The following is a 115343-nucleotide window of genomic DNA, read 5'->3' on the forward strand; positions in this document are numbered from 1 at the left end:
ATGTAGTTACCCGCCGGGTCAACGTTCAGCGCTTTCGAGCCGGACCACATGGTCAGGTTGCTTGGCGCCAGGTCAGCGGAGCCGCCGAGGAACTCAGGCAGCACCTTGCCGAAGGCTTCCAGCGCGTTCTGCGAGGCCTTGCGGCTGGCGATGTTGGCCGGGTTGGCCTGCAGCTGCTCGACGAAGGCTTTGGCGTCGGCTTTCCAGTTGGCCGGCAGTTCGCCGTTCATGCGGCGTTTGAACTCGGCCGCCAGTTCCGGGAAGGCCTTGGCGTAGGCGGCGAACTTGTCGTTCCAGGCCGCTTCTTTCGCCTTGCCGGCTTCTTTGGCATCCCACTGGGCATAGATGTCCTGCGGGATTTCGAAGGCGGCGTATTTCCAGCCCAGGGCTTCGCGGGTGGCGGCCACTTCGGCGGCGCCCAGCGCAGCACCGTGCACGTCGTGGGTACCGGCCTTGTTCGGGGAGCCGAAGCCAATCACGGTTTTGCACATCAGCAGAGACGGCTTGTCGGTGACCTTGCGGGCTTCTTCAATCGCGGCCTTGATGGCATCCGGGTTGTGGCCGTCCACGTGACGCACCACGTGCCAGCCATAGGCTTCAAAGCGCTCGGCGGTGTTGTCGGTGAACCAGCCTTCCACGTGACCGTCGATGGAGATGCCGTTGTCATCGTAGAACGCGGTCAGTTTGCCGAGCTTGAGGGTACCGGCCAGGGAACAGACTTCGTGAGAGATGCCTTCCATCATGCAGCCGTCGCCCATAAAGGCGTAGGTGTGGTGGTCGACCACGTCATGGCCCGGGCGGTTGAACTGCGCGGCCAGGGTCCGTTCGGCAATGGCGAAGCCGACGGCGTTGGCGATGCCCTGGCCCAGTGGGCCGGTGGTGGTTTCCACACCAGGGGTGTAGCCGTATTCCGGGTGACCCGGGGTTTTGGAGTGCAGTTGGCGGAAGTTTTCCAGCTCGCTCATCGGCAGGTCGTAGCCGGTGAGGTGCAACAGGCTGTAAATCAGCATGGAGCCATGGCCGTTGGAGAGGACGAAGCGGTCACGGTCAGCCCAGTGCGGGTTGGTCGGGTTGTGGTTCAGGTAGTCACGCCACAGGACTTCGGCGATGTCCGCCATGCCCATAGGTGCACCCGGGTGGCCGGAATTTGCTTTTTGTACGGCGTCCATGCTGAGTGCACGGATGGCGTTGGCAAGCTCTTTACGAGAGGACATGTTTTACTCCAGGTCGGATTAAAAAATCAGTCAAGTTTTCTATTTTCTCAGACTCCGCATTAAAACGGCAATCCCTAATACCAAATGAGAGCGAGTTCACAACTTATTAGCACAATTGGTCGGTTTTTCGGAATAACACTATTTTCCCGATTGTCGGCGTACACTAGTCTCAAGCGGCAAGATTTCCCTAAACTAAAATGACACGACCCCCTTGTTACTCTCACAGGAAAATGGCTTTATGAAGATCCGTACCTCTTTGATTGCATTAAGCATTGCCACTTTGGTAAGCGGCTGTCAAAACCTGAACACCGATACCCTGATGCAGTCTGGCGCGCAGGCGTTCCAGGCCGCGACGCTGAGCAATAACGACGTAAAAATCCTGAGTGATAAATCCTGCGCAGAGATGGACAGCAAGGCACAAATCGCGCCGGCCGACAGTACCTATGCCAAACGCCTGAACAAAATCGCGGCGGCGCTGGGAGATAATATCAACGGCACGCCGGCCAACTATAAGGTCTACGTCACAAAAGACGTGAATGCCTGGGCAATGGCCAACGGCTGTATCCGCGTTTACAGCGGGCTGATGGACATGATGACCGACAATGAAGTGGAAGGCGTGCTGGGCCACGAAATGGGCCACGTGGCGCTGGGCCATACCCGCAAAGCAATGCAGGTCGCTTACGGCACCGTGGCATTGCGTACCGCAGCGGCCTCGACCGGCGGCATCATAGGGTCGCTGTCGCAGTCACAGTTGGCGGATATGGGCGAGAAGCTGGTTAACGCTCAGTTCTCCCAAAAACAGGAAAGCGAAGCCGATGACTATTCGTTCGATCTGCTGAAACAACGCGGCATCGACCCGAACGGCCTGGTCACCAGCTTTGAAAAACTGGCTAAAATGGAGGCCGGCCGTCAGAGCAGCATGTTTGACGATCACCCCGCTTCCGAAGCACGCGCACAGCATATTCGCGAGCGCATCGCAGCAGGCAAGTAAAACACAACGCCCGGCAGATGCCGGGCGTTTTTCATTTCATCAATACAATGTCTTTTGCGGTGGCCCGGCGAAGGTTAGCGGCCCGATGCTGTTCATATCCACTTCCACCACCGACGGCCCCGGATAATTAATCGCTTCCGCCAGCACCCCGTTGAACTGCGCCACGCTGTCCACTTTCCACGCCTTCAGCCCCATCGCCTCGGCAACCTGGGTAAATGCGGGAGTGTGCAGTTCGTTATAATACTGACGGCCGGCAAAATACTTGTCCTGAATGCCCCGCATCACGCCGTAGCCGCCGTCGTTCATGATCAGCAGGGTTATATTGGCCTGCTCCTGCGCCATGGTTGCCAGTTCGCCCAAGCCTAACGCCAGCCCCCCGTCCCCGACCAGCCCCACCACCTTGCGCTGTGGGTTGGCGATCGCCGTGCCAATCGCCATTGGCAGGCCCATGCCAATCGCCCCGGCCAGCGAGTGAATGTTGCAAAGCGGCGAAATGGCGCGGAACAAACGGCTGCCCCACACGCTGCCGGAAACGGTGATATCACGTACCAATAGACCGTCCTGCGGCAACGCAGCGGCGATGGCGTCGTTCAATTTTGCATACTCTCCCGACTGCTGGCGCAGCGCACTTTCCGCCTGCTGTATCGCCGTGGCTATCTCGGCATCCCACTCGGCATTCACTTTTTCACCCGGGCTCAAACGAGCAGCCAGCGCGTTAAGCAAGGCGCCGCAGTCACCGTTGATTTGCTCGTCGGCCAGATAGTTGCGGTTGGCCGCCGCCGGATCGATATCAATTTGAACCAGCGGGCGCGGCAGCGGCAACGTCCAGGTACGCGTCTCATTGCTGCGCAAGCGTGAACCGGCCACCAGCGTCAAATCGCACTGCGTCAGGATCGCCTCAATGCTCGGTGAGTTGTGGAACGCACGCAGGCTGCGCGGATGACTATCAGGCAGGATACCGCGCCCATGGGTGCTGGAGATCACCACCATGCCGGCATCCGCCAGTTTGCGTACCGCATCGGCGCAGGCCAGCGCACCGCCACCCAACCACAGCAATGGGCGTTTGGCCTGTTTCACCCGCTGATACAGGCGCTCAACCGCCTCGTCACTGGCCGCCGGCAACGGCGCAGGCGCCACGGGCTGGCTCAGCACCGAACTGGAAATCAGGCTACTTTGAATATCGATCGGGATCTCGACCGCCACCGGGCCACAAGGCACCGTCTGCGCATCGAGGATAGCCCGCTGGATCACGGCCACCGCCTGTTCCGCTGAGTTGACCCGATATGCGCGTTTGGAGCAGGCGCGCAGGAAACCCAGCTGATCGCGGGTCTCATGAATGAACCCGGCGTCGGCATCCAGATAGGCCTTCTCCACCTGGCCGGTAATGTGCAGCAACGGCGTGTTGGCATTCAGCGCTTCGATCATGGCACCGACCGCATTGCCGGCCCCCGCGCCCGTGCTGGTCAAGGCTACGCCCAGACCGGAGAAACGGCCGTGGGCATCGGCCATGGTGACCGCGCCCGCTTCGCCACGCGCCGGTACGAAACGGATGTTGCCACGTTGCCCTACCGCATCGGCAATCGGCAGATTATGAATCGAAATGATGCCGTACATCGCCGACACCTCGTACTGTTCCAGAGTCCGGGCTATCGCCTCGCCAACCGTTATTTTATCGCTCATCATCTGCCTTCTTATTGTGTTCGTTGTAGGGGGTACGCACCGTCGATCAAAGCTAATCGCTCCAGCGGTTCGCCTGATGGCTCAGCGCCAGGTAAAGGCTTTTCTGCTGCATATAGGCCTTGATGCCGTGCAGACCCTTTTCGCGGCCCAGACCGCTCTCTTTGAAACCGCCGAAAGGCGTAGAAATAGAGAATGTTTTGTAGGTGTTGATCCACACGGTGCCGGTTTCCAATTGTTCCGCCAGCGCCATCGCCCGCGGGAAATCCCGGCTCCAGATCCCGGCGGCCAACCCGTACACCGAATCGTTGGCTTGCTCGATCAACTGTTGTTCGTTATCGAACGGCAGTGCCACCAGTACCGGGCCAAAAATCTCTTCCTGGCAAGCGCGGGCACGGTTACTCAACCCTTCGATAATCGTTGGCAGGTAATAGCTGCCGCCGGCCATCAGCGGATCGGCCGGCGCTTCGCCGCCTATCACTACCCGGCCGCCTTCTTGCTGCGCCAGCGCCACATAATCCGCCACGCTTTGGCGATGCTTGTCGTTAATCAGCGGGCCGAGGTGCACGCCCGGCGTCAGCGGATTGCCGACCCGCAGCCCGGCCGCCAGCTCGCTCAGGCGCGCCAGCAGCGGCTGGTATAGCGAGCGGTGCACAAACAGCCGCGAGCCGGCAATGCAGGCCTGGCCGGCGGAGCTGAAAATGCCGTAGCAGATCCCGCGAGCCGCCTGTTCCAAATCGGCGTCCTCCAGCACGATGGTCGGCGACTTGCCGCCCAGCTCCAGCGAGGTGGGGATCAGCTTCTCGGCGGCGATATGCGCCAAATGGCGACCGGTATTGGTCCCCCCGGTAAAAGAAATCTTTTTCACTAACGGGTGACGCGCCAGCGCCTCGCCAATCACCGAGCCTTTGCCCGGCAGCACGCTAAGCAGTCCGGCGGGCAGGCCTGCCTGCTCAAACAGTTCCGCCAGTTTTAGCGCCATCAGCGGTGTCGCTTCGGCCGGTTTGAGGATCACCGCATTGCCCGCCGCCAGTGCGGGGGCCACCTTTTGCATCTCACTGGCGATCGGCGAGTTCCACGGCGTAATGGCCGCGATCACGCCCAGCGGCTGATACTGGCTCAACGTCATGATCTCCGCGCTGCGCTGGGTCGGCAGTTCGCCCTCCAGCACCTCGCAGGCAGCGGCAAAGTAGCGAGCCGTCGCCGCCGCGCTGGCCACCAGCCCACGGGTTTCCGCCAGGGGTTTGCCGTTGTCGCGGGTCTGCAGCTGCGCCAGCTCTTCCAGTTGCGCCATAATCAGGTTGCTGACGCGGTACAGAATGTTGGCTCGCTGATGCGGCACCAGCCCACGCCACTCGGGGGCCCGCCAGGCGCGTTCCGCCGCGGCTACCGCATCATTGACGTCTTCAATACTGGCGGCACGCAGCCGCGCATTCACGCTGCCGTCGGCCGGGAACTGCGAGGCCATTTCATCGCCACGCCCTTCACACCAACGCCCAGCCACAAAAATCTTTAACCTTTCCATACTCGCTCCTGCCGTTCAGGCAATAAAACCACCGTCGATCAGACGGCGGCAGGCTTGTACCGCGCTCAGCGCCGCCAGGGTTGATGTCTTGGGATTGCTTGCCAGCGGGTTGCCGCTCAGCTCAATATGAAACTCACCGAAATTGCCGCACACCTGCAGCCGGTGGGTATTGCGTCGGGTCGCGGGATCGACCAGCAACCGCACCCGGGTGGCGTCCATTCCCAGGCCGTTGAGCGCAATGGTCGCCGCCACATTGGCGTTCGCCGGGAATAACCGCGCCGCCTCCCGCGCCGAGCCTTCGAAAAACACCTGCGCCTCGCTTACCGCATCGAGATCAATCAATTGCTCTGCCATACTGCCGCGCCAGCTGGCCGGACTTTTACACGCCTGATAAGTGACGCTGTCCAGACCGCCCTCACGTGCCGACGCCAAGCCGTCCATGCCCGCCACCGCACCGGACAGCACGATCACCTGGCCCCGATGCTGCCGACAGGCTTGCTGCAAACGCTGCTGCAACGCGGCATCCGCTAATGCGCCGGTAGAGATCACCGCTAAAGGCCAACCGCGCGTGACCACCGCCTCACCGAACTCCGCCACCGCCTGCTGGCTGGCGCACTCCAGCACCAGATCCGGCTTTTCAGCACAGTGGTCGGGGTGGGTCAACGCCTGCACCTGGCCACCAAAGGCGTTGGCAATCGCCGCATGATGAGCCGCACGCGCGACAATCCAGCCAACGCTCACCCCGTCCGGCAGGCGGGACAGCACCTCTGTGGCCATTGCGCCGTAACCAATCATCATGATCTTCTTCATCTTTTCAGCCTCTGCGGTTAAAGATGGCGGTTAAAGCCGCCGGAGACGTCCAGCGCGGCCCCGGTGGTAAAGGACGCCAGAGGCGAAGCCAGGAACAGCAGCGCCCGTGCCGGCTCCTGCGGTTTCCCCAGGCGTTTCATCGGGATGCCGCGTCGTTCGGCAATCGCCGCCGTCCACTGCTCCCAGCTTTGATCTTTATCGCTGCGCTCGTCGAAGCGGCGGCGCCACTGGCCGGACTCCACCATGCCCAACAGGATCGAGTTGACGCGAATGCCCTTGTCCACCAGCTCTTTCGACAGCGTCAGCGTCATGTTGAGCAGTGCCGCACGCGCCGCCGAGGTAGCGATCATGTGTTCTTCCGGCTGCAAGGCCAGCAGCGAATTAACACAGGTGATGGAAGCGATATCCGAACGCTCCAACGCCGGCAAAAATGCCTGCACCGGGTTAATCACGCCGAACAGCTTTAGCTCCGCCTCATGCAGCCAGGCGGTGCGCGGCGTTTGATCAAAATGCGCGACGAACCCCTGGCCGGCGTTGTTGATCAACAAATCTACGCCGCCGAAACGTGCAGTCACCTGGGCGGCAAACTGCGTTACCTGCGACTCATCCAGCACGTCGCAGCACAGTGCCAGGATCTCCGCCTGCGGAAACTCATGGCGCAGGCTGGCTTCGGCACCGGCCAGTTTGTCCGGATTGCGGCCGCAAAATGCCACCTTCGCGCCTTCCGCCAGCAGCAGACGCAGGGTTTCGAAACCGATGCCCGACGAACCGCCGGTGACCACCGCGACCCGTTTCTCAAGCTGAAAATTCATGGTTGAATTGCTCCCGTAAAATCCTGCAGATAGCGGTTAAATTGCCCCGGCGCATCGAGATAGCTGGCATGCCCGGCCCCCTCAATCAGGCGCAGTGCCGCGTCCTGCTGTTTCGCCAGCACCGCCGCCGCTTCCGGTGGCGTGATCCGATCGCAGTCACCGCACCACACCTGCAACGGGCCGCGGTACTGCGCCAGATAGCGGCCGATATCGTCGTTGGCCAGCATCCAGGCGGCATTGAGAAAACCCTCGGGATCCAGCTGCTGCATGCCGTTGCGTACCCAGGCAATATCTTGAGGATCCGCAGCTTCACGCAGTAACGCCGCCGCCCGCTGCTCGCCGTAGCCCTGCGGCCCAAGCTGCTCAATCATCTGTTTTCTCTGGCTATAAACCTGTTGGCGTTTCTCCAGCGGTGCGTTGGCGTAGCCCTGCGCCGGATCCGCCAGCACCAGCCCACATAATCCGTCGGGATAACCGGCAGCATAGGCGCTACCGATCAAGGCACCGAGTGAGTGGCCGACGATCAGCGGTTGCTCCAACTGCAAGTGCGCCACCAGCGCCGCCAGCGCGGCGGCGTAGGCGGCGGCATCCGGCTCGCTGATCGTCAGCGGCAGGCTGCCGCCGTAGCCTGGGGCGTCCCAGGCCAGCAAGCGATGACCGTCGGCCAGCCCCGAGTCATTGAACTGCTTGATCCACGAAGCCGAACCGGAACTGATGCCATGCAGCAACACCACCGGGCGACCGTGACCCACCTCGCGCCAGCTCAGGGTAAACTCCCCGCAGCGCGCCTGCTGACGTTGCGCCAGGCCGTTCATCAGTTGCGTTTCACTTTGGATAACGGGTGATCCGCCGGGTAGGTCGGGGTTTCCGGTTTGGCGGTACCGAGCATCACGCACATCAACGCCTCTTCTTCGCCGTGGTTGAACAACCCACGGTAGACTCCGGCCGGCACCGAGATCAGATCGCGCTCTTTCAGCTTGGTTTCGTAATATTCGCTACCGTCCTGGATCATCAGCGTGATGCTGCCCTTCAGCATAAAGAACACCTCTTCCACGTCATCGTGCAGGTGCAACGGGCCCTCGCACTTCGAAGGCAGCACCATGGTGGAGAAGGTGAAGTTGCCTGCCGGAATGGTATTGGTGTCGCTGGCTACCCCGGTGGCGCCGGTACCGATGTAGCGCATCTGCGCACGGCGGTATTTCGGGTCGTAATCGGCCTGGAACTTCAACGCGTTCCAGTCATATTTACGGCCTTCAAAGCGGGCGATACGCGATTCCACCCAATGCTCAATCGATTGATCCTGCGGCTTGACGCCGGCTTGCTTCTCAACCTGGGACATGTTGTAACTCCTCTGTTGAATCAAACGGTTAAATCAATACTTCTTCAGCAACGGCAGCAGAATGATGCAGCCGATCAGGGCCATCACCACCAGGAACAGCAAGCCGTTATCCATGTTGCCGGTGGCGGCGATCAGCGCCCCCATCAGCACCGGTGCCAGCGCACCGGCAAAATTGCCCAATCCGTTAAAAATACCGCCGGCGGTGGCGCTGACCTTGCTGCTGGTGGCTTTCGCCAGCAGGGCAAAGATGTTTGGCGCACCGGCCCCCCACATAAAGGTGCTGAAAGCCATGGCGGCGATCACGCTGTAAGTGCCCTGCAACTGCAGCACCACGGCCAGCCCCAGCCCGGCGCCACACAGCGAGACAAAACAGGCCAGCGCGCGACGATCCAGTTTGTCCGACAGCCAGGCGCCGACCACTTCGCCCAGCAGCATGGCGATAAACGGCAGCGATGAGAGATAACCGGCGTGCTCCAGATGAATACCTTTGCCCTTGATCAGGTAGCTCGGTAGCCAGCCGTTCATGCCCCACAGGTAGGTCAGGAAGGCGATGTTAAACAGGCAGATCATCCAAAAATGCGGATTGCGCAGCAGCTCATGGCGATGCTGTTTACGTTCGGCAATAGCCGGTTTGGAAACGCTAGCCGCCGCGGGGCGTGACACGTTGAGATGACGCATGCCGAACAGCACCAGCAGCATCACCGGCAGCGTCAGGAACGCCATAAAGAAGAAGGTGGTCTGCCAGTCAAAGGTGTTAAGGATGTACAGCGTAACCGGGAAGCCGAGCGCGGCGCCCAATGGCGTACCCAGCAGCCACAACATGGTGGCGCGTGCCTGCAGGCGCTGCGGGAAGGCCTGGCGAATGATGGCGTAGGCCATTGGCAGCAGCGGACCTTCGGCAATGCCGAGCAAAATGCGCAGCGTCATCATGCTGTGATAAGAGCGCGTCATGCCCATCAGCACCATCAGTACGCCCCACACCACCATCATGCCAATCAGCACCTTGACCGGGTTCAAGCGGTCGCCAATTCCGCTCAGCAACATCGAAGAGATGCCGTAGGAGAACAAAAACGCGCTCATCAGCAACCCCAGCCGCGCCGGGTCAAAACTGATGCCCAGCGCCTGCTGGAATTCAGTATCGGAAAACAGCGCCGCGATGCTGATCTTGTCGAAAAACGCCAGCAGCACGCAGGCAAACAGCGCGATGGGCACCGACCAGCGCACTCGTTGCTGCGGATTTTCGGCAACAGCATCCCCCACCCGTTCAGCGCGGGCGTCAATCTCTTGCGTAGTCATGAAACGCTCCCGAGGTTACGGGCGTTATTTCAACGCCATCAAAGAAAACTCCGCATCCGCCAACTGCTGCGGTTCCAGCACGCGCCCACTGGCCAGCCAGCGTTTGCCCAGCTTGATGGTACGAGCGTCGTTAAACGCCACCATTTGCACCAACTGACGATCGGCATTTAACGTAAAGAACACCTGCGATTGCGGCGTACGCCGCACCACATGGTGCACGCCACCGGTCGGCACGCCGAGGATCTGGATATTGGCATCGTATTGATCCGACCACAGCCAGGCCACGTCATCGTAAGGGGCGGCAAAGGCGTCCAGCATCGCGCAAGCGGTGCTGATCGCCTGATTCTGCGCATAGGCCCAGGACTGCAGGCACAGGCCCAGCGTCGGGTGACGCGCCACGTCGCCGGCGGCGAAAATCGCCGGGTGGCTGGTGCGCCCCTGGCCGTCAACCACGATCCCCACGTCAATCTTCAGCCCGGCACTGCGCGCCAGTTCCAGATTCAACTCGACGCCGATCCCCACCACCACCAGGTCAAACGGCTGAGGATCGCTGACGCCGCTGCCGATCCAGGCGCTACCGTCACGATCTTCCAGCTGAATGTCACCGCAGCCGCAGTGCAGGGTCACGCCCTGCTGTTGATGCAATTCCAGTAGTGCTTGGGAGACATCCGCGCCGACACTGCGCATGCACAGCGCCGGCTGGCGTTCAAAGACCGTCACGTCAGCACCGAGGCGCCGCGCCGAAGCGGCAATCTCCAGCCCAATCCAGCCACCACCGACGATCGCCAGTCGACGGCATCCTTGCAGCGCCTGACGCAGCTTCGCCGCATCATCCCAGGAACGCAGCGTCATCACCCGAGGGTGACTGGCCCAACGGGCGTCCGGCAGGCGCGGCCGGCCACCGGTGGCAATCAGCAGTTGATCAAACTGCAGCTGCCGACCGTCGCTGAGGCTGACGATTTGTTTTTTTGCATCAATGGATTCGGCACGCAACGGCCGGCACCAGTTGAGATTCAACCCGGCGACCACCTGTTCGCTGAACAATCGGCTGAGCGGCGCTTCGCCGTCCAGCAACGCCGCCTTGGAAAGCGGCGGGCGTTCATAAAAGTCATAGGGTTCGTCGCTGATCACCGTCAGCCGGCCCGCATAGCCACGATCGCGCAGCGTTTTCGCCGCCCAACCGCCGGCCTGGCCACCGCCGATAATGACGATCCCCGCCGCTTCTGGCTGGCTCATAGCGCCTCCGGTTTTTTCTGCTGGCGGCGCGTATCGTGGTCGATCCCCCCTTCCACCGCCCACTCGGTGAACGACACCAGCGAGTGTTCCAGCTCGCGCGGCTGCCAGTTTTCAGTCAGATAGTCATCGTTGGTGTAGTACTCAAACGCGCCGCCAGTCGGGCTGTTGACGTACCAGAAATAGGCTGAGGAAATCGGATGGCGACCGGGGCCGATAAAGGTGCTCCACTTCTCTTTGTTCATGGCGATACCGCCGCCGATCACCTCGTGGATGTCGCGCACGGTAAAAGCTACGTGATTCAGGCCACGTGGACGATTCGGCAATTTCAGCAGGAACAGGTTGTGATGCCCGCCGCGCGCCTGAGTGCGCAGGAACACTGCCCGATCGATATAGCGATCCGAGACCTGGAAGCCCAGTACCTCACGGTAGAAACGTTCGGTGGCGGCCAGATCTTCGACGAAGAACACCACGTGGCCAATATTGATCGGCTGTGCCTGCGCATATACCGGGCTGGGCTGATCGATGCGGCGCACATCACCCCATTGGTTGATCGGCGATACCGGTAAATCGACTTCGCGCTGTTGGCTGACGCTAAAGCGCAGCGTCATACCGTTCGGATCGATACACTCCAGCTCTTCCCCCACCTGACGGAAGCCCGGCATCTGCGCCAACAGCGGCTGCAAAGCGGCCAATTCCGCCGGGCTGCCCACGCCCCAGGTCATGCGGCGCAGAGTCGAACCGCCCTCAAACGCCGCCGGCAAGGTCTCGCTCTGCAACGGATGCAGCACCACGCGCGCCCCACTCAGGGTGGTGAATTCACGTTGACGTTCGCCCCAGTGCTGTTGTGCCGCCTGCAGGCCGAAGTCCTGCATGAATTTTTCGCAGGTTGGCAGATCTTCGACGCCAAATTCCAGTTTTTCGATTCCGATTACGCTCATTGTTGTGCCTCACGTTCTCGCTGAATGCGGTTTTCAGGCATGACAAACCCCGGCCCCTGTTTGCCATGAGCCTTATCCCTGCCTGATTCATTGGTAGGGGACGAATACAGTCGCCCCGATTAATGCGAACGCAGCTTGCAGCACCCCGACGAAAACACGGGGTTGTCAGTTAGCCGGCGTTAGCCTGCGGCGGCGCGCCCAGAAAGCCGGAGATTTTCTCTGCGGCGTCACGCACTTCCATGCGCAGCCGTTCGCGATCTGCTTTTGGGATCTCATCGAACGGCACCATAATGCTGACCACGGCCTCGACCCGCTGCTCGCGGTTAAAGATTGGATAGACGATCGAAGAGATGCCATGGCGGAAAAACGACTCGCCAATTACATAGCCGCGCGCCTTATCCTGCTGCACCATCTGCCACAGCGCTTCACGATCTGCCGGGGTCCCCGGACCGCTGCCCGGCAATTGTTCCTGCGGATAGAGCTGGTCGAATTCGTCGCGGGTAGCGCTGGTCAGCAGCATGCGGCCCAGTGAGGTTTGGTGCACCGGCAGGCGGGTGCCAACGCTGACCTGATTGATTTGCGAACCGGCGGCGCTGACGCGGGCGATGTAGATCACGTCGCGCTCATCACGGATCGCCAGATGACTGCTGCACTGGCTGCGATCGCGCAGTTGCTCTATCACCGGCTGACCGGCCTGGGCAACGTCCAGAGAAGCGATATATTCAAAGCCGAGGCGCAGCACTTTGATGCCCAGCGCAAAGGTGTTGGTCCGTGGGTTGCGCTCCAGAAAACCCAGATGCTCCAGAGTTTGCACCACGCGATAGGCGGTAGCCTTTGGCATGTCGACCAGGCGATGCAATTGGGCAAAAGTCATTTCCTTATGCTGCTCGCCAAACGCCAGCAACAGTTGTAACCCGCGATCCAGTCCTGGGATCAGATATTTACACGCTTGATCGTCCGCCATGTGCTGCTCCTGGCTAAAGGTTGATTAGTTAAAAACAAAGCCGCCGTTAACCGGCAACAGTTGGCCGGTCACGAAATTCGCCAACGGCGACAGCAGGTAGAGCACCGAGCCATTAACGTCGTCAGGGTGCTGTGCCCCGGCCAATGCACGCCCTTGTTCGTACAGTTGATGACGCTCGGCGGGCACGTATTCGGTGGCCTCTACCCGCGTCAGTCCCGGTGCGATTGCGTTCACGCAAATCCCCTGCGGACCCAGTTCACGCGCCATTGAGCGGGTCATGGAGATGATCGCTCCTTTGCTGGCCACGTAAGCCATCAGGCGCGGTGCGCCCCACAGTGCGGTATCCGAAGCCACGTTAACGATCTTGGCATGTGGGGTTTGCGCCAACAGGGGTACCGCTGCCTGACTCACCAGCCAGGTACCACGTACGTTGACCTGCATCACCCGATCCCACAGATCGATATCGTATTCCATCATGGTTTTGCCACCGACGCCGGTAGCCAGCGCCGCGTTGTTCACCAACCCGTCGATCGCACCGCCTTCGGCAATGGCGTTGAATGCCGCGCTGATCGACGCCGGTTCGGCCAAATCGATCACCTGCGTTTCAACCTGTGCGCCCTGCTCGCGCAGGTTCGCGGCGCTGTCTGCCAGTTCATCCGCCAGAATATCGCACATCACCACTCTGGCACCGGCCTCGCTGATGGCTGCGGCGAAACTCCGCCCCAGCCCGCGTGCCGCGCCGGTCACCACAATGCGTTTTCCCGTCAGCAAGCCGTTCACTGCGCCGCCTCCAGCTCACTGAGCTTCGCCAGCTGCTTCTGCGCTTCTTTTTGCATCATGCGGCGCAAGCGAGACAGCCCCACATCATGCTGATACAGATACTCGCGGCCACGCGCGTTCGGGGCCATATTTTCCAGCACGATACGATCCTGCTCCAGTACGTCCCAGTGCAGCGACTCTAGGCGGTTGCGATACATAAAGCGCCACATGTCACGCTGCCAGTCTTTCACCTTACGGATACGCCAGAAGAACACCCGGCAGTGATCCTTATCTTCCGGCACCACCATGCCGATGATCCAGAAGTGACCACCCGGCCCGAAGCGCTTTTTGTACGGGATCGACAAACGCATCCAGTAGGCGCCGCTGCTGCCAAACTCCACCCAGTCAAAGTTAACGCCGATCTGACCATTCTTCTTAAAGATGAAACCGTTGTCGGTCGGCTCCAGCGCCATGTCCGCCTTGCGATCCCCTTCCGCCATCGAGTGCGAGGACGAATGCAGGTAGGTGCCGTGCATCGGATCCATCACGTTTTCCAGCGCGTACTGGTAATTGCAGTCCCAACTGGCGGTGCACAGGAAGTTGCTGTAGGCCGCTTCGTCCGCCAGCTCCGGCGGGAAGGTCAATTCAGCCGGCTCTTCATCCGCCGTCACGCCGAAATAGAGGAACACCGCACCGTAGGCTTCTTTGGCTGGGTAAGAGCGCAGGCATTTCTGCCCCACCAGCGGACAACGATCGACCGCCGGCACGTCTTTTACCGTACCGTCGCCACCCACTTCCACGCCGTGATACCAGCAGGCGATGCGATCGCCCAGGTTCCAGCCCATAGAAAGGCGCGCACCGCGATGCGGGCAGCGGTCTTCCAGCGCATGGATCGCGCCGTCGCCGTCGCGCCACACCACAATCTGTTGCTCCAGCCGCGTAATGCCCACCGGGTTATTGCCGATTTCCCAACTGGCCAGCACCGGATACCACATGCCGCGCAGCCCCTGGTCGAGATAGTCCTGTAAGGTCTGTGCGGAGGATGTTGTGTTTGCTGTCATTGTCTTCTCCCGGATGCTGCTCAGAAACCGTTAACGTGAAGGAATTCGCGAAACGCCGTCTCATTCCACGGCTGGCCATTGCGATCGAACAGGCGACGCTGATTCAGGGCGCTGACGATCTGCTCCAGCTCTTCTGCACCCTGATCGAAGATCTCTTCCAGCGCCGTGACCAACGCGGTCTCGAAACCGTCGGGTACGCGAGCGCGGGTTTGCCAGATGACGTTCTGAAATTGGCCCGGCTGATGGATTTGGCCATTGCCGCCTTCGCGCGCCGGGATCACCTGTTGGGTGTCCGGCAGCCAGGGATTGAAATCGGTGATGTGCTGCATGATTACTCCTCCGCAATAAAGGTGATTTGGATTTGATTGTCGATCACCCGGGTGGCATAGGTTTGCAGATCGCGGCCGCCTGGCTCACGCAGGCATTGGCCGGTACGTACGTCGAACAATGCTTCGTGCAACGGGCATTCGACCTTGCCGTCATCAACAAACCCCTGGCTGAGCAAGGCATAGGCATGTGGGCAAACGTCTTCCAGCGCGTAATAGTTGCCGTCGATCAGATACACCCCGACCTCTTTCCCTTCCACGTTGGCGGAGAAAGGAAAATCTTCTTTCACCTGAGACACTTCACACACTTTCGTCCAGCTCATTGCTTTTGTCCTCTATCTGATTGTTTCATATATGAAACTCAGTTTCTTATTTAATACACTCACTATAAGTCTGGTGAAACTTTCGTCAAGAGAGCAAAGCGGCAATTGTTAATGGAAAGTTGTTTAAACATGACAAATGCGGGAAGGATCACGAAAAAATGCACCGATATGAAAAACTGATGAAATCTGTGCTTTCTATCACTAATTCATGGATAAAAAGACGTTGATCTGGCTAATGCAATGCGAGTAAAAGTGCTATCTCGCTGTCTGAAACACCCTTTTTGATAACAATAAATTTACATAAAAACGACTCAAACCTGCTTTTCACCACTGTGAAATCAGCGGGTTAGTTTACTGCTGTCTAAATTCGTTATTCGCCCGCCAAAGGAGCGTACATGGAGCGCATTGTGCAACAACGTCAACGCTGGTTCGGGGTAGTGGCCCTGCTGTTTCTGATCGTCATCGCCTATGCCGATCGGGTCAATATTGCCGTGATGCTGGTCAACCCCGACTTCTTGCAACACTTTCAGCTCGACGGTAACCGTGCGCATCAGGGCATGCTGATGACGGTGTTTTTACTCGGTTACGGGCTTTCCGCCATGCTGCTGACGCCCTTTCTGGAAACCCTGATGGGCTATCGCCGCGCGCTGACGCTCAGCATTGTGCTCTGGGCGCTACTGACTGCCGCCTCACCGCTGGCGGGGTCGTTATTGCTGCTGTTTGCGGTACGCGCACTGCTTGGCGTCAGCGAAGGGCCGCTGTTCTCATTGAAAACCATGTACATCGGCGATCACTTCGCCGCCGATGAGCGCGGTAAACCCAATGCCGTCAGCACATTGGGCGTTTCTCTGGGCCTGGTGATTGGCTTTCCACTGGTCAGTTTCCTGATGGCGCACTTCGGCTGGGCGGTCTCTTTCTACCTGCTGGCGCTGATCAACCTGCTGCTGGGGCTAGCGCTGGTGCGGTTGTTTATCCATCCGCGCTCGTTACCGCTGAGCGCCGTCGATCCTCAGCCGGTTCTGAGCCGTGTCTGGCACACCTTCGCCCTGGCCTGGCATACCCCGATGCTGGGTTGGATCATGCTGATCGAGATCGCGACCCTGAGCTACCTGTGGGGCTCCAGTTCCTGGCTGCCGGCTTACCTGACCGACGAGAAAGGATTCTCCATCAAACAGATGGGCTGGATGGCTTCGCTGCCGTTTATCGTCAGCATCGCCTCCAAATATCTCGGCGGCGTGCTGCTTGACCGCATTCGCCCCTATCAGGCACCGTTGATTTTCGCCTTTGGCGGTGCGGCAACTGCATTGTGTATCTATGGCGTGATGCACAGTCATCAGCTCGGCTGGATTGCTTTCTTCCTGCTGGCGGCCAATGCCTGCTGGGGGGCTCAGGGGGCGGCGATCCCAACCCTGTTGCAACATTATGCGCAGCCGCAGGCGGTCGGCAGCGCCTACGGACTGATTAACGGCATCGGCAATATGTTCTCGGCGTTTGTGCCGATGATTATGGGCATGGTAATGGCTAGCCAGGGCAAGGTGTCTTCAGGATTTGCGGTGCTGATGGTGTCGCAGCTAGTAACGCTGTTGGCGGGCTGTGTGCTGTTTGGCCGGATGCGGATGACGCGAGAAGCCAGGCGGGCGTAAAGCAGTCGGGGCGCACATGCGCCCCGATCCGTATTTATGTTACCGGGCCTCAGCGTCCTTTCTTTTTACGACCCGGCTGAGCAAAGCGCTTGCGCGCAGGCGCGCTGTTGCTGGGTTTGTCGGCGCTTTTCGCCCCGCCGCCGGCCGGTTTTTTCACTGCCGGTTTGGCTTTCTTCGCCGGTTTGGCCTCCGAAGTGGAACCCTCTATCGACTTAAACAGTTCGACCAGTTCGTCGTCGGTTAAATCACGCCATTCACCCGGTGGCAAACCTGCCATGCTCACATTCATGATGCGAGTGCGTTCCAGCTTGGTGACCTCATAGCCGAAATGCTCGCACATGCGGCGAATTTGACGGTTCAGCCCCTGTACCAGCACGATGCGAAACACAAAGGGCGCTTCTTTCTTCACTTTGCATTTTTTCGTCACCGTACCCAGCATTGGCACGCCGGCACCCAAACCACGGATAAAGTCGTCGGTGACCGGTTTGTTGACCGTCACCCGGTATTCTTTTTCATGGTCGTTGCCCGCACGCAGGATCTTGTTCACCAGATCGCCGTGATTGGTGAGGAAGATCAGCCCCTGCGAGTCTTTGTCCAAGCGTCCGATCGGGAAGATACGGGTGCTGTGGTTGACGAAATCGACGATATTGTCTTTCTCGCCCTCTTCGGTGGTACTGACGATCCCGACCGGCTTGTTCAGCGCGATAAAGATCAGGTTGTCTTCGTTACGAGGCTCAATCAGCTGACCGTTGACCTTGACGACGTCCCCTGGGAATACCTGATCGCCAAGCGTAACGCGCCTGCCATTGATAAAAACGTTGCCTTGTTCGATATAACGATCGGCGTCGCGGCGAGAGCAGATGCCGCTCTCGCTAATATATTTGTTAAGACGTGTGGAAGGCTTGGTCAGCATGTTTTCTCCATACCCGTCGTCTTTCAAGTCACAGCGTTGTTACCTGCACTCCCCCACCCCAGTCACTTACAAAAGTAAGCTCCTGGGGATGAGCGAGCTGGGTGCCTAGCTGCGACTTGAAATCCATAGGGTATATAGATACCGGTTGTGTGTATTTCTCTATGGTACCGTTACAAGCGACTCGGCTTACCGCCCATAACCGCCTGTTAATACTATTAGGAACTTATTTGGTTTTTTTAGCCGCTTGCAGATACAGCATCTCCAGACCCAGGGTCGCCGCAGCCAGCGCGGTGATTTCGGACTGGTCATACGCCGGGGCGACTTCTACCACGTCCATACCGACAATGTTCAGCGACTGCATGCCGCGCACCAGTTTCAGTGCACGATCGGACGTCAACCCGCCGATGACCGGCGTACCGGTACCCGGTGCGAATGCCGGATCCAGGCAGTCGATGTCGAAAGTCAGATAAACCGGCATATCACCGACGATCTGTTTGATCTGAGCCAGCAGATCGTCAACGCTACGATCGTTAACCTGTGCCGCGTCCAGTACGGTGAAGCCGTTGTCATGGTCGAACTCGGTACGGATCCCGATCTGCACTGAGCGAGTTGGATCGATCAGGCCTTCGTTCGGCGCATGGAAGAACATGGTGCCGTGATCGTATTGGCTGCCGTTGGCATAGGTGTCGGTATGGGCATCAAAGTGCACCAGTGCCAGTTTGCCGAAATGTTTGGCGTGTGCGCGCAACAACGGCAGAGTCACGAAGTGGTCGCCGCCGAAGGAGAGCATGCGCTTGCCGGCTTTCAGCAGTTTTTCCGCGTGCGCCTGCAGCTTGTCGCTCATGTCCTGAGCATCGCCGAAGTTGAACACCACGTCGCCGCAATCGACGACATTCAGACGATCGCGCAGGTCAAAGTTCCACGGCCAGCGGTTGCCTTCCCAGGCCAGGTTGGTGGAAACCTGACGGATTGCCGCCGGACCGTGACGGCCACCGGCGCGGCCGGAGGTTGCCATGTCAAATGGAATGCCGGTGATGACCCACTCTGCATCGCTGTCGTAAGGCATAAAGTTCAGCGGAAAGCGCAGGAAACCAAAAGCATTGGACACTAAGGAATTATCGGGCTGATGGCCTAAGGTACTCATAGTAAACCCTCATATTTCAACGTTTCGCCTGTTGAAAAATCACACAGACGCTGGCAAAAAAAAATCCCTCCCGCGTCGTTAGCCCGACGAGAAAGGGATCCATTCGAAATCTGTTTCAGTACTGCCTATGCAGCAGATTATCGCCGCATTTCGCTCGCGCTTCAAGAGCGCACATCATCATATCGGCTGCTCGTCGTTAGCCAGTATATACCCTGAATCCTACCGTCGTGTGACCCTTGCCGTCCGCCGAGGTTTGAACTTTGTGATTCTGATCCCTTTAGCTGGCAAGAAAAATATATAGGTTAATTATGCAACCCACTTTATTAAAAATAGATCAACAGAAATGTTAACAATTAATTTTTACACCTTTAGATAACACGAGATCAGTAAAGCCATGTTTAATATTATGCCTGTGCGCCAACGGCGAATAATTAAAAACAAAAAACTTTATATCACGCTAGAAACTCTCACTTTCTTATCAAGTATTCCGTTGGGTTATCTTTGTTCTAAATTTGACTCACTGAATGAAATATCCATAGAGGTAGTGCTTATCTATGTTCCCGTATCCATGATCGCCGTAGACTATTTTTATCAGCGCCTTGTGGGTGAACAAGCGCTGTGGTAGTAATGAACGCGCTTATCAGCATCTGTAGGGGGCGGTAGTGATTATAAAATTTCTCAAAATATTTTCGCTTTTCTTTCTTTGCTATGCGCTTGTCTTTCTGGTTAAAGGGGAAACCATTAGCACCGGCATAATGCTTAAAACGCTAGGTTACTCTTTCCTTATCGCATCAGGATATTTATTCGTTACCAGCCGCTGGTGGAAAAAACACGTCCTAAAATTGAAAGATGAGTAAATAAAATAGCCGGTCAGGCATCAGGGTATAAAAAAGGCCGGACATCCGTTGGATGCCCGGCCTTTCAGAAGCGCTCTACTTATTCATCTTCTAAATAAGTATAACCGTACAAACCGGCTTCGAACTCTTCCAGGAACTGCGCCTGCAGTTCGCTGTCCAGATCGGTTTCTTTCACCTGATCGCGGAACTTGGCCAACAGTGCGGTAGGGTCAAGCTGCACGTATTCCAGCATATCGGCAACGGTATCGCCTTCATCGGACAACTCGGTTTCTACCGTACCGTCAGGGAACACGAACACGTCAACCGAGGCGGTGTCGCCGAACAGGTTGTGCATGTTGCCGAGGATCTCCTGATAGGCGCCAACCATAAAGAAGCCCAGCGCCGGCGGGTTTTCCGGATCGTACGGCGGCATTGGCATGGTGGTCGCCACACCGTCACCGTCGATGTAGTGATCGATGGTGCCATCCGAGTCACAGGTGATGTCCAGCAGCACCGCGCGGCCTTCCGGCGGCTTATCCAGGCCTTCCAGCGGCAGTACTGGGAACAGCTGATCGATACCCCAGGCGTCCGGCATCGACTGGAACAGCGAGAAGTTGACGTAGAACTTGTCCGCCATACGCTCTTGCAGTTCGTCGATGATTGGGCGGTGTGCACGGTTGCTCGGATCCAACTGCTGCTGGATCTTGTTGCAGATGTTCAGATACAGCTGCTCAGCCCAGGCACGCTTGGTCAGATCCAACATGCCGTGTGCATATTGCGTATGAACGTCGTGCAGATCCATTTGGCTGTCGTGCAACCATTCACGCAGCGAGCGGCGATTTTCCGGCTCGTTCATTTCCTGCCAGGTTTCCCACATGCTTTCCAGCGCGCGTGGCGCGTCTTCAGCAGGCGGTAATGGTTCGCTGAATTCGTTGCGTTCAACGCCGATCACGTTGGATACCAGTACCGTATGATGCGCGGTCACTGCACGACCGGATTCGGTGATCACCGTCGGGTGCGGCAAACCGTGTTCATTACAGGCGTCGCCGATGCCCCAGATCACGTTGTTGGCGTATTCGTTCAGGCCGTAGTTCACCGAACAGTCGGACTGCGAACGGGTACCTTCATAATCTACGCCCAGACCGCCGCCCACGTCGAAGCACTGGATGTTCACGCCCAGCTTATGCAGTTCGACGTAGAAGCGCGCCGACTCACGTACGCCGGTGGCGATATCGCGAATATTGGCCAGTTGCGAACCCAGGTGGAAGTGCAGCAGTTGCAGGCTGTCGAGACGGCCCGCTTCACGCAGGGTTTCCACCAGCTTCAGCACCTGAATGGCTGCCAGACCGAACTTGGACTTTTCGCCGCCGCTCGACTGCCATTTACCGGAGCCTTGCGACGCCAGACGCGCACGCACGCCCAGGCGCGGCACCACGTTCAGGCGTTCGGCCTCTTCCAGCACCATGTTGATCTCGGACATCTTCTCGATCACCAGGTACACTTTGTGCCCCAGCTTTTCGCCGATCAGCGCCAGACGGATATATTCACGGTCTTTATAGCCGTTACACACGATCACCGAGCGGGTCATGCCAGCATGCGCCAGCACCGCCATCAGTTCGGCCTTGGAGCCGGCTTCCAGCCCCAGCGGTTCGCCGGAATTGACCAGAGATTCAATCACGCGGCGATGTTGGTTTACCTTGATCGGGTAAACCAGGAAATAGCCACCTTCATAGCCGAACGACTCACGCGCACGTTTGAACGCGGCATTGATCGAACGCAGACGGTGCTGCAGGATCTGCGGGAAGCAGAACAGTGCCGGTAGACGTAAACCGTCGTTTTGACGCTGCTTCACCAGCTCGGCCAGATCGACACGTGCCTGCGGGACGTCCGGATCCGGGCACACGCTGATGTGGCCCAGTTCATTGACGTCATAATAATTGTTGCCCCAGTAGGCGACGTTATAAGTGCGCAGCATCTTGCTGGCATCACGATCATTCATGGCAACCTCCTGCATGGAGCGCAAAGATATAGATTCGCCCGTTGCTGACGGACGGTGAATCAAAAGATCATCAGACATTACTCGCCTCACATCGCGTACTGACGATACAGTCAGCCACTATCGCAGCTACAACCCGCGAGAACAACCCAACAAACCGCCCTTGCGGCAGCGAATAAAACTGCCGTTCGCGGTCAGCGATCGGTTTATTACTCATATAATTGTAAGACACCCTGTTCAAACCTCGTGAATCGGGTCAAGAAACATCCCACAGGAAGGCTGCAGGCTACCCTTGTTCAGTTCTTCAGACGACCGTTAACCGGCCCGAGAATCCTGAGTAGCGCCCAAGTGTTTATCACACCTGGAAGGTGGTGTAGAGACAAGACGGGAAATAGCAGAAGAATGTGCGCCAGAACGGCACTGCTGTTGAGAACCAACAACCGGTAGACAACGGATCATTAATCCAACCACCTCCACGCACGTCGCCCTCTATGAACGACTGAGCCTCTATTAATAGTGTAAGAACGTGACCGTTCTATGAAGCGGCGACGCCAAAGGTTGGCGTCTGCGGCTGACAATCAGACCCCCCGTGGAGGCGTCACAGAAGTTTACAACTTCGTACCCCGCACTGTGCACCAAATGAGCCGCGCGCGCAGTTTATACCGATAACACGGGGAAAATGCAAAATGAAAATTTGTCGGAAACTGTTTCAAGCGATGAAAATGGCGCCGGAAGCTTTGCGCAAAAGAGCGAAAGGGCAAAAAAATACTGGCAATCCGGCTAAGGCCTGACCTAAAATAGACGTCCAGATGTTAATCCATCTATACTGGTTAACTGATAAACTGCTTAACGGCTTTGCCTGAGGGGCGTTGCAGGAAGCATCTCGCGCCATCAGCGGAAGACCCTTCGCTTTGATGCCGGATCTCCAGCGCTGTGCAGTAATTTCTAACCCGTCTTATGCAAGGTAAAGAACACCATGGCTAAACACCTATTCACGTCCGAATCCGTCTCCGAAGGACATCCTGATAAAATCGCTGACCAGATCTCCGATGCCGTTCTCGACGCCATCCTGGAACAGGATCCTAAAGCACGCGTAGCCTGCGAAACCTACGTTAAAACCGGCATGGTTCTGGTTGGCGGCGAAATCACCACCAGCGCCTGGGTAGATATCGAAGAGATCACCCGTAAAACCGTGCGCGAAATCGGCTATGTTCATTCGGATATGGGCTTCGACGCCAACTCTTGTGCCGTACTGAGCGCCATCGGCAAGCAATCCCCGGATATCAATCAGGGTGTTGACCGTACCGATCCTCTGGAACAGGGTGCTGGCGACCAGGGCCTGATGTTTGGCTATGCTACCAACGAAACCGAAGTGCTGATGCCGGCACCGGTGACCTACGCGCACCGCCTCGTGCAGCGCCAGTCCGAAGTCCGTAAAAACGGCACTCTGCCGTGGCTGCGTCCGGATGCGAAAAGCCAGGTCACCTTCCAATATGACGACGGCAAAATCGTCGGTATCGATGCGGTGGTACTGTCCACCCAGCATTCCGAAGATATCTCTCTGAAAGATCTGCAAGAAGCGGTGATGGAAGAGATCATCAAGCCGGTTCTGCCTGCAGAATGGCTGAGCGCCAGCACCAAATACCACATCAACCCGACCGGCCGTTTCGTTATCGGTGGCCCAATGGGCGACTGCGGCCTGACCGGACGTAAAATCATCGTTGATACCTACGGCGGCATGGCTCGTCACGGTGGCGGTGCGTTCTCCGGTAAGGATCCGTCCAAGGTTGACCGTTCAGCGGCTTACGCAGCGCGCTACGTGGCGAAAAACATCGTTGCCGCCGGCCTGGCTGACCGCTGTGAGATCCAGGTTTCCTACGCTATCGGCGTGGCGGAGCCAACCTCCATCATGGTGGAAACCTTCGGTACCGAGAAAGTCCCTACCGAACAGCTGACCCTGCTGGTACGCGAGTTCTTCGATCTGCGTCCATACGGCCTGATCCAGATGATGGATCTGCTGCAGCCGATCTACCGCGAAACTGCAGCTTACGGTCACTTCGGCCGCGAGCACTTCCCTTGGGAAGCGACCGACAAAGCAGAATTGCTGCGCGATGCTGCTGGCCTGAAATAAGCCTGCGTATCGAATGTGAAAACGGCAAGCCTTGGCTTGCCGTTTTTGTTTTTAGCGGATGGGTGCTCGTGGATCCACGCTCAAACAACCAACAGGCGGGAGCAATACTCCCGCCGTTGGGTTGCCTTACCTTTTGGATTCGTAAGCCAGAATGGCCGCAACTTCCGTGTTGCCCGATCGGATCCGCAGCTCACAAAGTTTGCTGCGTGTTATCCATGCCAGTGATATTACAGTGGCACAAATAACGACCAGTTTTAGGACACTCCCTTTGTTCGGCATCATGCCTCCTTCTCCTTGCCTCTCGGCGGGTAAGAAGCTAACCTAACGTTGTCTGGCGTTAGAGTTGGCCTCGGGTTGATGTATATCGACACGGGGCTTTTCTCTTTCTATCCCTTACGAATGCTCGGGACGAAAGATCCAGAGCACCCGCACGCAGTATATGCACCGCCCCTCAGATCTCAGCCCCCTTTCCACACTGAATACCCGTTCTGCGCAGCCGTACGCAAAGCTTTGCAATGGTATGAAAATACGAAAAAATAAAGGCCCAGCGATGCTGAGCCTTGGAGGATAGAAACGGCAGGAACGACGTCGGTTACGAGGTTTGCTTACGCAGTAAATAAACGAAATACGGCGCCCCGATAAAGGTAGCTAGCAGCCCGGCAGGGATCTGGTACGGGAACATCACCATACGGCCACACCAGTCTGCAAACACCATCAGCAAGCCCCCCAACAGCGCGGCTATCACCATCTGCGGTAACGCACGGCGGAAGCCCAACATACGTGCCATATGCGGCGCCATCAGGCCGATAAAGCTCAACGGCCCCACGGTCAACGTCGCCATCGCCGTCAGCGTAGCAGCCAGCAGCAGAATGACCACTCGCACCGGCGTCAGCGCAATCCCCACCGAACGGGCCGTGGCACTGCCCAAAGGCAGAATACTGAGCCAGCGGCGACACAATGGCGCCAACGCGATCAGCAGCGCAGCAATGGCCGCCGTACGTACCGCCTGTTCCGGCGTCACCGAGTAGGTGGAACCTGAAATCCAGGTCAGCAACCCGCCCATACGCGGATCGCCGCTCGCCAGCAGCAGGAAAATGGTGGTGGTAAAGGCCGTGCTGAGCGCAATACCGGCCAGCAGCATGCGTTCGGTGGAAAAACCACCGCGCCCGGCGGCAATCATAATCACCAATAGCGTCGCCGCTGCCCCCAGGCTCCCGGCAGGCAGCAGCCAGACAAAGGCATCCCCCGGCACGATAAACAGCATGACCACCACGCCAAAGGCCGCGCCGGAGCTGATACCCAGCACTTCCGGGCTGGCCATCGGGTTGCCGGTCAGCTTTTGGATCAAGGTCCCCGCCACCGCCAGCATCATGCCCGCAGCCAGCGCTGACAGCACGCGTGGCCAGCGCCACGGCATCAATGACTCCAGCTCTGCGCCCTGGCTCCAGTGCCAGCCTGTGGCGTTCTGACCAAACATCAATGCCACAGCAATGCCGGCCAGCAACACCGTCGCTGCCAGTGCTGCCCAACCCCACAGATGACCGCGTTCGGCAGGTACCCTGTCACCCAGGTTCATTGGTGGCGGCGTAGCGGCACTGCGCAACCGCGGCAACAACCACAGCAACAGCGGAGCACCAAACAGCGCCGTTGCCGCCCCGGTCGGGATCTCACGCCAGACCTGCGTCAACCCGATCATCACCTGGTCGGTCAACCACAGCAGCAGCGCCCCCAGCAACGGCGCCAGCATCATGCGATGCGCCAGACGGCGCGCGCCCAGCATTTTTGCCATCAGCGGTGCAAACAGGCCAATAAAGCCAATGACGCCTACCGCATTCACCAACATCGCACTGAAAATTATCGCCACCGCCAGCGCGCAAAAACGCGCCATCGACAACCCTAAACCCAGATTGCGCGCAACGCCATCGTCCAGCCCCAGCAAGGTCAGCGGGCGCAACAGCAGCACAGCCAACACCCCGGCAATCAGCAGGCGCGGCAGGATAAACTGCGCGGTGCTCCAGTCCTGCTGGTTTAACGCACCGGTGCTCCACAGGAACAGACCCTGCAGTTGATCGTAATTGAACAGTGCCAGCAGACTGTTGACCGCCCCGCAATACAGCCCCAGCACCAGCCCGGCCAGGATCAGCGTCACCGGGGACATACGTTTGCCCCAGGCCACGCCGAACACCAGCCCGCCGACCAGGATGGCGCCAGCCATTGCCGCCAGTTGCCGGGTCATCTCACCGCCCGGCAACATCCACAAAGTGGCAATAGTCAGCCCAAGCTGCGCCCCAGCTGACACGCCGAGCGTCGCCGGTTCCGCCAGCGGATTGCGCAGCACCTGCTGGAACAGTACGCCAACCAGCCCCAAGCCGGCACCGGCCAACAGAGACACCGACAGCCGTGGCAACAGGCTGTAGTGGAACAACATTTGGCGCACATCGTCGATGTTCGGCGCGCTCAGCGCCTGTCCCCACAGTGCCCAGGGCAGCTGTTGCAGCAGATTGTAGATCGTCAGGCCGCCCGCCGCCGCCAACAGTAACAGCAGCAATGTCAGCGGTAATGCGCGAATGCGTGCGCTCATGAATAACTCTCCTGCGCCTGCTCCAGCAGATGGCAAAAACGCATCGCTGACAGCGTCGCGCCGTAAAACCACACAGCCGGCACCTGACGCAATTGGTTCTGCCTGACAAACGGCAATGCCTGCCACAGTGGGGTAGAACTGACTTTTTCCATCATGGCCTGATTGCCGTGATCGAGATAAATCGCGCGCGCATTTTTTACCGCCGTCAGGCGCTCAATGCCCACCACCGCCGTACCCCAGAAATTGGTTTCCCCCTCCCAGGCATTTTGGATCCCAAGCTGGTCCATCACCTCCTGGAACAGGCTTTTCTGGCCAATGACCAGCGCATGGCGCGTGTCCAGCAGGGAGAACAGCAGCAGCGGCTGTCGGCTGTAAGACTGCAGCCGCTGACGCGCATCCTGGATAAATCGATCGAACTGGATCAGGTGCTGCTCTGCCCGTGCCTCAAGGCCCAGCCGCTGCGCCAGTTGCACTAACGACTTCCGGCCCACCGTCAGCGGTTTGCCGCTGCCGTCATTGAAGCCGAAGCTCATGGTCGGGCCGATAGGGGCCAGCTTTTGCGGCGTCGGCCCGTATCCCTGCGACAGCAGCAACAGCGAGGGCCGCAGCTGCTGCAGCAATTCCAGATTCGGTTCGGTGCGTTGACCGACGTCGATCACCGACGCCGGCATTTTCGGCTCTTCTACCCACAGGTTGTAGTTGTGGATATCCGCGACGGCCAGCGGCGTGATCCCCAGCGCCAGCAGCAGCTCGACAGGCAACCACTCCAGCGCCACAATGCGCGCAAGATCGGGTGGCGTTGCCGCCGCCTGGCTCGGCAAGGAAAACAGTAGGGGCGACAGCGCCATGGCCGTCAGCAGGCGACGGCGAACGGCATCATGATGAAAATCAGAAGAATCAGGCATCAGTAGACAAAACTCACCGGCGCGCCGCCGCTTGGATGCGGCAGCGTACCCATAGGAATACCGTAGATTTGCTCCAGCACGTCACCCTGCATCAACTCCAGCGGGGTGCCCTGGGCAATCATCTCGCCGCCGCGCAACGCCACCAGATGGTCGCAGTAGCGTGCGGCCATATTGATGTCATGCAGCACCGCAATCACCGTCAGGCCACGCTCATGGCTCAGACGTTGGATCAAAGCCAGTACCTCAACCTGATGGGCAATATCCAGCGCCGAGGTCGGCTCGTCCAGCAACAGACAACGGCTGTCTTGCGCCACCATCATCGCCAGCCAGGCGCGTTGACGCTCGCCGCCGGACAGGCTGTCGACCAGGCGGTTGGCAAACGGCTTCAGCCCCACCAGCGCAATCGCCTCTTCCACCTGCTGGCGATCGTTAACGCCAAAGCGGCCCAAGGCGCCGTGCCAGGGGTAGCGGCCAATCGCCACCAGTTCGCGCACCGTCATCCCTTCCGCGGCGGGTAATTGTTGAGGGAGATAAGCGACCTGACGTGCGAAGGCCTTGCTGTCCCATTGGCTCAGCAGCTGCTGGTTAAGCCGCGCCGTACCGGCGGTTGGATTTTGATGGCGACCGAGAATTTTCAGCAAGGTCGATTTGCCGGAGCCGTTGTGGCCGATCAGCCCGCAGACTTTCCCCACGGGAAAGGTCAACGACAAGGGTTGTAGCAGCACGCGGCCGGGAACGGCAAAGCTGGCGCTGTCCAGGGTAAAGGTGGCGTCGTGATTGAGGTGTTTATCCTGCATAGGTCCTACTCTGTCCGGGGCGACATGGCGCCGCCCCGGTAATCCGATTAGAAGCGGAAGGTTGCGGTGGCGACCACCTGGCGTTCAGCGCCCCAGTAGCAGCCATAGGTGGCAAAGCAGCTGGAGACGTATTCTTTATCAAACAGGTTGTTCACGTTGATGCCAATCGAGGAGCCTGGCAGATTGAAACGCGCCAAATCGTATTTTATCGCCGCATCTACAACCGTATAGTCCTTTACTTTAAAGGTGTTGGCTTCATCACCATAGCTGGAACCGACATAGCGAACGCCGGAGCCCAGGGTCAACCCGCTGAGTGCGGTTTCATGGAAGGTGTAATCCGCCCACACTGAAGCCATATGTTTTGGAATCGCCGCCGGGGTATTGCCCTGTTGCGTGGTGTCCTTGGTGTACTCGGCATCCGTGTAGGTATAAGACCCCAGCAGGTTGACGTTGGCCGTCAGTGCGGCTTTGCCTTCCAGCTCTACCCCGCGGGAACGGATCTCGCCCCCTTGTATGCTGGCGAATACATGGTCCGGATCCGCCACCTTATTGTTGGTTTTGGTCAGCTGATAAATCGCAATGCTGGCAGTAATTGGGCGATCTTTAGGTGCAAACTTCACCCCGGCTTCATACTGCTTGCCTTTGGAAGCGGCGAAGGTATTGCCACTAAAGTCAGTCCCTGAAGTGGGTTCAAAGGATTCACTGTAGCTGACATAGGGCGCAATGCCGTTTTCAAATACATAGTTCAAACCCGCGCGGCCGGTGAACTCGTTGTCCTTTTGCTTGGATACCGCGTTCTGGCTCAAACGATTGGTGCTGTTGGTGTCGCTCCAGTCATAACGCCCGCCCATGGTCAGCACCCAGTTGTTCCACTCGGCCTGATCCTGTACGTAAAGCCCGGTCTGCTCTTGGCGGTTAACCTGACTGGCGCCGCCGGTAATGGTATAGCTTTGATTGCCGTACTGCGGCGCCACCACATTAAGGCTAGAAGCACTGCCATACTGATAAACGACGTCGTTACGCATACGCATGTAGTCCACACCCATCAGCAAGGTGTGATCAACCGCTGCCGTCGCAAACTTTGCCTGCGCCTGAGTGTCCACTGCAAAACTCGACAAATGCTCTTTCGAGTTCATCACCCCACGCGTCAACTCTGCAGGATTGGTCGCGCTGATGCCCTGGCCATAGATAGAACGGTAGTCCACGTCCATCTTGGAATAACGCAGGTTTTGACGCAGGGTCCACACATCATCAAAGCCATGCTCAAAGGCGTATCCCACCATCTGTTGCTTACGCGAGATGTTGTTATAACCCGGCTCACCGTCGTTGAAACTGGTCGGCAACTTGCCGTTAATCCCATTTTGTACCGTCCCCTCTTTCGGCAGCCAGCCATAGAAGCCCACGCTTGGGTCATCCTGGAAACTGCTGAGGAATGTCAGTGACGTACGATCATCCGGCCGCCAGCTGAAAGAAGGCGCAATCGCATAGCGTTTGCTCTTCTCACCGACCTGCTGCTGATCTTCATCTCGCGCCAGACCGGTCAAGCGATAGGAATAAATGCCGTCATCATCCAATGCCCCGCCAAAGTCGAAGCCGGTCTGGAACAGATTGTCGGTACCCATTTTAAACTGAACTTCACGCAGGGTTTCCGTGGTCGGCCGCTTACTGACCAAGGCGACAACCCCGCCCGGGTTGCTCTTCCCATAAAGCACCGACGAAGGGCCACGCAACACTTCCGCACGTTCCAGGAAGTAAGGGTCAATTTGGTAAATGGAATAGTTATCGTCCTGCAGCTTCAGCCCATCCAGGTACATGTTGGTACCTACCGAACTGAAACCACGAATATTTACGGCATCATAAGCGGTAGAGGCGCCGCGGTTGCCCACCATCACGCCCGGCGTATAAGCCAGTGCGCCTTTTACCGTATCCGGCTGGCGCATATCCATCTCTTCACGCGTCACGACGGAAACCGACTGCGGAGTCTTTTCAATCGGCGTGTCGGTCTTGGTTCCGGTGGCACTGTGTTTGGCCGCGTAGGTCCCTACCGGTCCCCAGGCGTTTTCCTGCTGCGATTGGCTGCTGCCCACCACGGTCAGGGTCTCTTCCTTGGCGGCGGACTTGGTATCGGCGGAAAATGCCGGCATAGCCAGCGTGCCAAGGGCGGCAGCGATAGTCATCGCTAACCCACTGACGTGAGAACGGCTCTGCTTGGCCGCGGAAGGAAGACGCTTGGTCGACATAGGTGGTTTCTCTGATGAATTATTTGATAACGAATGTAAACGATAATAATTATTATAATCGCGGCATTTTATGCAGAAGCTAAATTAAACTGCAAGTCGAATTCGGCCGGTAAATTGGTGTGCGATTAACCGCTTAGCCACATCAAGCAGGTGGAAATAAACTGCGCAGAGAAATAAAAAAGCCCGCAACGGGAAGTTACGGGCTTAATAATAAAGAAAAACTTTTCACCTGAGCGGTGACATGCAAGGTCGCTTACTGGCCGAACATGTCCTTGATCCAGCCGGCAACGCCGTCAGCATCTTTTTGTTCGCCCGCTGGCTGTTGCTGCTGCTCTTGTTGCTGCTGCTGAGCGGCCTGACTCGCCTGGCACAACCCCTGCGGATTATCGGTCCATACCGGAATGGTACGCCCACCGCCGCCACAGACGAAGTTACCGCTGCCGTCGATAGTCATCTGGTTGATACCTTCCGGCGGTTGCAGCATCAGCGGCAGCGGCGTCTGGTTTTCCAGATAGCGGCGATACAGCGTCAGCGCACCGTTGGCACCGGTCAGCTTGGCTGGGCCGTTGTTATCGCGCCCTACCCAGGCGATAGCCACTTCTTTACCGTCGATACCGGCAAACCAGCTGTCGCGCAGGTCGTTGGTGGTACCGGTTTTCGCCGCCAGATTGTAGTTGGGGAATTTCACCGACAATGAGCGGGAAGTCCCGCGCGCTACGCCCTGCTGCATCGCATACAGCGTCAGGTAAGCCGCCTGTGCCGGTACCACGCGCTCCGCCTGCGGGAAGCTCTGGTACAGCACCGAACCGTCTTCAGCAATCACCGAACGCACCGCAGACAGCGGAGCACGGTTGCCGCCACCGGCAATGGTCTGGTATTCCTGCGCCACTTCCATCGGCGTCAGGCCAATCGCGCCGAGCAGCATCGAAGGCACCGGATTGATTTCAGCTTTCGGAATGCCCAAACGCTGCAGCGTTGCGCTGACCTGATCCAGGCCAACCGACATACCCAGGTTTACCGTCGGTACGTTGAGTGAAAAGGCAAGGCCATCCACCAGCATCACCTGCCCACGGAACTTGCGGTCATAGTTGTTTGGCTGCCAGACGGTGCCGTTCGACAATTTCAGCGTCAGCGGCTGATCCGCCAGCCAGGTGTTCAGACGATATTTGTCCGGCTCAGACAGCGCGGTCAGGTACGTCGGCGGCTTGGCCAGTGAACCGACCAGGCGACGCGCCTGCATGGCACGGTTAAACCCGGCAAACTGCGGGTTGGCACCGCCGACCATGGCGCGAACTTCGCCGCTGAAACGATCGACAATCACCATCGCCGCTTCCAGATCCTGAACATGACGAGCCGCCTTCAGGGCCGGTACGCCGTCTTCAACCGCTTTTTCCGCCGCATCTTGCGACACCGGATCCAGCGTGGTGAAGATTTTCACCCCGGACAAGTCGTTAACCTTGTCGCCCAGCTTGGCTTGCAGCTCCTGACGCACCATCTGCATAAACGCCGGCTGCGGTGTGATCACCCCACCTTTCGGCTGCACGCCCAGTGGACGAGCGCTGAGCATGTCGTACAGTTCAGCATCAATAACGCCCTGGTTCTGCAACAGTTTGAGCACCAGGTTACGACGTTCCAGCGCCAGCTTCGGGTTACGCCAAGGGTTATACAGCGACGCGCCCTTGACCATGCCCACCAGCAGTGCCTGTTGATCCAGGCTCAGTTCGTCCACCGGACGGCCGAAGTAGTACAGGCTGGCCAACGGGAAGCCGCGAATTTGATCGTTGCCGCTCTGGCCGAGATAAACCTCGTTCAGATACAGCTCAAGGATGCGATCCTTGCTGTAACGGTAATCCACCAACAACGCCATGTAGGCTTCGTTGGCCTTACGCCACAGCGAACGCTCGTTGGTCAGGAACAGGTTTTTTACCAACTGCTGCGTCAGGGTACTGCCGCCCTGCACCGCACGTCCGGCGGTCAGGTTAGCCAGCACCGCACGACCGATGGAGTAAGGGCTGATGCCGTCATGCTCATAGAAGTGACGGTCTTCGGTGGCAATCAGCGTATCCACCAGCAGGTCAGGGAAACCGGCGCGCGGCACGAACAGCCGCTGTTCGCCGTTCGGCGACTGCAACATGGTGATCAGACGCGGATCGAGACGGAAGAAGCCGAAGCTGCGCTGGTTTTCCATGTTCTCGATATTCGCGAGACGATTGTTCTGGAAATTCAGACGCGCGTGGATCTGCCCTTCTTTGCCGTCCGGGAAATCAAACGGACGACGCAGCAACTCAATGCTGTTGGCCTGCACGGTAAACTCACCCGGGCGCGTCATGCGGCTTACCTGGCGGTATTGCATGCCCTCGAGTAAATTGACCATTTCCTTTTTGCTGTACGGCATGCCCGGTTCCAGGTTGACCATGCGGCCATAAACCGCCGCCGGCAACTGCCAGACCTTGCCGTCAATGCGGCTGCGGATCTGCGAATCCAGGTACACGCCGTAGATCGCCAACAGCACGGCAACCACCAGAATCAGTTTGATCAGCAGGCCGAGCCAACGGCGTTTTTTACGCGGCGGAGTCGCTTTTACCTTACGCGGCATGCGTTCTTCCTCGTCTTCATAATCATCATCGTCATCCTGGTACTCGTCTTCCTCGTAATCATCGTAATCGTCATCTCGACGACGGCGCGGCGGCTTGCGCGACGCGGTGCGTGTTGGTTGTTTCCCTTTGCGCCCGATGGGCTCGCGGTCATCCCCAGCCATTGCTGTTGTTCTCCAGACTTGGCGGCACTGCCGGCCATTATGAGTCGCTTAATCTGTCGCGGCGCCAGACCGCTGAACAGAAGAAACATCTGAATTCTTCTTCTAAATAATTGGCGTTGCATCACAACAAAACCAACGGTTTTGTTGAACAGCGCTTGCGCTGGCCCCAACGGGGCGAGGCTCTGCCGAGTAACGCGGTGAGAGAGCTTATCCCGATGAGCTTACTCTAGTAAGTGATTCGGGTAAGTGAACACAGCCAACACAGATGCGGCGTCAAATATGACGAGGCTACTGATATTTTTTCGTGCGCCGCGTCGGGGCGGTATTCGCCGGATCGTCCGGCCACACGTGTTTCGGGTAGCGCCCTTTCATCTCTTTTTGCACTTCCCGGTAAGCCCCCTGCCAGAACGCCGCCAGATCGCCGGTAATTTGCAACGGCCGGTGCGCCGGTGAGAGTAACTCAAGCACCACCGGGATGCGACCTTCGGCCAACATCGGGCTGCGCTGTTCACCGAACATTTCCTGTAAACGCACCGCCAGCGCCGGAGGTTTTCCGGCATCATAACGGATGGGCAAGCGGCTGCCGGTCGGCACAGTGTAATGAGTGGGTAGCGCATTATCCAGCCGCTGTTTTTGCTGCCAGTTCAGCAACCGCGCCAAAGCCTCGGCGATATTCACCTGTTTTAATCCGCGCATGTCCCGCACGCCACCGAGCGACGGCAATAACCACTGCTCCAGCGAGGCCAACAGCGACTCATCGTCGACCGGCGGCCAGGCGGCCTCCGGCAACCAGTTTTGCGCACACTGCAAGCGCAGCCGCAGCTGTTCGGCGGCGGTATCCCAGTTGAGTACCGCTATTCCCTGAGCGCGAACCCAGTTAATCAATGCCTGCTGCAGCTCTTCGTCCGCCGGCTTGGCCAACGGTTGAGCACGCAGCGTCAGACGACCAATTTGCTGGCGTTTCCAGGCACGTAAAGTGCCCTTTTCTTCATCCCATTCCACCGCCGTTTGCTGGGAAACCATCGCCGGCAACTGCACCGCCAGTGCATCAATTTCCACCGGCAACGCAAGCAGAATACGCGCATCGGGGCTGTTGTACCCCTGTAGCAGGCTTGGCACGATAAGCCAGGGGGCACGTGACAATGCTTCATCCTGATTCATCGCCGCGCCCATGCCGTTGGCCAGCAGATACCGGCCATCCTGCCCCCGTCGTTGGGCAATGCGATCGGTAAACGCCAATGCCAGCAGCCGCGGTGCCAGTTCGACATCAATCCGCCCCGCTTTCACCTGCAGACGGCGAGCTAGCTGTGTAGCGCGGCGCTGCCAATTTGGCTGCGGACGACTCAGCCAGTAGCCGATATCCATCTGCCCGCCGCGTGGGGGTTCCTCCAGCAACGCAGCCAAAGCAGCTGCCGTCGCCAACCCATCTGCCCCCAGTTCTGCGCCGTGGGTCAGCATCGCCGCCAAACGCGGCTCACAGCCCAGAACAGCCATTTGTCGGCCACGCGCCGTGAGCTTATCCGCGTCATCGGTGGCGCCAAGCTGCTGCAATAGCCTTTTTGCGGCGGCCAGCGCCGTTTCCGGCGGACGGTCGAGCCAGGTCAGTTGCCCGACGTCATGGCAACCCCATTGCAGCAGTTCCAGCCAAAAACCGGCGAGATCGCTTTGCAGGATTTCCGGCTCGGCGTGCTCTGCCGCCCGTTCAGCCTGCTCTTTGGCAAACAGATGCCAGCAGATGCCCGGTTCCAGACGCCCGGCGCGGCCTGCGCGCTGGATCATCGACGCCTGGCTGATACGTTGAGTCACCAGCCGCGTCAGACCATTGCGCACGTCATAACGCGCAACGCGTTCCAACCCACTGTCCACCACCAACCGAATACCTTCGATGGTCAGACTGGTTTCGGCAATATTGGTCGCCAGCACCACTTTACGGCGACCGGTCGGCGCCGGTTGAATCGCCTTCTGCTGCTGCGCCAGCGGTAAAGCGCCGTACAGTGGGCACAGCTCGGTATCGGCCGCCACTTCACCGTTCAACCGCTCCAGCACCCGGTTGATTTCTGCCACGCCGGGCAGGAACAGCAGCAGCGATCCCGTTTGCTCAGACAGCAGGCGCTTCACCGCCGCCGCCACGCCGTCCTCCAGCCGTTGGTGGCTGGCCAGAGGCTGATACTGGCGCTCGACCGGGAAGCTGCGCCCGGCAGACACCACCGCCGGTGCCTGTGGCAACAGCTGCGCCAAACGGGCATTATCCAGCGTCGCCGACATGATCAGCAGTTTCAGATCGTCGCGCAGCCCTTGTTGTACGTCCAACAGCAGCGCCAACGCCAAATCGGCCTGCAGGCTGCGCTCGTGGAATTCGTCGAGGATCACCAGCGAAACACCCTGCAGCTCGGCATCCTGCTGCAGCATGCGGGTGAGAATGCCTTCGGTCACCACCAGCAGCTTGGTCTCCGGCCCGCTTTTGCTTTCGGCGCGCATGCGGTAGCCCACGGTCTGACCGGGTTCTTCCCCTAACTGCTGCGCCAGCCGGTACGCCACGTTCTTCGCCGCCAACCGCCGGGGTTCGAGCATGATAATGCGGCCAGGCAATCCGGCTTTAGCCAGGATCTGCAATGGCAGCCAGGTCGATTTACCGGCACCGGTCGGCGCATGCAGCAGAACCTGCGGAGCGGATTGCAGCGCAGTGAGCAATTCATCAAGAACCGCGCTGACGGGCAGTGAAGACACAGAACTCTCCGTAGTGGTTAACATTAGACGGCGCACATTGTAGCATTAGACTCTGCGTTTCATTTACTTGCCGGGTATCTATGTCCAGTTCGCGCCGCCTGTTTTTCGCCCTGACCTTGCCTGATGCGCTGCAGCAGCAGGTGATCCGCTGGCGTGCCGATGCCTTTACGCCGGAAGCCGGTCGGCCGGTCGCGGCCGCCAATTTGCACCTGACGCTGGCCTTTCTCGGCGACGTCACGGCGCAGAAAGAAACGGCGTTGAAAAAACTGGCCGGTCGCATCAGTCAGCCCGGTTTCAGCATGGTGCTCGATGATCTCGGTCACTGGCCGCGTCCCGGCGTCGTTTGGCTTGGCACCCGGCGCGCACCACGTGGGCTGTTGCAACTGGCGGAATTGCTGCGCTCGCAGGCGGCGCGTAGCGGCTGCTACCAAAGCCCAATGCCGTTTCATCCGCATATCACCCTGCTGCGCTCCGCGACCCAGCCGGTCGCCATACCGCCCGCAACGCCGGGCTGGCACTTCAGCGTCAACGAATTCGCCTTATACCAGTCAGTTTTTGAAAACGGCCGCACGCGTTATCAGATGCTTGAACAATGGCCCTTAGCCCCTCAGGACACCCCATGATTTTTACGCCCCCCCTGCGCCATGCCACGCTGATTAAACGTTACAAACGCTTTCTGGCGGACGTCGTCACGCCAGAAGGGCAAACCTTCACGCTGCACTGCGCCAATACCGGGGCCATGACCGGCTGTGCGACTCCAGGCGACACCGTTTGGTACTCCACCTCGAATAATGCCAAACGCAAATACGCCCACAGCTGGGAACTGACGCATACCCAACAGGGGGATTGGATCTGCGTAAATACCCTGCGTGCCAATGGGCTGGTACGCGAGGCAATCGAACAGAATCTAATCAATGAATTATCCGGTTACAGTAAAATCAGCAGCGAAGTAAAATATGGCAGTGAAAATAGCCGTATCGATTTGTTATTACAGGCAGAAAATCGAGCCAACTGCTATATTGAAGTTAAGTCAGTCACATTACTGCAACAACAACGTGGTTACTTTCCTGATGCGGTAACGCTCAGAGGACAGAAACACTTGCGTGAGTTGCAAAGCGTGGTTGAAAGCGGGCAACGGGCGGTATTGTTCTTTGCTGTGTTACATAGCGGTATTGAGCAGGTCGCACCGGCACATCATATAGATGAGCGTTATGCGGCACTGTTGGCACAGGTTCAGCAGTTGGGCGTAGAAGTGGTTTGTTATGGGGCTAAATTATCACCTGACGGTATATCTCTCTGCGATAAGTTACCGTTTTTTATCGATTAGCGCTGACCGGGTACAAATAATCCGACTACCGGTTAGCGCATCGCCAAATACGCCTTCCTTCACACCATTGTCAAGCAGGCGACAGGAATAATTGCCAACCTACTCCCCATCTGGTATTTATAGCGGCCTGTTTTTCCCCCGCATTGGGGATTCGATAGTGCGTGTGTATGTAGGAGAAGCAACATGCAAGAAGGGCAAACCCGTAAAACCTCGTCCTTGAGCATTCTCGCCATCGCTGGGGTGGAGCCGTACCAAGAGAAGCCGGGCGAAGAGTACATGAACGACGCCCAGTTGTCGCATTTCAAGCGCATTCTTGAAGCATGGCGCAACCAGCTCAGGGATGAAGTGGACCGTACTGTATCGCATATGCAGGATGAGGCAGCAAACTTCCCTGACCCGGCCGACCGTGCCACTCAGGAAGAAGAATTCAGCCTTGAACTGCGTAACCGCGATCGCGAACGCAAACTGATCAAAAAGATCGAGAAAACGCTGCGAAAAGTAGAAGACGAAGATTTCGGCTACTGCGAATCCTGCGGCGTGGAGATTGGCATTCGTCGCCTCGAAGCGCGTCCGACTGCCGATTTGTGCATCGACTGCAAGACTCTGGCCGAAATCCGCGAAAAGCAGATGGCCGGCTAATACAGTTGTTATCGCTGCGGCGTGCGCGTCAGTGTGCGCCGCACAGAGAAAAGGGAAAGTTTCCCCTCTGATATGCAAGAAAGACATTATGTGGGGCGCTTTGCCCCATCGCCTTCCGGGGATCTGCATTTTGGTTCGCTGATTGCCGCTCTGGGAAGCTACCTCCAGGCTCGTGCCCAACACGGGCAATGGCTGGTTCGCATTGAAGATATCGATCCCCCGCGCGAAGTCGCCGGTGCGGCCGATCGTATCTTATCCGCTCTGGAACACTATGGTCTCCACTGGGACGGCCAGGTCATCTATCAATCCCAACGTCACGAAGCTTACCGCGCCACTCTGGAACACCTGCATCAGCAGGGACTGAGCTATTTCTGCAACTGCACCCGCAGTCGTATCCAGCAGATTGGCGGTCTTTATGATGGTCATTGCCGTGCTTTGAATCTCGGCCCGCAGGGCGCCGCCATCCGTTTGCGCCAATCCAGCCCGGTTTATGCCTTTCACGATCGCCTGCAGGGTGAATTGCAGGCCGATCCGGCGTTGGCGCGGGAAGACTTTATTATCCGTCGACGCGATGGGCTGTTCGCTTATAACCTGGCGGTGGTGGTTGATGACCATTTTCAGGGCGTGACCGAAATCGTGCGCGGCGCCGATTTGATCGAACCTACCGTGCGTCAGATTGCGCTGTACCGTCAGTTACAGGCGCCGGTGCCCGCCTATGTTCATCTGCCGTTGGCGCTGGGTGCCAACGGCATCAAATTGTCGAAGCAAAACCATGCGCCCGCGCTGCCCGCAGGCGATCCGCGCCCGGTGCTGGTTGCCGCACTGAAGTTTCTGCGCCAACCGCTGCCGGAAAGCTGGCAAGATCTTGACCTGCCGTTATTATTGAGCTGGGCGATCGCACACTGGAAGCTGGATGATGTGCCGCGTCAGGAGGCTATTCCCCTGGACGAAAACACATCAGCATTCTCAAAAGAGCCATGGTGAGCTATGATTAGCCGCTATTTTTTGTTAGCGCCATTTTTTTCAGACACTATCGAGGTGTACCATTTTTACCCGAGTAGCCAATTTCTGCCGTAAGGTGCTAACCCGCGATGACAAGCTGCCGCGTGACGATGCGCCGGTCAGCGATACAAACGTAGTCCGCGAAGAAAGCGCGGTGGCTGCGAAGCCGTCTGCGCCGCAGCAACGTTCCGCCGATCGCGGCAGAGATACTCCTGCCCGCCGGCAGGCACCGCGTAAACGCCCACCTTTTCCTGCCGCAGAGGGAACCGGCCCAATGACCGTTATCCCCCGCGATCAGCACTCCATCTCACGTAAAGACATCAGTGAGAACGCGCTGAAGGTGCTGTACCGCCTGAATAAATCCGGCTTCGAAGCTTATCTGGTCGGCGGCGGTGTACGTGACCTGCTGCTGGGCAAAAAACCGAAAGATTTCGACATCACCACCAACGCCACGCCGGAGCAAGTGCGCAAGCTGTTCCGTAACTGCCGCCTGGTGGGCCGCCGTTTCCGTTTGGCGCACGTGATGTTCGGGCCGGAAATCATCGAGGTTGCCACCTTCCGTGGCCACCACGAACAGCAAACGCCGGATTCTGACAAAAACTCTTCCCAGCAGGCCCAAAACGGCATGCTGCTGCGCGACAACATCTTCGGTTCGATCGAAGAAGATGCTCAGCGTCGCGACTTCACCATCAACAGCCTGTATTACGGCGTGGCGGACTTCACCCTGCGTGATTACGTCGACGGCCTGCGCGACCTGAAGCAGGGCGTGATTCGTCTGATCGGCGATCCGGAAACCCGCTACCGCGAAGACCCGGTGCGCATGCTGCGTGCGGTTCGCTTTGCCGCCAAGCTGGACATGACCATCAGTGACGAAACCGCCGAGCCGATCCCGCGTCTGGCCTCGCTGCTGCATGAGATCCCACCGGCGCGCCTGTTTGAAGAGTCGCTGAAACTGCTGCAGGCAGGCTACGGTTACCCAACCTATCTGAAGCTGTGTGAATACCAGCTGTTCCAGCCGTTGTTCCCGCAGATCGCGCGTCACTTCACCCCGACCCATGACACGCCAATGGAGCGTATTCTGGTTCAGGTGCTGAAGAACACCGACTACCGTCTGCAAAACGACATGCGCGTCAATCCGGCATTCCTGTTTGCTGCTATGCTTTGGTATCCGCTGCTGGAACATGCGCAGAAACTGGCGCAGGAAAGCGGTCTGGCGTACTACGACGCCTTCGCACTGGCCATGAATGACGTGCTGGACGAGCAATGCCGTTCATTGGCGATCCCGAAACGCATTACCACGCTGGTTCGCGATATCTGGCAGTTGCAGCTCCGTCTGTCTCGCCGCCAGGGCAAGCGCGCGCACAAGCTGATGGAACACCCGAAATTCCGCGCCGCTTACGATCTGCTGGCGCTGCGTGCCGAAGTGGAAGAAAACCAGGAGATGTTGCGTCTGACCGAATGGTGGGGCGAGTTCCAGGAAGCCACCCCGGCGCGCCAAAAGAACATGTTGAGTACCTTGGGTGACGATCCGGCGCCGCGTCGCACGCGTCAACGCCGCCCTCGCCGTCGGACGCCGCGTAAAGAAGGGGAATAATGATCCGCGTTTATATCGCGCTGGGCAGTAACCTGGCGCACCCGTTGCAACAGGTCAAGGCCGCACTGGAAGCGCTGGAGCATCTCCCGCGCACCCGGTTGATCCTTTGTTCTTCGTTTTACCGTACCAAGCCGCTGGGGCCGCAAAACCAGCCGGACTTTCTCAATGCGGTGGTGGCGCTGGATACCTTGCTGCCCGCGGAACAGCTGCTGGATCATACCCAGGCGATAGAACGCAATCAGGGCCGCGTGCGCAAAGATGAGCGCTGGGGCCCACGCACCCTCGATTTAGACATCATGCTGTACGGCGATCAGGTTATTCATACCGATCGCCTGACGGTGCCGCATTACGGCCTGAAAGAACGCGAGTTCATGCTCTACCCGCTGGCGGAAATCGCCCCTGACCTGATTTTCCCGGATGGTGAGTCACTGACCAGTTGCCTGAAGCGCGTGCCGGAAAATGGCATGGAACTGTGGCATAAACCCAAGTAAACGCCAGCGTCGGGCGCAGTTCATATACGGCGCCCTTACAGCACCACCTGCGCGACAAATCCCCCTTCTGGCCGATTGGCAAAACTGATGCGCAGACCGTGCAAACTGGCGATACGTTGCACTATGGATAATCCCAGCCCGCTGCCGGTTTGTTCCTGTCCTGGTGGGCGATAAAAACGTTCCCCCAGCCTTGTAAGGTGTTCCTCCGTCACGCCCGGACCATCGTCTTCGACCCTTAGCATCCGCTCTGTCAGCTTCACCGTAACGGTGCCGCCTGCCGGCGTGTAACGCACTGCGTTATCCACCAGATTGCGCACCAGCAGCGACAGCAACAGCGCTTGCCCCTGTAACGGCGGTGGTGTGCCCTGCTGTTCATAGCGCAGCGTGACACCTGCGGCATGGGCATGACGATCCTGTTCGGCCAGGGTCATCGGCACCAGTTGCCCCCAGTCGACCGCTTCCAGTTCGGCCAGATCAGACAGTGAATCCAGCCGCGAAAGCGTCAGCAGCTGATCCACCAGCCGGGTCGCGCGATCGATACTCACCGTCAGGTTTTCCAACGCATGCTCGCGCATCTGTTCGTCATCACCCGCCAGTTGCACCACTTCCGTCTGCACCCGCAGCGCCGCCAGCGGGCTGCGCAGCTCATGGGCCGCATCGGAGGTAAAGCGCCGCTCACGCACCAATAGCGCATTAATGCGGGCAAACAGCGCGTTAAGCGCATCCACCAGTGGGCGCACTTCGGTAGGTACCTGGCGCGCGTCCAGCGGTGTGGCGTCATCCGGAGCGCGCTTGCGCAGTCCAGTGGCGACCGTGCGCAATGGCTTCAGTTCTCGCCCGACCATCAAGGCAATCAGCAGCATCAGGATCGGCAGCGTCACCAGCCAGGGCACCAGTTGCCCAGTCACCATGCCCAACGCCATATCGCGTCGATAGTCCCACTCCTGCCCCACGACGATGCGATAACGCCCGTCCGGGCTGGTCAGCCACAGCAGCCGCCAACTGTCGTCATCACCTTTGCGTTCACCATCGGTAAAGCCTTCGCGTGCGCCATCAAACAGGAAATCCGCCCCGTTCTCGCCATCATTGAGCAACATCTTGCCGTTATGGTCGAAAATGGCGAACGCCAGCGCGTCGTCGTCCTGCTCGCCGCGTTTACCGTGATGCACCAGCTTCTTGGTTTTCGGCAGGCTGCGTGCATTTTCGTCGGCCAAAAGATCCCCCAGATTGGCGGTCGCCAGGCGTTTGGCGAACAACATCTGTTGGGTATCGAACACTTCGTTGATGTTGTTGCGCGTCATCATCCACGCCACCAAACTGGCGGAGCACCAGGTCAATAATGCCAGCAGGCTGAAGATCAGGATCAGCCGCAACCGCAGACTGAGATGTTTCACGGCACATCCCCCAGGGTATAACCCACGCCGTGAATGGTGCGGATAAAACTATTGCCCAACTTGCGTCGCAGGTGGTGAATATGCACTTCTACCGCGTTGCTACTGACCTCGTCGTCCCAGTTGTACAATTTTTCCTGGATCAGCGGCCGCGCCAGCACCCGCCCCTTGTTGTGCAGAAACAGTTCCAGCACCGCCAGCTCGCGCGGTGTCAGCGTGACCGGTTCACCGTTGCAGCTCACGCTGCGGGTGGCGGCGTCAAACACCACATTGCCATGTACCAGCTGCGGCATCAGTTGGCCGTGGCGACGACGGATCAACGCCTGCAGGCGAGCCGCAACTTCCGCCAGGGCAAAAGGCTTGCACAGGTAATCGTCAGCGCCGCTCTGCAGGCCGCTGACCCGCTGCTCCAACGCGTCACGCGCGGTGAGGATCAGCACCGGCACGTCATGGCCAGCCTGCCGCCACTGTCGCAGCAGATCCAAACCGTCGAGACCCGGCAGGCTGAGATCGAGAATAACCGCGTCGTAAGGCGCGCTTTCCAGCGCGTTTTTCCCCACCAGACCATCGGTAAACCAGTCCAGATTAAAGCCAAGTTTGGTCAAACCGGCCTTGATGCCGTCGCCAATTAACTTGTCATCTTCTATCAGCAAAATTCGCATGTGCGTCCTTTTTTAGCCATTGCCGCCCATTACACCACAAGGTTCTTAAGAAGCTCTTAAGCATGATGATCTGCGCTACCCACCCCGTTAGGGTTACAGTAGAATGACAGCACTTTTTTGCAGCCAGGGCCCTGCGCATACCGCTCGGTCCTATTCAGGAGACGTAGTGATGAAACCCACCACCGTGACCCATTTGCGCCAGTGGAAGCAGGAACAACGCAAGTTTGCTTCCCTCACCGCCTACGATGCCAGCTTTGCCAAACTGTTTGAAGAGCAAGGCGTTAAAGTGTTGCTGGTAGGCGACTCGCTGGGGATGACGCTGCAGGGCCACGACTCCACGCTGCCGGTCACCGTCGCCGACGTTGCCTATCATACTCGCGCCGTCCGCCGCGGCGCCCCAGCCTGTCTGTTGCTGGCCGATATGCCTTTTATGAGTTACGCCACGCCGCAATCGGCCTGTGCCAATGCCGCCGAGCTGATGCAGGCCGGCGCTAACATGGTGAAGCTGGAAGGCGGCAGCTGGCTGTGCGAAACGGTGAAAATGCTGACCGAACGTGCGGTGCCGGTGTGCGGCCACCTTGGCCTGACGCCGCAATCCGTTAACGTGTTTGGCGGCTACAAAGTGCAAGGCCGTGATGAGCTTGCCGCCAAGCAACTGCTGGAAGATGCCAAAAATCTGGAGCTGGCCGGCATGCAGCTACTGGTGCTGGAATGCGTGCCAACCGAATTGGCGCGCAAGATCACCGAAGAACTGACCATCCCGGTGATTGGCATCGGTGCCGGCAATGCCACCGATGGCCAAATCCTGGTGATGCACGACGCGTTCGGCATCACCGGCGGCCACACGCCTAAATTCGCTAAAAACTTCCTAGCGCAAAGCGGCGATATCCGCTCGGCGGTGCAACACTATATTCAGGACGTGGAGCAAGGAATTTACCCCGCTGAAGAGCACTCATTCAACTAAAGTGACTGCGTTAGGAGTTATGGAATGGTAATTATCGAAACCCTGCCTCTGTTGCGTCAGCAGATCCGCCGCTGGCGTCAAGAGGGTAAACGCATCGCGCTGGTGCCGACCATGGGCAACCTGCACGAAGGCCATATGACGCTGGTCGATGAAGCACGTGCACGTGCCGATGTCGTGGTGGTCAGTATTTTTGTCAACCCGATGCAGTTCGAACGCCCTGACGATTTGGCGCGCTACCCGCGCACCCTGCAAGAGGACAGCGAGAAGCTGACCCGTCGCGGCGTAGAATTGGTGTTCGCACCCGCGCCGGCCGATATCTACCCTCAGGGGCTGGAGCAACAAACCTATGTCGACGTACCTGGCCTGTCCTCCATATTGGAAGGGGCCAGCCGTCCGGGCCACTTCCGCGGCGTCGCGACCATTGTCAGCAAGCTGTTCAACCTGGTGCAGCCGGACCTGGCCTGTTTTGGCGAGAAGGATTATCAGCAACTGGCGTTGATCCGCAAAATGGTGGCGGACATGGGTTACGACATCGACATCGTCGGCGTGCCTACCGTACGCGCTAAGGATGGCCTGGCGCTCAGTTCACGCAACGGCTACCTGACCGCCGAAGAGCGTAAAATCGCCCCTCAACTCAGCAAGATCATGAATGCGCTGGCAGAACAGCTCAGCAACGGCGAACGGCATGTCGACGAGTTGCTGGAACACACCGCCTCTCAGTTGAGCAGCGCTGGTTTCACACCGGACGAACTGTTTATCCGTGACGCCGACAGCCTGCAACCGCTGGGCGTGGAAAGCCAACGGGCAGTGGTGCTGATGGCCGCCTGGCTCGGCAAGGCGCGCTTGATTGACAACCAGCAGGTTGATCTGACGCTGTAAGCTACTTTTTGTGCAGTCGTCACTGTTACAGCCCCTCTGAAAGTAGACATGGAGGGACTTATCGGTGACGATAAGCGCCGGATGGATGTTCAACCTCAATCGCCTGTGAAGGCGGATACTCAGTTAGGTAAAGTTATGATACGTACTATGCTGCAAGGCAAGCTGCATCGGGTGAAAGTGACTCAGGCCGACTTGCACTATGAAGGTTCCTGCGCCATCGATCAGGACTTCCTGGAGGCCGCAGGCATTCTGGAATATGAAGCTATCGATATTTATAACGTTGATAACGGTCAGCGTTTCTCAACCTATGCCATCGCCGCCGAACGCGGCTCGCGCATTATTTCGGTCAACGGGGCGGCAGCGCGTTGCGCCTGCGTCGGCGACAAGCTGATCATCTGTTCTTACGTGCAGATGAGCGATGCCGATGCCCGTCAACACCATCCGAAAGTGGCCTACTTCGAAGGCGACAATAACCTGCAGCGCAAGGCGAAAGCCGTGCCGGTTCAGGTCGCCTAAAAGTCACAACGGGCGCCGTCGGCGCCCGTTTCTTCCTGATTACTGCACCACCAGCGTTCCCGGCTTGTTGGCGATTCTGTCCGCCATGGTCTGAATCGAGTCGGTACGCAGAATGTACAACCGCTTCAGCGTATAGGGGTTGTCCCCCGGCTTCACTTTGCCCTGCACCGTGGTCACCGCCATATGGAAACCGGCATCCTTCGCCGCCTGTATCGCCCGTTGGTTATAGCCGCCAAACGGGTATGACACATACAGCACATGCGGATTAAACTGCGACAGCGCGCGGCGCGAGTGCTCAAAATCAAATTCTATGTTGTGCAGCGAACGGCTCAGCAGGATCGGCTGACGATTACCGTCGGTGCGATGCAGGAAATGCGTATGCGACTGCACGTCGAACACGTCCTGGATCTGCTTCAGTTCGGAAATGCTCATAAACTGCAGCGAATCAGGATTCCACTTTTGCGGGTGGCGCTTGATGCGTGAGGAAATAATAAACGCCGTGGCGCGGAAGCCGTAATTCTTCAATACCGGGTAAGCGTAACGGTAGACCGATTTCAGCCCGTCATCGAACGTCAGCACCACGGCCTTGCCGGGCAGGTTGATCTGGTTGTTCAGATAGGCTTCCAACTGATACAGGGAAATCGTGTCGTAGCCCGCTTGCTTCAGGTAGGTCATCTGATTGCTGAACGCCACGTCGGAAGTGGTGGTCGAGGTATGGCGGAAACGCTTGTTCTCTTCGTTTTTCAGCAGGTGATGGTAGGTCAGCACCGGAATACCGGTGTCGATCTCGCAGTCCAGCTCACTGACATAACCCAGACGATCGCCAATGTTGATCTCATACCAGGTATTGTTGAGCCGATCCTTCAGCTTGCCGATAATCGGGTAGCGCAGATTCTCTTCCAGCACGCCAAACACATCACTGGTGTTATCCGCATCGGTATAGACGTTGATCGCCTTTTGAGTGATCAGGTTCTGGTTGGTCAGCGGCTTATTCAGTTCGCCAAGATCGTCCTTCACCTTGCGCGATTTTTTAAGATCGCGCACATCGTCTTTATCGATAAACCCGGTGCCGTGACCGAATTTGAACTCGTAATACTCCGCATCCGCCGGGAACACCTGAATCAGCTGCCCCTGCTTCACTTCGCCGACCGGAATAACGTGTTCGCCAATCAGCGAATAAACCTCGCTGTCGCGCTGCGCTTCCATATATTCGGATTTAACGGCGCTGTCTTCCGACAACAAACTTGCCAGGCCGGCCGGGGAAGCAAACGACAACAGGATGCCGAGTACTCCAGCCGCTATCTTGTGTGTAGACCGCATGGTTATATTCTACTTACGAGTACGTAATACCCGTCGTATTTCAGACTGCAGCGTTGTTACCTGCACTCGATCATCTCATGATTTACCTGAGGATGAGTGAGCTGGCCGCCTGGCTGCAACTTGAAATTCATAGGGTATATAACAAAATGGAGAAAATGTGGAGCGTCAGCATAGCACGATTTGAACAGCGGGGAGAAAGGGGTTATTCGAGCAATTTTATTGATTTACGGGATGCTTGCCGCAGATTGATAAACGCGTCCCCGTACGTCTGCCCGGGGACGCCATACTATTAGGTGCGCAAACCGCGGCCGCGCTCGATCAGGAACCAGACCAGCAGATAGAACACCGCGATAAACGCCACCAGCACCGCCATGGTGAACGCCAACGGTACATCGCTGATACCCAGGAAACCGTAGCGGAAACCGCTGATCATGTAGACGATCGGGTTCAGCTTGGACACCGCCTGCCAGAACGGCGGCAGCAGCGTCAGCGAGTAGAATACCCCGCCCAGGTAGGTCAACGGCGTCAGCACGAAGGTCGGGATCAGGCTGATATCGTCAAAGGTGGTAGCAAACACCGCGTTAATCAGGCCCGCCAACGAGAATAAGATCGCCGTCAGTAGCAGCGTGACCACAATCACCCACCAGGCATGCACCTGCAGCGGCACAAAGAACAGCGAGATCACGGTCACCAACACGCCGACGCAGATACCCCGCGCCACGCCGCCGCCGACGTAACCGGCAATCACCACGTGCGTCGGCACAGGAGCCACCAGCAGCTCTTCGATATTGCGCTGGAATTTGGCGCTGAAGAACGACGAGGCCACGTTGGCGTACGAGTTGGTGATCACCGCCATCATGATCAGGCCGGGAACGATAAACTGCATGTAATCGAAACCGTGCATTTCGCCGATACGTGAACCAATCAGGTTGCCGAAGATGATGAAATACAGCGTCATGGTGATCACCGGCGGCACCAGGGTCTGGATCCAGATACGGGCAAATCGGTTGATCTCTTTAGCCCAAATGCTCTGCAAAGCCACCCAATACAAACGCGTCATGCTTTTTCTCCATTACCGTTAACCAGGGTGACAAACAGCTCTTCCAGCCGGTTGGCCTTGTTACGCATGCTCAGGACCTGGACGCCCTGTGCGCTAAGTTGGGTAAACAGGCCGTTCAGGCCCTGCTCGCGCATCACTTCCACCTCCAGCGTCGAGGTGTCCGTCAGGCGATGACGGTAGCCATCCAGCTTCGGCAGCGGGCTTTTCGCCGCCAGATCGAGGATAAAGGTTTCGGACTTCAGCTTGGCCAGCAGGCCTTTCATCGAGGTGTTCTCCACCAGATCACCGTTCTGGATAATACCGATATTGCGGCACAGCATTTCTGCTTCTTCCAGATAGTGAGTGGTGAGAATAATCGTGGTGCCCTGGGCGTTAAGCTCTTTCAGGAAGCCCCACATAGAACGACGCAGCTCGATATCCACCCCGGCAGTCGGTTCATCGAGGATCAGCAGTTTTGGCTGATGCATCAAGGCCCGGGCGATCATCAAGCGGCGCTTCATGCCGCCGGACAGCATGCGAGCGCGTTCTTCGCGCTTGCCCCACAGATCCAACTGAGTCAGGTATTTTTCTGCACGAGCCAAGGCTTCGCGACGGGTCACGCCATAGTAGCCCGCCTGATTGACCACAATCTGCATCACGGTTTCGAACGGGTTAAAGTTGAACTCCTGCGGTACCAGCCCGAGCTGACGCTTGGCGTTAACGATGTCTTTGTCGATGTCGTAGCCGAACACCCGTACGCTGCCGGAGGTTTTGTTAACCAACGAACTGATGATGCCGATGGTCGTGGATTTTCCGGCGCCGTTCGGCCCCAGCAGGGCATAGAAATCCCCCGCTTCGACATTGAGATCGATCCCGCGCAACGCCTTGACGCCACCGGCGTAAGTCTTGGTTAACTGCGCTAATTCCAGTGCATAATTCATAAGTTAAAAAGTACCTTGTGACGATGAGTATGCTGCTGCGTTTTTGTAATGAAGATGATCTTATCATCAGCAGCGTTTTCACTGAGGCAAATCCGTGCGGTATATTCAGGTTCCATCCCGCCATATTGAATAAAAAGTGGCCGAATATCGCCCGGCGCCACTGTTCCGATATCCAAATTGTGACGCTTGTCCTATATTACCCCAACGCAATCTGTTCGTTACAGGCCTATAACCGCCATGAAAGAGATCGAAAAGCTTATCGCCAATAACCACACCTGGTCAGCTAACATCAGCAAGGAAGACCCAAACTTTTTTGAACGCTTAGCACAGGCGCAAAAGCCCCGTTTTTTATGGATAGGTTGCTCTGATAGCCGCGTACCTGCAGAAAGACTGACCGGATTGGAGCCGGGTGAACTGTTTGTTCACCGTAACGTGGCGAACCTGGTGATCCATACCGATTTAAACTGCCTGTCGGTGGTGCAATACGCCGTCGACGTGTTGGAAGTCGAGCATATTATTATCTGCGGTCACCTGGGCTGCGGCGGCGTGGAAGCAGCGGTCGAGAACCCGGAACTGGGGCTGATCAATAACTGGCTGCTGCACATTCGCGACCTGTGGTACAAACACAGCTCACTGCTGGGTGAACTGGAACCGGAACAACGTCTCGACGTGCTGTGTGAAATCAACGTTATTGAGCAGGTCTACAACCTGGGCCATTCCACCATCATGCAATCAGCATGGAAACGCGGCCAGAAAGTGATGATTCACGGTTGGGTGTACGGGATCCAGGACGGCCGCCTGCGCGATTTGGAAGTGGCTGCGACCAGCCGCGAAAGCCTGGAAATGGGCTATCGCAAAGCCATGGCCACGCTGCAACAGGATAAAGGCATCTAAAGCTCATAGGGCGCGGCATGCCGCGCCCACAGCAGTTTACTCGTCCAGCAATACCACTTTGCCGACGTACGGCAAATGGCGGTAGCGCTGAGCGTAGTCAATGCCGTAACCCACCACGAATTCGTCCGGGATTGAGAAACCGACGTACTCAACCGGCACTTCCACTTCACGGCGTTCAGGCTTGTCCAACAGGGTGCAAATCGCCAGGGATTTCGGCCCACGCAGCGCCAGAATTTCACGCACTTTGTTCAGCGTATTGCCGGAGTCGATGATGTCTTCCACGATCAGCACGTCTTTGCCGCGGATATCTTCATCCAAATCCTTAAGGATTTTCACGTCGCGAGTCGTGGACATGCCGCTGCCGTAGCTGGAAGCGGTCATAAAGTCGACCTCATGCGGCACTTCGATGGTGCGACACAGGTCAGCCATGAACATGAAGGAGCCGCGCAGCAGCCCGACCAGCACCATATCACTGCCGCTGTCGCGGTAATGTTCGGTGATCTGGCGGCCAAGTTCGGCAATACGGGTCTTAACTTCCTGCTCGGAAATCATTACGTCTACAGTGTGTTTCATAGTTTTCAGGTCAGTTGCCGGAAGAAGGGCGCAGAGTTTAGCATAGCCTGAAGCCGGTGGCGACGCGAGTGCGCCGCCACTTGAAAGACAACAAGGAGATCAGTCAGCTACCGTAAAGCCCATCATCATGCCGGTATCTTCGTGTTCCAGCAGATGACAGTGAGCCATATAGGCGTGATCGCTATTGGCCAGGTGATCGAAGCGCACCAACACTTCACTGCGCCAACCCTCTACGCGCACCGTATCTTTCCAGCCGCTGCGATGGGCCGCCGGCGGTTTACCGTTTTCCGACAGGATGCGGAATTGAGTGCCGTGAATATGGAACGGGTGCAGCATCATGTCGCCTTCGCCGGAAAGGGTCCACTTTTCGTACTTGCCGCGTTTGGCTTCAAACATCGGCTTGGTCATGTCGAAGGCCTTGCCGTTGATCATATTGCCATGGCTGAAATCGAACGGCTTCGCGCCGTGATCCATGCCTTTCATATTGCCGTGGTCCATGCCCTTCATACTGCCGTGATCCATACCCTTCATGCTGGCGTGATCCATCCCTTGCATACCGGACATATCACCGCTGTCGCCTTTGCCCATGCCGCCGTGATCCATACTCATGCCGGCCATGGCCTGATGGCCATAGCGATCCATCAGCGCCTGCATACCCAGCTTATCCAACTGCGGGTTCATCATCAGCTGCAGCCAACGCTCCTGAATGCCGGTCACCGCAGGCAGCGCTGGCAGTTTCACCAAGCTGTCCGGCATCGTCTTGATGCCCTGCGCCAGCGAAGGCTGGATATGCAATACCGGCAGCGGCTGGTCGAACGGTGCCAGCGTCATGCCCATCTGTTTGACCGGCAGCGTGACGATATCGAAAGCTTTACCGTCAGAGGCATCCACCAAGACTTCGAAGCGTTCGCCCATCAGCATCGGCAATTCGGTCAGCTTGACCGGCTCGGCCAAAAAACCGCCGTCGCTGGCAATCACATAGAGTGGACGGTTATCGCTGGCGGCCAGATTCAGCGAGCGTGCATTACAGCCATTGAGGAAACGCAGACGCAGCCAGCCGCGAGGGGCCACGTGGCGGGGATACTGAGCACCGTTGGTGAACATACGGTCGCCGAACCAACCAACGGCAGCACTCATCACGTCCAGTTGGTATTCAATCTGCGCGTCCTTGCCCAGCCGCTTGTCCTGCAGGATCACCGGAATATCATCCTGCCCCCAGGTTTTCGGCAGCGGCAGCTTACTGCTTTCGTCATCTTCGAGCAGCACCAGCCCGGCCAAGCCCTTCATCACCTGCTGACCGGTCTTGCCGTGGGTGTGCGGATGGAACCAGCAGGTAGCTGCAGGCTGCTCGATAGTGAACTGCACCCTGCGCGTTGCGCCTGGCTGAATCAGCGCCTGCGGTCCACCGTCTACGTCACCGGGGATTTCCAGACCGTGCCAGTGAACGGTACTGGCTTCCGGCAACGCATTGCGGATATCCACCGTGACCGATTTGCCACGCTGTAGGCGCACCGCCGGCCCCAGCAACGCGCCATTAAAGCCCCAGGTTTGGGTCGCCTTGCCCGGCAGCCAGTTCACCTCACCGGTTTGCAGCGCCAGAGCAATGTTCCCTTGTGCGTCCGGCATCAGCAGTGGCGGGATCGGTAACGCCGGCAATTCAGCCGCCCACGCGCCCCGGCTCCACAACGGTAAAGCGCTTGCCGCGCCCAGCGCAGCGGTCAGTTTGATAAAATCACGGCGTAACATCGCTGACTCCCTTTTCTCAGTGATCTAACTCATCTAAACGTCAGCCTAAACCCTCCCCTTAGCGGAAGGTCAAGCCTTTGCTGCCGGTTATGCTACCTGTGAGTAATAAAATTTGGTGCCTTTACAGGCAAGTGTGATAACGTCTGTAGACAACAAACAGGTCTATTTTCATGATGAAAAAAACAAGTTTACTGGTGCTGTTGCTCACCATGCTGGGGTTCTCCAACGCCAGTCTGGCGCTGAATGAGTCCGAAGCGGAAGATCTGGCCGATCTGACGGCAGTGTTTATTTATTTGAAAAACGATTGCGGCTACAACGACTTGCCCAATGCGCAAATCAAACGCGCCATCGTTTATTTCGCGCAGCAAAACCGTTGGGATCTGACCAACTATAATAGTTTTAATATGAAGGCTCTGGGTGAAGACAGCTATCGCGATCTCAGTGGTATCGCCATTCCTACCCCGAACAAATGCAAATCTCTGGCACGCGACTCGCTAAGCCTGCTGGCCTACGCTAACTAATCCCCCGCCTTCCGCTATCTCTGTTTGAAATTCAGCCGTGCATCACCAGGCAGAGTTAGCTATGATGTTGCGCCAATTTTTCATGGCTGTTATTACGGAGTTCCCGCACATGACCCAGAAAGAAATTTGGTATGAAACACTGCATGCCAACTTCGGCCAGTACTTCTCGGTAGAGAACGTGCTGTATCGTGAGAAGACCGAGCATCAGGATTTGGTGATTTTTGAAAACCCGGTTCTGGGGCGCGTTATGGCGCTCGACGGCGTGGTGCAAACCACCGAGCGCGATGAGTTCATCTATCACGAGATGATGACCCACATACCGCTGCTGGCTCACGGCCAGGCGAAGAAAATCCTGATCATCGGCGGTGGCGACGGCGCTATGCTGCGCGAAGTCAGCCGTCATCAGGGCGTTGAACAAATCACCATGGTCGAGATCGACGCCGGCGTGGTGGAATTCTGCCGCCAATACCTGCCTAATCACAATGCCGGTGCTTACGACGATCCCCGCTTTAAGCTGGTGATCGACGACGGCGTCAACTTTGTTAATCAGACCGATGAAAAATTCGATGTGATTATCTCCGACTGCACCGATCCTATCGGCCCCGGCGAAAGCCTGTTCACCTCGGCATTCTACGAAGGCTGCGCACGCTGCCTGAACGAGGGCGGCATTTTTGTTGCGCAGAACGGCGTGTGCTTCCTGCAGCAAGACGAAGCGGTCAATAGCCACACCAAGCTGAGCCAATACTTCAAGGACGTCAGTTTCTACCAGGCGGCGATCCCGACCTATTACGGCGGCATTATGACCTTCGCCTGGGCCAGCCAAAACCCGGCACTGCGTCAGCTCGACTTGCCAACGCTGCAACATCGCTTTCATCAAAGCGGCTTAAACTGTCGTTATTATAACCCGGCAATTCACGCGGGCAGCTTTGCACTGCCGCAGTATTTGCTCGACGCACTGAACGTTTCACGTTAAGCGAGAAGATAAAGGAGGTGAACCAAATTGCATAAGCTAAAACTGCACGGCTTCAACAACCTGACCAAAAGCCTGAGTTTTTGTATTTACGATATTTGTTACGCCAAAACCGCGGACGACCGCGCTGGCTATATCGCCTACATTGACGAACAATACAACGCCAACCGCCTGACCGAGATCCTCAGCGAGACCTGCTCGATCATTGGCGCCAATATTCTCAACATCGCACGTCAGGACTACGAGCCTCAGGGCGCCAGCGTCACCATTCTGGTCAGCGAAGAGCCGGTCGACCCGGACGATGTCGATACTTCAGAACACCCGGGCCCACTGTCAAAGACGGTAGTCGCACATCTGGACAAGAGCCACATCTGCGTTCATACCTATCCGGAGAGCCATCCGGAAGGCGGTCTTTGCACATTCCGCGCCGATATCGAAGTGTCCACCTGCGGCGTGATTTCACCGCTTAAAGCGTTGAATTATCTGATCCACCAGTTGGAATCTGACATCGTCACCATGGATTACCGCGTGCGCGGTTTTACCCGCGACGTAAACGGCTTGAAGCATTACATCGATCATGAGATCAACTCGATCCAGAACTTTATGTCTGATGATATGAAGGCGCTGTACCACATGATGGACGTGAATGTTTATCAGGAAAACATCTTCCATACCAAGATGTTGCTGAAGGATTTCGATCTGAAGCACTACCTGTTTAATGCCAAACCGGACGCGCTGAGCGAAGCCGAGCGTAAAGAGATTACCGATCTGCTGTGGAAAGAGATGCAGGAAATCTATTACGGCCGCAATATTCCGCATCTGTAATCTGTATCGGGCGCGGCACGCCGCGCCCTTACGTTCAGTATTTCAGCATAAAAGAACGGTAGGCCTTCAATACCTGCAAAAAGTCTTCGACGCCGCAGAATGAGAGGCTTTCTTCGTCATAGTAATTCATACCCTCCTCCATCTCGTCGCCCTCGAACTCCAGCAGGTTAGCGCGGATCATCACTTCTTCCCCGTCCATCAGCAACGTGTATTCATGGCCTTCCAGCTGCCATTGACGCTCGCTGCCCTTCACTTGCGCCGCCCCGGCTTCGATGCGATCGAGCAGGTTGAAGTCGCCTTTGAGTTCTTCGTTGATCCAGTGGCCAATCGCCTCATGCCCCATCGAAAATCTGACCACTACCTGACCGGTAACGTCACGCAGAAATTCGTAATCCATAGCACGCCCTCCTGAGCCCTTTCTCTTAGTGTAAACATTAATTCATGACTAACTCAGTGAGCGCTCGCAAAGTTGGCAACTGAGAAAAATAAAACGGGAGGCCAAGGCCTCCCGTTAAACAGTTGCGCAATATAGCGACTTAAACAGCGGTTTGGAAGATCACGCCGTCGGCTTTTTCCGTGTACTGACCCAGTTGGTCAAAGTTCAGATAACGGTAGGTATCCGCCGCTGACTTATCGACCTGTGCCATGTACGTCTGGTACTCGTCCGGCGTTGGCAGACGACCCAGCAGCGAAGCCACCGCCGCCAGTTCTGCAGAAGCCAGATACACGTTGGCACCGGTCCCCAGACGGTTCGGGAAGTTACGGGTCGAGGTGGAAACCACCGTCGCACCGTCGGCCACGCGCGCCTGGTTACCCATGCACAGTGAACAACCTGGGATCTCGATACGTGCACCGCTCTTGCCGAATACGCTGTAGTAGCCTTCTTCGGTCAACTGAGCCGCATCCATCTTGGTTGGCGGAGCCACCCACAGACGGGTCGGCAACTGGCCTTTGTGCTGATCCAGCAGCTTGCCGGCCGCGCGGAAGTGGCCGATGTTGGTCATGCAGGAACCGATAAACACTTCATCGATCTTGCTGTTGGCCACGTCGGACAGCAGACGCGCGTCATCCGGATCGTTTGGTGCACACAGGATTGGCTGAGTGATCTCTGCCAGATCGATGTCGATCACCGCAGCGTATTCTGCATCCGCATCGCCTTCCAGCAGTTGCGGATCCGCCAGCCATTTTTGCATGCCCTGAATACGACGCTCCAGGGTACGACGATCGCCGTAGCCTTCGGAGATCATCCACTTGAGCAGCACGATGTTAGAGTTCAGATACTCTTCAATCGGTGCCTTATCCAGCTTGATGGTACAGCCGGCAGCGGAACGTTCGGCCGAAGCGTCAGTCAGTTCGAATGCCTGCTCGACTTTCAGATCCGGCAAGCCTTCGATCTCCAGAATGCGGCCGGAGAAGATGTTCTTCTTACCCTTCTTCTCTACGGTCAGCAGGCCCTGCTGGATGGCGTAGTAAGGGATTGCGTGTACCAGGTCACGCAGAGTAATGCCAGGCTGCATCTTGCCTTTGAAGCGCACCAGGACAGACTCTGGCATATCCAGCGGCATCACGCCGGTAGCGGCGGCAAAGGCAACCAGGCCGGAACCCGCCGGGAAGGAGATACCGATTGGGAAACGGGTGTGGGAGTCACCGCCGGTGCCTACGGTATCCGGCAGCAACATACGGTTCAGCCAGGAGTGAATAACGCCATCACCCGGACGCAGCGACACGCCGCCACGGTTCATGATGAAGTCCGGCAGTGTGTGGTGGGTCGTCACGTCAACCGGTTTCGGGTACGCAGCGGTGTGACAGAACGACTGCATCACCAGATCGGCGGAGAAGCCCAGGCAAGCCAGATCTTTCAGCTCGTCACGGGTCATCGGGCCGGTAGTGTCCTGTGAACCGACAGAGGTCATCTTGGGTTCGCAGTATTCGCCCGGGCGCACGCCGGCAACGCCACAGGCGCGGCCAACCATTTTCTGCGCCAGGGAGAAGCCTTTGCTGCTGACAGCCACTTCTTTGGCAATGCGGAACACGTCGCTGTGCGGCAGGCCCAGCGCTTCACGCGCTTTGGTGGTCAGACCGCGACCGATGATCAGCGGAATACGGCCACCGGCACGCACTTCGTCGAGCAGTACGTCGGTCTTAAGTTCGAAGTTGGCAATCAGCTCACCGGTTTCGTGGTTGCGCACTTCACCCTTGTACGGGTAAATGTCGATCACGTCGCCCATGTTCAGGTCATTGACGTCCACTTCAATCGGCAATGCACCGGCATCTTCCATGGTGTTGAAGAAGATAGGCGCGATTTTACCGCCCAGCACTACACCACCACCGCGCTTGTTAGGCACGTAAGGGATATCGTCGCCCATAAACCACAGCACCGAGTTGGTGGCGGATTTACGAGAAGAACCGGTGCCGACAACGTCACCGACGTAAGCCAGCGGGAAACCTTTCTTGTTCAGCAGTTCGATTTGCTTGATAGGCCCAACGCTGCCCGGCTGATCCGGCACTATGCCTTCACGTTCGTTTTTCAGCATCGCCAGGGCGTGCAGTGGGATATCCGGGCGTGACCACGCATCCGGTGCCGGCGACAGGTCATCGGTGTTGGTTTCACCGGTGACTTTGAATACGGTAACGGTGATTTTTTCCGCCAGTTGCGGACGAGACAGATACCACTCGGCATCGGCCCAGGACTGCATAATCTGCTTGGCGTGCGGGTTACCCGCTTTGGCTTTTTCTTCCACGTCGTAGAAGTTGTCGAACATCAGCAGCGTATGGGACAGCGCTTTGGCGGCAATCGCAGCCAATTTTTCGTTATCCAGCGCGTCGATCAGCGGATGAATGTTATAGCCACCTTGCATGGTGCCTAACAGCTCTACGGCTTTCTCGGGGGTAATCAGGGGGGAGGTCGCTTCGCCTTTGGCGATGGCTGCCAGGAAACCGGCTTTTACATAGGCGGCTTCGTCGACGCCCGGTGGCACACGGTTAATCAGCAGGTCTAACAGGAATTCTTCTTCGCCTTTTGGCGGATTCTTTAATGATTCAACCAGCGCTGCCATTTGGGTGGCGTCTAACGGCTTAGGGACGATGCCCTCTGCAGCACGCTCGGCTACGTGCTTACGGTATTCTTCTAGCACGACATTCTCCTCGCTCTCATTGTCATTTATTGTGCCTGGCGTTCTCTATTCAAACCGGGTTTAGCGCACGGTGTTGATGCCATTGATCCTGACGGGGCACTGCTGTCGATGTCCTGGACTGTAAGTACAGTGCCCGGTTCCGCTCAGCCAGCATATCAGGATTTGAATTGGTTGTTAATTCGTTCACATAAAAGCAACATTAAATCTTTGCTGAATCGTTGAGCGCAGTGTAATCGGCTGCGACACAAGCCCGACGGGGCTACAGAGAGGTTCCGTTCCCAACATACATCAGCCTGACGAGCACAACATAATACCCACTCACTTACAATGGCTATTAGTCGCGAATAGTAAAATTTGAGAGCGGAAGGCACAAAAAAACCGCCATTAAGGCGGTTCTGTTGTTCCGTTCGGTGTTAGCAGGCACCTCACGGATTTCTTACATCGTTAAGAACGATACAAGCGCTACCGAGCCAAAACATTGTGCGCAACGATGATTAAAAAATCAACAAAAAGAATGTCTGAACATTCATTTCAACGTAATATTTATCCGGGTCTGTTCTGCCAATTTAGCAGTTGGTCATCGGGCTTGAGAACAGTGCTGCAACGACTGCGATACAGGCGCTACCGGGCGCTTGTTCCGCCGGGATTTTTCCGGTGAAGTCGCGGTGGTCGTGGTTCCACAAGGATCGCGCAATGAAAGGGAGTTCCATGTTTATCCTGCTCATTGTACTGGGATCGGCGTTTGGCGTGAGCAAAGGCGGTTGGTCGGTTAACGGCAACAGCCTAACGTTCAACGTGATATTCCAGAACAAGTAAGCTACTGGCCGCTCATCGAGCGGCCTTTTACCTGGATGCCGCGCATAAAAAAACGGCCCCTTTTCAGGAGCCGCTTATTCACCTTTCAAACCAGCAGAATTACTTCTTCTTGGCTTTCGGGTTAGGCAGATCGGTGATGCTGCCTTCAAAGATCTCTGCCGCCAAGCCTACGGATTCGTGCAGGGTTGGGTGAGCATGGATAGTCAGCGCGATGTCTTCTGCGTCGCAACCCATCTCGATAGCCAGACCGATTTCACCCAACAGCTCGCCACCGTTGGTGCCGACAATCGCGCCACCGATGATACGGTGAGTTTCTTTGTCGAAAATCAGTTTGGTCATGCCGTCTGCGCAGTCGGAAGCGATAGCACGGCCAGAAGCTGCCCACGGGAAGGTGGAAGTTTCGTAGCTGATGCCTTTTTCTTTCGCTTCTTTCTCGGTCAGACCCACCCAGGCAACTTCCGGCTCGGTGTAAGCGATCGATGGGATCACTTTCGGGTCGAAGTAGTGCTTCATGCCGGCAATAACTTCAGCGGCAACGTGGCCTTCATGCACGCCTTTGTGCGCCAGCATCGGTTGACCGACGATGTCGCCGATAGCGAAGATGTGCGGCACGTTGGTACGCAGCTGTTTGTCGACGTTGATGAAGCCACGCTCGTCAACTTCCACACCGGCTTTACCCGCTTCAAGCAGCTTACCGTTCGGCACGCGGCCGATAGCCACCAGCACCGCGTCATAACGCTGTGGTTCTGCAGGCGCTTTTTTGCCTTCCATAGTGACATAGATGCCGTCTTCTTTGGCTTCTACCGCGGTCACTTTGGTTTCCAGCATCAGGTTGAACTGCTTGCTGATGCGCTTGGTGAAGACTTTCACCACGTCTTTGTCAGCCGCCGGGATCACCTGGTCAAACATTTCGACAACGTCGATCTGTGAACCCAGCGCATGGTATACGGTGCCCATTTCCAGGCCGATGATACCGCCGCCCATAACCAGCAGACGCTCTGGGACAGTTTTCAGCTCCAGTGCATCGGTAGAGTCCCACACGCGTGGATCTTCATGAGGAATGAATGGCAGTTGGATCGGACGAGAACCTGCAGCGATGATGGCATTGTCGAAGTTGATGGTGGTTGGACCATTTTCGCCTTCAACAACCAGGGTGTTAGCGCCGGTGAACTTGCCCAGGCCGTTAACCACTTTCACTTTACGGCCTTTAGCCATGCCAGCCAGACCGCCGGTCAGCTGATTGATGACTTTTTCTTTCCAGACGCGCACTTTGTCGATGTCAGTTTTCGGCTCGCCGAAAACGATGCCGTGCTCGGCCAGCGCCTTGGCTTCTTCGATCACTTTGGCTACGTGCAGCAGTGCTTTGGAAGGGATACATCCCACGTTCAGGCAAACACCGCCCAGCGTGGAATAACGTTCAACCAGAACGGTTTCAAGACCTAAGTCAGCGCAACGAAAGGCAGCAGAGTAACCTGCCGGGCCCGCCCCAAGTACCACGACCTGAGTTTTAATTTCAGTACTCATCATGACCTCTTAATTGATTGTCCGGCGGGTCAGACGTCATTTTTATTGCTAATCGATCTCATAACGCCCTTCATCCACCGGGACGCTTACACCGCGAGCAGTTTACAGAATTGTTAATAATCTGCAAAGCGTGTTCGAGTGACCCGTGTCTCAACAATTTTGTCGAGTCGTGCAAAAACCGACAAAACTGCTACAGAAGCGATAAGGGCGCAGCATGCTGCGCCCTTTTTTCATTACATCACCATACGGCGGATATCAGCCAGCATGTTGTTGATGATGGTAATAAAGCGCGCACCATCTGCACCATCGATAACACGGTGGTCGAAGGAGAGCGACATTGGCATCATCAGGCGCGGCACGAACTCTTTACCGTTCCAGACTGGCTCCATAGCAGACTTGGAGACACCCAGGATAGCCACTTCCGGCGCGTTCACAATCGGCGCGAAGTGAGTTGTCCCGATACCGCCCAGGCTGGAGATGGTGAAACAGCCACCCTGCATTTCGCCGGCGGTCAGTTTACCGTCACGCGCTTTTTTGGAGATAGCCATCAGCTCACGGGACAGTTCAGTGATGCTCTTCTTGTTCACATCTTTGAATACCGGAACCACCAGGCCGTTTGGCGTATCAACCGCAACACCGACGTTGATGTACTTTTTCAGCGTCAGCTTCTGACCATCTTCGGACAGAGAGCTGTTGAAACGCGGCATCTGCTCCAGAGCGGCAGCAACGGCTTTCATGATGAACACCACCGGGGTGAACTTCACATCCAGCTTACGCTTGGCCGCTTCTTCGTTCTGCTGCTTGCGGAAAGCTTCCAGATCGGTGATGTCGGTTTTGTCGAAGTGAGTCACGTGCGGGATCATCACCCAGTTACGGCTCAGGTTGGCACCCGAGATTTTCTGGATGCGGCCCAGTTCAACTTCTTCGATCTCACCGAACTTGCTGAAGTCCACTTTCGGCCATGGCAGCATGCCTGGCAGACCGCCACCGGCAGCAGCAGCTGGCGCCGCTTCTGCACGTTTGACCGCGTCTTTCACGTAAGTCTGAACGTCTTCGCGCAGGATGCGGCCTTTACGACCGGTGCCTTTCACTTTCGCCAGGTTTACGCCGAACTCACGCGCCAGGCGGCGGATGACCGGAGTGGCATGCACATAAGCGTCGTTCTCGGCGAACTCACCTTTGGCAGCTGGAGCAGCCTGTTTGGCTGGTGCCGCGCTGGCAGCCGGTGCCGGCGCTGCTTCTGCTTTTTGAGCAGGAGCAGCCGCTGGTGCAGCGCCTTCAACTTCGAACACCATGATCAGGGAGCCGGTTTTCACTTTATCGCCGGCGCTGATTTTGATTTCTTTCACGGTACCTGCGAACGGTGCCGGCACTTCCATAGAAGCCTTGTCACCTTCAACGGTGATCAGTGACTGCTCAGCGGCAACTTTGTCGCCCACTTTCACCATCACTTCGGTCACTTCTACTTCATCGCCACCGATATCCGGTACGGCAACGTCTTTGGCCGCAGAGGCAGCCGGTGCCGCTGGAGCAGCAGGCGTTTCAGTCGCAGCCGGAGCGGCAGCAGAAGCTGCGCCAGCCACTTCGAATACCATGATCAGAGAACCGGTGGTGACTTTGTCGCCAGTGCCGATTTTGATCTCTTTCACGGTGCCTGCGAACGGTGCAGGGACTTCCATGGAAGCCTTGTCGCCTTCAACGGTGATCAGGGACTGCTCGGCTTCCACCTTGTCGCCCACTTTCACCAGGATCTCGGTCACTTCTACTTCGTCGGCACCGATGTCCGGTACGGCAACGTCTTTGGCAGCCGGAGCAGCGGGTGCTGCAGCCGGTTTTTCTTCAGCTTTGGCAGCAGGTGCGGCCTGAGCCGCCCCTTCCGCTTCAAAGATCATCAGCAGTTTGCCGGTTTCGGTTTTATCACCGACGGCAACTTTGATCTCTTTAACCACACCCGCCTGCGGGGAAGGGACTTCCATGGAAGCTTTGTCACCTTCAACGGTGATCAGCGATTGTTCAGCTTCAACTTTATCGCCCACTTTCACCAGAATCTCGGTGATTTCCACTTCGTCTGCACCGATGTCCGGTACTTTGATTTCGATAGACATTTCTTCTGTACCTCTTATGCCAGACGCGGGTTAACTTTTTCTGGGTTGATGTCGAATTTCTTAATCGCATCAGCTACCACAGAAGCTTCGATTTCACCGCGTTTAGCCAGTTCACCCAGTGCAGCAACCACAACGTAAGAAGCGTCAACTTCAAAGTGGTGGCGCAGGTTTTCGCGGCTGTCTGAACGACCGAAGCCGTCAGTACCCAGAACGCGATAGTCGCTGGCTGGAACGTAAGTACGAACCTGTTCTGCAAACAGCTTCATGTAGTCGGTAGACGCAACCGCCGGCGCATCGTTCATCACCTGAGCAATGTACGGTACACGTGGAGTTTCGGTTGGGTGCAGCATGTTCCAACGCTCGCAGTCCTGGCCATCACGCGCCAGTTCAGTGAAGGAAGTCACGCTGTAGATGTCAGAACCCACGCCGTAATCGTCTGCCAGGATCTTCGCCGCTTCACGTACGTGACGCAGGATAGAACCTGAACCCAGCAACTGAACCTTGCCTTTGCTGCCTGCCAGAGTGTCCAGCTTGTAGATACCTTTGCGGATACCTTCTTCTGCGCCCTGCGGCATGGCCGGCATGTGGTAGTTTTCGTTCAGCGTGGTGATGTAGTAGTAGACGTTTTCTTGCGCGTCACCGTACATGCGGACCAGACCGTCGTGCATGATCACTGCCACTTCGTATGCATAAGCTGGATCGTAAGAGATGCAGTTAGGGATAGTCAGAGACTGAATGTGGCTGTGGCCGTCTTCGTGCTGCAGACCTTCACCGTTCAGGGTGGTACGGCCTGAAGTACCGCCGATCAGGAAGCCGCGCGCCTGTTGGTCGCCTGCTGCCCAGCACAGGTCACCGATACGCTGGAAACCGAACATCGAGTAGTAGATGTAGAACGGAATCATCGGCAGATCGTTGGTGCTGTAGGAAGTCGCTGCAGCTAGCCATGAAGATGCTGCGCCCAGTTCGTTGATGCCTTCCTGCAGGATCTGACCTTTTTCGTCTTCTTTGTAGTAAGCAACCTGCTCACGGTCCTGCGGGGTATATTGCTGACCGTTCGGGCTGTAGATACCGATCTGACGGAACAGACCTTCCATACCGAAGGTACGCGCTTCGTCAGCGATGATTGGAACCAGACGATCTTTGATCGACTTGTTCTTCAGCATCACGTTCAGGGCACGCACGAAGGCGATGGTGGTGGAGATTTCTTTGTTCTGCTCTTCCAGCAGTGAGCTGAAGTCTTCCAGAGCCGGCATTTCCAGCTTCTGGGTGAAGGCTGGCAGACGGGTCGGTACATAACCTTTCAGCGCCTGACGGCGTTCGTGCAGGTATTTGTACTCTTCAGAGTCTTTCTCGAAGGTGATGTACGGCAGTTTTTCGATGTCGGCATCGGCAACGGGCACATTGAAACGATCGCGGAAGTGGTGAACCCCTTCCATGTTCATTTTCTTCACCTGGTGAGCGATGTTTTTACCTTCCGCGGTTTCACCCATGCCGTAACCTTTAATGGTATGGGCCAGGATAACGGTTGGTTTGCCTTGGGTGTCCTGCGCTTTTTTCAGTGCAGCGAAGACTTTCTTCGGATCGTGACCACCGCGGTTCAGCGCCCAGATTTCGTCGTCGGTCATGTCTTTGACCAGAGCAGCGGTTTCCGGGAAGCGGCCGAAGAAGTGCTCACGTACGTAAGCGCCGTCTTTGGATTTGAAGGTCTGGTAGTCGCCGTCCAGGGTTTCGTTCATCAGTTGGATCAGCTTGCCGCTGGTGTCTTTACGCAGCAGTTCGTCCCAACGACCACCCCAAATCACTTTCAGTACCTGCCAGCCTGCGCCGGAGAAGATACCTTCCAGTTCATTGATGATCTTGCCGTTACCGGTGACTGGGCCGTCCAGACGTTGCAGGTTACAGTTGATGACGAACACCAGGTTGTCCAGCTTCTCACGGGTGGCGATGGTGATCGCACCTTTGGATTCCGGCTCATCCATCTCACCGTCGCCCAGGAAGGCGTAAACGGTTTGAGAAGAGGTGTTCTTCAAGCCACGGTGTTCCAGATATTTCAGGAACTTCGCCTGGTAGATGGCGCTGATTGGGCCCAGGCCCATGGAAACGGTCGGGAACTGCCAGAATTCAGGCATCAGTTTAGGATGCGGGTAAGAAGACAGGCCTTTACCGTGAACTTCCTGACGGAAGTTGTTCATTTGGTCTTCGGTCAAGCGGCCTTCAAGGAAGGCACGTGCGTAAACGCCCGGAGAGATGTGGCCCTGGAAGTAAACCAGATCGCCGCCGTCTTGCTCGTTGCGTGCACGGAAGAAGTGGTTGAAGCAGACTTCATAGAAGGTCGCGGAAGATTGGAAGGAAGCCATGTGGCCGCCCAGGTCCAGATCTTTCTTGGAAGCGCGCAGCACGGTCATTACCGCGTTCCAGCGGATAGCGCTGCGGATACGACGCTCAAGATCCAGGTTACCAGGGTAAGCAGGTTCGTCTTCCACCGCGATGGTGTTGACGTAGTTGTGAGCCGCAGCACCGGCTGCAACGCTAACACCGCCTTTACGGGCTTCACCCAATACCTGATCAATCAGAAACTGAGCTCGCTCAACACCCTCTTCACGGATGACCGATTCGATCGCCTGCAGCCAGTCGCGGGTTTCGATCGGATCCACGTCATTGTTTAAACGTTCTGACATGGTGGTATTCCTTATCTGTCTAATGGTTTGTTTTGGAGCCTGTCTTCCTGTGTTCTGAGGCAAAACACAGGAAGACAGGCCCATCAGTTTAGTTGCCGCTTAAATGCTTAACTAAGCACTTCGAACGAAAGCTCCGCAGGCTGGTGTGCCCTGAAGAGAACGCTCTTAATCCTTGCGTTGCTGGAGACGCCGTAGCGATCTCTCGCGCCGAGTATGCTCCCGGCTGAGATCCAGCAAGATTTCCTCGATAAACGCCAAATGGCGGTGCGAGGCTTCACGGGCCTTTTCCGGCTCGCGTGCCACAATCGCCTCAAAAATTCCGGCGCGGTGGCTGCTCACCTTTGCCAACATCTCACGGCGCGAGTAGAGCAATTCAAAGTTCTGACGTACGTTCTGTTCCAGCATCGGCCCCATGCAGCGTAGCAGGTGAAGTAACACAACGTTGTGGGCAGCTTCGGTCACGGCGATTTGGTACTGCATGACCGCGTCGGCTTCGGCGTCGAGATCGCCGCTTTCCTGGGCCTGCTGGATCACAATGTGGCAATCGCGGATGCGCGCCAGATCTTCGTCGGTGCCGCGCAACGCCGCGTAATAGGCAGCAATGCCTTCGAGGGCATGACGGGTTTCCAACAGATCGAATTGTGATTCAGGGTGGTCGGCCAACAGTTCAGCCAGAGGATCGCTGAAGCTCTGCCACAGATTAGTTTGCACAAAGGTACCACCGCCCTGACGGCGCAGGAGCAGCCCTTTGGCTTCCAGGCGCTGGATGGCCTCTCTCAGAGAAGGACGGGAAACATCAAATTGTTTCGCCAGCTCGCGCTCCGGTGGCAGTTTTTCGCCTGGACGCAGTGTTCCCTCGAGGATCAGGTGTTCGAGCTGCTGCTCGATAACATCTGACAACTTGGGTTGGCGGATTTTGCTGTAGGCCATGGGTGAATTCTTCTCTGCGAATGGCGCGGAGTCAATTGGTAATACCAATTTCAAAAACGTGACGGTAAAGTAACAAAGTATTCACCTCCTGTCCATATGGGCCTTGATCGAAATCAGGTTACCCGCACATTTTAACACCTCAATACCAGAGCTGCTGCAAACCGCTAACGCACGCTTGGTAATACCATTTACGAGGTAGGTTTTTGATTTAACTTTTGCGAAACCTGCCGTCAGGCAGACTGAAGCATCAAAGGCAGGATTTTATTGCATGTTTATTAAGCTTTAACGAATAGCTATTTGCAGCGCATAAGGTGCGCTTAACCGGTCAATATTTCGCCGAACCAAAGCGACCAGCGCTAAATTATTTTTGCGCATTATGTGATTTGCTGCTTATTTCATGCACTGAATCCCCCCTGCCGTCACACAACCCGCATTTTGTTTCCTAAACTGCTGAAATCTTAATCACTCACCCTATAAAGCAGGTGCAAACTGACGCGCATAACATTATTCTTTGCCAAACGGTAGCGGCTCCGTGGAATTAATAGATATAACGCCGTAAATAAAATAAAACACACATCGTAACCACTGCTTTACAGCATGTGAGTAATTCTGCAACGACAGAGGGTTTCATTGATGGATGGTCAACAGCATGGCGACCAGCTGAAGCGCGGCCTGAAAAACCGCCATATTCAGCTTATTGCTCTAGGGGGCGCTATTGGTACCGGGCTATTTCTCGGGATCGCGCAAACAATAAAAATGGCCGGTCCTTCGGTCATTCTCGGCTATGCCATTGGCGGCTTTATCGCATTTCTGATCATGCGCCAGCTGGGTGAAATGGTAGTGGAAGAGCCGGTAGCCGGTTCGTTTAGCCACTTCGCCTATAAATACTGGGGCAATTTTGCCGGCTTTGCTTCCGGCTGGAACTACTGGGTGCTGTATGTATTGGTGGCGATGGCGGAACTGACCGCGGTCGGTATCTATGTGCAGTACTGGTGGCCGGAGATCCCAACCTGGGTATCGGCGGCGGTGTTCTTCCTGGCCATCAACGCCATCAACCTGGCGAATGTTAAGGTCTACGGCGAGATGGAATTCTGGTTTGCCATCATCAAAGTCGTGGCGATTATCGGCATGATCGTGTTCGGTGCCTACCTGCTGTTCAGCGGCCTGGGCGGCCCGGAAGCCACCGTAACCAACTTGTGGGCACAGGGCGGGTTCTTCCCGAACGGCATCATGGGGCTGGTAATGGCAATGGCGGTGATCATGTTCTCGTTTGGTGGACTCGAGCTGGTGGGTATTACCGCCGCGGAGGCCGACAACCCGCAGAAAAGCATTCCCAAAGCCACCAACCAGGTGATCTACCGCATCCTGCTGTTCTATATCGGCTCACTGACCATTTTGCTGTCGCTGTACCCTTGGGGCAAAGTGGTGGAAGGCGGCAGCCCGTTCGTGCTGATCTTCCACGCGCTGAACAGCAACCTGGTAGCAACCGTGCTGAACATCGTGGTGTTGACCGCCGCCCTGTCGGTGTACAACAGCTGCGTTTACTGCAACAGCCGCATGCTGTACGGCCTGGCGAAACAAGGCAACGGTCCGAAGAGCCTGCTGAAGGTGGACGGCCGCGGCGTACCGGTTATCGCTATCGCCGTCTCCGCCACGGCCACGGCGTTCTGCGTGCTGATTAACTACCTGATCCCCGGTCGCGCATTCGAATTGCTGATGGCGCTGGTGGTCTCGGCGCTGGTGATCAACTGGGCGATGATCAGCCTGGCGCACCTGAAGTTCCGCGCAGCAAAGAACCGCGAAGGCGTAGAGCCAAAGTTCAAGGCCTTCTGGTATCCGTTCAGCAACTACCTGTGCCTGGTGTTTATGGCCGGTATCCTGGTGATCATGTATCTGACGCCGGGCATTCAAATCTCGGTGTTGCTGATCCCGGTTTGGGTGGCAATTTTGGCCATTGGCTATATCGTCAAGCAACGTAGCCAGCGTGCAATGAGCGCAACCAGCCGCAGCTAGTTCACGCCAAAAACAAAATGGCCCGCAGTGTAAAACTGCGGGCCATTTTTTTAGCCTGACTTAGGCTACTTCTTGCGCAGGGCCTTCACCTGCTCGGCGGTGATATCCGCCGGCAAGCCCCCCCAGGTTACGCGCAGATAGTTCACCAGCTCCGCCACTTGCGCATCGTCCAGACGTTCGCCAAAGGCCGGCATGCTCTGCATACTTTCGCCGTTGGGGAATTGCTGCGCCGGTAAACCGTCCAGCACCGAGACAATCAGATTCTTGGCATCCGGTTGGCGCAGCGTGGCGTTATCGCGCATCGCCACCGCTACGTGCGGTTTGCCCTCACCTTCCCGTGCATGGCAGCCGGAGCACTGATCCAGATAGCTGATACGCCCGGCATCGCTGCCCTGGCCGATTTTAACCGGCACTGCGGCCGGCGGCTGTTCACCCATCAGATAGGTCGCCAGTGCTTGATGGTCTTCCGGCGTCAGATGACGGGTGCTGAGATCCACCACCATGTGCATCTCACTGAACGCAGATCCCTGAGGTGCCATACCGGTTGCCAGGAAACGGTTGAGGTCATCCGGCGTCCAGCCGCGCTGGGCCAAACCGTGCGGCGTGATGTCCGGTGCCATAAAGCGCCCCAAATCGCCCCCCTGCATCGGCTTGCCAAGATTCATCTGCCCCAGCATGCCGCGTGGCGTATGGCATTCCCCGCAGTGACCCAGCGTATCCGCCAGGTAACGGCCGCGTTGCCACTGCGCCGAATTGCCTTGTGAACTGGCTGGCAACGGCGCCTGGCTACGGAACAGCAGGTTCCAACCGATCAGCGCCATGCGTTGATTAAACGGGAACGGCATGTCGTTTTCAGGAATGGCGACGTCCACCGCCGGTCGGGTCATCAGATAGGCGTAAATGTCGTCGGCATCCTGGCGTGAAATACCTTTATACGAAGTATAAGGCATCGCCGGGTACAGATGACGCCCGCCCGGTGCCACACCCTGAGTCAGCGCCAGGAAGAAATCTTCTTTGGTCCAGCGGCCAATGCCATGATCGGCCGAAGGCGTCAGGTTACTGCCATAGATAGTGCCGAACGGCGTCTCCAGCGGATAGCCCCCGGCCAAGGGCGCGCCGCCGCTGGCGGTATGGCAGGCGGCGCAGTCGGCGGCCTGCGCCAGATAGCGACCGCGGGCAACCTGTTCCGTGCTGGCGGTTACCTGCTGCACCGGGCCATCGTAACGGCGGTTTTCCCGCCACCACAGCACGGCGATGACAATAATCACCACCAGCAGGATCAACAGTGCGAGACGTTTTTTCATTGCGCCGTCTCCTTCAGCAGGCCCGGGGTTTTGAGCACCACGTCACGAACCGCTTCATAGTAACGAACATAGCCGGTACAGCGGCAGATATGACTGTCCAGCGCCTGTTCAATGGCGCTTTCCAGTTGCTCACGGGCAATGGGTTCACGCTTGAGTTTTTCCACAAAAATGGTGGCGGCGTTGACAAAGCCCGGCGTGCAGTAGCCGCACTGGAAGCTGTAATGCTCCAGAAACGCCTGCTGGATAGGTGACAACTCCACCACTTCGCCCTGCGCATCCACCTTGGCATGCCCCTCTACGGTGCGGACTTTTTTGCCGCTGAAGAAGTGCGCGCCGGTGATACAGGTACGCACCTCTTCGCTGGTACCGCTTGGGTGATCGACAATTGCTACGCAGGCGTGGCAGATACCCTGCCCGCAGCCAAGACGCGATCCGGTCAGATCGAGATACTCGTGCAGGAAATCGATCATCATCAGCCCTTCAGGTACGTCGATCGGGCCGTATTGCTTTTCGTTGATGGTCAGGGAAATCGGCTGGGTTTTGATGCTCATTGTAATACCTCACGAATATTTTCTGCACGAACGGGCAAATCACGGAAACGGTGGCCAGTGGCGTCGGCGATGGCGTTGACCAGGGCAGCGACCACCGGGATCATCACCACTTCGGCCATGCCTTTGGGCGGATCGGTTTCCGACAACGCGGGCAGGATGTCATCGGTCTGTTTCCAGACCGCCACATCGCTGGCGCGTGGCAGGTGGTAACGGTTAAAGTTCCAGGTACCGTTACCGGGCCCGTCTTCGTACAGCGGTAAATATTCGTGCAGTGCATGACCAATTCCCATCGCCAACCCGCCCTGCAACTGGCCGGAAACCAGTTCCGGCACAATCAGGTTGCCGCACTCCATGATCGAATGGTGATTCAGCAGTTCTACCTGGCCGGTGGCGATATCCACCGCCACTTCCGCCAGGGTTCCGACGGCACTGTAATAGGTCACCGCCGCGTTATTGCGTTGAGTCGGGGGATAATAGACCTGATTGCGTGGCAGCGTTTTGAACTCGCCACCGGCGTTGCGCACAGCCAGGCCATCAATCGGCAGGCGTTCGCTATTGCCACTCAGGGTAAAGTCCGCTTCCGCCCACTGCCAGCGGTTGAATACGTGCACCGCTGCGCCTGCGATCCCGCCCATCTGGTAAAGTTGTTTTGCCAGCCGCTCCAGGCTCAACACCTCCATACCGGCAGCGGTCAATCCCCCCTCCACCCAACGCGCATCCTCTCGGAGCACCACTAAAGGTGCCGCCTGGCCACCACCGGGGCCGGATTGCCAAATGGCCATCGCTGCCGGCCACAGGCCATGATCGAATATCAGCCGCGCCGCTTCGCGCGTACTGTGCGAGAAGTAATACGCCGAGTTGCTGGCGCTGGAAGGTGAGCAGTAGCTTGGCGTCCAGGCCGGATTGGTTTGCAACCGATCCTGATCGGCCTGCGACATAACGTAAGGATCGCCACTGGTGACCATCGGCAGCACTGACCAGTCGGTCACCGAGAAGTGAGCCTCGTCTGCCGGTTTGCCCAGCCACTGTGCGCACAACACCGATTGTGAGGTCGACATGCCGGTGCCCATCTCGGCACCGCTGTGATACAGCATAATGCGCCCGTCTTCTCCCAGTTCGACGCGGGCGAATGAAGTTTCGGCACCGGTACCGAAGTCTTTTTGCACGCAGCCAAAGCCTACGCCATAGCGTTTGCCCGGATGCTGGCTTTCAAACTCCGCCTTGCGCTTGGCGCGTTGCAGCCACATCTCATGCTTCGCCGCCTTCTCCAGCACTTCATCGGCGCGAATAGCCCCGGCAGGAATGGCCCCCTGCGTATTTTTCATGCCGGACTTCAGTACGTTGCGCAAACGGAATTCAATCGGGTCAATCTTCAGTTCGGCAGCCAGCTCATCGACCATCATTTCGGTGGCGGCCATGCTTTGCAGCGTGCCGTAACCTCGAGCCGACCCTGCGTCGATAGCGCGCGAAGCCAGCCCCACCGCAGACAAATCGCTTTTCGGGAAGTAATAAATCGACTGCGCCGCGGTCGCCGCCACCATCACCACCGAAGGCGTAAAGTTGCTGCGGCCACCGCCGTCTGCCGTCATCTCACCATGGAATGACTGCAGCACGCCGGTTTGGCGGTTTACCGCAATGCGGTAATTCATGTCGAAGGCATGGCGTTTCAGCGCAGTCTGGAACTGTTCGAAACGGTCGTTGGCCAGCCGAACCGGGTGCCCGTCGCCGTACATCGCCGCCACCGCGCCGTAATACGGGAAGTTAAAGTGATCTTTCGAGCCGTAACCGACGGTGTAGCATGGGTGCAGAATCAGCTGTTTAACCGGCGGATTGCGTTTTGCCAGCATGCGCGGCATTTCATCGGCCACTTCCTGCGGCGATTGAGTCGGCACCACCAGATGCAGCGTTTGCGTATCGGCATCGAACCAGCCGTTGGCGTTGTCCGGCTCCAGCGCGGAGGTGTCGACGGACTGCGTGGTATAGCGGCGTGACATCACCAGCCACTCATCCGGCGGCGTTTTCAACTCATCGGCAATCATGCCGGCGTAATACATGCCTTCCTGATCCAGCTTGCCGCCTTCGCGTCCTTCCGGCCAGACCGGCAGGTGTTTCTTCATCGAAACCGGGAAAATCGGAGTATCCTTCAGGCTGGAAAAACGGTCGTCATCGAACGGCTTGTCTCCCCCCACCCGCACATAGCGGAAAGTGCCCCAAGGGTCGCGCTGCAGCGGACCGGTTTGCGCCCCGTATTTAATCGTGCCTTCGCGGAATTTCAGCTTGTCTTTGGCAAAGCGGAAACGGGCAAAATCGTGATAAATCAGGATTGCCACCGCCTGGCCCAGGTAAGCCGGGGTTTTGCCAATCGGCAGCAGCATGTCGTCGCCGTAAAATGCCGGGAAGGCCAAACCGTCGCGCGCCAAATCCTCGGCGGTTACCAGCCGATCGGGCTGCAGGTCGTCGCCCAGCAATGAGAGATCGATACCTTCGAACAGCTTGTCTGCTTGAGTGACACGCAAAATAAAGGCGTGCGCCTGCTGCTGTGGCCAGTGCGGCATATCCACCGCGCGAATATCACGGGCAAAGACCTTCTGCCCCATGACCTTGGCACGGCCATCGATACGAAAGCGTATACGTTTCTCGTGGGCATCCCAGTTCGGGGACTGGAGGATCTTCTGCTCAAACAGCGCGGCATAGGCACGGCTGTACAGGGGCGCGAGGTACACGGAGACCCCCGCTATCACGGCGCTTTTGATAAAGCGACGCCGCGACGGGTTGAAATTGCTCATAAAAAGTCCTTTGCATCTTTATTGTAGTTTTGTGTTCAGCGGTGGTGTTGCGCAAACGCTGACGACCTTGCCGTAGACGTCATAAGCATATGCTTATAACCAAAATTATGTGATGATTAACATGCGATTTTCAATAAAAACACATCTCAACAACACATATTTTTAGTAAGGTAATTAGAAGTTGCGCAAATTCGGGCGGATAAGATGACAACAGGCATAGTGATCGCCGCTGCCGGACGTGGAGAACGCTTCTCTCAGGCCGGTGGCGCAGGCAATAAATTAAATGCCGAGTTTGCGGATGCCGCAGGCCGCCAACGTTCGCTATTTGAACAGACGCTGCGTCAAGCGTTGGCTTCCGGCCTGCCCCTATGGGTGGTCACCCGGCCAGACAACCGCCAGGTTCAACAGATTTGCGCCGCCTATCAGGTTCCGGTCACGCTGCTGGCCAGCGTCGGCCTTGGCGATTCCATTGCCGCCGGCGTTAACGCCACGCCGCACTGGCAAGGCTGGTTGGTTCATTTGGCGGATATGCCGTTCGTTACCCCGGCGGTTTTCCAGCAGGTAGCCAGCGCGTTGCAGCACCACGCCATTGTCCGTCCCCGTTTTGAACAACAGCCGGGTCACCCGGTTGGGTTTTCCGCTCTATTGCGCAAACAACTGAGCCAATTACGTGGCGATAATGGTGCACGCGATCTGCTTAAAGAGCAGGCGGTACACTGGCTTAATCTTGATCAACCCACTGTCGTGCAGGATATAGATCTTCCGTCGCAGCTACCGGTCAGCGAGTAACTCATCTATGCAACATCTCGATATCACCGTGGTCAGCCAGGCGATAAACTGGCTGAAACAACAACCGGTGTGGCTGTGCACCGTGCTGAGCACTTACGGCTCCTCACCGCGATCGCCGGGGGCGCTGTTGGCCGCCACGCAGGACGGACATTATTGCGGCTCGCTGTCCGGAGGATGCGTGGAAGAAGACTTTCTGCGGCGCCTGGCGGCCGGGGAGTATCAGGCTGCCAGCCAGGTCATTCGTTACGGTGAGGGCGGTCTGGAGCCCAACGTAGCGCTGCCCTGCGGCGGCGTGCTGGAGGTGCTGATTGAGTATTTGCCGGCGGGCGACGAGAGCATCGATTACCTGACAACCCTCGCCGGCGCGTTAAACGGACACCATGCGCTGGTCAAACGCCTCACTTTGCCGGATGCCTGCGGCAGCCTGACGTTGACCGATTTCGCCAGTGCGACCCAGGTGGAACGCCGCGGCCCGCAAATTACCCTGCATATTGCCGCAGCCCCGCGTTTGCTGATCGCCGGTCTTTCCAGCGTGGCATTGTACTGCGCCGATTTCGCCAGTTCGCTGGGGTTTGAAGTGTTGGTGTGCGAGAACCGTCCGGAGGCGCTGGAAAATTTCGCCCCGCAGCTGAGATCCAACGTGACGCTACTGCGTCAGTTTCCTGCCAAGTTTATTGAAGACGGCGGCTGTCACGCCAATACCGCGATTGTCGCGCTGACACACGATCCCCGCATGGACGATCTGACGCTAATGGAAGCTATCCATACTCCGGCGTTTTATATCGGCGCCATGGGATCGTTGCGCAACAGCGCGCGTCGTCGCCAACGCCTGCAGCAGATTGCCGAATTCAGCCCACAAGAGCTGGAGCGAATTCATGCCCCGATTGGCTTACCGCTCGGCAGCAAGACCCCGGCTGAAATCGCGCTGGCGGTGATGGCAGATATCGTGCAGCAAAAGAACCGCTCTGCCCCCCCGCTCAGTCAAGGGGAGTCACCGGCACCAGGTGTTGGAGCTCAAGATGCAGCTCCTCCCGCTCATTTAGCGAATAGTTGAACATCGTCAGGTCAGGCCCTTCCCGGCGTGCCAGGCCAAGTTGCGGCAAGACCTGAGTGTACATCTGCACAATATGATCGTTCAGGGCCACCGGCTTGCCGGCATAGCAAAAACGACAAAAATCACCGGAGATATCCGGCAGCGCTTCAAGCCCGGCACCGTCACTGACCGGGCAGTCTGCCGCAACACCCAGGGTATAATCCACCCGCACTCGTTCCCCATCCGGCACAAACTGGGCCAGCGAATAGGTCAATGCCGGGCGCTCACCCAGCAGAGCATAGAACGTCTCTTTGATTTTGCTGCGGATGGGAAGGTGCGACTTATCCAGATCGGTAATGTCCAGATGGTAAGGGTAACTCTTCCCTCGGATAGCATACTGCCCCTTGGCGACCTTGATGCGATCGACCTTGATATCCCCCGGCTGATTCACCGACAGCGAGCGAACCAGATGGCTGAAGTCCTGTTTACGCGCATGGCGATAAACACTGGGAGATTCGGCAAAGTGCTTTTTGAAGCAGCGAGAAAAGGTTTGTTGGTTATCGAATTGATATTCAATAGAAATATCAAGAATGCTTTTTTGCGTATAACGCAAGGCGAAAGCGGCGAGGTACAAGCGGCGTGCGCGAATATAGGAAGCCAGCGACAAACTGGTCTGCTTTTTGAACATTCGCTGCAGATACCATTTCGAGTAGCCTGATTTGGCAGAAACGATATCCAATGACAAGGGATTGGTTAGGTTGTCTTCAATCCAGACCAGCAATTCCCTGATATGACTTTCCTGCGTTTCCATGAGTTTGCCGAACCTTCTGTTCCAAATATGCCTTTATGCGCGTATTAGTGCTTTGCGCGTAGGGTATACAGGTTAAAACATCGCGTCCAGCGGGCTACAGTAATTTACACAGGGGTTGATAAAACCTGAAATTTGCCGCCCCACTGCGGGCGGCAAATCCTTTCGGCGGTTACTTCACGCAGCGAGAACACTGGCCAGACTGGATCTTCTGGAAGAAGTCATTGCCTTTATCATCCACCAGAATAAACGCCGGGAAATCTTCCACTTCGATTTTCCAGATCGCTTCCATACCCAGCTCCGGGTATTCGACGCAGGTCAGGCTCTTGATGCTCTGCTGCGCCAGTACCGCCGCCGGGCCACCGATGCTGCCGAGGTAGAAGCCGCCGTGCTTGTGGCAGGCGTCGGTCACCTGCTGGCTGCGGTTACCTTTCGCCAGCATGATCATGCTGCCGCCATGAGACTGCAGCAGGTCGACATAAGAATCCATGCGCCCGGCAGTGGTTGGCCCCAGTGAACCAGAAGCGTAGCCGTCCGGCGTTTTGGCCGGGCCCGCGTAATAAATCGGATGATCCTTAACGTATTGCGGCAGACCTTCCCCTCTGTCCAGGCGCTCTTTCAACTTGGCATGCGCAATATCGCGGCCCACGATGATGGTGCCGCTCAAGGACAGGCGGGTGGATACCGGGTATTGCGACAGCTGCTTGAGGATCTCGGCCATCGGGCGGTTAAGGTCAATCTTGATTGCCTCGCCCTCACCGGCCTGACGCAGCTCCTGCGGGATAAATTTGCCAGGATTATGCTCCAGCTTCTCCAGCCAGATGCCGTCACGGTTGATCTTGCCTTTAATGTTACGGTCAGCGGAGCAGGAAACCCCCATTCCGACCGGGCAGGATGCGCCATGGCGCGGCAGACGCACCACGCGAACGTCATGCGCAAAGTATTTACCGCCAAACTGCGCGCCCAATCCCAGGTTCTGCGCTTCTTTCAGCAACTCTTCTTCCAGCGCCACGTCGCGGAATGCCTGACCGTGCTCATTGCCTTCGGTCGGCAGGCCGTCATAGTACTTGGTCGACGCCAGTTTTACGGTTTTCAGGGTTGCTTCCGCCGAGGTGCCGCCGATAACGAACGCCACGTGGTACGGCGGGCAAGCCGCGGTGCCCAGCGTACGCATTTTCTCGACCAGATAATCCTTCAGCTTGCCCGGAGACAGCAGCGCTTTGGTTTCCTGATAAAGGTAGGTTTTGTTGGCAGAACCGCCGCCTTTAGCAATACACAGGAATTTGTATTCTTCACCGTCGACGCTGTAGAGGTCGATCTGCGCCGGCAGGTTGCTGCCGGTGTTGACCTCTTTATACATATCCAGCGCGGCGTTTTGCGAATAGCGCAGGTTGTCTTCGATAAAGGTGTTGTACACCCCGCGTGACAACGCTTCTTCGTCGCCGCCACCGGTCCAGACGCGCTGGCCCTTTTTACCGACGATAATGGCGGTACCGGTGTCCTGACAGGTCGGCAAAATACCTTTGGCGGCGATTTCTGAGTTACGCAAAAATTGCAGCGCAACGTATTTGTCGTTTTCGCTGGCGTCCGGATCCTTGAGGATATCGGCAACCTGCTGCTGGTGCGCCGGGCGCAGCATAAATGAGGCGTCATGAAACGCGTGCTGGGCAAGGAGGGTTAACGCTTCAGGGGCTACTTTCAGAACTTCCTGGCCTTCAAATTCGCTCACGGAAACGTGATCGCGGCTTAACAGATAGTATTCGGTATCGTCTTTCTTCAGCGGGAACGGATCTTGATAATGGAACGGTTTATTCGACATTGATCTCTCACTTGCAACATCAGCTGCGTTAAATTCACACTTACTCAGCCAGCTCGGGGCAGGCCGCGTCAAAAAACTTCCCACACCTTACGTATTTTTAATCAGTCGGTTATTGCGCTAAATCGCATAATAACCCCTGCGTTAGAAAGGTATTTTCTTGGGATGCTTTTCAATCTTTTCTGTGAGCGCTGCGGGTACAGACTCAGCATGTACGGTTTATTATCCCGCAGTTAACACATTGATTACAATCCATCAGCGTCGATCGGGTTATCAATGCAATGAAAAACCGGCCCGGCAGGCGGGATGAGAATTAGTTTTTCGTCTTATTGCCAGCCGTCGCGCCATTGCTTAAGCTAGCCGCAATGAACAAAGTAAGAATCCCCATAGCGCTGCAACAGGCGGTGATGCGCTGCCTGCGTGAAAAACTGCTGCTGGCGCGTCAGCATTTTTCCGTCGAGTTTCCGGAACCCAAAGTCGTTTACCAGCAACGCGGAACCAGTGCGGGTACCGCCTGGCTGCAAGCCTGGGAAATTCGGCTGAATCCGGTTTTGCTGATGGAAAACCAACAGCCGTTTATCGACGAAGTGGTGCCGCACGAACTGGCGCACCTGCTAGTCTTCCGCCAGTTTGGCCGCGTGGCCCCACATGGACGCGAATGGCGCTGGATGATGGAAAGCGTGTTGCAGGTACCGGCCAGCCGCACCCACCAGTTTGAAATTGCCTCGGTGCAAAGCAAAACCTTCCCCTACCTCTGTCGTTGCCAACAGCATCAGCTCACCGTACGTCGGCATAATCGGGTGCTTCGCGGAGAAAGCGAATACCGCTGCCGTCAGTGCGGCGAAAAATTGAAATTTATCGCCGGTGAGCCTGTTTAAGCGAAAAATCCAACCTCTGCTCCCTACGTCCAAAGTTACAGCCAGGCCCCGGTGCTAGCTTGGAAGGTCACGAGTTTAACGCCCGTCGTTTGCCACTGCCGTTGACTTCCGCTACCCTGCCTGCCTTTCCAATTTTGAGCAGTTTTGGAATATGCTTCGCAAAATTTTGTTTACGGTTATTTTCACCACCGGCGCCGTACAGGCGCACGGCATCAATAATTTTTCTCAGGCCAAGGCGGCAGCGGCCAAAATCAACCAAGACGCGCCCGGTTCTTTCTACTGCGGCTGCCAGATCACCTGGCAGGGCAAGAAAGGCATCCCAGATTTAAACAGTTGCGGCTATCAACCACGCAAGAACGCCCAACGCGCACAGCGTATCGAATGGGAACATGTGGTACCGGCCTGGCAGTTCGGCCACCAATTGCAGTGCTGGCAACAGGGTGGCCGCAAAAACTGCAACAAAGACGCGAGCTATCGCCAAATCGAAACTGACCTGCACAACCTGCAGCCGGCGATTGGCGAAGTGAACGGCGATCGCAATAATTTCATGTACAGCCAATGGAAAGGCGGCGAAGGTCAGTATGGCCAGTGCCCAATGAAAGTGGACTTTAAAAATAAGCAGGCCGAACCGCCCGCACGCGCTCGCGGCGCGATCGCCCGCACCTATTTTTATATGCGCGATCACTATCAACTGCGGCTTTCCCGCCAACAGACCCAGCTTTTCGAGGTGTGGAACCGTCAGTATCCGGTCAGCCAATGGGAATGCCTGCGGGAGGCACGCATCGCTAAGGTACAGGGCAACCATAACCTCTATATTCAACAGGCTTGCCAGCAACGAAAGGGCTAAATCCCCTTCGTACTTAAAACTGCAGCGGTGTTGACTGCGTGAGGGCCCCCGAATCACTTACTTAAGTAAGCTCATCGGGATGCACTCACTTGCCGCCTTGCTGCAGCTTCAATTACTTTGGGTATATACTCTTTTTTTTCAAGCTGCAGCACTGATGACTGCATATTAGTCAGGATCGAATATTCAATGCGTATACCCCGTATTTATCACCCGCAGCCGTTAATCGACCATGCAGAAATCGCACTGAGCGAAGACGCCGCCAACCACATCGGGCGTGTACTGCGAATGAGCGCCGGCCAGGCACTACAGCTCTTCGACGGCAGCAACCAGGTATTTGACGCCGAGATCACCCAGGTCGACAAAAAAAACGTGCTGGTGCGGCTAGCCGCCGGCCAACCGGAAGACCGTGAATCGCCACTCAATCTGCATCTGGGCCAGGTGATTTCTCGCGGTGAGAAGATGGAATTCACCATTCAGAAATCCATCGAGCTCGGGGTCAATGTCATTACTCCGCTGTTTTCCGAGCGCTGCGGTGTGAAGTTGGACGGCGAGCGTCTGGCGAAAAAAATCCAGCAATGGCAGAAGATCGCCATCGCCGCCTGCGAACAATGTGGCCGCAACCGTATTCCGGAAATTCGCGAGGCGATGAAACTGGAAGACTGGTGCGCCGAGCAAGATGGCAGCCTGAAACTCAACCTGCACCCACGCGCCAACCACAGTATCAATACCCTGCCGCTGCCGGTGGAACATGTCCGCCTGCTGATTGGGCCGGAAGGCGGTTTATCCGCCGACGAAATTGCGATGACCACAGGCCACGGATTTACTGATATCCTGCTTGGGCCACGCGTTCTGCGTACAGAAACCACAGCGCTCACCGCAATTACCGCTTTGCAGGTACGTTTCGGCGATCTGGGTTAAAGGAGAAAAGATGATTAAGCTCGGCATCGTGATGGACCCTATCGCCTCCATCAACATCAAAAAAGACACCAGCTTCGCCATGCTGCTCGAAGCGCAGCGCCGTGGCTGGGAACTGCACTACATGGAGATGGACGATCTCTATCTGCACGCCGGTGACGGCCGCGCCCGCACTCGGCTGCTGAGCGTGAAGGAAGATAAAGAGAGCTGGTTCAGCTTTGGCAGCGAGCAGGATCTGGCGCTGCATGATCTGGACGTGATCCTGATGCGTAAAGATCCCCCTTTCGATACTGAATACATCTACGCGACCTATATTCTGGAACGCGCAGAGGTCAAAGGCACGCTGGTAGTTAATAAGCCGCAGAGCCTGCGTGACTGCAACGAAAAGCTGTTTACCGCCTGGTTCCCGGAACTGACGCCGGACACCCTGGTCAGCCGCAGCGCGGTGCACATCCGCAAATTCCACCAGCAGCACGGCGACATTATTCTCAAACCGCTGGACGGCATGGGCGGCGCGTCTATCTTCCGCGTGAAGCAGGACGACCCTAACCTGTCGGTGATTATCGAAACCCTGACCGAGCACTGTAGCCGTTTCTGCATGGCGCAGAACTTCTTGCCGGCAATCAAAGAGGGCGATAAGCGCATTCTGGTGGTTGACGGTGAGCCAGTACCTTACTGCCTGGCGCGCATCCCGGCGCAGGGCGAGACCCGAGGCAACCTGGCGGCAGGCGGCCGTGGTGAAGCGCGTCCACTGAGCGAAAGCGACTGGAAAATTGCGCGTGCGGTAGCCCCGACGTTGAAAGAAAAAGGGCTGATCTTTGTGGGCCTGGACGTGATTGGCGATCGCCTGACTGAAATCAACGTCACCAGCCCGACCTGCGCGCGTGAAATAGAAGCGGCCTTCCCGGTTTCCATCACCGGTATGCTGATGGATGCAATCGAGAAGCGTCTGGCAGCGAAGTAATCGAAATGCGGGTGACTTGCGTCGCCCGCCTTCCCGACCTCCCTGAATGACGCTGTCAGCCCGCGTCAACCGAGTCGCGGCTTGAAAGGCGATGGGGATAGCCGCATACTGGCGGCTGTTTAACTTCTCACCAATCAAATACCTTAAATAACACCATGAATTTACAACACCATTTTCTTATCGCTATGCCATCACTTCAGGATCCTCGCTTCAAACGCTCGGTGATTTATGTCTGCGAGCACAATGAAGACGGCGCCATGGGCCTGGTGATCAATAAACCGGTGGAACAGTTCACGGTGGAAACAGTGCTGAGCAAACTGAAGATCATGCCACAGGCGCGCGATCCGGCCATCAGTCTGGATAAACCGGTGTTTGCCGGCGGCCCGCTGGCTGACGATCGCGGTTTTATCCTGCATACGCCGTGCAAAGGCTTCGGCTCCAGTATCCAGATCTCGCCGGATACCATGATCACCACCTCGAAAGACGTACTGGAAACCTTGGGCACGCCGGAACAGCCGGAGGACGTACTGGTCGCGCTCGGCTATGCCGGCTGGGAGAAAGGCCAGTTGGAACAGGAAGTGCTGGAAAACGCCTGGCTGACCATCGAAGCCGACACCGACATTTTATTCCATACGCCGATCGCCAGCCGCTGGCGTGAGGCCGCCAATCGCCTTGGCATTGATATCCGCAGCATTGCCAACCATGCAGGACACGCCTGATGACCAACCGCACCATTATCGCCTTCGACTTCGGCACCAAAAGCATTGGCGCGGCCATCGGCCAGGAGCTAACCGGCAGCGCCCGTGCACTGGCGGCTTTCAAAGCACAGGACGGTTCGCCGGACTGGCAGAAGATCGAGAAGTTGCTGAAAGAGTGGCAACCGGACTTGGTGGTAGTCGGTCTGCCGCTGAACATGGACGGCACCGAACAGCCGGTCACCGAGCAAGCGCGCAAGTTCGCCAACCGCCTGCACGGCCGCTTTGGCGTGCAGATCGCGCTGCATGATGAGCGTCTCAGTACCGTCGAAGCCCGCGCCAACCTGTTTGATCGCGGCGGCTTCCGCGCGCTGGACAAGGGCAGCGTGGATTCCGCCTCGGCGGTGGTAATCCTGGAAAGCTGGTTTGAACGGCAATTGGGTTAATCCCTTGGCAAAGTCCCCTCCGCGCCGCCCAGTAATCCCGCACAGATCCGCTGTTGCAGACCTTGCTCAAAGGTCTGCATGCCGGACTGCCCACCGGTTTGCAGCACGCTGGCAAGCTGATGGGTTTTGCCCTCGCGGATCATGCTGCTGACCGCCGCCGTCGCCGTCAGCACCTCAAAAATCGCCACCCTGCCGCCCCCGGGCCGACTCAACAGCTTCTGTGCAATCACCGCCTGCAGGCTACCGGCCAACTGTGCACGCACGTAGGGCTTTTCTTCCGCCGGGAAAACATCCACCAGCCGATCGACCGCCTGCGTCGCGCTACGGGTATGCAGCGTCGCCAGTACCAGATGGCCGGTTTCCGCAGCGGTAAGCGCCAGCCTGATGGTTGTGGTGTCACGCAGCTCCCCCAGCAAGATGACGTCTGGATCTTCACGCAGGGCTGCACGTAATGCGTCGTCAAAGCTGTGGCTGTCGCGGCCCAATTCGCGCTGCTGAATTAAAGAGTGTCGACTGCGGTGAATAAATTCGATCGGATCCTCCAGCGTAAGGATATGCCGCCGCTGGTGCTGATTGATGTCGTCAATCATTGCCGCCAGGGTGGTGGATTTACCGCTGCCGGTCGCGCCGGTCACCAAAATCAGGCCATCTTCCCTGCGCACCAGGGCCGGAATGATGTCTGGTGCTGCCAACGCCGCCAGCGTCGGGCACTCGCCGGCAATCAGCCTCAAGGCAAGCGAAACCCCGAGGCTTTGCAGAAAGAAATTGGCGCGCAGCCGAATATCGCCCGCAAGCGTCAGCGCCAGATCAAGCTGCCCCTGCTGTTGCAATTGCTGCCGCTGCTGGGGTTGCAGCAGCGCGTTGCACAAGCGATGCATCTTGGTCTCGCTCAGTTTTTCCGCACCTGCCAGCGGCTGTAATTCGCCATCGATGCGCAACATCGGCCGATGCCCCGTACAAAGGTGCAGATCGGAAGCATTATGCTTTACACTAAGGGCCACGAATTCACCGATATCCATATCAATCTCCTGGGTCAATGATGAGCACTATCCAACAGAATCTGCAGGATGTCAGAAACCGCATTGCCGCGGCCGCTCAAGGCTGCGCTCGCGCTCCAGAAGAAGTGACGCTGCTTGCAGTGAGTAAAACCAAACCTGTGGCGGCGATCGCAGAAGCTATCGCGGCAGGCCAGCGAACCTTCGGGGAAAACTATGTACAGGAAGGCGTGGATAAGGTTCAGCATTTTGACGCGCTGCCGGAAGGAGCAACGCTGGATTGGCACTTTATCGGCCCTTTGCAATCCAATAAGAGCCGGCTGGTGGCAGAGCACTTTGCCTGGTGCCATACCGTCGATCGGCTGCGTATCGCCCAGCGGTTAAGCGACCAGCGCCCGGCAGACATGCCGCCGCTTAACGTTCTGATCCAAATAAATATCAGCGATGAACAGAGTAAATCTGGCATTGTACTGGCTGAACTGCCGGCGCTGGCAGAAGCGGTTGTCGCCTTGCCGAACGTTCTTTTACGCGGGCTGATGGCGATTCCGGCTCCGCAAGAAGACTACCAGAGTCAATTGGCGGTATTCCGCCAGATGCACGACGCCTTCTTGGCGCTGCAACAGCATTATCCACAGGTAGACACGCTGTCGATGGGCATGACCGATGACATGACGGCGGCCATTGCCGCAGGCAGCACTCTGGTTCGTATCGGTACCGCCATTTTTGGCGCGCGAGATTATTCGCAGTCCTGACACACTGACGAGGAATTTTAATGCAACACCGTAAGATTACCTTCATTGGCGCCGGCAACATGGCCCGCGCAATCATCGCCGGCCTGGTGGCGGGCGGTTACCCGGCCAAATCCATCAGCGTCTGCGCGCCTTCAGCTAAAAACCGCGATGCGCTGGCTGCCGACTACGGCATCGTTAGCAGCGGCGATAATCTTGCCTGCGCACGCGAGGCCGACGTCATCGTACTGGCGGTGAAGCCACAGATGATGGCAGATGTTTGCCAGCCGTTGCGCGATCAGATCGATTTCAGCGGCAAACTGGTGCTGTCGATCGCCGCAGGCATTCAGGTCAGCCGTTTTTACCAGCTGCTGGCCGACAATCTGAATATCGTACGCATTATGCCAAACACGCCATCGCTGGTGGGTAAAGGCATGAGTGGCCTGTATGCGCCGCAGCAGGTCAGCCAACAGGATCGTGACTACACCAGTGATTTGATGGCGTCAGTTGGCAAGGTATGTTGGGTGGATGACGAAAACGGCATCAACAGCGTGATCGCCGCTGCGGGCAGTGCCCCGGCCTATTTCTTCCTGTTTATGGAAGCCATGCAGCAGGAAGCCGAACGTATGGGCTTCGACAGCCAGACGGCCCGTGCGCTGGTGCAACAAGCGGCATCCGGCGCCGCTGCGCTGGTGGAAGCCAACCCGGAGACGCCGTTGTCGACCTTGCGTGAGCAGGTAACGTCCAAAGGCGGCACCACCGCCGAGGCGCTGCGGGTATTCAACGAGCAACAACTGCCGGCAACCGTGGCCAAAGCCATGCAGGCGGCAGTTTCCCGTGCGCAGGAAATGGAAAAATCATTTTAAATAACCGAGAGTTAAGGAGAAGGACGACTTCATGCTAACGCTGACTTTTTTGGTCAAAACCGTTATTGATCTTTACGTCATGGTACTGCTGCTGCGCATCTGGATGCAGTGGACACGCGCTGACTTTTACAACCCATTCGCGCAGTTTATCGTGAAGATCACCCAGCCGGTGATTGGCCCGCTGCGCCGTATTATCCCGTCAATGGGACCTATTGACAGTGCATCCCTGCTGTTGGCTTTCCTGCTGATGACCATCAAGTACCCGCTGTTGCTGCTGATTCAGGGCGGCGCGATGTCACTCAGCCCGTATAACCTGCTGTTTGGCTTGATCTCTCTGGTAAAGTCGGCCGGTTATCTGATCTTCTGGGTGATGATTATCCGCGCGCTGATGAGCTGGATAAGTCAGGGCCGCAGCCCGATTGATCAGTTGATGTATCAACTGACCGAACCGTTGATGGCGCCAATCCGCCGTATTCTTCCGGCAATGGGCGGCATTGATTTTTCAGCGATGGTAGTGATCCTGATCCTGTATCTGATCAACTACCTGGGTATGGATCTGTTCGGTGAGATCTGGTTCCTGCTGTGAGTGCAGTCATCCCCGTGCTGGACGGGCTGGCAATCAGGCTATATATTCAGCCGAAAGCCAGCCGCGACCAGATTGTCGGTTTGCATGGCGACGAACTTAAAGTCGCCATTACCGCCCCGCCGGTAGACGGCCAGGCCAACGCTCATCTGATCAAGTTTCTCGCCAAGCAGTTCAAAGTGGCGAAAAGCAACGTCACCATAGAGAAAGGCGAGCTGGGGCGGCATAAACAGTTACGCATCGTTAATCCGCAACAGATCCCCGCCGTGGTCGCGGCGCTAATCGAATAAATTTCAAGGTAGTCATCATGCAAAAAGTCGTTCTTGCCACCGGTAACCCGGGTAAAGTGCGCGAACTCGCCGACCTGTTGGCCGATTTCGGCCTGAACGTGGTCGCTCAAACCGAATTGGGCGTGGAGTCTGCCGAGGAAACCGGCCTGACGTTTATCGAAAATGCCATTCTGAAAGCCCGCCATGCGGCGCAAATCACCGGTCTGCCGGCGATCGCCGACGACTCGGGTCTGGCGGTGGATGCGCTGGGCGGCGCGCCAGGCATCTATTCTGCACGTTACGCGGGTGTAGACGCCTCTGACCAGCAAAACCTCGACAAGCTGCTGGTTGCGCTGAAAGACGTGCCCAAGGGCAGCCGCGGCGCACAGTTCCACTGCGTGCTGGTGTATATGCGCCACGCGGAAGATCCGACGCCGCTGGTGTTCCACGGCAGCTGGGCCGGTGAAATCACCGATGCCGCCGCCGGTGAAGGCGGTTTTGGCTATGATCCTATCTTCTACGTTCCGGAGTTGGGCCGCACCGCTGCCGAGCTGAGCCGTGACGAAAAGCGCGCCGTATCACACCGTGGTAAAGCCCTGAAGCTGATGCTGGAAGCGATGCGCAATGCTTAAGTTGCCCCCGCTGAGTTTGTACATTCACATTCCGTGGTGCGTGCAGAAATGCCCGTACTGCGACTTCAACTCACATGCGTTGAAGGGCGAAGTGCCGCATCAGGAATACGTCGATCACCTGCTGGCGGATCTGGACGCCGATCTGCCGCTGGTCAGTGGTCGCGAAATCAGCACCATTTTTATCGGCGGCGGCACCCCCAGCCTGTTGAGTGCCGAAGCGATGCAGTCACTGCTGGACGGCGTGCGGGCACGCATTCCGGTGATTGACGGCGCCGAGATCACCATGGAGGCCAACCCGGGTACCGTAGAAGCCGATCGCTTCAGCGGCTATCAACGCGCCGGTGTGAACCGCATTTCTATCGGCGTGCAGAGCTTCAGCGCCGAGAAATTGACTCGTCTGGGTCGCATTCACGGCCCGGAAGAGGCCAAACGCGCAGCTCACCTGGCTACCGGCCTGGGTTTGCGCAGTTTTAACCTGGATCTGATGCACGGCCTGCCGGACCAGTCGCTGGAAGAGGCGCTGGACGATCTGCGCCAGGCCATTGCCCTCAATCCACCGCATCTGTCGTGGTATCAACTGACTATCGAGCCCAATACGCTTTTCAGTTCACGCCCGCCGGTGCTACCGGACGACGACGCGCTGTGGGACATTTTCGAGCGGGGCCATGAATTGCTGAGCGCCGCCGGCTATCAGCAGTATGAAACTTCGGCCTACGCCAAACCGGGCTATCAGTGCCAACATAACCTCAACTACTGGCGCTTTGGCGACTATCTGGGGATTGGCTGCGGCGCGCACGGCAAGTTAACCTTCAGCGACGGCCGCATTCTGCGCACCGCGAAAACCAAGCATCCGCGTGGTTTTATGCAGGGCAAGTATATGGACAAGCAGCATGAGGTGACGGCGGCGGACCGGCCGTTCGAATTCTTTATGAACCGCTTCCGCCTGCTGGAAGCCGCACCGCGTGCTGAATTCGTCAACTACACCGGGCTGGATGAAAGCGCGATCCGTGCAGCGCTGGACGAAGCACTGGCGAAAGGTTATCTGGTAGAAACACCGGAGTATTGGCAGATCACCGAGAAAGGCAAACTGTTCCTTAATTCACTACTGGAATTGTTCCTGGCGGATGAATGAAAAAAAGCGCTGAGTTTTCAGCGCTTTTTTTAAACGTCAGGCAGCATGGTGGGGACGATGAGTAATATCCCCTCTACCCTTTAGCAAGCCTTCAACAGAAATATCTTCATCCAACGCATCCCAATGGATCCCACGGGCACTCAGCTCATAGCGGGCGCGCTCTTGGTCCGTTGCATTCAGCAATCGAGGAAACCAGGCGAGTGGCACGCCGATAATTCTGGCATCGCTCAACTCAACCCACATCGTTGTCTCATCGAAGTTTACGTTTTTAGCTGAAATACTCATCCCAGGCCTCCAAAAATAACCCCTTATGGACTCCAACAACTTCGGTTAATTCTTTTAATACTCTGGCATTAAACCCATCATTGCGGGCTACCCGCACCTCTGGTATCAGCCAAAACTTGGCTTCTGCCACGGCATCTCTGACATGAATATGAGCCGGTTCCAACGGCTCTCCTTCATTCGAATAAAAAAAGAATTTATAACCTTTATGACAGAATATCACTGGCATCAATGCAAAATCCTTTTAGCCATTGATTATAGTTTAGCCAGTCTGTCAGATGTTAGTTAGAAGGTCAAAACAGACCACCAGCCAGATTACTTCAATGCATTAAGCAAATCTTTGCGCTGGGTTTCCAGGCCGGTAACGCGGTTACACACGTCGTGGCCGAAGTTCTGGAAATCCTGCTCCTGGTTATTCCATTCGTTCTGAATCGCCTTCTGCAGGCCGCCCAGATTGCCCATGATCGCCTGCAACGGGTTGCCGCCACTATTAGCTGCCTGCTTGACGCCCATCTCATTCAGGCTGTCCTGCAATACGCCGCCCATGCTCTGCTGGACGATATTGCGGCCATCCTGCTCAACCTGATCAATCGCCTTGTGATGGAAGGTCAGGCCGTCGCTGCGGTGCTCAATGATACGGTTCATCTGTTGCTTAAGCTGACCGTTCAACGTGGTCAGGCGGTTACGCACGTTGCTGTCGCTGCCCAACTCTTTGACGATCACCTTGTCCAACGCCACCCGCGCTTTTTCCAGATGTTGCTGAGCGCCGTTGTCGATCCACGGCAACTCTTTGCGCAATGCGCTCTGGTAACTGAAGGCCTTCTGGCGCTGGCTGTCTGTCAGGCTCAACGCCTGGCCATTGCGGGTTACATCACCATCCGGTGAAATCTGCAGATTGCCGCTGGCCCCGGTCACCTGTACGTTCTGCGGGCTGATAATCACGTCGTCCTGGGGTTTAACGCTGCACTGATACTCGGCATGGGCCTGTGAAGCAGTCAACAGCAGTAAGGCTAACCCGGTTTTCTTTAACATATATTCTCCTGACGCCCTTCCGTGGTGGGGCTAAAAAATCGAACGGCTAATCCGTTGAGACAACAGTTCCAGCGCCGCAGTTCCCGCCAATGAGTTACCGGAAGCATCCAGTTCCGGCGACCAGACGGCGATCGACAGCTCGTCGGGGACGATAGCGACAATACCGCCACCCACGCCGGACTTGCCCGGCATGCCCACGCGATAGGCAAATTCCCCCGCGCCGTCGTACATGCCGCTGGTCATCATCAGCGCATTAATCTGGCGTGCCTGCAGGGGGCTTATCACCTCGCGTCCGCTAAGATCACGACCGTGATTGGCCAGATAAACAAAGCTGCGAGCCAGCTCCACACAGCTCATTCGCAGCGCGCAGTAGTGGAAGTAGGTTTGCAGCACGGTAAGCACGTCGTTTTCGAAATTGCCGAACGACTTCATCAGGTAGGCTATCGCCGCATTGCGATCGGAGTGTTCGAACTCGGAACGGGCCACCCGCGCATCATAGGCCAGGTCATCTTCACCGGCCAGTTGACGCACCACTTCAAGCATTCGCTGCTTGGGCGCGCTGAGCCGGGTTTGCAGCATGTCGCACACCACCAGCGCACCGGGGTTGATAAACGGATTGCGCGGTTTGCCCTGCTCCATCTCCAGCTGCAGCAGCGAGTTGAACGGCAGACCGGAAGGCTCCTTGCCAACCCGACGCCAGATCTCCGCCTCCTGGTAGCGCGCCAGCGCCAGCGTCAGGCTCAACACCTTGGAGATCGACTGAATAGAGAAACGCTCGTCGGCGTTACCGGCCTGGAACATTTCGCCGTCGACGGTGCAAACGGCGATCGCCAGACGATCGGCCGCCACTTCCGCCAGCGCCGGTATATAGTCCGCCACCTTGCCCTGGCCAATCAGCGGGCGCACCTGTTGCAGGATCTCATCCAGCAACGCGTTATCCAATGTTGTTACCACCGCGGTCACACTCCGGACAAAATAAAGGTGCCCTAAAGGCACCTTAAATCAATAGGTTCAGCGCGACGCCAGGCCGCGCTTATCAGGCAGGAAAATCAGTCCCACCAGATATCGAACAGATCGCTGACCTTAACGTCGGTCAGTTTACGCGCTTCCAGCCATTTTTTGACCAGTTCGCGTTGCTCGTCAGTGCAGTGACCGATGGTCTGCAGACAGATCAAGCCTTCCCACTGCAGGTAGCCGCTACCGTCAAAGGCCATGCCGTTCGGCTCAATCACTTCGTCGATAAAAGCGTCCAGCGTGCTGTCGATATCTTCAACCGCGGTGCCTTCGGCAAAGCGCCATGCAACGGAGAAGCCCAGCTCCTGAAACTCTTCAATGTGTAACTTTTTACGTAAACGACGACTGCGGTTCTTAGCCATTATTCTTTCCTCTCAAACATCAAGTCCCAAACGCCATGTCCCAGACGCTGGCCGCGTAATTCAAATTTTGTCAGTGGGCGTGAATCCGGACGCGGCACATAATCATTATCGCTGGAAAGATTGCGATAGCCTGAGATCCCGTTCATAACCTCTAACATATGTTCTGCATAAGGCTGCCAGTCGGTGGCCATGTGGAAGACGCCGCCGACTTTCAGTTTGCGACGCACCAGTTCAACAAACGGCGTCTGTACGATGCGGCGTTTGTTGTGGCGCGCTTTGTGCCACGGATCGGGGAAAAACAGCTGAACCATGTCCAGCGAGCCGTCCGGGATCATATTCTCCAGCACCTCAACCGCGTCGTGACACATTACGCGCAGGTTGCTCAGTTCCGCTTCGGTAGCGTCGGCCAGGCAGGCACCCACGCCCGGCGAATGGACTTCTATCCCCAAGAAATTCTGCTGCGGGTTATTGCCCGCCATGGTCACCAGCGAGGCGCCCATGCCAAAACCGATCTCCAGCACGGTCGGCGCGTCGCGCCCGAACAGTGCGGCGATATCGACAGGTTCAGCCTGATACTCCACGCCCATCACCGGCCAATAGTTGTCCAACGCGTGCTGTTGGCCTTTGGTCAACCGCCCCTGGCGGCGGACAAAACTGCGGATACGGCGCATCGCGCGGCCGTTCTCATCAAATTCCGGGGAGATGACGTCATTAATCATAGTGCTTTCTGTCTGTTTGGCTGCCAATTAGGGAAACGCGCATTATGCAAAGATACATTGGTTTAGCAAGTGTTCATCTAATGTACCTGCCGTGCGACGTCGGAAAGTTCCGGTTTACAGCATCATGACTCTATGCTGCAATCGCGCTTCATTTTCTGCCGGATATCGAATCAGCTTATGATGCAAGCACAGCAGTTCGCACAGGTGGTGCTTGACTGGTACCAGCGTTACGGCCGTAAGACCCTGCCGTGGCAGCTTGATAAGACCGCCTATCAAGTATGGCTCTCTGAGGTCATGTTGCAACAAACTCAGGTTGCCACCGTGATCCCTTACTTCCAGCGCTTTATGGCACGTTTTCCCAACGTGCGTGCGCTGGCTGAAGCGCCGCTGGACGAAGTGCTGCACCTGTGGACCGGCCTGGGCTACTACGCCCGTGCGCGCAATCTGCATAAGGCGGCGCAGGTTATTGTCGCACAGCACGGCGGTGAGTTCCCGACAACCTTTGAAGAAATCCACGCCCTGCCCGGTATTGGCCGTTCAACGGCAGGCGCAGTGCTGTCGCTGGCGCTCGGCCAACACTACCCAATCCTCGACGGCAACGTAAAACGCGTCCTGGCCCGCTGCTATGCCGTCGAAGGCTGGCCGGGCAAGAAAGAGGTAGAAAACCGACTGTGGGAAATCAGCGAAAACGTTACCCCGGCCAAGGGCGTTGGCCAGTTCAATCAGGCGATGATGGATCTGGGGGCGATGGTCTGCACCCGCTCCAAGCCGAAATGCGAACTGTGCCCACTCAGCCTCGGCTGCATCGCCTATGCCCACCACAGTTGGGCAAAATATCCGGGTAAAAAGCCCAAGCAGACCCTGCCGGAAAAAACCGCCTACTTTTTATTGCTGCAGCACGGCGAACGCGCCTGGCTGGAGCAGCGCCCCGCCGTCGGTCTGTGGGGCGGTCTGTTCTGCTTCCCGCAGTTCAGCGAACGTGAAGAGATGGAACTCTGGTTGCAACAGCGCGGTCTGAAAAACAATCGCCGGGAGCAACTGACCGCATTTCGTCATACTTTCAGTCATTTCCATCTTGATATCGTGCCAATATGGCTGGAAATGGACGCCAAAGGCAGCAGCATGGATGAGGGCGCCGGTCTCTGGTATAACTTAGCGCAGCCGCCATCGGTCGGGCTGGCCGCACCGGTTGACCGCCTGTTGCAACAGTTGGCAAAACAGTCCCCGCGCCAACAGGGTTTATAGCCTAAATAATTCGAGTTGCAGGAAGGCGGCAACTGAGCGAGTCCCGATGAGCTTACTGAGGTAAGTGATTCGGGTGAGAAAAGGCAGCCAACACACCTGCAGCTCAAAGTATGACGGGTTTATTGGCAATAGCGCCATTGATGAGGAATTAGCATGAGCAGAACCATTTTTTGTACCTTCCTGCAGCGTGACGCCGAAGGGCAGGACTTCCAGCTTTATCCAGGGGAAGTCGGCAAACGCATCTATAACGAGATCTCGAAAGAAGCCTGGGCAGAATGGATGAAAAAACAAACCATGCTGATCAACGAGAAAAAACTGAACATGATGAACGTTGACGACCGCAAATTGCTGGAAGCGGAAATGATCAAATTCCTGTTCGAAGGGCATGACGTCCATATCGAAGGCTATACGCCACCAAGCGAATAATGCTGTTGGGGCCAGGCGCTGGCCCTTCCAATACTTCTCGTATACGGCTTTAAGATGAAGAAAATTTTAGCTTTGCTAGTGATAGCGCCCCTGCTGATATCCTGTTCCGGCAAAAAAAGCACTGAAGTCAACGAAGCCTGGGTCAAAGACACCAACGGCTTCGAAATCCTGATGGGTCAGTTCGCCCACAACATCGAGAATATCTGGGGTCTGAACGAAGTTCTGATCGCCGGGCCGAAAGATTACGTTAAATACACCGACCAGTATCAAACCCGTAGCCACATCAACTTTGATTCTGGTGCCATCACTATTGAAACCATCGCCACCACCGATCCTGCCGCTCACCTGCGCCAGGCGATTATCAGCACCTTGCTGATGGGGGACGACCCGGGTTCTATCGATCTCTATTCCGACGTCAACGATATCCAGATCAGTAAAGAGCCGTTCCTGTACGGCCAGGTACTGGATAACAAAGGTGCGCCGATCCGTTGGGAATGGCGTGCGGCGCACTTCGCCGACTATCTGTTGCAGACCAAGCTGCAAAAACGCACCTCCGGCCTGCACGTGATTTACTCGGTCACTATTCAGCTGGTGCCAAACCACCTGGACAAACGTGCCCACAAATACCTGCCGATGGTTCGCAAGGCGTCGGAGAAATACGGCGTGGAAGAGTCGCTGATCCTGGCGATCATGCAGACCGAATCGAGCTTTAACCCGTATGCGGTGAGCGGTTCAGATGCGTTGGGCCTGATGCAGGTGGTGCAGCACACTGCCGGTAAGGATGTGTTCCAGATGCGTGGGAAATGGGGCAAACCAAGCCGCAGTTACCTGTTCGACCCGGAAAACAACATCGATACCGGTACGGCTTATCTGGCCATTTTGCAGAATAACTATTTGGGAGGGATTCAAAACCCGACCTCACGCCGCTACGCGGTTATCACTGCCTATAACGGTGGCGCCGGCAGCGTGCTACGCGTGTTCTCTAGCGACAGGACCCGTGCGGTGAGCATCATCAACGGCATGCAGCCGGGCGACGTCTATCAGACGCTGACCACCAAGCATCCGGCCGGCGAATCTCGCCGTTACCTGGTGAAGGTGAACAACGCCCAGAAGAGTTACCGCAGAAGATAATTTGCGGTGGCGTTATCAATGAAAAGGGCCGGTGCAAACCGGCCCTTATTTTCTATTGCTTGATCATATAGCCGAAAATGCGTTTCCAGCCGTGATCCTTTTTCTCGATATAAACGCCCTGCAACTCCGGCGAGAAGCCCGGCAGCCGGTTGATGCCCTCTTCCAGCGCCATGAAATAACGCTGTACCGCCCCGCCCCAGACTTCGCCCGGCACTACGCATAGCACGCCCGGTGGGTAAGGCAACGCGCCCTCTGCCGCAATGCGCCCTTCGGCCTGCCCGATCGGCACCAGTTCAACGTTGTCGCGGATAAACTCCACGTTGGCGTCCTGCGGGTTCATCATCACCTGCGGGAAATGACGCTGACGGAACATCTCTTTTTGCAGCTGCTTAACGTCGAAGCTGACGTATAAATCGTGCATCTCCTGGCACAGCTGGCGAAGGGTATAGCCGCGATAACGCTGCTCGTTCTTGCGATATACCGTTGGCAGCACCTGGCTCAGCGGCGCGTCCTCTTCCACGTAACGTTCGAACTGCACCAGCATATCCACCAGTTGTTGCATCTTGGCCGGGTTTTCCGCAGGCGTCAGCAGGAACAGGATCGAGTTAAGGTCACACTTCTCCGGCACGATACCGTTCTCGCGCAGGAAATTGGCCAGAATGGTGGCCGGCACGCCAAACTCGGTGTATTGGCCGGTGGCGGCATCAATACCCGGCGTGGTCAGCAGCAGTTTGCACGGATCGACCAAATACTGGTCCTGCGCATAACCTTCAAAACCGTGCCATTTCTCATCCGGCACAAAGTTGAAGAAACGGGCGTCGTTGGCGATCAAATCGGTGTCGTAATCCTGCCAGTTCTTGCCCGCGATCTGCAGGGGGACAAACGGCCTGAGCTGCGAACAGCGTTCCAACAGTTGCTTGCGCGTCTCGATGCCAAGCTTCACGCAGTCCATCCACATACGGCGACCGGCGGCCCCGGCATGCATCTTGGCGTTGACGTCCAGCGCCGCAAACAGCGGATAGAACGGGCTGGTAGAGGCGTGCAGCATGAAAGCGTTGTTCAGGTGCTTGTGGTTGCAGTGACGCTTCTGGCCCTTGATATGGTCGTCTTTCTTGTGGATCTGCGAGGTTTGCGAGAAGCCGGCCTGCTGTTTGTGTACCGACTGGGTAACAAAGATGCCCGGGTCAAGCTCGTCCAGCTCCAACAGCAGCGGTGAACACTCTTTCAGCATCGGGATAAACCCTTCGTAACCCACCCAGGCCGAGTCAAACAGGATGTAGTCGCACAGGTGGCCGATAGTGTCGATCACCTGACGCGCATTATAAATAGTGCCGTCGTAGGTGCCGAGCTGAATGATTGCCAGGCGGAAAGGACGCGCTGCCTCGGCTTTCTCCGGTGCTACCTGACGAATTTGTTCGCGCAGATAACGCTCGTCAAAGCAGCGGGAATCGATACCGCCGATAAAGCCAAACGGGTTGCGCGCGGTTTCCAGATACACCGGCGTCGCTCCGGCCTGGATCAACGCACCATGGTGGTTGGACTTATGGTTGTTACGGTCGAACAGCACCAGATCGCCACGGGTCAGCAGCGCGTTGGTTACCACCTTGTTGGCGGCCGAGGTGCCGTTGAGCACAAAATAGGTTTTATCGGCGTTGAACACCCGTGCCGCATGCTTTTGGGCGTCCTTGGCCGAGCCTTCGTGGATCAGCAAATCGCCCAATTTAACGTCGGCGTTGCACATGTCGGAACGAAAAAGCGTTTCACCGTAAAACTCGAAAAATTTGCGGCCTGCCGGATGCTTGCGGAAAAACTCCCCGCCCTGATGCCCCGGACAGGCAAAGGTCGAGTTCTCCATTTCCACATAGGTTTTCAAGGTCTTGAAAAACGGCGGCAGCAGCGCCTGCTCGTAAGCATCCGCCGCGGCTTCCAACTGCGCCATATAAAACGCCTTGCTGGCACCGTCCAGCGCGAAAACACCGCTGATAAACGGCAGGTAGTCCGGCGAGAGATGCTCATCTCCGGCCACCGCCACAAAGGTCGGGATCTCGAACCCGGTGGCTTTAAGCTGTGCCAGGATGCCGGCGTTGACGTCATCAACCGACACGACCAATGCCGCAACGTCGGTATAATCCGTCTGCTCGACGCGGACAATCTGGCGCAGCGTTTCAATGGCGGCGACCAGGCTGGCGCTGGTGGCTATCTTCAATTCTTTCATAGTGCTAACTCTCAAACGGTTAAGGATGAGGCTGTGCCACAAGGCACGGTGATGAGATAACAAAGGTTATCCCGGCAACTTGATGTCCGGGGTGGCAGCATAGAGCGCATGCGTGACCGGCTGACTCTCTTAAGATTATCAGGCCACTATCGGGAACTGGTATCGGCAGCGTCCGATAGACATCAGTAAAATCAGAGCCACAGCTCTATTTTTAATAATGCCTAACAGCGAGCATGAAGTTGCCTTACCGCATGCTGAGCTGGGCGTTTATGGAGGACGACGTTCGGGAAAGATCGCGGCGGAGTAGCGGCATCATCAGATGTCTGGTGCGCAGTAGCGCTTGAGTAGCCATACCAGTCATGCCTGCAACCCTCTGACTTAAATGAGCGGAAACGCCGTTAGGGGACGTAGAGTGCTAAAATTTGCGCAATGATTGCATGTTTTTTTATGAGGTTCAAGTAACTATTATGTCGATTAATTACATAATAATTTAAGCATAACACATTGTTATAAAACACATAATAATAACCAACAGAAAAACCAAACCGGTATAAATACACGGATTCTTTGCATATTTATCACTTCCCCTCCTCCTCCAGGCCCCACGAACCTTACCCGCCACTGCATGAAAATAGAGCAACCGATCGGCTTTGTGACAGAAAGCGATTGACGATATCCGGCCAATAGGGTTAAATGCGCCCCGTTGCCCGGATAGCTCAGTCGGTAGAGCAGGGGATTGAAAATCCCCGTGTCCTTGGTTCGATTCCGAGTCCGGGCACCATATTTAGAAGAACCCGCCTATGGCGGGTTTTTTGCTTTCTGAGACAGGACTCTTCATCGAACACGTTCGATTATTCGGCCAGAGGCCTCACCCTGCGGGCCAACGCTAAAGCGTTGTTCAATCCGGTGCAAGCACCGGTTGTCCGAGTCCGGGCACCATATTTAGAAGAACCCGCCTATGGCGGGTTTTTTGCTTCCCAACATAAATGCTAATATCCCCTTTTATTGATAAACAGAATCCAGCATGCCATCGTCTTATCGTCGCTGTCTCACCCTCGTTATCGCGCTGATTATCGGCGTTGGCTCCCCCATGCTGGTGCAGGCCAGGCCAGATCTGGAACGTAAAATCGGCACAACCCTGGTCGATTCAAAATCACCTGATTATCAATTCAGCGATCTGCACTTCACTTCGGCGGACGGTCAGCGCCGTTATCGTGTCCGCATAATAAAACCGCGCATTGCTCCGCCCTTGGGCGGCTATCCGGTTATCTACTTCCTGGACGGCAACGCAGTATTGATGGAGTTGAACGCCCAGTTGCTGGCTCAGCTTGCCGTACAAAAACAGCCGCCGGTTCTGGTGCTACTCAGCTATGACAACGATCTGCGCATCGACTCCAAAGGCCGCAGTTACGACTACACACCGGCTTCGCAACAAGGTTCAGGAAAGCAGCCCCATGGCGGTGCAGACGCTTTCCTTAAACTGATCGAAACCCAGATTAAGCCTGCCGTTGCCGCTCAGGTCACCGTTAACCCGCAGCAGCAAACGCTGTGGGGGCACTCTTATGGTGGCCTTTTCGTTCTGCATACTCTGTTAACCCAACCTGCTACTTTCCAGAATTACATCGCGGTGGAACCTTCGCTGTGGTGGGGGAAAGGCTTTATCCTGCAAGAAGCGCAACGTGTTATGGATAGGCATCCATCTTTGTCCGCCCATTTGCAGTTGTGGATCGGCGGTGCGGAGAAAATGCGTGAAGCCCCGCCAATTATCAGGCAGAGTCAGCTACCCGCAGATGCGGCTCATGGCCTGGCCACACAGCTGGCGACACTTGACGGACTTAAGGTTGACTATCGGGAATGGCCCGGCTTAGACCATGGGGCAATGTTAGGTGCGGCCATACCGCCGGCTTTGGAAGGCATAGCCAAAGGCGAGGCGGCGGATAAATAAGGGTTTAAAAGCGGGGTCCGGGAAAAGGCTGTACGCGGCGGCTCCCCTTTGGCAAGTTAACTTGCTCTACCGGTGGAGCCTGAATAGCTAATGTATTTCCTGGATGGGGCCCTGGTGAGGCACAATAGGAATAGATAGACTGAGCAGGACCAAAGGCTATTTATTACCGCGTATTACGTTATTTTCTGGCCCTGTCGCAGCTAATATAGCCCCTTGGGTACGTGACGGGAACGGGTGAAAACCACCCTTGTAATACATTATGAAAAGTGATAGTTAAACCGGTTGGAGAAACCTCCGTTTGATTGCGCTGCCTAATAATTATCACAGGGAATTATATTATAACGATGAATATCAATATTACCGACCAACCGAACCCGAAAGACGAAGAGTTTGTGATTGACAGTCTTTGGGCCCACAACGCCAAAATTGAACCCGTCGATATCCACCCCTTATTCCTGACCGTCACCGATGACGAGGGTAAAATCGTTGCCGGACTGGTTGCCAGAACCTGGTGGGGCGGGCTTGAAGTGCAATATCTTTGGGTCAGCGACCAATACCGTAAAAGCGGTTATGGCCGTCAACTGATGGTACAGGCCGAAGAAGAGGCCAAGAAACGCGGTTGCCACATGGCCTATGTCGATACTTTCGATTTTCAGGCCCGCGGCTTTTATGAAAAATTGGGCTATCAGGTTTACGGCAACTTAGGCGACTATGCCAAACAGCATACGCGTCACTACCTGGCGAAAAAGATTTAACCCAATTCCAGTCGGTGAGGTCAGAATGGATTCGCCCGATAAAAGTAATGAATTCTATTTGAAAGGCCTGATTGCCATGATGGAGCACTTAAGTGAGCCATGGGGCATCAAGGACCTGGCATCCCGTCATCTTTACATGAACAGGGCCGCCTACCTCTATACCAATACGCCATTAAATTTTGATATAGCCGGTAAGCGAGACGACGAGTTCCCCGCCGACTGGGCCGAATCTGCAGCCGATTTTGTTGAACATGACAAAATGACCGAGATCTCGCGGGATCGGGTTGCCGTGATAGAAACACATTATTGGTACGGGAAAGACAGCCTGACACCGTTTATCAGCGAAAAACTGCCTATCTACAACGACAAGAAAGAAGTCTTCGGGGTAATGTGGAACGCCAAACCGCTTAACACCTTATCCCCGCTTAACTATATCAACCATCAAAAACCCAGCGTACTAACCACAGAAACCAACAGCACCATTTTTACCCGGGCTGAGCTGGACGTTATATTTTTAATGCTGCAACGGCTGTCGGTGAAAGAAATCGCCAAAATATATAACATCAGCAATAAGACCATAGAAAATAGAATATATAACATTTATCAAAAATCTGATGTCCACACACAGCAGCAGTTTGAGGAATTTTGCAAATATGCTCAGCTGGACAGCTACATTCCCGATCGCCTGATAGCTAAAGGCATCCAGTTTATTTAAATAGCAAGGAATACCTCACCGTGATCAAAATCGAAGACTATCCGTTAACCCGGGTACCTCAGGATAAAAGAGTCTCGTTTTTAAGCGTAGCCATAGTGCATATGGGCATGCTGACCGCGCTCGATCAGTTTATGCTCGGGGCCGTACTCGGCCACTCCATGACGCTGCTCGATGCATTTACCGCTATTTTCATCGGCAGCCTGATCTTTGGCGTGGTGACCTATGGCCTGGGCCTGGCGGGCATGCGCGAAGGGATCTCCGGCAGCCTGTTGGCCCGTTGGTGCGGCTTTGGTCGACTCGGATCGGTGTTGATCGGGGTGGTAGTGGCCGTCAGCCTGCTGGGCTGGTTTGGCATTCAAAACGCCATCTTCGCCAAGTCGCTGGATTTCGCGTTGGGGAACAAGCTGGGCTTTGGTCTGGCGGCCGGTCTGTCCGGCACCCTGCTGACCATTCTGGTGGCGTTCGGCTTCAAAGCCTTGCGTATCGCCGCCAGGATTGCGGTACCGATGTTTATTATGCTGGTGGCCTATATCTCCATCATCACCCTCACCGGCCACAATCTGCCTGAAATTATCCAATTGGTGCCACCAGGCGAACCGCTGTCGATCAGCGCCGGTATCACTATCGTGGTCGGCGGTGCGATTGTCGCCAGCCTGATGACGCCGGATCTGACGCGCTACTCCAGGAACGGCAAGCATGTCTTTGGCGTCACTATTTTCACCATCATTGCCGGGGAATTCGTGGTTAACGGCCTGGCGATACTGATCGCCAAAACGCTGGGCACGGCGGATGTGGTCACCATCATGTCACAGGTCGCCGGCGGTGCGGGCCTGCTGGTCGTGGTGTTTTCTACCCTCAGGGTTAACGACCTCAACCTGTATTCCTCTTCGCTGGGCATCGTTAACGCCGTCGAAGGCATGACGGGCAAAAGACTGAAGTACACTGCCACCACCCTGGTGATCGGCGTGCTGGGCACCACATTGTCAGTACTGGGGATCCTCGACCGCTTCGTCGACTTCCTGACGGTGCTTGGCGTGGTGTTCCCGCCGATTATCGGCGTCATGCTGGTGGATTATTATCTGCTGCGCACTCACCGCAAAATTCTCGACGAGAGCCGTCGCGAAGGGAAATTGCCGGACCAGACGCCAACTATCGGCTGGGCGGCGATCATCGCCAGTATCGTCGGCAGCATCGTCGGCTTGGTGACCGAGTGGGGCGTGCCGACCATCAACTCTCTGCTGGCTGCCAGCCTGATCTATTGGGTATTTAAGTTGGCCATGAGCCGTTCTCAGAAACCTGCGCCTGCGCAAAGCTGATTGATATCCCTACTCTCCCGCGCTGGGGAGTGGGGGTAATCGGTACAGAAAGGGGGTTTGATTAAGTTGTCGCCACCTTTTTAGGCGCAACAAATTGATATCGGTCGGCTAAAAAGCCGACTGGCATCAATATGAAAGCGGGTTTTTTACTGCGAAGGTAAAACAGAAGACGTAGTGGGGATCCCTGGTGTCGGTAGCTAAAACATCCTTTAATACCCAGAGAATGGAAACGCCTCCCTCCCCGAGCTTTTTATTATAGAAGTTGTCAGACAATCGTTTATTAACCGTTTTGACCGTCAAGAAACACTTCAGTGTGGATGAACAGTAGCTCACAGAAACCACCGTGGTCAACACAAAAGTAGACACAAAACCCACTTTTGTGTCCACTTTCCCCAGTCTTAAACCTAACCAATTGATTTATATTTAATTACCTTTGTTTTACATTTTACTCATCATGATAAAAGCATCAGCTGGCATGATACGTGAGAGATCAAAGCTCATTTCCAATGATTAATCAGCCGGTTACCGCCCCTACCTCAGCGTCAGTTCTGGACAATGTCGGCGCGTGCGATATAGTAATGCCGGCCAGAATATTGTAAGGAATGCTTATGAAGACCACTAACGCGCAGCGCAAAATCAACATCATTAAGAATATTGAATATCTGATGCGCACCCGGGGCGAAACTAAAGCATCCTTCTCTAACCGCACTGGCCTGACGCGTACCACCATCTATAAAATTCTCGACGGCCGGGTTAACAACGTGCAGCAGGCCACCGTCAACCGGATTTCAGATTTCTTTGGCGTTTCCTGTGAAGAGATCGAAGATTATGATCTGGCCAAGCTGGAACTGCTCAATGAAACGCTCTCTACCGAAGGCAATAAAAACCCTTCCGCTGTGCCCGTTATTCCTCAGTCGCGTTTTTTAGCAGTTGCCGGTTGGAAAGTCGGCCAACTGGTGACGGAGTTCCCTTTGACTTATTTCTTCGGCGATGAGTCAAATATGGTAGCAATGAAAATAGAGACCGAAATAAAAGGTTCATTTATTCCAGGCGAGGTGATTATTATAAAACGCCCGCCGGTGCTGGTTTGCGATTCGCCTTTATTGTATCACTCGGGAAAAAATGGCTTCTTTGTGGTTAACGACAAAGAAGATTACTGCATGGAAAAAAATCATCAGGATACCGTGCAATTCCTGGGTTATATCTTTGGAGAACGGCTATAAATGGAACCGAATCAAAAGTTCAAGCTATTGGGCTTTACCCGGCATGGCACCCTCGCCGCCAATGTCATGATATTGGCCACCGGCAAAACCATCACCATGGGGCTCAATGAGCTGGCCGACAGCGAAATATCGGAAGATCTGAGCCGCCATGAGCTGCAGGCGCTGTACCGCAAAATCTACGGTAACAATCAGCAGCAAACCGCCTATGAACTCAGCGATCGCCATGAACGATCGTGGTACGCCTACCTGATCATTACCGTCGCACTCAGCGTGATTTATATCTTCTCAACCCTGTGTGGCGTCAAACCGATTCAAATTCCCGCATTGAACCTCATCACTCCCCCGGCGATTTTTATTTACCCCCTCACCTTTATCCTGGTGGATATTCTGAACGAGTTTTACGGGCTGCGACTGGCCAGGCGCACCATCATCATCTCGTTTATGGCAAACCTGATTTTCGTGCTGGGCGTCTGGGTCACCACCTTGGTACCCAGTATTCCGCAGTGGGAGTTCAGCAAGACCTATGACGGCATCGTCCACAGCATCATGGCGGTCCTGGTGGCGTCGTCCGCGGCCTATTTAATCTCCGAGAACGTCAACTCTTACCTGCTGTGCAAAATCAAAGAGCTGACCAACTCCCGCTACCTGTTTGTGCGCGTGATCACCAGCACCGTGGTCGCCTCGGCCATCGACAGCGTGGTGTTTTGCACGCTGGCGTTCTACAACGTTCTGAGCTGGGATATCATCAAGACCATGATCCTGTCACAATTCTTGATCAAGGTGGTCTACGCCCTGGTGGGTGTCGGGCCGATTTACGCCGCTCGCAGCCTGTTTAACCGCTATATCAATACCGATCATGCAAGGAGCAATGAATATGCATATCAAAAAACAAGATAAAATCACCCATCTTGGCGCAAACTCCGATTATCCGGACCAGTACGCTCCCGAATTGCTCGAGGCCCTGCCACGCTCACGCGGTCGGGATCTGATCGGTGTAGATGAACAAAACCTGCCGTTCAGCGGCTTTGATCTGTGGACCGCCTTCGAGCTTTCCTGGCTCAACGCCAAAGGCAAGCCGGTGGTGGGCATTGGTGAGTTCACCCTGCCCCATTCTTCCACCAACCTGATCGAGTCCAAGTCATTCAAACTTTATCTCAACAGCTTTAACCAGACGCGCTTCGACAGCGTGGAACAGGTGAGTGCCGCGATGCAAAAAGACCTGTCGCAAGCGGCAAACGGCCAGGTTGGGGTTAAGCTCTATCCGGGTCTGGACGGATATTCGCCGCAGATCGATAGCCTGCCGGGCATCAATATCGACGATCTGGATATTGCCGTCGATGATTTCGACTTTAAGCCGGAATATCTGCACGGTGCAGCAGACCAACATGGGGACATCGTGACCGAAACCCTGTCGTCCAATCTGCTGAAATCCAACTGTCTGGTCACCAACCAGCCGGACTGGGGCAGCGTGGTGATCCACTATCAGGGCCGGAAAATCGATCGCGAGCGCCTGCTGCGCTACCTGATCTCCTTCCGCCAGCATAACGAGTTCCACGAGCAGTGCGTTGAGCGCATTTTCAACGACATCAAGCAAAGCTGCCAACCGGAAAAGCTCAGCGTTTTTGCCCGCTATACCCGCCGCGGCGGCCTGGACATCAACCCGTTCCGCAGCGACTTCGAAACGGCGCCAACCCTCGGTCGTCTGATCCGACAATAAGCTTCCCCATCAATGCCCCCATGCGGGGCATTATTTTTCCCCTGTTCATCTCCTTGTTATTTTTCGCTATTACCGTCGTTAGCAACTATCTTCAAAGCAAACCTCAGGGAGTTTAACGACGCATGCCTGACTTTTTGCGCAGAGAAATACTGCGGGCTGCCGCCATCGGATCGGCTTTTTCACTGTTACCCGCGTCGATCCGCAAAGCCTTGGCGATCCCAGCCAATAACCGCACCGGCACCATCAACGATGTCGAACACGTGGTGATCCTGATGCAGGAAAACCGTTCCTTCGACCATTACTTCGGCACGCTGCCCGGCGTACGCGGCTTTAGCGATCGCATAACCATTCCTTTGCCCGACAACCGTCACGTCTGGCAACAGCAAGGGGAAGATCGACTGGTGCTGCCTTACCATCTGGACAGCAAACGTGGCAATGCCCAGCGGGTGAGCGGCACGCCGCACTCGTGGGTGGATGAGCAAGCTGCCTGGGACAGCGGCCGCATGAGCGCCTGGCCAACCTACAAAACGCCGACCTCGATGGGTTATTACCGTCGGCATGAGCTGCCCTTCCAGTTTGCCCTGGCCGAAACCTTCACCCTGTGCGACGCCTATCATTGCTCGATCCACGCCGGCACAAACACCAATCGCTTGTTCCACTGGACCGGCACTAACGGTCCGACGGCAGCCGAGGTCGCCGTAGTGGTCAACGAATGGGACAGCCCAGGCCCACCCGACGTAGGCTACCAATGGCAAACCTATCCCGAACGGCTGGAAGCCAGCGGCGTCAGTTGGAAGGTCTATCAGTTTTTACCGGATAACTTCACCGACAACCCTTTGGCGGGGTTCCGTCAGTACCGTGCGGCCAGCGTGAAAGTAGGCAATCCGGCGCAGCCGCCGAAGGACTTTACTGCCTTTGTCCCCTACCGCGACGAGCTGAACGCCGAAGCGCCGTTATACAAAGGCAATGGCAATACGCTGCCGGCGGCGGACGGCAACGATTTAGAGGCCATGTTGGCCGGTTTCCGCGCCGACGTGCAGCAAGGCAAATTGCCGCAGGTAAGCTGGATCATCGCTCCGGCGGCCTACTCGGAACACCCTGGGCCTTCCAGCCCGGTGCAGGGAGGTTGGTTCACCCAGGAGATCCTCAATGCGCTGACGGAGAATCCCGAGGTGTGGAGTAAAACCGTGCTGCTGGTCAATTACGACGAGAACGACGGCTTCTTCGATCATATGCCGTCGCCCTCCGCACCGTCACTGCGTGAAGATGGCACCTTCGCCGGTAAATCGACGGTGCCGTTCGACAGTGAAATCTTTCAGCATGTCGCCCCGCCAGGTTCACAGGAACAACCGCCGCCGGACGGCCGCATCTATGGCCCCGGCCCGCGTGTGCCTATGCTGGTGCTGTCGCCCTGGAGCCGCGGAGGCTGGGTTAATTCACAGGTATTCGACCACACTTCAGTGCTGCAATTTCTCGAGAAGCGCTTCCAGGTACACGAACCCAATATCAGCGCCTGGCGACGCGCGGTATGTGGCGATCTCACTTCGGCCTTCAACTTTGTCGATCCCAACGGGGAAACCTTGCCCAATCTGCCCGCCACCAGCCGCCATTCCGCCGACAGCCTGCGCCAGCGGCAGGAGCAATTGCCGCAGGTGCCTCTGCCGGCAGCAGACAAACAACAGTTGCCGCATCAGGCACGGCTGGCACGCCCTTCACGCGCCCTGCCTTATCAATTGCATGTTGAAGAAACTCTCTCCCCCAGCCAGCAATTACTGACGCTCAACCTGTACAACACCGGGGCACAGGGGGTGGTATTTCACGTTTACGACCGGTTGGATTTGAACCAGATCCCACGGCGCTATACCGTCGAGGCCGGCAAAGCGCTCAGCGATAACTGGTCCGTGACGAACCAGTATCACCTGTGGCTGCTGGGCCCGAACGGCTTTCATCGTGAACTGCGCGGCGCCATTGGGCAACCGCAGCCGCAAGTCCGCCTGACGCCGCAAGGCGACCACTTGTCATTAACCCTCACTAACCCCACCCGTCAGGCTATAACCGTGACTATCGCCCGCTGCCCTTATACGCAAAACGGCCCCTGGTCGATTGAGCTGCCGGCAGGAGAGCGCCACCAGCAGGCCTTTGACGCCAGGGCCAGCGGAGGTTGGTACGATATTTCACTGCAGGCTTCTGACGGTTGGCAACGCCGCATGGCCGGGCGGCTGGAAAGCGGCGAGCACAGCGTCAGCGATCCGCTAATGGGCAAAGCCTAAGATATCCGCACGGGGGTGTTCAAAAAGCGAAAGGATATGGATTATCATTAGCCTCTTTATTCAACACCCCATGCCCAAGGATCTCCATGCCTGCCGTTCTTATTGCCAAAGCCAGCCGTTGGCTGGCCGCCTGCGCCCTGCTGATGGTCAGCGCCGTACAGGCCGCACCGATCGTCGTCACCGATGTCGCGGGTCGAGAAGTCACCCTGCAGCAGCCCGCCCAACGGGTGATCCTGGCCGATGCCCGCGCGCTGCTGGCACTGAATATCCTGCATCCGCAGGAGCCGTTGAAAAATATCATCGCCTGGGATAACTCGCTGAAGGTGAAGGCACCGGATCTGGTGGAGGCCTACGCGAAAAAATTCCCGCAGGTGATGCAGATCCCCACCTTCGATAACCCTTACGTCAGCGATTTCAGCGTAGAAAGCGCCGTTGTCCGTAAGCCGGATCTGATCATTTTCGACATCGGCCTGCTGAGCAAGCTGAAGGACAGCGGCGTGCTGGCCCAGTTGGAAAAAATCGGCATCCCGGTACTGATTATCGACTTCCGTCAGCAGCCGCTGACCAACACCGTCGCCAGCATGCAGCTGTTGGGCAAGGTGTTTGACGAACAGCAAAATGCCGACGCCTTTATCCAGCTCTACCAGCAACGTCTGGATCTGGTACGCCAGCGGGTGGCTACGCTGAAGCCGGAACAGCGCCCCAGCGTGTTTATCGAACGCAGCGCCGGCATGAAAGGCGAGCAGTGCTGCAACACCTTCGGCAAGGGCAGCTTTGGCCAATTTATCGATACCGCCGGCGGCAACAACATCGGCAGCAAACTGTTCCCGGAAATGGGCGGTGAGGTGAACGTGGAACAGATGATCGCCAGCAACCCGGATTTCTATCTGATGACCGGCGCCGACTGGAGCCGCGGTCATAAAGGTACATTGGCGGTTCCCTTGGGCTATGCCACCGATACCGCCACCACAGAGAAAAAGCTGGCGGTACTGATGAACCGCACCGGCCTCAACGTGCTGAAGGCGGTAAAGGAAAAACGCGTGATGGCGATTTACCACCAGTTCTATGACACGCCGCTGAATTTTATTGCGGTCGAGGCTATCGCCAAATTCCTGCACCCGGACTTATTTAAAGATATTGATCCGCAAGCGGATATTGAAATGGTGCACCATAAATTCACCGCGCTGGATTACAGCGGCGTGTTTTGGGTCACCGCAAAATAATCCCCCGCTCGGGGCCCGCCGGCCGGGCTCCGACACCTTTCCCCGCCACTTGCTTACCGGTTGAATTATTCCGCAACAAAGCTATTTACTTGCCAATAATTATCATTAAGATTGTCATTTCTAAAAAAACACATCCGGGTTCGAAACTTTTAAGGCATTATTATGTCAATTCTTTTTCGTCTTTCGCTGTTGGCGGCTTCCGTTGCCATGGCGCTGCCAGTCCTTGCTGCTGATAATAAATCTCAAAATGATGCGCCAGCCGACACTATTACCGTCGTCGGCAACTGGCTGGATAACCCGGATACCAGTTCGGTGTTGCTCAACCACCCCGGCGCACGTTCCATCGTGACCGAACAACAAATGCATGAACAAGGCGATCAGACCATTGCCGATACCCTGCGCGGCGTGCCTGGCGTGCAGGTGCGCGACAGCAACGGTACCGGCGGCAGCGATATTTCGCTCAACGTCGGCGTACGTGGCCTGACTTCGCGCCTTTCACCTCGCTCCACCATTTTGATGGACGGCGTCCCCTTGGCGGTCGCGCCTTACGGCCAGCCACAGCTGTCGATGGCACCGCTGTCGATTGGCAGCCTGCAATCGGTTGACGTGGTGCGCGGCGGTGGCGCGGTGCGTTACGGGCCGCAAAACGTCGGCGGCGTGATTAACTTCGTCACCAAGGACATCCCGAAAACCTTCGGTGGCGCGGCCAGCGTCCAGACCCAGGGGGCCAGCCACGGCGGCCTGAAAACCCTGACCAGCACCTCGCTCGGCGGCACCGCCGACAACGGTTTCGGTGCAGAGCTGCTGTATTCCGGCCTGCACGGCCAGGGCTATCGCGACAACAACGACAATACCGACATCGACGATTTCATGCTGAAAACGCGCTATGCGTTTACCGAACGCGATGAGTTACTGGCCAATTTCCACTATTACGACGCAAAATCCGGTATGCCTGGCGGGCTGAGCAGCGCGCAGTATGCGCAAAATCCGTTCCAGTCGACCCGTCCGTGGGACCAGTTCGAAGGCCGCCGCAAGGATATGTCGTTCAAATATAAGCACCAGGAAGACGACAAGCAGTTCGAAGTGCTGACGTATTTCACCGACAGCTATCGCGGCAGCAGCATCGAATCGGAAGGCACCGGTAAAAACGCCGGGATGAAGCGTATGGTGTCTTACCCACGCCACTACTCCACCTGGGCGATTGAACCCAGCTACTCGCAGGTCTTCCGTTTCTGGGACATGGCGCACGAGATCACCCTCGGCTACCGCTACCTGAACGAAACCATGGATGAAAAAGCGTCCCGTTCAGCCTGGTACAACCCGGCAGATATCGGTTCTACGCCGGAAACGCCGGATTACTATCAGCACACCTCCGGCGGCACCGCAGCCCACGCACTCTACATTGACGACACCATTAACGTCGGCAACTGGACGGTTACGCCGGGCCTCCGCTATGAAAGCATCCGCACCCATGTGGACGATTCGTTCAACAACATCAGCCGCGAGAAGAGCTACAGCGAACCGCTGCCGTCACTGAACGTCATGTACCACATGTCAGACGCCTGGAAGCTGTTCGCCAACGCCAACACCTCGTTCGGCAGCATGCAGTACTTCCAGCTGACCAAGGGTGGCAACGGCAACCAACCCGCGCCGGGCCTGACGGCGGAAAAAGCCCATACCTATGAATTCGGTACCCGTTATGACGACACCATCGTCAAAGCCGAGGCCACGCTGTTCTATATCGATTTCGATAACCAGCTGCAGTACATCAGCAACGACGTCGGCTGGACCAACATGGGCGCCACCAAGCACAAGGGTATCGAGCTGGCGCTCAGCTACGATCTCAGCGAACTGAACCGCGCGCTGGATGGCGTAAGCGTCTATACCAGCTACACCTATACCAAAGCCAGCACCGACAAGGGCGACTTCGCCGGTAAGGATTTGCCGTTCTATTCACGCCAGGTGTATACCGTCGGCACCCGCTACGCCACCGGCAGTTGGGTGTGGAATCTGGACAGCTATGCCCAGTCCAAGCAGCACTCGCCGGGCACCGGGCCGGATTACGTCACGCAGGAAAGCGCCGACGGCCAGTTTGGCAACATCGCCGGGTATATGGTGTGGAATATGCGTGGTGAGTATAACTTCGGGCCGCAGCTGTCGAATCTGACGCTGGGTGCCGGGGTGAAAAACCTGTTCGATCAGCGCTACTTCACCCGCTCCAACGACAACAACTTCGGCAAATACGTCGGTGAACCACGCACCTTCTTCGTGCAGGGTTCCGTGGCATTCTAAGCATCAGCGCCCTCTTCGGGGGCGCTGATCTCAGCGACAGTGCAGACGAAACAGGCGCGCCAGGTGTGCGCCCATCGGCGTCAGCGTGGTGTCCTTACGCTGAATCAGATAAAACGTCGCCTTTGGCAAGCTTTCTTCCAGCGCCAGCGGCACCAGATGCTTACCCAGTATTGGGTCAGAGATCACATCTACCGATAAAATACTGACGAAATCACTTTGCGCCACCAGGCTGGTGCAGGCCATAAATGTCTCACAGGTCACGCTGATTGACGGCGCCATTCCCAAATCCCCGAACAGATCGTGCAGCAGGCGATAGTAGCTGCCTTTGGGCGTCGGCATGGTCCAGTCGCAGTGCTGCAGCTGTTTCAGGGACGTCGCTCCTTCCATCGGATGCCCCTTGCGCACCACCACCTTGTACTCTTTTTCCATCAGCCGTTCGTACTGTAATTCATTGTCCAGGCTGCTGGGGTAATAAGTATTGACGGTAAAATCCAGCTCGCCCTGGCGCAGCTCCGGGATCATCGACACCAGCTGTCCTTCGACAATCCGTACTTTGACCTTCGGGTATTCACGATGAAACTGAGTGATAACCTGCGGCATGACGGTGCGCGCAATGCTGCCGCCTACGCCGATATTCACCGAACCACCCGCCAACCCCAGCCGTTGCTGAATATCCTCCTGCGCCACCCGAAGCTCTTCGAGGATCAGGCTGGCATGCTGGAAAAAGTTATCGCCGCAGTCGGTCAGCACCACACCCTGGCTGCGGCGAATAAACAGCTTGGCCCCCAGCACCTGCTCCAGCTCCTGAATCGACTTGGTTAACGCAGGCTGGGAAAGGCGTGAAGTGCGGCTGGCGGCGCGGATGCTGCCCTGGCGACTGACTTCTACAAACGCACGTAATTGGTGCAATTTTATTGAGGCTGGCATAGGCAAATGGCGATAACCGTTGTTTATCAATAGCAAGATATTGGCATCTTATTTAGCCTGATTCCATTGTGTACATTCGAAAAAAACAGAATATATAACCAAATTCTTATTTCGCTTAATTAAGCGCATTTTCTGCGCCGATAAGCGCTATTCACGGCAGTTAGTCACTAAATACGTCTTTTTTTTCATTAAATAGCTTCACCGTCTGATTTGGTTCAGCGCACCACTGCTGCCCGGCATTTACCTGGGCGCGATAACTTATGAGATATCAAAATGAATAATCCGCTTTCGATGTTGGTGACCGATCTGTACCCGCAGCTGCAGGCCTGGCGGCGTGACTTTCACCGCTACGCCGAGTCCGGCTGGTTTGAATTCCGCACCGCTACCCTGGTGGCGGAAGAGCTGGATCGGCTGGGCTACCGCCTGCAACTGGGTCGTGAAGTGATTAACGCCGACGCCCGCATGGGGTTACCGTCGGCCGAGGCTCTGCAGGCTCAGGAGCAGCGCGCCCGCGAACAGGGTGCGCTGGAAAAATGGCTGCCACATTTTTCCGGCGGCTTCGCCGGTATTGTCGCCACGTTGGATACCGGCCGTCCCGGGCCGGTGATCGCCTATCGCGTTGACATGGACGCGCTCGATCTCAACGAAAAGCTGCAGCCGGATCACCTGCCGTTTCGCGAAGGTTTTGCCTCCTGCAACAGCGGCATGATGCATGCATGCGGTCACGATGGCCACACCACCATCGGCCTGGGACTGGCACACGTTTTCAAAAGCCTGGAGCCTCAGCTCAACGGCACCATCAAACTGATTTTCCAACCGGCGGAGGAAGGCACCCGCGGCGCAAAATCCATGGTGGAAGCCGGCGTAGTGGACGACGTTGATTTCTTCACTGCGGTGCATATCGGCACCGGCGTGCCGGCCGGCGAACTGGTGTGCGGCAGCGACAGCTTTATGGCGACCAGCAAACTCGACGTCACCTACCGTGGCGTGGCCGCCCATGCGGGGGCCAAACCGGAAGATGGCCGCAATGCGCTGCTGGCGGCGGCACAGGCCACGCTGGGGCTGTACGCCATTCCACGCCACAGCGAAGGCAGCTCGCGCATCAACGTCGGTGTGCTGCAGGCAGGGACCGGTCGTAATGTGATCGCCGACCACGCATTTATGAAAGTAGAAACCCGCGGCGCCACCAATGCCATCAACGAATTTGTCTACCAGCAGGCGCTGAACGTGATTGAGGGCGCGGCAAAAATGCACGGCGTTGAGTGCGATATCGCACTGATGGGCGCGGCGCAGAGCAGCAAACCGACCCAGCCGTGGGTGGACTACATTCACCGACAGGCGCAGGGCATTGCCGAACTGAGTTCGGTGGTCGACCGCCGCGAGCAGGCCGCCGGTTCAGAAGACGCAACCTACATGATGGAACGGGTGAAATCGCACGGCGGGCAGGCCTCGTACGTAATCTTCGGCACCGAGTTGAGCGCCGGGCACCACAATGAGAAGTTTGATTTTAACGAACAGGTCATGGCGGTGGCAGTGAAAACGCTGGCGTCGCTGGCGCTTAACCTGCCTACTTTTGGGAGCCAAGCATGAGCCATCCACAGCTGCTGAAATTTATCCATCACTACATTGACCAACACCAGCCGCGTTTTAGCGCACTGAGCGACAGTATCTGGGATCACCCGGAAACACGCTTTACCGAAACCTATTCTGCCAATTTGCTGGCCGATGCGCTGGAGCAAGAAGGTTTTACGCTTGAACGCGGCGTCGGCGGCATTGAAACCGCATTTATCGCCAGCTATGGCAGCGGCCAGCCGGTGATCGCCCTGCTGGGCGAGTACGACGCCCTTGCCGGATTAAGCCAACGGTCAGGCTGCGCCACGCCGCAACCGCTGGTCGAAAACGGGAACGGTCACGGCTGTGGTCACAACCTGTTGGGCACCGCCGCATTGGCGGGAGCCTTCGCGGTCAAAGCCTGGATGCAGCAACAGCACCTGACCGGCACCGTGCGTTTCTACGGCTGCCCTGGCGAAGAGGGCGGTTCCGGCAAAACCTTTATGGTACGCGAAGGGCTGTTCGATGACGCCGACGCCGCCCTCACCTGGCACCCCGAAGGCTTCAGCGGCATGTTCAATACCAGCACCCTGGCCAATATTCAGGCGGCGTTTCAGTTCAAGGGGGTCGCCGCGCACGCCGCCAACTCACCCCACCTTGGCCGCAGCGCGCTGGATGCCGTGACATTGATGAACACCGGTGCCAACTTCCTGCGTGAGCACATCGTGCAGGAAGCGCGATTGCACTATGCGGTTACCAATACCGGCGGCAGCTCGCCCAATGTGGTGCAAGCCGACGCCGAAGTGCTGTATCTGATCCGCGCGCCGCAGCTCGATCAAGCGCAGGATATTTACCAGCGAGTGATCAACATTGCCAAGGGTGCGGCGCTAATGACCGATACCCAAATGACGGTACGTTTCGACAAGGCCTGTTCCAACTATGTGCCAAACCGCAGCATGGAACAGGTGATGTATCGCCACGTCTGTGGCTTCGGTCTGCCGGAGTACAGCGAGGAGGAGCGCAGCTTCGCCACCGAGATCCGCCAAACGCTGAACAAGGACGACCTGCGTAATGCCAAGTTGAATATCGCCCGGACTGGCGGGGCGGCTGGGCGTGAATGGGTGCAAAACCTGGGCGACAAGGTACTGATGGATGAAGTCGCGCCTTATGTGGCCTCAGAAGATCTGCTGTACGGCTCCACCGACGTCGGCGACGTCAGTTGGGTGACGCCGACCGCTCAGTGCTTCAGCCCGTGCTTTGCGCTCGGTACCCCGCTGCACACCTGGCAACTGGTGGCGCAGGGCCGCACCTCTATTGCGCACAAGGGCATGTGCCTGGCGGGCAAGGTGATGGCGGCCACCGCCATCGACCTGTTGAGCGACAGCGCTCTGCTGGCGGAGTGCCGCCGCGAGTTCGAACGCCAACGAACAGAACAGCCGTACAGTTGCCCAATCCCGTCGGGGGTTAAACCTTCGCCGTTAAAATAATGACAGAACGACACAGGCCCACCCACGGGCCTGTGAAAATAATTATAAATAAATCAAATAATAAAAAATAAACACAACAGGACAAACACAGAGGGTAAGACAATGAGTGAGGCCACAACGTCAGTCAATAAAAGCCCCGGTCGCATTTTTTACTGGGTAGAACGCATCGGGAATAAAATCCCCAATCCTTTTTTACTGTTCGTCTATTTAATCGTTATTTTAATGCTGGCCACAGCGCTGTTCTCCTGGCTGGACGTAGCGGTGAAGAACCCGGCCACCGGCGAGCTGATCAAGGTGAATAACCTGATGAGCGTAGCGGGCATGCAGTGGATTTTCCCGAACATCATTCATAACTTCAGCAGCTTTGCGCCGCTGGGAGCCATTCTGGCACTGGTCATCGGCGCTGGGCTGGCAGAGAAAGTCGGGCTGTTGCAGGCGCTGATGTATAAAATGGCCTCACGCGTTAGCGCACGCTATGCCAGTTACATGGTGCTGTTTATCGCCTTCTTCAGCCACATTTCATCGGACGCCGCGCTGGTGGTGATGCCGCCGCTCGGCGCACTGATGTTCCTTGCCGTGGGCCGCCATCCCATTGCCGGGCTATTGGCCGCTATCGCCGGGGTCGCTTCCGGCTTTACCGCCAACCTGCTGATCGTCACCACCGACGTGCTGCTGTCCGGTATCAGTACCGAGGCCACCAAAGCGGTAGACGCCGCCGTTCACGTCAGCGTGATCGACAACTGGTACTTTATGGCCACCTCGGTGATCGTGCTGACCATCGCCGGCGCACTGCTGACCGATAAGTTTATTGAGCCCAGATTGCCGGAATGGCGCGGCAGCGCGGAAGATAAAATTGAAGCGCTAACCCCGCTGCAAAACCGTGGGCTGATGATGAGCGGCATCGCCGCACTGGTGTTTATCGCGATTATCGCCGCGCTGGTGGTACCGGAAGCTGCTCCGCTGCGCGATCCCAAAACCGGCTCGGTGATCCCCTCGCCGTTCATTAAAGGCATAGTACCGATCATCATCCTGTTCTTTTTCACCGTCGGCATTACCTATGGCGTGGTCACCAAACAGATCCGACGGCCAGACGATATTCCCCACCACCTGATAGAGCCGATGAAGAGCATGGCCGGCTTTACCGTGATGGTGTTTCCGCTGTCGCAGTTCGTGGCGTTCTTTAACTGGAGCAACATGGGCAAGTTTATGGCCATCGGCCTGACCGACATGCTGGAAGCCGCCGGCATGAGCGGCGCACCGGCGTTCCTCGGCCTGATGTTCCTCTCTGCCTTCCTGTGCATGTTTATCGCCAGTGGTTCGGCCATCTGGTCGATTCTGGCACCGATTTTTGTGCCGATGTTTATGCTGCTCGGCTTCCACCCGGCATTCGCGCAGATGATCTTCCGCATTGCCGACTCCTCGGTGCTGCCGCTGGCACCGATGTCGCCGTTCCTGCCGCTGTTCCTCGGTTTCCTGCAGCGTTACCGCAAAGACGCCCAGCTCGGCACCTATTACGTGCTGATCCTGCCGTATCCGCTGGTGTTCTTTGCCGTGTGGATTTTACTGTTGCTGGCGTGGTACGCACTCGGCCTGCCGATCGGGCCGGGGGTCTATCCGAAGATGGGGTAAGCGTGGTCGGCCTCCCTTCGGGGGGGCCTGGCACATTCAACTATCAGAGATAATAGCCAATGCCGACATTAATACTCTATAAAAATAAATGATTTATTAAAATTTTTTATTTTACACAGCCTAAAAAATCTAACATTCTAAAAATAATAGCCACTAAAGAGAACTGGCGCCCTCCAGAAAAACAAAAAAACAGCCCTATAAACTTGTTTAATAGAAAAACAAAACTCTCCTTTAGTTAAAAAACACTAATTAAATTACCAATTTAATTAATAGCAATGATAAAATTCAAAAAAACAACTATAAAAAAACGATTTAACGTATTTAAAAGCAAGCACCATAATTTCTCAATGCCATTTTCATCAGTGTGCCGAGAGACATCTCTAATCGAATGATGTCCATTTTTCACCCTATTTTCTTATTCATTGGGTTAAGCACGGTAATACCTATGGTCAGAACGATTTTGCAAAGTCGTTTTATTTTTTATCTCTTCTATCTTAGCAAACACTCAAATCCCAATGACTAATGGAACGCCAGCGCCTGCCCCAGTTTTGCAAGAAAAAACAAATGGAAATGTTCAGCATTTCTCATTGCGTCTATTCATTTATCAATCCTTCGGTGGTTCATTAGAGGATGATTTCTTATTAGCATTATACTCATCTATCTTTGCAAAAACCCATGAACCAACACCAGTTGCAACGCCAACAATACCACTAACCACCAAAGAATCTTGAAGATATTGTTGGGTAAAGTGCAGTTGACCAAATTTGAAAAAATGAATAACACCCTTTGCTAATAAAATGAACACAAGAAAACACACAAAACAATAAATAATGCTAATAAGTAATTTTTTCATTTTAAACTTATGTAATGCCACATAAAAAAATAATATGATCACAACCGAGATCACTGCCCACGACCTTTCAGACCCTTTTATGACACTAGTTTAAGTCGTCACCGACAACATTAACATAGTTAAAATCACCTTATTTTCAAATGGTTAACTTAAATCACTTCAACACCAAATATGCCGCCACCCCAAAAAAATCCAGTTTCATAATTAATTAGTTGTACCAGTAACTTGCGATCCGCTTCACGTCAATAGTAAAATCGGCCACCCAGCAAGCCGATTTTATAATCGCACTTTTTATCTTCATCTACCTAAAACGTTGGAACAGGGGTTGCAACTGCTCAAGCCAGCAACTATTACCCCCAAAAGTTATCGGGGGGAGAAATAGAATTAACATCATTCATCATACTTATAGTTTATCTTGAAATCACCTTCAGATGAAATACTGAAATATATATTTGTTATATTTTTATTATGTTGTTTAACAAGATTATCTCTTAAACAAATAGCTGCTTTTGTAGCGGAAACAGAAATAGGTAAGCTTGGT

Annotated in this window: 104 protein-coding genes and 1 tRNA gene (1 of these 105 running past the window's edge); 48 read left to right on the top strand and 57 right to left on the bottom strand. The window is 56.4% G+C overall.

Going from position 1 to position 115343, the window contains the following annotated elements; genetic code table 11:
• On the bottom strand, positions 1-1214 hold a 1214-nt coding region (locus tag AC1RKC_RS10010), incomplete at its 3' end, for a transketolase family protein (protein WP_490650053.1).
• Between the two features lie 238 nt (positions 1215-1452).
• On the opposite strand from AC1RKC_RS10010, the gene loiP reads away from it, so the two are divergent.
• Positions 1453-2205, top strand: coding sequence for a metalloprotease LoiP (loiP, locus tag AC1RKC_RS10015; protein ID WP_020828534.1), 753 nt, complete (start codon positions 1453-1455; stop codon positions 2203-2205).
• 39 nt (positions 2206-2244) lie between these two features.
• Here loiP and AC1RKC_RS10020 read toward each other — a convergent pair whose 3' ends face one another.
• The 14 genes from AC1RKC_RS10020 to AC1RKC_RS10085 form a co-directional block, all read right to left on the bottom strand.
• Positions 2245-3885, bottom strand: coding sequence for a thiamine pyrophosphate-binding protein (locus AC1RKC_RS10020; RefSeq protein ID WP_261136170.1), 1641 nt, complete (start codon positions 3883-3885; stop codon positions 2245-2247).
• A gap of 52 nt (positions 3886-3937) precedes the next feature.
• A complete protein-coding gene (locus tag AC1RKC_RS10025; RefSeq protein WP_261136168.1) occupies positions 3938-5407 on the bottom strand; it encodes an aldehyde dehydrogenase in 1470 nt (489 codons plus the stop codon).
• 15 nt (positions 5408-5422) lie between these two features.
• Positions 5423-6217, bottom strand: a complete 795-nt coding sequence (locus AC1RKC_RS10030) for an aspartate dehydrogenase (protein WP_115058061.1) — start codon at positions 6215-6217, stop codon at positions 5423-5425.
• Positions 6218-6234: 17 nt separating this feature from the next.
• Entirely contained in the window at positions 6235-7029 is a 795-nt protein-coding gene (locus AC1RKC_RS10035) for an SDR family oxidoreductase (RefSeq protein ID WP_020828538.1), read from the bottom strand.
• Positions 7026-7844 carry an alpha/beta fold hydrolase gene (locus AC1RKC_RS10040; RefSeq protein ID WP_493092444.1) on the bottom strand — a complete coding sequence of 273 codons (819 nt, stop codon included), beginning with the start codon at positions 7842-7844 and terminating at the stop codon, positions 7026-7028. The genes AC1RKC_RS10035 and AC1RKC_RS10040 overlap by 4 nt, the downstream gene beginning before the upstream one ends.
• Positions 7844-8368 (bottom strand): cupin domain-containing protein, encoded by a 525-nt coding sequence (locus AC1RKC_RS10045; protein ID WP_020828540.1) that lies wholly within the window; start codon positions 8366-8368, stop codon positions 7844-7846. The genes AC1RKC_RS10040 and AC1RKC_RS10045 overlap by 1 nt, the downstream gene beginning before the upstream one ends.
• A gap of 33 nt (positions 8369-8401) precedes the next feature.
• Positions 8402-9664, bottom strand: coding sequence for an MFS transporter (locus AC1RKC_RS10050; RefSeq protein ID WP_046372673.1), 1263 nt, complete (start codon positions 9662-9664; stop codon positions 8402-8404).
• Between the two features lie 24 nt (positions 9665-9688).
• Positions 9689-10900, bottom strand: a complete 1212-nt coding sequence (locus AC1RKC_RS10055) for an NAD(P)/FAD-dependent oxidoreductase (RefSeq protein WP_129941510.1) — start codon at positions 10898-10900, stop codon at positions 9689-9691.
• Positions 10897-11838 carry a VOC family protein gene (locus AC1RKC_RS10060; protein WP_115058058.1) on the bottom strand — a complete coding sequence of 314 codons (942 nt, stop codon included), beginning with the start codon at positions 11836-11838 and terminating at the stop codon, positions 10897-10899. Before AC1RKC_RS10060 ends, AC1RKC_RS10055 begins: the two co-directional genes overlap by 4 nt.
• A 169-nt stretch (positions 11839-12007) precedes the next feature.
• Complete coding sequence (locus AC1RKC_RS10065; RefSeq protein WP_115058057.1) at positions 12008-12802, bottom strand: IclR family transcriptional regulator; 795 nt, start codon at positions 12800-12802, stop codon at positions 12008-12010.
• A gap of 24 nt (positions 12803-12826) precedes the next feature.
• A complete protein-coding gene (locus AC1RKC_RS10070; protein WP_020828545.1) occupies positions 12827-13582 on the bottom strand; it encodes an SDR family oxidoreductase in 756 nt (251 codons plus the stop codon).
• Complete coding sequence (locus AC1RKC_RS10075; protein ID WP_041414935.1) at positions 13579-14622, bottom strand: Rieske 2Fe-2S domain-containing protein; 1044 nt, start codon at positions 14620-14622, stop codon at positions 13579-13581. Before AC1RKC_RS10075 ends, AC1RKC_RS10070 begins: the two co-directional genes overlap by 4 nt.
• Before the next feature lie 20 nt (positions 14623-14642).
• A complete protein-coding gene (locus AC1RKC_RS10080; protein ID WP_044553351.1) occupies positions 14643-14951 on the bottom strand; it encodes a recombinase-like helix-turn-helix domain-containing protein in 309 nt (102 codons plus the stop codon).
• A gap of 2 nt (positions 14952-14953) precedes the next feature.
• A complete protein-coding gene (locus tag AC1RKC_RS10085) occupies positions 14954-15271 on the bottom strand; it encodes a non-heme iron oxygenase ferredoxin subunit (RefSeq protein ID WP_020828548.1) in 318 nt (105 codons plus the stop codon).
• Positions 15272-15666: 395 nt separating this feature from the next.
• Between AC1RKC_RS10085 and AC1RKC_RS10090 the strand changes: the two genes are divergently transcribed.
• Positions 15667-16914 (top strand): MFS transporter, encoded by a 1248-nt coding sequence (locus AC1RKC_RS10090; RefSeq protein ID WP_046372669.1) that lies wholly within the window; start codon positions 15667-15669, stop codon positions 16912-16914.
• Between the two features lie 49 nt (positions 16915-16963).
• Here AC1RKC_RS10090 and rluF read toward each other — a convergent pair whose 3' ends face one another.
• The 5 genes from rluF to AC1RKC_RS10115 form a co-directional block, all read right to left on the bottom strand.
• Positions 16964-17827, bottom strand: coding sequence for a 23S rRNA pseudouridine(2604) synthase RluF (gene rluF, locus AC1RKC_RS10095; RefSeq protein WP_434680965.1), 864 nt, complete (start codon positions 17825-17827; stop codon positions 16964-16966).
• A 223-nt stretch (positions 17828-18050) separates the two neighbouring features.
• Positions 18051-18971, bottom strand: a complete 921-nt coding sequence (speB, locus tag AC1RKC_RS10100) for an agmatinase (protein ID WP_044553357.1) — start codon at positions 18969-18971, stop codon at positions 18051-18053.
• A 936-nt stretch (positions 18972-19907) separates the two neighbouring features.
• Positions 19908-21884, bottom strand: a complete 1977-nt coding sequence (gene speA / locus AC1RKC_RS10105) for a biosynthetic arginine decarboxylase (protein ID WP_041414938.1) — start codon at positions 21882-21884, stop codon at positions 19908-19910.
• Positions 21877-22020, bottom strand: coding sequence for a virulence promoting factor (locus tag AC1RKC_RS10110; protein ID WP_115058053.1), 144 nt, complete (start codon positions 22018-22020; stop codon positions 21877-21879). Before AC1RKC_RS10110 ends, speA begins: the two co-directional genes overlap by 8 nt.
• A 98-nt stretch (positions 22021-22118) precedes the next feature.
• A complete protein-coding gene (locus AC1RKC_RS10115) occupies positions 22119-22262 on the bottom strand; it encodes a hypothetical protein (protein WP_464773948.1) in 144 nt (47 codons plus the stop codon).
• A 517-nt stretch (positions 22263-22779) separates the two neighbouring features.
• Here AC1RKC_RS10115 and metK point away from each other — a divergent pair.
• Positions 22780-23934, top strand: coding sequence for a methionine adenosyltransferase (gene metK, locus AC1RKC_RS10120; protein WP_020828554.1), 1155 nt, complete (start codon positions 22780-22782; stop codon positions 23932-23934).
• 126 nt (positions 23935-24060) lie between these two features.
• Here the strand turns inward: metK and AC1RKC_RS10125 are convergent, their stop codons facing one another.
• The 7 genes from AC1RKC_RS10125 to hrpB all read right to left on the bottom strand — a co-directional run bounded on the left by AC1RKC_RS10125 (position 24061) and on the right by hrpB (position 35966).
• A complete protein-coding gene (locus AC1RKC_RS10125) occupies positions 24061-24213 on the bottom strand; it encodes a Hok/Gef family protein (RefSeq protein ID WP_041415673.1) in 153 nt (50 codons plus the stop codon).
• Between the two features lie 313 nt (positions 24214-24526).
• On the bottom strand, positions 24527-26515 hold the full coding sequence (gene fhuB / locus AC1RKC_RS10130; RefSeq protein WP_493092445.1) for a Fe(3+)-hydroxamate ABC transporter permease FhuB: 1989 nt from the start codon (positions 26513-26515) through the stop codon (positions 24527-24529).
• Positions 26512-27420, bottom strand: coding sequence for a Fe(3+)-hydroxamate ABC transporter substrate-binding protein FhuD (gene fhuD / locus AC1RKC_RS10135; protein WP_046372665.1), 909 nt, complete (start codon positions 27418-27420; stop codon positions 26512-26514). The genes fhuB and fhuD overlap by 4 nt, the downstream gene beginning before the upstream one ends.
• On the bottom strand, positions 27420-28217 hold the full coding sequence (gene fhuC, locus AC1RKC_RS10140; RefSeq protein ID WP_046372664.1) for a Fe3+-hydroxamate ABC transporter ATP-binding protein FhuC: 798 nt from the start codon (positions 28215-28217) through the stop codon (positions 27420-27422). Before fhuC ends, fhuD begins: the two co-directional genes overlap by 1 nt.
• Positions 28218-28264: 47 nt before the next feature.
• Positions 28265-30457: a ferrichrome porin FhuA gene (gene fhuA, locus AC1RKC_RS10145; protein WP_129983971.1), complete on the bottom strand. Its 2193-nt coding sequence runs from the start codon at positions 30455-30457 to the stop codon at positions 28265-28267.
• Positions 30458-30710: 253 nt separating this feature from the next.
• Entirely contained in the window at positions 30711-33215 is a 2505-nt protein-coding gene (gene mrcB, locus AC1RKC_RS10150; RefSeq protein WP_261139624.1) for a bifunctional glycosyl transferase/transpeptidase, read from the bottom strand.
• 288 nt (positions 33216-33503) lie between these two features.
• Positions 33504-35966, bottom strand: a complete 2463-nt coding sequence (gene hrpB, locus AC1RKC_RS10155; RefSeq protein WP_493092446.1) for an ATP-dependent helicase HrpB — start codon at positions 35964-35966, stop codon at positions 33504-33506.
• Positions 35967-36022: 56 nt separating this feature from the next.
• Between hrpB and thpR the strand changes: the two genes are divergently transcribed.
• The 6 genes from thpR (at position 36023) to folK (ending at position 40995) form a co-directional block, all read left to right on the top strand.
• Positions 36023-36565 (top strand): RNA 2',3'-cyclic phosphodiesterase, encoded by a 543-nt coding sequence (gene thpR / locus AC1RKC_RS10160; RefSeq protein ID WP_129941504.1) that lies wholly within the window; start codon positions 36023-36025, stop codon positions 36563-36565.
• Entirely contained in the window at positions 36562-37269 is a 708-nt protein-coding gene (gene sfsA, locus AC1RKC_RS10165) for a DNA/RNA nuclease SfsA (RefSeq protein WP_493092447.1), read from the top strand. Before thpR ends, sfsA begins: the two co-directional genes overlap by 4 nt.
• A gap of 183 nt (positions 37270-37452) precedes the next feature.
• On the top strand, positions 37453-37908 hold the full coding sequence (gene dksA, locus AC1RKC_RS10170) for an RNA polymerase-binding protein DksA (RefSeq protein ID WP_020828563.1): 456 nt from the start codon (positions 37453-37455) through the stop codon (positions 37906-37908).
• Between the two features lie 72 nt (positions 37909-37980).
• The gene (gluQRS, locus tag AC1RKC_RS10175) at positions 37981-38892 is read left to right on the top strand and encodes a tRNA glutamyl-Q(34) synthetase GluQRS (protein WP_020828564.1); all 912 of its coding nucleotides are present in this window, start codon (positions 37981-37983) and stop codon (positions 38890-38892) included.
• Positions 38893-38953: 61 nt separating this feature from the next.
• Positions 38954-40504, top strand: coding sequence for a polynucleotide adenylyltransferase PcnB (gene pcnB / locus AC1RKC_RS10180; RefSeq protein ID WP_071844533.1), 1551 nt, complete (start codon positions 38954-38956; stop codon positions 40502-40504).
• On the top strand, positions 40504-40995 hold the full coding sequence (gene folK / locus AC1RKC_RS10185; RefSeq protein ID WP_046372659.1) for a 2-amino-4-hydroxy-6-hydroxymethyldihydropteridine diphosphokinase: 492 nt from the start codon (positions 40504-40506) through the stop codon (positions 40993-40995). The genes pcnB and folK overlap by 1 nt, the downstream gene beginning before the upstream one ends.
• A 35-nt stretch (positions 40996-41030) precedes the next feature.
• Here the strand turns inward: folK and qseC are convergent, their stop codons facing one another.
• The gene (gene qseC / locus AC1RKC_RS10190; RefSeq protein ID WP_046372658.1) at positions 41031-42389 is read right to left on the bottom strand and encodes a quorum sensing histidine kinase QseC; all 1359 of its coding nucleotides are present in this window, start codon (positions 42387-42389) and stop codon (positions 41031-41033) included.
• Positions 42386-43048, bottom strand: coding sequence for a quorum sensing response regulator transcription factor QseB (gene qseB, locus AC1RKC_RS10195; protein ID WP_020828567.1), 663 nt, complete (start codon positions 43046-43048; stop codon positions 42386-42388). The genes qseC and qseB overlap by 4 nt, the downstream gene beginning before the upstream one ends.
• Before the next feature lie 169 nt (positions 43049-43217).
• Here qseB and panB point away from each other — a divergent pair, with 169 nt between their 5' ends.
• From panB to panD, 3 genes are all read left to right on the top strand, one after another.
• Positions 43218-44012: a 3-methyl-2-oxobutanoate hydroxymethyltransferase gene (gene panB / locus AC1RKC_RS10200; protein WP_020828568.1), complete on the top strand. Its 795-nt coding sequence runs from the start codon at positions 43218-43220 to the stop codon at positions 44010-44012.
• Positions 44013-44036: 24 nt separating this feature from the next.
• The gene (gene panC, locus AC1RKC_RS10205; protein WP_261139621.1) at positions 44037-44891 is read left to right on the top strand and encodes a pantoate--beta-alanine ligase; all 855 of its coding nucleotides are present in this window, start codon (positions 44037-44039) and stop codon (positions 44889-44891) included.
• Between the two features lie 135 nt (positions 44892-45026).
• On the top strand, positions 45027-45407 hold the full coding sequence (gene panD, locus AC1RKC_RS10210) for an aspartate 1-decarboxylase (RefSeq protein WP_037416822.1): 381 nt from the start codon (positions 45027-45029) through the stop codon (positions 45405-45407).
• 39 nt (positions 45408-45446) lie between these two features.
• On the opposite strand, the gene AC1RKC_RS10215 is transcribed toward panD, so the two are convergent.
• The 3 genes from AC1RKC_RS10215 to AC1RKC_RS10225 all read right to left on the bottom strand — a co-directional run bounded on the left by AC1RKC_RS10215 (position 45447) and on the right by AC1RKC_RS10225 (position 48707).
• Entirely contained in the window at positions 45447-46727 is a 1281-nt protein-coding gene (locus AC1RKC_RS10215) for a polysaccharide deacetylase family protein (protein ID WP_046372656.1), read from the bottom strand.
• Between the two features lie 289 nt (positions 46728-47016).
• Positions 47017-47787 (bottom strand): ABC transporter permease, encoded by a 771-nt coding sequence (locus AC1RKC_RS10220; protein ID WP_020828572.1) that lies wholly within the window; start codon positions 47785-47787, stop codon positions 47017-47019.
• Positions 47784-48707, bottom strand: coding sequence for an ABC transporter ATP-binding protein (locus AC1RKC_RS10225; protein WP_020828573.1), 924 nt, complete (start codon positions 48705-48707; stop codon positions 47784-47786). The genes AC1RKC_RS10220 and AC1RKC_RS10225 overlap by 4 nt, the downstream gene beginning before the upstream one ends.
• 237 nt (positions 48708-48944) lie before the next feature.
• Here AC1RKC_RS10225 and can point away from each other — a divergent pair, with 237 nt between their 5' ends.
• Positions 48945-49601 (top strand): carbonate dehydratase, encoded by a 657-nt coding sequence (can, locus tag AC1RKC_RS10230; protein WP_012146699.1) that lies wholly within the window; start codon positions 48945-48947, stop codon positions 49599-49601.
• Positions 49602-49637: 36 nt separating this feature from the next.
• Here the strand turns inward: can and hpt are convergent, their stop codons facing one another.
• Positions 49638-50174: a hypoxanthine phosphoribosyltransferase gene (hpt, locus tag AC1RKC_RS10235; RefSeq protein ID WP_071827054.1), complete on the bottom strand. Its 537-nt coding sequence runs from the start codon at positions 50172-50174 to the stop codon at positions 49638-49640.
• Positions 50175-50273: 99 nt separating this feature from the next.
• Positions 50274-51920 carry a multicopper oxidase CueO gene (cueO, locus tag AC1RKC_RS10240; protein ID WP_176984546.1) on the bottom strand — a complete coding sequence of 549 codons (1647 nt, stop codon included), beginning with the start codon at positions 51918-51920 and terminating at the stop codon, positions 50274-50276.
• 173 nt (positions 51921-52093) lie between these two features.
• On the opposite strand from cueO, the gene AC1RKC_RS10245 reads away from it, so the two are divergent.
• The 3 genes from AC1RKC_RS10245 to speD all read left to right on the top strand — a co-directional run bounded on the left by AC1RKC_RS10245 (position 52094) and on the right by speD (position 54236).
• The gene (locus AC1RKC_RS10245; RefSeq protein ID WP_041415681.1) at positions 52094-52441 is read left to right on the top strand and encodes a YacC family pilotin-like protein; all 348 of its coding nucleotides are present in this window, start codon (positions 52094-52096) and stop codon (positions 52439-52441) included.
• A gap of 109 nt (positions 52442-52550) precedes the next feature.
• Positions 52551-53414 carry a polyamine aminopropyltransferase gene (speE, locus tag AC1RKC_RS10250; protein ID WP_041415683.1) on the top strand — a complete coding sequence of 288 codons (864 nt, stop codon included), beginning with the start codon at positions 52551-52553 and terminating at the stop codon, positions 53412-53414.
• A gap of 27 nt (positions 53415-53441) precedes the next feature.
• Positions 53442-54236, top strand: a complete 795-nt coding sequence (gene speD / locus AC1RKC_RS10255; protein ID WP_020828578.1) for an adenosylmethionine decarboxylase — start codon at positions 53442-53444, stop codon at positions 54234-54236.
• 34 nt (positions 54237-54270) lie between these two features.
• Here speD and yacL read toward each other — a convergent pair whose 3' ends face one another.
• The 7 genes from yacL to pdhR form a co-directional block, all read right to left on the bottom strand.
• Positions 54271-54633 carry a protein YacL gene (yacL, locus tag AC1RKC_RS10260; RefSeq protein WP_020828579.1) on the bottom strand — a complete coding sequence of 121 codons (363 nt, stop codon included), beginning with the start codon at positions 54631-54633 and terminating at the stop codon, positions 54271-54273.
• A 139-nt stretch (positions 54634-54772) separates the two neighbouring features.
• Positions 54773-57370, bottom strand: a complete 2598-nt coding sequence (gene acnB / locus AC1RKC_RS10265) for a bifunctional aconitate hydratase 2/2-methylisocitrate dehydratase (RefSeq protein WP_046372654.1) — start codon at positions 57368-57370, stop codon at positions 54773-54775.
• A gap of 566 nt (positions 57371-57936) precedes the next feature.
• Positions 57937-58080: a hypothetical protein gene (locus AC1RKC_RS10270; protein WP_164171152.1), complete on the bottom strand. Its 144-nt coding sequence runs from the start codon at positions 58078-58080 to the stop codon at positions 57937-57939.
• Between the two features lie 205 nt (positions 58081-58285).
• Positions 58286-59710: a dihydrolipoyl dehydrogenase gene (gene lpdA / locus AC1RKC_RS10275; RefSeq protein WP_020828582.1), complete on the bottom strand. Its 1425-nt coding sequence runs from the start codon at positions 59708-59710 to the stop codon at positions 58286-58288.
• Positions 59711-59943: 233 nt separating this feature from the next.
• Positions 59944-61815: a pyruvate dehydrogenase complex dihydrolipoyllysine-residue acetyltransferase gene (gene aceF, locus AC1RKC_RS10280; RefSeq protein ID WP_128865426.1), complete on the bottom strand. Its 1872-nt coding sequence runs from the start codon at positions 61813-61815 to the stop codon at positions 59944-59946.
• Positions 61816-61829: 14 nt separating this feature from the next.
• Positions 61830-64493, bottom strand: a complete 2664-nt coding sequence (gene aceE, locus AC1RKC_RS10285; protein WP_261287063.1) for a pyruvate dehydrogenase (acetyl-transferring), homodimeric type — start codon at positions 64491-64493, stop codon at positions 61830-61832.
• 165 nt (positions 64494-64658) lie between these two features.
• Positions 64659-65423: a pyruvate dehydrogenase complex transcriptional repressor PdhR gene (gene pdhR / locus AC1RKC_RS10290; protein ID WP_020828585.1), complete on the bottom strand. Its 765-nt coding sequence runs from the start codon at positions 65421-65423 to the stop codon at positions 64659-64661.
• A gap of 633 nt (positions 65424-66056) precedes the next feature.
• On the opposite strand from pdhR, the gene AC1RKC_RS10295 reads away from it, so the two are divergent.
• The gene (locus AC1RKC_RS10295) at positions 66057-67436 is read left to right on the top strand and encodes an amino acid permease (RefSeq protein ID WP_046372651.1); all 1380 of its coding nucleotides are present in this window, start codon (positions 66057-66059) and stop codon (positions 67434-67436) included.
• 65 nt (positions 67437-67501) lie between these two features.
• On the opposite strand, the gene AC1RKC_RS10300 is transcribed toward AC1RKC_RS10295, so the two are convergent.
• From AC1RKC_RS10300 to AC1RKC_RS10310, 3 genes are read right to left on the bottom strand one after another with little or no spacing between them, the layout of a single operon-like run.
• Positions 67502-68740, bottom strand: a complete 1239-nt coding sequence (locus AC1RKC_RS10300) for a c-type cytochrome (protein ID WP_493092449.1) — start codon at positions 68738-68740, stop codon at positions 67502-67504.
• A complete protein-coding gene (locus AC1RKC_RS10305; RefSeq protein WP_020828588.1) occupies positions 68737-69291 on the bottom strand; it encodes a (2Fe-2S)-binding protein in 555 nt (184 codons plus the stop codon). Before AC1RKC_RS10305 ends, AC1RKC_RS10300 begins: the two co-directional genes overlap by 4 nt.
• A complete protein-coding gene (locus tag AC1RKC_RS10310) occupies positions 69288-72077 on the bottom strand; it encodes a xanthine dehydrogenase family protein molybdopterin-binding subunit (protein WP_493092450.1) in 2790 nt (929 codons plus the stop codon). The genes AC1RKC_RS10305 and AC1RKC_RS10310 overlap by 4 nt, the downstream gene beginning before the upstream one ends.
• A 204-nt stretch (positions 72078-72281) precedes the next feature.
• On the opposite strand from AC1RKC_RS10310, the gene AC1RKC_RS10315 reads away from it, so the two are divergent.
• Together AC1RKC_RS10315 and AC1RKC_RS10320 are read left to right on the top strand one after the other, a co-directional pair.
• On the top strand, positions 72282-72866 hold the full coding sequence (locus tag AC1RKC_RS10315) for a nucleotidyltransferase family protein (RefSeq protein ID WP_201896016.1): 585 nt from the start codon (positions 72282-72284) through the stop codon (positions 72864-72866).
• Between the two features lie 7 nt (positions 72867-72873).
• Positions 72874-73920, top strand: coding sequence for an XdhC family protein (locus AC1RKC_RS10320; RefSeq protein WP_046372646.1), 1047 nt, complete (start codon positions 72874-72876; stop codon positions 73918-73920).
• Here the strand turns inward: AC1RKC_RS10320 and AC1RKC_RS10325 are convergent.
• Together AC1RKC_RS10325 and fumA are read right to left on the bottom strand one after the other, a co-directional pair.
• Positions 73844-74710 carry a helix-turn-helix domain-containing protein gene (locus AC1RKC_RS10325; protein ID WP_046372645.1) on the bottom strand — a complete coding sequence of 289 codons (867 nt, stop codon included), beginning with the start codon at positions 74708-74710 and terminating at the stop codon, positions 73844-73846. The genes AC1RKC_RS10320 and AC1RKC_RS10325 overlap by 77 nt on opposite strands.
• Positions 74711-74879: 169 nt before the next feature.
• Positions 74880-76526, bottom strand: coding sequence for a class I fumarate hydratase FumA (gene fumA / locus AC1RKC_RS10330; protein ID WP_020828593.1), 1647 nt, complete (start codon positions 76524-76526; stop codon positions 74880-74882).
• A gap of 362 nt (positions 76527-76888) precedes the next feature.
• Here fumA and AC1RKC_RS10335 point away from each other — a divergent pair, with 362 nt between their 5' ends.
• From AC1RKC_RS10335 to ruvX, 6 genes are all read left to right on the top strand, one after another.
• Positions 76889-77401: a SprT family zinc-dependent metalloprotease gene (locus AC1RKC_RS10335; protein ID WP_041414952.1), complete on the top strand. Its 513-nt coding sequence runs from the start codon at positions 76889-76891 to the stop codon at positions 77399-77401.
• Between the two features lie 151 nt (positions 77402-77552).
• Complete coding sequence (gene endA, locus AC1RKC_RS10340) at positions 77553-78248, top strand: deoxyribonuclease I (RefSeq protein WP_493092451.1); 696 nt, start codon at positions 77553-77555, stop codon at positions 78246-78248.
• A gap of 186 nt (positions 78249-78434) precedes the next feature.
• Positions 78435-79166, top strand: coding sequence for a 16S rRNA (uracil(1498)-N(3))-methyltransferase (rsmE, locus tag AC1RKC_RS10345; protein ID WP_020828596.1), 732 nt, complete (start codon positions 78435-78437; stop codon positions 79164-79166).
• A 10-nt stretch (positions 79167-79176) separates the two neighbouring features.
• Positions 79177-80127: a glutathione synthase gene (gene gshB, locus AC1RKC_RS10350; protein ID WP_493092452.1), complete on the top strand. Its 951-nt coding sequence runs from the start codon at positions 79177-79179 to the stop codon at positions 80125-80127.
• Between the two features lie 155 nt (positions 80128-80282).
• Positions 80283-80846: a YqgE/AlgH family protein gene (locus tag AC1RKC_RS10355; protein ID WP_041414955.1), complete on the top strand. Its 564-nt coding sequence runs from the start codon at positions 80283-80285 to the stop codon at positions 80844-80846.
• A complete protein-coding gene (gene ruvX, locus AC1RKC_RS10360; RefSeq protein ID WP_020828599.1) occupies positions 80846-81268 on the top strand; it encodes a Holliday junction resolvase RuvX in 423 nt (140 codons plus the stop codon). The genes AC1RKC_RS10355 and ruvX overlap by 1 nt, the downstream gene beginning before the upstream one ends.
• Here ruvX and AC1RKC_RS10365 read toward each other — a convergent pair.
• Positions 81265-82287: a type IV pilus twitching motility protein PilT gene (locus tag AC1RKC_RS10365; protein WP_420283906.1), complete on the bottom strand. Its 1023-nt coding sequence runs from the start codon at positions 82285-82287 to the stop codon at positions 81265-81267. The genes ruvX and AC1RKC_RS10365 overlap by 4 nt on opposite strands.
• Before the next feature lie 20 nt (positions 82288-82307).
• Here AC1RKC_RS10365 and AC1RKC_RS10370 point away from each other — a divergent pair, with 20 nt between their 5' ends.
• From AC1RKC_RS10370 to hemW, 6 genes are read left to right on the top strand one after another with little or no spacing between them, the layout of a single operon-like run.
• Positions 82308-83015: a YggS family pyridoxal phosphate-dependent enzyme gene (locus AC1RKC_RS10370; RefSeq protein WP_493092453.1), complete on the top strand. Its 708-nt coding sequence runs from the start codon at positions 82308-82310 to the stop codon at positions 83013-83015.
• A gap of 20 nt (positions 83016-83035) precedes the next feature.
• Complete coding sequence (proC, locus tag AC1RKC_RS10375) at positions 83036-83857, top strand: pyrroline-5-carboxylate reductase (protein WP_020828602.1); 822 nt, start codon at positions 83036-83038, stop codon at positions 83855-83857.
• Between the two features lie 31 nt (positions 83858-83888).
• A complete protein-coding gene (locus tag AC1RKC_RS10380; protein ID WP_044553435.1) occupies positions 83889-84443 on the top strand; it encodes a YggT family protein in 555 nt (184 codons plus the stop codon).
• Positions 84440-84730, top strand: a complete 291-nt coding sequence (yggU, locus tag AC1RKC_RS10385) for a DUF167 family protein YggU (protein WP_262239714.1) — start codon at positions 84440-84442, stop codon at positions 84728-84730. The genes AC1RKC_RS10380 and yggU overlap by 4 nt, the downstream gene beginning before the upstream one ends.
• 17 nt (positions 84731-84747) lie before the next feature.
• Positions 84748-85341: an XTP/dITP diphosphatase gene (locus AC1RKC_RS10390; protein ID WP_046372640.1), complete on the top strand. Its 594-nt coding sequence runs from the start codon at positions 84748-84750 to the stop codon at positions 85339-85341.
• A complete protein-coding gene (hemW, locus tag AC1RKC_RS10395) occupies positions 85334-86473 on the top strand; it encodes a radical SAM family heme chaperone HemW (protein WP_046372639.1) in 1140 nt (379 codons plus the stop codon). The genes AC1RKC_RS10390 and hemW overlap by 8 nt, the downstream gene beginning before the upstream one ends.
• A 36-nt stretch (positions 86474-86509) precedes the next feature.
• Here hemW and AC1RKC_RS10400 read toward each other — a convergent pair whose 3' ends face one another.
• From AC1RKC_RS10400 to trmB, 6 genes are all read right to left on the bottom strand, one after another.
• Positions 86510-86758, bottom strand: a complete 249-nt coding sequence (locus tag AC1RKC_RS10400) for a DUF2442 domain-containing protein (RefSeq protein ID WP_020828607.1) — start codon at positions 86756-86758, stop codon at positions 86510-86512.
• Positions 86742-86984 (bottom strand): DUF4160 domain-containing protein, encoded by a 243-nt coding sequence (locus AC1RKC_RS10405; RefSeq protein WP_261158746.1) that lies wholly within the window; start codon positions 86982-86984, stop codon positions 86742-86744. The genes AC1RKC_RS10400 and AC1RKC_RS10405 overlap by 17 nt, the downstream gene beginning before the upstream one ends.
• Before the next feature lie 86 nt (positions 86985-87070).
• The gene (locus AC1RKC_RS10410; protein WP_020828609.1) at positions 87071-87787 is read right to left on the bottom strand and encodes a YggN family protein; all 717 of its coding nucleotides are present in this window, start codon (positions 87785-87787) and stop codon (positions 87071-87073) included.
• A gap of 30 nt (positions 87788-87817) precedes the next feature.
• Complete coding sequence (gene glsB / locus AC1RKC_RS10415; RefSeq protein WP_197821355.1) at positions 87818-88741, bottom strand: glutaminase B; 924 nt, start codon at positions 88739-88741, stop codon at positions 87818-87820.
• Positions 88742-88836: 95 nt separating this feature from the next.
• Positions 88837-89163: a YggL family protein gene (locus AC1RKC_RS10420; protein ID WP_020828611.1), complete on the bottom strand. Its 327-nt coding sequence runs from the start codon at positions 89161-89163 to the stop codon at positions 88837-88839.
• Positions 89163-89882, bottom strand: a complete 720-nt coding sequence (gene trmB, locus AC1RKC_RS10425) for a tRNA (guanosine(46)-N7)-methyltransferase TrmB (RefSeq protein ID WP_020828612.1) — start codon at positions 89880-89882, stop codon at positions 89163-89165. Before trmB ends, AC1RKC_RS10420 begins: the two co-directional genes overlap by 1 nt.
• Positions 89883-90059: 177 nt before the next feature.
• On the opposite strand from trmB, the gene mutY reads away from it, so the two are divergent.
• The 3 genes from mutY (at position 90060) to mltC (ending at position 92684) form a co-directional block, all read left to right on the top strand.
• The gene (mutY, locus tag AC1RKC_RS10430) at positions 90060-91127 is read left to right on the top strand and encodes an A/G-specific adenine glycosylase (RefSeq protein WP_235437193.1); all 1068 of its coding nucleotides are present in this window, start codon (positions 90060-90062) and stop codon (positions 91125-91127) included.
• A gap of 153 nt (positions 91128-91280) precedes the next feature.
• Positions 91281-91553 (top strand): oxidative damage protection protein, encoded by a 273-nt coding sequence (locus AC1RKC_RS10435; protein ID WP_020828614.1) that lies wholly within the window; start codon positions 91281-91283, stop codon positions 91551-91553.
• A gap of 54 nt (positions 91554-91607) precedes the next feature.
• On the top strand, positions 91608-92684 hold the full coding sequence (mltC, locus tag AC1RKC_RS10440; protein WP_020828615.1) for a membrane-bound lytic murein transglycosylase MltC: 1077 nt from the start codon (positions 91608-91610) through the stop codon (positions 92682-92684).
• A gap of 52 nt (positions 92685-92736) precedes the next feature.
• Here mltC and speF read toward each other — a convergent pair whose 3' ends face one another.
• Entirely contained in the window at positions 92737-94899 is a 2163-nt protein-coding gene (gene speF, locus AC1RKC_RS10445) for an ornithine decarboxylase SpeF (RefSeq protein WP_020828616.1), read from the bottom strand.
• Positions 94900-95604: 705 nt separating this feature from the next.
• Here speF and AC1RKC_RS10450 point away from each other — a divergent pair.
• The 11 genes from AC1RKC_RS10450 to AC1RKC_RS10500 all read left to right on the top strand — a co-directional run bounded on the left by AC1RKC_RS10450 (position 95605) and on the right by AC1RKC_RS10500 (position 108355).
• A tRNA-Phe gene (locus AC1RKC_RS10450) sits at positions 95605-95680 on the top strand.
• Positions 95681-95923: 243 nt separating this feature from the next.
• Positions 95924-96844, top strand: coding sequence for an alpha/beta hydrolase (locus AC1RKC_RS10455; RefSeq protein ID WP_493092454.1), 921 nt, complete (start codon positions 95924-95926; stop codon positions 96842-96844).
• A 344-nt stretch (positions 96845-97188) separates the two neighbouring features.
• Entirely contained in the window at positions 97189-97599 is a 411-nt protein-coding gene (locus AC1RKC_RS10460) for a GNAT family N-acetyltransferase (protein ID WP_020828618.1), read from the top strand.
• A 25-nt stretch (positions 97600-97624) separates the two neighbouring features.
• Complete coding sequence (locus AC1RKC_RS10465) at positions 97625-98314, top strand: helix-turn-helix transcriptional regulator (protein WP_020828619.1); 690 nt, start codon at positions 97625-97627, stop codon at positions 98312-98314.
• Between the two features lie 20 nt (positions 98315-98334).
• Positions 98335-99630 (top strand): cytosine permease, encoded by a 1296-nt coding sequence (locus AC1RKC_RS10470; RefSeq protein WP_046372634.1) that lies wholly within the window; start codon positions 98335-98337, stop codon positions 99628-99630.
• A 608-nt stretch (positions 99631-100238) separates the two neighbouring features.
• Positions 100239-100853: a helix-turn-helix domain-containing protein gene (locus AC1RKC_RS10475; protein WP_020828621.1), complete on the top strand. Its 615-nt coding sequence runs from the start codon at positions 100239-100241 to the stop codon at positions 100851-100853.
• Positions 100854-101750 carry a queuosine precursor transporter gene (locus AC1RKC_RS10480; RefSeq protein ID WP_020828622.1) on the top strand — a complete coding sequence of 299 codons (897 nt, stop codon included), beginning with the start codon at positions 100854-100856 and terminating at the stop codon, positions 101748-101750.
• A complete protein-coding gene (gene queF / locus AC1RKC_RS10485) occupies positions 101728-102570 on the top strand; it encodes an NADPH-dependent 7-cyano-7-deazaguanine reductase QueF (protein WP_020828623.1) in 843 nt (280 codons plus the stop codon). The genes AC1RKC_RS10480 and queF overlap by 23 nt, the downstream gene beginning before the upstream one ends.
• 122 nt (positions 102571-102692) lie before the next feature.
• Entirely contained in the window at positions 102693-104840 is a 2148-nt protein-coding gene (locus tag AC1RKC_RS10490; RefSeq protein WP_020828624.1) for a phosphocholine-specific phospholipase C, read from the top strand.
• 143 nt (positions 104841-104983) lie between these two features.
• On the top strand, positions 104984-106063 hold the full coding sequence (locus AC1RKC_RS10495; RefSeq protein ID WP_369982364.1) for an ABC transporter substrate-binding protein: 1080 nt from the start codon (positions 104984-104986) through the stop codon (positions 106061-106063).
• 162 nt (positions 106064-106225) lie between these two features.
• Positions 106226-108355: a TonB-dependent receptor family protein gene (locus AC1RKC_RS10500; protein WP_493092455.1), complete on the top strand. Its 2130-nt coding sequence runs from the start codon at positions 106226-106228 to the stop codon at positions 108353-108355.
• A gap of 30 nt (positions 108356-108385) precedes the next feature.
• Here AC1RKC_RS10500 and AC1RKC_RS10505 read toward each other — a convergent pair whose 3' ends face one another.
• Entirely contained in the window at positions 108386-109282 is an 897-nt protein-coding gene (locus AC1RKC_RS10505; protein ID WP_041414962.1) for a LysR family transcriptional regulator, read from the bottom strand.
• Positions 109283-109555: 273 nt separating this feature from the next.
• Here AC1RKC_RS10505 and AC1RKC_RS10510 point away from each other — a divergent pair, with 273 nt between their 5' ends.
• The 3 genes from AC1RKC_RS10510 (at position 109556) to abgT (ending at position 113949) form a co-directional block, all read left to right on the top strand.
• Positions 109556-110872, top strand: coding sequence for a M20 family metallo-hydrolase (locus AC1RKC_RS10510; RefSeq protein WP_020828628.1), 1317 nt, complete (start codon positions 109556-109558; stop codon positions 110870-110872).
• Positions 110869-112320 (top strand): M20 family metallopeptidase, encoded by a 1452-nt coding sequence (locus AC1RKC_RS10515; protein WP_020828629.1) that lies wholly within the window; start codon positions 110869-110871, stop codon positions 112318-112320. The genes AC1RKC_RS10510 and AC1RKC_RS10515 overlap by 4 nt, the downstream gene beginning before the upstream one ends.
• A gap of 102 nt (positions 112321-112422) precedes the next feature.
• Positions 112423-113949: a p-aminobenzoyl-glutamate transporter gene (gene abgT / locus AC1RKC_RS10520; protein WP_392457778.1), complete on the top strand. Its 1527-nt coding sequence runs from the start codon at positions 112423-112425 to the stop codon at positions 113947-113949.
• Positions 113950-114553: 604 nt separating this feature from the next.
• Here the strand turns inward: abgT and AC1RKC_RS10525 are convergent.
• Positions 114554-114802, bottom strand: a complete 249-nt coding sequence (locus AC1RKC_RS10525) for a hypothetical protein (protein WP_071844597.1) — start codon at positions 114800-114802, stop codon at positions 114554-114556.
• A 390-nt stretch (positions 114803-115192) separates the two neighbouring features.
• Positions 115193-115343 carry the 3' end of a hypothetical protein gene (locus AC1RKC_RS10530; RefSeq protein ID WP_116691740.1) on the bottom strand. Its footprint extends 164 nt past the window's final position, so 151 of the gene's 315 nt are visible here — the last part of the coding sequence; its start codon lies off the right edge, out of view; its stop codon occupies positions 115193-115195.

Source organism: Serratia sp. GW822-FHT06E05 (genome assembly GCF_058799445.1).

Bases quoted from the DNA above. Each gene is read 5' to 3' on its own strand.
- loiP (WP_020828534.1), top strand. From the start codon at position 1,453: ATGAAGATCCGTACCTCTTTGATTGCATTAAGCATTGCCACTTTGGTA.
- AC1RKC_RS10020 (WP_261136170.1), bottom strand. From the start codon at position 3,885: ATGAGCGATAAAATAACGGTTGGCGAGGCGATAGCCCGGACTCTGGAA.
- AC1RKC_RS10025 (WP_261136168.1), bottom strand. From the start codon at position 5,407: ATGGAAAGGTTAAAGATTTTTGTGGCTGGGCGTTGGTGTGAAGGGCGT.
- AC1RKC_RS10030 (WP_115058061.1), bottom strand. From the start codon at position 6,217: ATGAAGAAGATCATGATGATTGGTTACGGCGCAATGGCCACAGAGGTG.
- AC1RKC_RS10035 (WP_020828538.1), bottom strand. From the start codon at position 7,029: ATGAATTTTCAGCTTGAGAAACGGGTCGCGGTGGTCACCGGCGGTTCG.
- AC1RKC_RS10040 (WP_493092444.1), bottom strand. From the start codon at position 7,844: ATGAACGGCCTGGCGCAACGTCAGCAGGCGCGCTGCGGGGAGTTTACC.
- AC1RKC_RS10045 (WP_020828540.1), bottom strand. From the start codon at position 8,368: ATGTCCCAGGTTGAGAAGCAAGCCGGCGTCAAGCCGCAGGATCAATCG.
- AC1RKC_RS10050 (WP_046372673.1), bottom strand. From the start codon at position 9,664: ATGACTACGCAAGAGATTGACGCCCGCGCTGAACGGGTGGGGGATGCT.
- AC1RKC_RS10055 (WP_129941510.1), bottom strand. From the start codon at position 10,900: ATGAGCCAGCCAGAAGCGGCGGGGATCGTCATTATCGGCGGTGGCCAG.
- AC1RKC_RS10060 (WP_115058058.1), bottom strand. From the start codon at position 11,838: ATGAGCGTAATCGGAATCGAAAAACTGGAATTTGGCGTCGAAGATCTG.
- AC1RKC_RS10065 (WP_115058057.1), bottom strand. From the start codon at position 12,802: ATGGCGGACGATCAAGCGTGTAAATATCTGATCCCAGGACTGGATCGC.
- AC1RKC_RS10075 (WP_041414935.1), bottom strand. From the start codon at position 14,622: ATGACAGCAAACACAACATCCTCCGCACAGACCTTACAGGACTATCTC.
- AC1RKC_RS10080 (WP_044553351.1), bottom strand. From the start codon at position 14,951: ATGCAGCACATCACCGATTTCAATCCCTGGCTGCCGGACACCCAACAG.
- AC1RKC_RS10085 (WP_020828548.1), bottom strand. From the start codon at position 15,271: ATGAGCTGGACGAAAGTGTGTGAAGTGTCTCAGGTGAAAGAAGATTTT.
- AC1RKC_RS10090 (WP_046372669.1), top strand. From the start codon at position 15,667: ATGGAGCGCATTGTGCAACAACGTCAACGCTGGTTCGGGGTAGTGGCC.
- rluF (WP_434680965.1), bottom strand. From the start codon at position 17,827: ATGCTGACCAAGCCTTCCACACGTCTTAACAAATATATTAGCGAGAGC.
- speB (WP_044553357.1), bottom strand. From the start codon at position 18,971: ATGAGTACCTTAGGCCATCAGCCCGATAATTCCTTAGTGTCCAATGCT.
- speA (WP_041414938.1), bottom strand. From the start codon at position 21,884: ATGTCTGATGATCTTTTGATTCACCGTCCGTCAGCAACGGGCGAATCT.
- AC1RKC_RS10110 (WP_115058053.1), bottom strand. From the start codon at position 22,020: ATGAGTAATAAACCGATCGCTGACCGCGAACGGCAGTTTTATTCGCTG.
- AC1RKC_RS10115 (WP_464773948.1), bottom strand. From the start codon at position 22,262: ATGATCCGTTGTCTACCGGTTGTTGGTTCTCAACAGCAGTGCCGTTCT.
- metK (WP_020828554.1), top strand. From the start codon at position 22,780: ATGGCTAAACACCTATTCACGTCCGAATCCGTCTCCGAAGGACATCCT.
- AC1RKC_RS10125 (WP_041415673.1), bottom strand. From the start codon at position 24,213: ATGCCGAACAAAGGGAGTGTCCTAAAACTGGTCGTTATTTGTGCCACT.
- fhuB (WP_493092445.1), bottom strand. From the start codon at position 26,515: ATGAGCGCACGCATTCGCGCATTACCGCTGACATTGCTGCTGTTACTG.
- fhuD (WP_046372665.1), bottom strand. From the start codon at position 27,420: ATGCCTGATTCTTCTGATTTTCATCATGATGCCGTTCGCCGTCGCCTG.
- fhuC (WP_046372664.1), bottom strand. From the start codon at position 28,217: ATGCAGGATAAACACCTCAATCACGACGCCACCTTTACCCTGGACAGC.
- fhuA (WP_129983971.1), bottom strand. From the start codon at position 30,457: ATGTCGACCAAGCGTCTTCCTTCCGCGGCCAAGCAGAGCCGTTCTCAC.
- mrcB (WP_261139624.1), bottom strand. From the start codon at position 33,215: ATGGCTGGGGATGACCGCGAGCCCATCGGGCGCAAAGGGAAACAACCA.
- hrpB (WP_493092446.1), bottom strand. From the start codon at position 35,966: ATGTTAACCACTACGGAGAGTTCTGTGTCTTCACTGCCCGTCAGCGCG.
- thpR (WP_129941504.1), top strand. From the start codon at position 36,023: ATGTCCAGTTCGCGCCGCCTGTTTTTCGCCCTGACCTTGCCTGATGCG.
- sfsA (WP_493092447.1), top strand. From the start codon at position 36,562: ATGATTTTTACGCCCCCCCTGCGCCATGCCACGCTGATTAAACGTTAC.
- dksA (WP_020828563.1), top strand. From the start codon at position 37,453: ATGCAAGAAGGGCAAACCCGTAAAACCTCGTCCTTGAGCATTCTCGCC.
- gluQRS (WP_020828564.1), top strand. From the start codon at position 37,981: ATGCAAGAAAGACATTATGTGGGGCGCTTTGCCCCATCGCCTTCCGGG.
- folK (WP_046372659.1), top strand. From the start codon at position 40,504: ATGATCCGCGTTTATATCGCGCTGGGCAGTAACCTGGCGCACCCGTTG.
- qseB (WP_020828567.1), bottom strand. From the start codon at position 43,048: ATGCGAATTTTGCTGATAGAAGATGACAAGTTAATTGGCGACGGCATC.
- panB (WP_020828568.1), top strand. From the start codon at position 43,218: ATGAAACCCACCACCGTGACCCATTTGCGCCAGTGGAAGCAGGAACAA.
- panC (WP_261139621.1), top strand. From the start codon at position 44,037: ATGGTAATTATCGAAACCCTGCCTCTGTTGCGTCAGCAGATCCGCCGC.
- panD (WP_037416822.1), top strand. From the start codon at position 45,027: ATGATACGTACTATGCTGCAAGGCAAGCTGCATCGGGTGAAAGTGACT.
- AC1RKC_RS10215 (WP_046372656.1), bottom strand. From the start codon at position 46,727: ATGCGGTCTACACACAAGATAGCGGCTGGAGTACTCGGCATCCTGTTG.
- AC1RKC_RS10220 (WP_020828572.1), bottom strand. From the start codon at position 47,787: ATGACGCGTTTGTATTGGGTGGCTTTGCAGAGCATTTGGGCTAAAGAG.
- AC1RKC_RS10225 (WP_020828573.1), bottom strand. From the start codon at position 48,707: ATGAATTATGCACTGGAATTAGCGCAGTTAACCAAGACTTACGCCGGT.
- can (WP_012146699.1), top strand. From the start codon at position 48,945: ATGAAAGAGATCGAAAAGCTTATCGCCAATAACCACACCTGGTCAGCT.
- hpt (WP_071827054.1), bottom strand. From the start codon at position 50,174: ATGAAACACACTGTAGACGTAATGATTTCCGAGCAGGAAGTTAAGACC.
- cueO (WP_176984546.1), bottom strand. From the start codon at position 51,920: ATGTTACGCCGTGATTTTATCAAACTGACCGCTGCGCTGGGCGCGGCA.
- AC1RKC_RS10245 (WP_041415681.1), top strand. From the start codon at position 52,094: ATGAAAAAAACAAGTTTACTGGTGCTGTTGCTCACCATGCTGGGGTTC.
- speE (WP_041415683.1), top strand. From the start codon at position 52,551: ATGACCCAGAAAGAAATTTGGTATGAAACACTGCATGCCAACTTCGGC.
- yacL (WP_020828579.1), bottom strand. From the start codon at position 54,633: ATGGATTACGAATTTCTGCGTGACGTTACCGGTCAGGTAGTGGTCAGA.
- AC1RKC_RS10270 (WP_164171152.1), bottom strand. From the start codon at position 58,080: ATGGAACTCCCTTTCATTGCGCGATCCTTGTGGAACCACGACCACCGC.
- lpdA (WP_020828582.1), bottom strand. From the start codon at position 59,710: ATGAGTACTGAAATTAAAACTCAGGTCGTGGTACTTGGGGCGGGCCCG.
- aceF (WP_128865426.1), bottom strand. From the start codon at position 61,815: ATGTCTATCGAAATCAAAGTACCGGACATCGGTGCAGACGAAGTGGAA.
- aceE (WP_261287063.1), bottom strand. From the start codon at position 64,493: ATGTCAGAACGTTTAAACAATGACGTGGATCCGATCGAAACCCGCGAC.
- pdhR (WP_020828585.1), bottom strand. From the start codon at position 65,423: ATGGCCTACAGCAAAATCCGCCAACCCAAGTTGTCAGATGTTATCGAG.
- AC1RKC_RS10295 (WP_046372651.1), top strand. From the start codon at position 66,057: ATGGATGGTCAACAGCATGGCGACCAGCTGAAGCGCGGCCTGAAAAAC.
- AC1RKC_RS10300 (WP_493092449.1), bottom strand. From the start codon at position 68,740: ATGAAAAAACGTCTCGCACTGTTGATCCTGCTGGTGGTGATTATTGTC.
- AC1RKC_RS10305 (WP_020828588.1), bottom strand. From the start codon at position 69,291: ATGAGCATCAAAACCCAGCCGATTTCCCTGACCATCAACGAAAAGCAA.
- AC1RKC_RS10310 (WP_493092450.1), bottom strand. From the start codon at position 72,077: ATGAGCAATTTCAACCCGTCGCGGCGTCGCTTTATCAAAAGCGCCGTG.
- AC1RKC_RS10315 (WP_201896016.1), top strand. From the start codon at position 72,282: ATGACAACAGGCATAGTGATCGCCGCTGCCGGACGTGGAGAACGCTTC.
- AC1RKC_RS10320 (WP_046372646.1), top strand. From the start codon at position 72,874: ATGCAACATCTCGATATCACCGTGGTCAGCCAGGCGATAAACTGGCTG.
- AC1RKC_RS10325 (WP_046372645.1), bottom strand. From the start codon at position 74,710: ATGGAAACGCAGGAAAGTCATATCAGGGAATTGCTGGTCTGGATTGAA.
- fumA (WP_020828593.1), bottom strand. From the start codon at position 76,526: ATGTCGAATAAACCGTTCCATTATCAAGATCCGTTCCCGCTGAAGAAA.
- AC1RKC_RS10335 (WP_041414952.1), top strand. From the start codon at position 76,889: ATGAACAAAGTAAGAATCCCCATAGCGCTGCAACAGGCGGTGATGCGC.
- endA (WP_493092451.1), top strand. From the start codon at position 77,553: ATGCTTCGCAAAATTTTGTTTACGGTTATTTTCACCACCGGCGCCGTA.
- rsmE (WP_020828596.1), top strand. From the start codon at position 78,435: ATGCGTATACCCCGTATTTATCACCCGCAGCCGTTAATCGACCATGCA.
- gshB (WP_493092452.1), top strand. From the start codon at position 79,177: ATGATTAAGCTCGGCATCGTGATGGACCCTATCGCCTCCATCAACATC.
- AC1RKC_RS10355 (WP_041414955.1), top strand. From the start codon at position 80,283: ATGAATTTACAACACCATTTTCTTATCGCTATGCCATCACTTCAGGAT.
- ruvX (WP_020828599.1), top strand. From the start codon at position 80,846: ATGACCAACCGCACCATTATCGCCTTCGACTTCGGCACCAAAAGCATT.
- AC1RKC_RS10365 (WP_420283906.1), bottom strand. From the start codon at position 82,287: ATGGATATCGGTGAATTCGTGGCCCTTAGTGTAAAGCATAATGCTTCC.
- AC1RKC_RS10370 (WP_493092453.1), top strand. From the start codon at position 82,308: ATGAGCACTATCCAACAGAATCTGCAGGATGTCAGAAACCGCATTGCC.
- proC (WP_020828602.1), top strand. From the start codon at position 83,036: ATGCAACACCGTAAGATTACCTTCATTGGCGCCGGCAACATGGCCCGC.
- AC1RKC_RS10380 (WP_044553435.1), top strand. From the start codon at position 83,889: ATGCTAACGCTGACTTTTTTGGTCAAAACCGTTATTGATCTTTACGTC.
- AC1RKC_RS10390 (WP_046372640.1), top strand. From the start codon at position 84,748: ATGCAAAAAGTCGTTCTTGCCACCGGTAACCCGGGTAAAGTGCGCGAA.
- hemW (WP_046372639.1), top strand. From the start codon at position 85,334: ATGCTTAAGTTGCCCCCGCTGAGTTTGTACATTCACATTCCGTGGTGC.
- AC1RKC_RS10400 (WP_020828607.1), bottom strand. From the start codon at position 86,758: ATGAGTATTTCAGCTAAAAACGTAAACTTCGATGAGACAACGATGTGG.
- AC1RKC_RS10405 (WP_261158746.1), bottom strand. From the start codon at position 86,984: ATGCCAGTGATATTCTGTCATAAAGGTTATAAATTCTTTTTTTATTCG.
- AC1RKC_RS10410 (WP_020828609.1), bottom strand. From the start codon at position 87,787: ATGTTAAAGAAAACCGGGTTAGCCTTACTGCTGTTGACTGCTTCACAG.
- AC1RKC_RS10420 (WP_020828611.1), bottom strand. From the start codon at position 89,163: ATGGCTAAGAACCGCAGTCGTCGTTTACGTAAAAAGTTACACATTGAA.
- trmB (WP_020828612.1), bottom strand. From the start codon at position 89,882: ATGATTAATGACGTCATCTCCCCGGAATTTGATGAGAACGGCCGCGCG.
- mutY (WP_235437193.1), top strand. From the start codon at position 90,060: ATGATGCAAGCACAGCAGTTCGCACAGGTGGTGCTTGACTGGTACCAG.
- AC1RKC_RS10435 (WP_020828614.1), top strand. From the start codon at position 91,281: ATGAGCAGAACCATTTTTTGTACCTTCCTGCAGCGTGACGCCGAAGGG.
- mltC (WP_020828615.1), top strand. From the start codon at position 91,608: ATGAAGAAAATTTTAGCTTTGCTAGTGATAGCGCCCCTGCTGATATCC.
- speF (WP_020828616.1), bottom strand. From the start codon at position 94,899: ATGAAAGAATTGAAGATAGCCACCAGCGCCAGCCTGGTCGCCGCCATT.
- AC1RKC_RS10455 (WP_493092454.1), top strand. From the start codon at position 95,924: ATGCCATCGTCTTATCGTCGCTGTCTCACCCTCGTTATCGCGCTGATT.
- AC1RKC_RS10460 (WP_020828618.1), top strand. From the start codon at position 97,189: ATGAATATCAATATTACCGACCAACCGAACCCGAAAGACGAAGAGTTT.
- AC1RKC_RS10465 (WP_020828619.1), top strand. From the start codon at position 97,625: ATGGATTCGCCCGATAAAAGTAATGAATTCTATTTGAAAGGCCTGATT.
- AC1RKC_RS10475 (WP_020828621.1), top strand. From the start codon at position 100,239: ATGAAGACCACTAACGCGCAGCGCAAAATCAACATCATTAAGAATATT.
- AC1RKC_RS10480 (WP_020828622.1), top strand. From the start codon at position 100,854: ATGGAACCGAATCAAAAGTTCAAGCTATTGGGCTTTACCCGGCATGGC.
- queF (WP_020828623.1), top strand. From the start codon at position 101,728: ATGCATATCAAAAAACAAGATAAAATCACCCATCTTGGCGCAAACTCC.
- AC1RKC_RS10490 (WP_020828624.1), top strand. From the start codon at position 102,693: ATGCCTGACTTTTTGCGCAGAGAAATACTGCGGGCTGCCGCCATCGGA.
- AC1RKC_RS10495 (WP_369982364.1), top strand. From the start codon at position 104,984: ATGGTCAGCGCCGTACAGGCCGCACCGATCGTCGTCACCGATGTCGCG.
- AC1RKC_RS10500 (WP_493092455.1), top strand. From the start codon at position 106,226: ATGTCAATTCTTTTTCGTCTTTCGCTGTTGGCGGCTTCCGTTGCCATG.
- AC1RKC_RS10505 (WP_041414962.1), bottom strand. From the start codon at position 109,282: ATGCCAGCCTCAATAAAATTGCACCAATTACGTGCGTTTGTAGAAGTC.
- AC1RKC_RS10510 (WP_020828628.1), top strand. From the start codon at position 109,556: ATGAATAATCCGCTTTCGATGTTGGTGACCGATCTGTACCCGCAGCTG.
- AC1RKC_RS10515 (WP_020828629.1), top strand. From the start codon at position 110,869: ATGAGCCATCCACAGCTGCTGAAATTTATCCATCACTACATTGACCAA.
- abgT (WP_392457778.1), top strand. From the start codon at position 112,423: ATGAGTGAGGCCACAACGTCAGTCAATAAAAGCCCCGGTCGCATTTTT.
- AC1RKC_RS10525 (WP_071844597.1), bottom strand. From the start codon at position 114,802: ATGAAAAAATTACTTATTAGCATTATTTATTGTTTTGTGTGTTTTCTT.